The following is a 102,183-nucleotide window of genomic DNA, read 5'->3' on the forward strand; positions in this document are numbered from 1 at the left end:
ACATCGACGAACTCACCGCCTCCAGCGTCGAAGGGCACGCCAGTGCCCTGGTGCAGCAGGACCGGATGGACGAGCGACGCCGCGAACGGTTGGGTTCGGCGCTGATCGCCGGTCGCGCTGAGGAGGTGGTCCGCGAGCTGGCCTCGCGCGCGGGGTGGACACCGCCCCGCCGGCTGAGCGCCGTGGTCCTGCCGTCGATCCGACTCGGCGCGGTGCTCTCGGCGCTCGGCTCGCACACGCTGCGCGCCGGCGAGGAACCCGGCGAGGCCGGAGGCTCCGAGCGCACCGTGCTGCTCGTGTCCGACCGGCGCGGAGCGCTGCGGGTGCTCGCCGACCGTGAGGCGTACGTCGGTCCGGCACGTCCATGGCTGGCAGCGGCCGCGTCGTACGAACGGGCCGTGCGCGCCATCGAGGTGGGCCTGGGCCGCGGGAGCGGCACGGTCGTCGACACCGAGCGGCACCTGGCGGACCTGGTGCTCGCCTCGGCACCCAGCGAACTGGCCGACCTGCGTGCGCAGGTGCTGGCGCCGCTGGGCGCACCGGGCGACGCGGCGTACGAGCGGCACGTGGAGACGCTGCGCTCGTGGCTGCTGCACCAGGGCCGCCGCGACGACGTGGCGCGCGACCTGCATGTGCACGCGCAGACGGTGCGCTACCGGATGGGGCAGGTGCGCGAGCTCCTCGGCGACAGCCTGGCCGACCCGGACACCGTGATGCAGTTGCTCCTCGCCCTCTACCCCGCCGTGGCTCCTCCCGTCCCGCTCGCGTCGGGGGGGTAGCGAAATCACCGAGGGGTAGGCATATAACGCCACCCCTCGACGGTTGCTCCACCCCCCGATCCCGAAGCCGGCCACGCCGTACGGTGCAGGTATGACGACCACCACCGAGGACACCGTGAGCGCGGAGGCCGGCGGTGGAGGCGGTGACAGCCTGATGACCGTGCTCGTCGCGTTCGCGGCGAACATCCTGATCGCGATCGCCAAGACCGTGGCCGCGTTCCTCACCGGGTCCGCCTCGATGGTCGCCGAAGCCGCGCACTCCTGGGCCGACTCCGGCAACGAGGTCTTCCTGCTGATCGCCGAGAAGAGGGGCGGCAAGAAGGCGGACGAGGCCCACCCGCTCGGCTACGGCAAGGAGGTCTACGTCTGGTCGATGTTCGCGGCCGTCGGGCTCCTCACGGCCGGGGCCGTCGTCAGCATCTGGCACGGGTTCCAGCAGCTGGGCTCCCACGAGGAGGCCGGCAGCTACCTGATCAACTACATCGTGCTGGCCATCGCCTTCGCGCTGGAGGGCACCTCGTTCCTGCAGGCTCTGCGGCAGACGCGAGGAGTGGCGCGCAAGGTGGGATTGCACCCCCTGCGCTACGTCACCCGCACCTCCGACCCCACGCTGCGGGCCGTCTTCTTCGAGGACGCTGCCGCCCAACTCGGGCTGCTCATCGCGGCCGCCGGTGTCGGCCTGCATCAGCTGACCGGCGACGCGAGGTACGACGCCATCGGCTCGATCCTGGTCGGCGTCATGCTCGCCGTCGTCGCGGTCTTCCTGGTCAACCGCAACCGGGAGTTCCTGGTCGGCGAGGCGATCGGTGGAGCCATCCGCGATCGCGCGCTGCAGGCACTCATCGACAACCCCGCCATCGAGCGCGTCACCTACCTGCACCTGGAGTTCGTGGGCCCCCAGAAGCTCTTCGTGGTGGCCTCGGTCGACCTGGTCGGCGACGAGCGGGAGTCCGTGCTCGCCGTACGCCTGCAGGAGGTCGAGGATCAGGTACGCCGGCACGAGATGATCGAGCACGCGGTGCTGTCGCTCTCGCTGCCCGAGGAACCGTCGCTGCACCCGGGGAGCACGAACTGACAGGTTCAGCACAGCTGGTCACAGTGCGCACTCCAAGTGGACGACGCACCGTGTGCAGGTAAGCGGGCCTAGCCCGACACAGTCTGAAAGGCATGTCAGATGCTCCGCAAGACGAAGATCATCGGGGGTTCGACCCTCGCGGCGGCAGCGGTCGTCGGGGTGGCGGTCCCGGCGTACGCCACCTCCACCTCCGCACCCTCGGCGCCGACACCGCCGGCAGCGGCCAAGGCCCCTGCGCACCACGCACGCCACGGGATCGGACTGCTCGGCCTGACCCCGGCGGTCATCGCCAAGGACGCCGGCACCGACACCGCCGGCCTGGCTGCCGGGCGCAAGGCCGGCAAGACGCTGGCCCAGATCGCCGCGAGCCACGGTGTGTCCCGCGCGACGCTGCTGAGCCGCTTGGACGCCACCGCCGATGCGCGGATGGCGAAGCTGATCAACACCAAGCTCCCGGAAGGAGTCCGCGGGCCGGGGGCTGGCAGGCACGCGCTGCCCAAGGCCGGCACCGCCAAGCCGCTGGCACATCCGGGCAAGATGGGGCCGCGCGGCGAGCACGGCCCGCGGGGCTGGGCGCACCGTCACGGCATCGGCGCGGACTACAAGAGCCTGGCCGGCGTCCTGAAGCTGACCCCGGCGCAGCTCGGCGCCGATCTGCGCAAGGGTCAGACGCTGCAGCAGATCGCCACCGCGCAGAAGGTCAGCACCGTGACCCTGCTGACGGCGTTGGACAAGGACGTCAACGCGCAGATCGCCAAGGCGGTCGACCGGGTGCCGGGCGCCAAGCCGCCTGCCGCGAAGGCCCCCGCGACCAAGGCTCCGGCACCGACCACTCAGGGCTCCTGAGCGCGGCGCCTCACCCCGGGTGACGCACTGAGGGACGAGTGACGCAGTAAGACCTGCGTCACTCGTCCTTCGCTGCGTCCCCGTGCACCAGCCGGGCGAGCCGCTGGATCGCGAACTCGTAGCCCTGCGTGCCGCACCCGACGATCACCCCGGCAGCGATGTCGCTGAGGTACGACGTGTGCCGGAAGCTCTCGCGCGCGTGCACGTTGGAGATGTGCACCTCGACGAACGGCACGTCGAGCACCTGCAGGGCGTCGCGGATGGCGACCGAGGTGTGGGTGTACGCCGCGGCGTTGATCACCAGCCCGTCCACCGCGCCGACCAGGTCGTGCAGGTGGTCGACCAGCGCGCCCTCGCCGTTGCTCTGGAAGAACCGCGTGTCCAGACCCACCGCGGACCCCGCGTCGCGGCACCGCAGCTCCACGTCGGCCAGCGTCTCGGTGCCGTAGATGCCCGGCTCACGGGTGCCGAGGCGGTCCAGGTTCGGGCCGTTCACGACCGCGATCACAGGCATCGTCGGTGCTCCTTGTCGGGCGGGGCGGTCGGCGGCGAGGTCGCCGACGGGAGGGGTCGGGTCTCGCGAAAACGTACACCGGTGACCCAGGCCGGCGGCGCGCGATCACACCCTCACCGAATTCGCAGGGCCGATCGGCGATGCTGGTGCCCATGTGTCCGCGCTCGGGTCCTCGCGACAGGTCGACCGGATGACCGGCAACGTCCTGGTCGTCGTGGTCTCCCTGGCGGCCGCGTTCGCGTTCGCGGTCTCGGCGGTGCTCAAGCACAGTACGGCGACGCGAGTGCCGCAGCTCGCGGGATTCACCGTGCGGCAGCTGTGGCGGTTCGGGGTGTCGACGGTCCTGCACCCGCTGTGGCTGCTCAGTCTCGTCGCCGATCTGATGGGCGTCGTGCTGCAGGTGGTGGCGTTGCACATCGGTGCCATCTCGGTCGTGCAGCCGGTGCTCTCCCTCGGCCTGCTCTTCGCCCTGCTCTTGCGGCATGTCGAGGCGCGGACGATCCCCGGAGCCGAGATCCGCTGGGCGGTCCTGCTCGTCTCGACCCTCATCGGCTTCCTCTTCGTCTCCGGGATCAGCTCTGTCAATGCCAAGTTCGAGAGGGTCGACCAGATCCCGGCGTCGATCGCCGCGGCCATCGGCATCGTGATCATCACGGTGTGCGTCGTCCTCGCGCGGCGGGCGCACACGATGCAGTGGCGCACCACCTCGCTCGGCATCGCGGTCGCGATCCTCTACGCGATCAACGCCGCCCTACTGAAGACCTGCACCCAGAAGTTCACGCACGGCATTCCCACGCTGCTGACCAGTTGGGCGCCGTACGCCGTCGTCGTCGTCGGTGTGTCGGGAATCCTGCTCTGCCAGCTGGCATATCAGGCGGGTCCGCTCGTCGCGAGTCAGCCGACCATCGCCGTGGTCGACCCGCTCGCCAGCGTGGTGATCGGCATCGTCGTCTACGACGAGACGCTGCGGCACGGATGGTGGGTGTTCCCGGCGATGGTGGTGCTACTCGCGCTGATGTCGGTCGCGATCGCGCGGTTGGCAGCCGTCGAGCCGGCCCCGGCCCTCACGCCGGGCGCCCTCGGGCACGACTGAACCCGCGTCCTCCGTCACCGGCGCGCACTAGCGTGGCTCGATGGCACACCCGACCATGTACGACGATGCCGATCCGCTCCTGCACCGGCTGCGTGAGCTGGCACTCGCCTTCCCGGAGGCCCAGGAGAAGGTCGCGCACGGTCGCCCGACGTTCTTCACGACCAAGGTCTTCGCCTACTACGGCGGGTCGATCAAGGGCGACCACGGGTCGGATCTGCTCGGCCGCGCCCTGCTCTTCCTCCCGGAGGACGACGAACGCGCCGCGCTGCTGGGCGACGAGCGGGTCCACGTGCCCGCCTACCTGGGGCCGTCCGGGTGGCTGGCCCTCGACCTCACCGCCCGCGAGCCGGACTGGGACGAGGTGCGCGAACTGCTCGACGCGTCGTACCGGCGGACCGCGCCGCGCAGTCTTGTCACGCGCCTGGACGGGTGACCGGGAGCGGGCGGCGAGCTACGGTGGCAGGGTGACGACAGTGACTGACATGTCTGAGCTACGCGCGAGGCTGGGTCCGTTCGGCGCGGGTATCGGGATCTCGGTATCAGGGCCCCCCACGGGTGAGCAGGTCGAGGGCGTGCGACATCTCGAAGCGTCCGGTTACCGCGCGATCTGGACGAACGAGGTGGTCGGGGCCGACGCGCTGGTGCGGTCGGCGCTGTGGCTGACCGCAACAGAGGACATCGTCGTCGGCACCTGCATCGCGAACGTCTGGGCGCGACCGGCGCAGACCGCGCACGCTGCCGTCACGCAGCTCGCCCAGGCGTTTCCGGGTCGGTTCGTGCTCGGCGTGGGCGTCGGGTGGCCGCAACAGGCCGCGAGCGTGGGGCGTGACTACGGCAGTCCGCTGACGACGGCCCGGGAGTACCTGCAGCAGCTCACCGACCGCGAGTACCCGGTCCTGCTGGCCGCGAACGGTCCGCGAATGACCGCGGTGGCCGGCGAGATGGCAGACGGTTCCCTCCCCGCCGGCCGCCCGCCGGAGTTCACGGCCAGGGTGCGCGAGCAGATCGGCGCCGATCGCCTGCTCGTCGTCTACCTGCCGATCGGAGAGTCAGGTCCTGATGAACTCGCGGACGCGATCTCCGTGCATCGCGCGATGGGCGCCGACCACGTGGTGGTCGGGACGCCGTACGACGCCGACTTCGGCACGGCGGTGCGCCGGCTCGCCGAGGTGGCACCCGCCCTCGGCCGAGCTGACACCCACGACTCCGGAACGCGGACATGAACGTCGACAGCCTCGGGCTGGAGCGCTTCGTGACGGCCCAGGACGGCGGCGGCACGTACGAGACCGCCCTGCACGAGTTGCGCGCGGGCGAGAAACGCAGTCACTGGATGTGGTTCGTCTTCCCGCAGATCGCCGGCCTGGGCATGAGCCCCACAGCGCAGCGGTACGCCGTGTCGGGCCTGCCCGAGGCTCGCGCGTACCTGGACCACCCGGTGCTCGCTCCGCGGCTGCGGGAGTGCTGCGAGGCTCTGCTGAGCGTGCAGGACCGGTCGGCCGCCGACATCCTGGGCGGCATCGACGGGGTGAAGCTGAGGTCGTCGATGACGCTCTTCCTGCGGGCCGATCCCGAGGAGCCGCTCTTCTCCCAGGTGCTGGACCGCTACTACGGCGGATCGCCCGACCCGCGCACGGACGAACTGCTCGCCGACTGAATTTCGGACATGCACGACGGGGCGCATCTGCCCCGCTGCGCATGTCCACAACGGATGGCGGTCACAGCGTGCGCGCGATGAGCTCCTTCATGATCTCGTTGGTGCCGCCGTAGATCTTCTGCACACGCGCCGCGGCGTACGCGCGGGCGATCGGGTACTCCAGCGTGTAGCCGTACCCGCCGAACACCTGCACGCAGCGGTCGATGACCTCGCACTGCTTCTGCGTCGAGTACCACTTCGCCATCGACGCCGTTGCTGCGTCGAGCCGGCCGTCCAGGTGCTGCTGGATGCAGTGGTCGACGAGGGTCCGCACCGCGCGGGCCTCGGTGGCGCACTCGGCGAGCACGAACCGGGTGTTCTGGAACTTCATCAGGTCGCGGCCGAAGGCCTGCCGCTCCTTGGCGTAGGCGACCGTCTGCTCGACCGCCACCTCCATCCCCTTGGCGGCGGCGACCGCGATGATGAGGCGCTCCTGCGGCAGCTGCTCCATCAGCTGCGCGAACGCCTCGCCCTCCTTGCCGCCGAGCAGGTTCTCCTGCGGGACGCGCATGTCTGCGAAGAACAGCTCCCGGGTGTCCTGGCCGGGCATGCCGACCTTCGCCAGCACGCGGCCCCGCTCGAAACCCTCGAGGCCCGCGGTCTCGACCACCAGCAGCGACAGGCCCCCACCCCCATCGCCCCCCGTGCGCACCACGACGATCACGAGGTCGGCGTGACTGCCGTTGGTGATGAACGTCTTGGAGCCGTTCACGACGTAATGCTCGCCCTCGAGCCGGGCCGAGGTGCGCAGCGCCTGCAGATCCGACCCGGCACCCGGCTCGGTCATCGCGATCGCGCCGACGTACTCCCCGGACGCGAGCCGCGGCAGCCAGCGCCGTTTCTGTTCCTCCGTGCCGTAATTGGCGATGTACGGCGCCACGATGGTGCTGTGCACGCTGTAGCCGAACGCGTCGTCCCCGGCCACGGACTGCTCCTCCATCACGACGGCCTCGTACGCGAACGTGCCCCCTCCGCCGCCGTACTCCTCCGGCAGACCGATGCACAGCAGCCCTGCCGCGCCGGCGGCGTTCCAGTAGCTCCGATCCACCTGGTGCTGCTCGGCCCAGCGCTCCTGATGCGGGACGGATTCCTTCGCGAAGAAGGTCCGCGCCAGGGTGCGGACGTCATCCAGCTCCTGCGTCATCCAGGGCGAGCGGTAGGTGCTGGTCAGCTGCATGGCGTGCCTCCGTCGTCTCCGCTGCGGTCCGTGGAACGGGTCGGGTCGCCGGGCTCGCGGATCGCCGCGATGGGCAGGCCACGCTCCGCGCCCCACGCCTCCCACTCTGCCGCGGTTCGCGCGGCGAACGCCGCCTCCAGGTCGCCGCGGCTGCCCCCGATGCCGAGCGCCATCACCAGTGCGTCCCAGAAGTGCGACTCGAGCGCGGCGACGGCGACGTACCCGCGCCGCGTCGGATAGATGCCGTACCCGGGCAGGGCGCCGCCGAGCAGGCCACCGGGCGCGGTCAGGCCGTGCCCCGCGGGCTCGGCCATCGCTTCCGCCACCTCGCTCAACGCGACCTCGCGGCGACCGCCCCGTCCGGTGCGGGCGGCCTGGAGCAGGAGCGCGAGCCCGTCGGCGACCGCGCGCTCGGCACCGGCGAGGTCGGCGACCAGCACGGTCGGCAGCTGCGGTGGGCGCAGGACGCCGGCGCCTGCCTGGTAGGTCAGGTCGTGCCCGGGAAGGTCACCGCCCGCCCCCGGGTGTCCGACGATCGCGACCTGGGACAGCCGGGGCAGCCTGGCGTGCAGGGACTCCCAGTCCAGACCCAACCGCTCCAGGGCGCGGGGGCGCGAGGAGGTGAGCAGCAGATCGGTGTCCTCGAGCAGCTCCCACAGCGAGACCCGGCCCGCGTCGGCCTTGAGGTCGAGCTGCACGACCTCCTGCCCGGCGAGCAACCCGCGGTAGTACGGCTCGCACGCCAGGGCGAGCGGGTCGCCGGCCGGCGGCTCGACCTTGGTGACCCGTGCGCCGAGACCGGCCAGCCGGGACGCCGCCACAGGTCCCGGCAGGTTCACCGCCAGCGTGAGGACGCGCAGACCCTCCAGCGGGGCCGCATTCTCCGAAGCCGACACCGGCATCTAGAGACCTTCGGCGGAGGCGACGCGCGCCTCGAGCCAGGGACTCGGCGCGAACCGGTCGCCGTACGCCGCCGCGAGTTCCCTGGCCCGCGCCACGAACCCGCCGAGCCCACCGGGGTAGGACGTCATGAACTGGGCGGTGCCGCCGGTGATGGGCGGGTAGCCGATGCCGAAGATCGAGCCGATGTTGGCCGCGGCGGAGGAGTCCAGCACACCCTCCTCGAAGCAGCGAGCGGTCTCCAGCGCCATCGTGAACAGGTAGCGGTCCTGGATGTCCTGCAGCGGCACCTCGGTCCGCTGGGTCGTGAAGTGCTCGCGCACGCCCGGCCAGAATCGTTTGGGACCGTCCGCCGGGTAGTCGTAGAAGCCGGCGCCCGCAGCACGGCCCTTGCGCCCGAACTCCTCGACCATCCGGTCGATCACCGCCGAACCGGGCGGCGCCGACAGCGTCGTCCCGCGGGCGGCGGCGTCCTTCTCGGCCTCCGCCCGGATGTGCTGGGTCAGGGTGAGCGACACCTCGTCGAGCATCGCGAGCGGCGGCGCCGGGAAGCCCGCCATCGTGGCGGCGCGCTCGACGGTGGCCGGGTCGACGCCCTCCTCGACGAGCGCGACGCCCTCGGTGATCAACGTGCCGAACACTCGACTGGTGTAGAAACCGCGACGGTCGTCGACGACGATCGGCAGCTTCCCGATCTGTTGCACGAGGTCGATCGCCCGCGCCAGGGACTCTTCACTGGTCCGGGCGCCCTTGATGATCTCGACCAGCCGCATCTTGTCCACGGGCGAGAAGAAGTGCAGCCCGACGAAGTCCTCAGGGCGGTCGACGTGCTGCGCCAGCGAGCTGATCGGCAGGGTCGAGGTGTTGGAGCACAGCAGCGTCTCCGTCCCGACGACCTCCTGCACGTCGGCGAACACCTTCGCCTTGAGTTCCGCGTCCTCGAAGACGGCTTCGATGACGGCGTCCACGCCCTCGAGGTCGGTGGTTCTCTCGGTCGGCACGATGCGGTCGAGGATCTCCTGCCGGGCCTGCGCCGTCATCCGTCCCTGGGCGACCTTCCGGGCGAGCAGCTCGGCGGTGTGTTCCTTGCCCTTCTCGGCGCCCGCGAGCGAGACGTCCTTGAGGACGACCCCGATGCCTCGGGTCGCGCACGCGTACGCGATGCCGGCACCCATCATTCCGGCGCCGAGCACCCCGACCCGGCTCACCGTGCGGGGGGCGATCCCCTGCGGTCGTAGCGATCCCGACGAGATCGACTGCAGGTCGAAGAAGAACGCCTGGATCATGTTCGTCGACACCGGTCCGGTCGCCAACTTCGTGAGGTAGCGGGACTCGATGCGGCTCGCGGTGTCGAAGTCGACCTGGGCGCCCTCGACGGCCGCCGAGAGGACGGCGCGTGGCGCCGGGTAGCTCGCACCCTTTAGCTGCTTGCGCAGGTTCGCCGGGAACGCCGGGAGCAGTTGGGCGAGCTTCGGGGTGCTCGGCGTGCCGCCAGGGATGCGGTGTCCGGGCCGGTCCCACGGCTGGCTCGCCGCCTCGGCGTCGTCCCGGTAGGCCAGGATCCACGCGCGGGCGGCCGGGATCAGTTCGTCGCGAGTGGCTACCAGCTCGTCGATCAAGCCCTTGTCCTTCGCGGCCGCGGCGGTGCGTTGCTGTCCCTGCAGCAGCCAGTCCATCAACGCGAGTTGGAGCCCGAGCATCTGGACACTGCGCGTCACACCGCCTCCACCGGGCAGCAGTCCGAGGGTGACCTCGGGGAAGCCGAAGCGCGCCGTGTCCTCGTCCACGGCGATACGACGGTGGGCGGCGAGCGCGATCTCCATTCCGCCGCCCAACGCGGCACCGTTCAGGGCCGCGACGACCGGTCGGCCGATCGTCTCCAGCCGGCGCAGCTGGTCCTTGATGCCCTCGATCCCGGCGAAGAACGTGCTCGCGTCCTGGGGAGTGAGGGCCTGCAGCTGCGAGAGGTTCCCGCCTACGAAGAACGTCTTCTTCGCGCTCGCGATCACGACACCGGCGACGTCGCCGGCCGCGACGTCCGCCTCGAGCCGGTCGACGGCTGCCCCCATGGCGGCGGCGTACCGGTCGTTCATCGTGTTGGCGCTGGACTCGGGATCGTCGAGGGTCAGCGTGACGATGCCGTCGGCGTCCTTGTCGTATCGAACGGCGGAAGGCGTGCCCTGCGTGGTCATGGATGTCCCTGTGCTCGTTGGTGATTCAGCCTGCGGGTGGATCGGTCAGACGAGCTCGACGATCGTGGCGATGCCCATGCCGCCCCCGACGCAGAGCGATGCCAGTCCGCGGCGCAGCCCGCGACGCTCCAGCTCGTCGACGAGGGTGCCGAGGATCATGGCTCCGGTCGCCCCCAGCGGATGGCCCATCGCGATGGCTCCCCCATTGACGTTGACCTTGGCGTGCGGCACCTCCAGGTCGCGCATGAAGCGCAGCGGCACGGCGGCGAACGCCTCGTTGATCTCGAAGAGGTCGATGTCCGACGGGTCCAGCCCGACCCTCTTCAGCGCCTTGCGCGCCGCGGGGGCCGGCCCGGTCAGCATGATCGTGGGGTCGGCGCCGCTGACCGCCACCGAGACGATCCGGGCGCGTGGCCGCAGGCCCGTCTCCCGACCCACCTCGGCGGTGCCGATCAGCGTGAGCGCCGAGCCGTCGACGATGCCGGAGGAGTTGCCGGCGTGGTGCACGTGGTGGATCTCATCGACCCAGTGGTACTTCTCCAGGGCGACCGCGTCGAAGCCGCCGAGCTCCCCGATGTCCTGGAACGACGGCTTCAGCCCGGCCAGCGACTCCACGCTCGTGCCGAGCCGGATGAACTCGTCGTGGTCCAGGACCGTCAGCCCGTTCATGTCGACCACGGGGACGACGGAGCCCTTGAAGTAGCCGGCCTCCTGTGCGTGCGCGGCGCGCGCGTGGGACTCGGCGGCGTACGCATCGACGTCGGTGCGCGAGAAGCCCTCGATGGTCGCGATCAGGTCGGCGCCGATGCCCTGCGGCACGAAGTCGGTCCGCAGTGCCGTCGCGGGGTCCATCGCCCATGCGCCCCCGTCGGACGCCATCGGGACGCGCGACATGGACTCCACCCCGCCGGCGACGATGAGGTCCTCGAAGCCGGACCGCACGCGGCTCGCGGCCTGGTTGACCGCCTCGAGGCCGCTCGCGCAGAAGCGGTTGAGCTGCACGCCGGCGACGGTCTCGGGAAGTCCGGCGGCAAGGGCCGCGGTCTTGGCGATGTCGCTGCCCTGGTCTCCGACGGGACTGACGACCCCGAGGACGACGTCGTCGATGCGGTCGACGTCCAGTGCGGGGTTGCGTGTGCGCAACTCGTCCAGGAGGCCGACGACCAGGTCGACGGGCTTCACCTCATGCAACGACCCGGTCTTCTTGCCGCGGCCGCGTGGGGTGCGGACGGCGTCGTAGATCAGCGCTTCGGCGGGGGGCTGGGACACGGTGAACTCCTGGTCCGGCGCGGGGAACGGGAACGACGATGCACCCCGACGGCGTACGGCGACAGCGGACCCTCCGAGATTAACACTGACAGTGACACTGTCATCTTTGTTAGGGAACTGTCGGCCGGGACCCGACGCGCACCTGTGCGACGATCTGGCGCATGCCTGAGGCGCCCGTGCCGGAGTTCACCCTGGACGAGCTCGTGGCGAGATCGGGATTCTCGGCGCGGACCATCCGCTTCTACACCGGTCGCGGGATGCTCACGGCGCCGGCACGGCGCGGGCGATCCGCCTCCTACACGGCCGACCATCTGGCCCGCCTCGAACTCGTCCGAGGCCTGCAGGCCCACGGGTTCACCCTCGCCGCGATCGAGAGTTACCTGGCCCGCCTGCCCACCGATGCCGGCCCCGAGACGATCGCGCTCTACGGCACGCTCGTCGCCCCCTGGATCCCGGACCTGCCCGAGACGATGACCCGCGCCGGGCTCGAGACAAGGGCCGGGCGAGCGCTCACCGAGGACGACGTCGCGGCCCTGAGGGCGCTCGGCGTCGTCGAACCTGTCGGCGAGGGGACGTATCGCGTTGCCACGGTTCGCCTCTCGTTGAGCATCTCCATCCTCGACCTCGGGGTGTCGCCGACCGCGGCGGTCGCCGCCCAAGCCGTCTTCACCAGGCACGGTCGCGCGATCGCCGAGGAGCTCACCGAGGTGTTCCGGGAGCAGATGTGGCCGGCGTACAAGGAGGCCGGCACCCCACCGCTGGAGCTGCGGGAGACGATCGAGCGGTTCAAACCGCTGACCATCGCGGCGCTGGTCACGTCCTACGAGACCGCCATCAACGAGACCCGGCGCGAGATCGTCGCCCGACGTACTTCCCCCGAGACCCGCGGCGGGCCCGACGCCTGAGGGCTGTCGCAGGGTGCGGGTAGCTTCCGACCATGGAACAGCACCTGTCGTTCATCACCCTGGCGGTCCGGAGCACGACGGCCTCGCGGGAGTTCTATGTCGACGGACTGGGGTGGCAGCCGGTGTTCGAGGCGCCCGGCGAGGTCGTCTTCCTTCCCGTGGGCCCGACGGTGATGTTGTCGCTCTGGTCGCGCGAGGGCTTCGCCGCGGAGGTCGGGGAGCCCGGGACCGGGCTGGCACCGGTGACGCTCTCGCACAACGTGGGGTCGCCCGCCGAGGTCGACGCCGTCCTGCAGGTCGCGCGGGCGGCCGGGGCCGACGTGTCCTCCGGCGAGCACCGCGACTGGGGTGGTTACTCCGGCTACTTCACCGATCCGGACGGCTTCCGCTGGGAGGTCGCGCACAATCCGCAGCCGCTTGCCGAGGACCTGCTGCACGCCGTACGCCGTTGGCACGCCTCGAGGTCGGGCTCGAGCGAGCACGCATGACGATGCCGGGTGGGTCCACGTGGACCCACCCGGCATACGGTCACATCGGCGTCAGGCGGAGCGACGCTCGGCCGACTCCTGCAGCGTCGGGTAGTCGGTGTATCCCTCGGCGCCGCCGCCGTAGAACGTGGCCGAGTTCGGCTCGTTCAGCTCGGCGCCGGTGCGCCAGCGCTCGGTGAGGTCGGGGTTCGCCAGGAACTCCCGGCCCACGGCGACCGCGTCGGCGTGCCCGTTCGCGAGCACCTCGTTGACGTCGTCCAGAGTGGTGACACTGGAGAAGCCGGAGTTGACGATGACCGGTCCGCCGAAGCGGGTGCGCAGATCGGAGACGAGCGTCGACGCGGGGTCGGCGAGGATGCTGAGGTAGGCCATCCCGAGCGGCGCGATGCCGTCCACGAGCGACTCGTAGGTCGCGCGGGTCTCGGTCTCGTCTTCCTCGAGGACGCCCTGGATGTTGTGCGCAGGCGAGATCCGGATGCCGACACGGTCGGCGCCGATGGCCTCGCTCACGGCCTGCGCGACCTGGACGACGAGGCGGGCCCGCGCGGTCGGGGAGCCGCCGTACGCGTCGGTGCGCTGGTTGCTCGACGGCGCGAGGAACTGATGCAGGATGTAGCCGTTCGCCGCGTGGATCTCGACCCCGTCGAGGCCGGCGCGAATGGCGTTGCGGGAGGCCGAGACGAAGTCCTCAATGAGCGCGGGGATCTCCGAGGTCTCCAACGCCCGAGGCGTCGGGTAGTCCTGCTGGCCGCTCGGCGTCACGATCTGCCCCGGTGCCGCGATGGCGCTCGGCGCGACGGACTCGATGCCGTCCTTGTTGTCCGGGTGGGCGATCCGGCCCGCATGCATGAGCTGGACCACGATCTTGCCGCCACGTGCGTGCACCGCGTCGGCGACCTGCCGCCACCCGTCGACCTGAGCATCGCTGTGCATGCCCGGCGTGGCGAGGTAGCCCTGTCCGACGGCGCTGGGCTGGGTGCCCTCGGTGATGATCAGCCCGGCCGTCGCACGCTGGGCGTAGTACTCGGCGTTCAGCTGGGCCGGCGCCGTCCCCTCACTTGCGCGGTTGCGGGTCAGCGGGGCCATCACGAAGCGCTGCGGCAGATCCCAGCGGCCGATACGGATCGGGTCGAATGCGGTGGGCACAGCAATTCCTCCAGCTACAAGAGACGGTTGAACCTTCTACATCGGTCCAACCGCGATGCCGTGGGACGCATTCCGTCCGACGACGAGACACCGATCACTCGCAACGACGAGTGCCCCACGACCTCGCTGGGTCGTGGGGCACTCGTCATTCGGGCGGGCGACTACTTGGCGGAGCCGCGCACCAGCTTCTTGTTCACGAACTCGTCCATGCCGTACGCCGCGAGCTCCCGGCCGTAACCGGAGCGCTTCACACCGCCGAAGGGCAGGTCGGGCGCGGTGGTGCCGTGCTCGTTGACGAAGGCCATGCCGACGTCGAGCCGCTCGGCGACCGCACGCCCCTTGTCCGCATCGGTGGTCCACACCGATCCGCTCAGCCCGAACTCCGACGCGTTGGCCGCCTCGACGGCCTCGTCGACGGACTGCACCTTGTAGACCACGGCGACCGGACCGAAGAGCTCCTCGGTGTAGGCACGCATGTCCTTGGTGACGTCGGTCAGCACGGTGGGCGTCATGAAGGACCCGTCGCGGTCTACGCGCTTGCCACCCGTACGCAGCGTCGCACCCTTGTCGATCGCGTCCTTGACCTGCTCCTCGAGAAGATCCAGAGCGCCCGCGGAGGACATCGGACCGACCTGGGTGTCGTTCTCGAACGGGTCGCCGACCTTCGAGCCCTCGAACTGGGCCGTCAGGCCGTCGACGAACTCGTCGTACAGGTCGGCCATCACGTACATCCGCTTCGGGGAGTTGCACGCCTGGCCGCAGTTGGACAGTCGGGCACGCGCGGCGATCTTCGCCGTCTGTGCCACGTCGGCGGAGTCGAGCACGATCATCGGGTCGGAGCCGCCGAGCTCCAGGACGGCCTTCTTCAGGTTGCGGCCCGCCGCCTCGGCGACCGCCGCACCGGCGCGCTCGCTCCCGGTGAGCGAGACGCCCTGGACCCGCGGGTCGGCCAGCATGTCGGCGACCTGGTCGTTGCTCGCGAAGATGTTCTGGTACGCCCCCTTGTTGACTCCCGCCTCGTGCAGGATCTCCTCCATCAGCAGCGCGGAGGCCGCGCAGATGGGAGCGTGCTTGAGCAGGACAGCGTTGCCCAGCAAAAGGTTCGGCGCGACGAAGCGGGCCACCTGGTAGTACGGGAAGTTCCACGGCATGATCCCGAGCAGCACGCCGACGGGCTCTTTGCGCACGACCGAACGGTCGTCGAGGGTGTCCTCGACCAGACCCTTCGGACCCTGCTCGGCGTAGTAGCGGTAGATCGCCGCGGCCAGGGCCACCTCGCCGGCGGCCTGCTTGAGCGGCTTGCCCATCTCGCGGGCGATCGTCTGGGCCAGCTCGTCCGAACGCTGCTCGTAGAGATCGGCGGTGCGCCCGAGGGCGGCCGCACGGTCCTTCGCGTCGGTGCCGCGCCAGTGGGTGTAGCCGGTCTCGGCGGCATCCAACGCGGTCTGCACGCCCTGCTCGTCGAGCTCGGGGAAGGTCTTCAGAATCTCACCGGTTGCGGGGTTCTCCGTGCGGTATTCGCTCGTCATGCTGCTTTCACCTTTCGTCGTCGCCAGCGGCGTCCTTGCCGGTGGCTGACCCGATCGTGGCGTCTTGGTCCTTTGTACTCCGCGTCGCACAGGCCGTCGTCGACGCGTCCGTCCGTGACGAGGGGTGGGCCGTTCCCGTGGCTTCCCGCAGCGGCCATCGTCGAGAGCCCTGACGGCGCCGCGCGTAGCAACCGCGAGGCGCATCGAGCGCCGGAGTCAGTCGACGCGGGGGCTCTTGCCCTGCAACCGATCGATGTGCTCGGACGCCTGCGCCTTGGTCAGGTCGGCCGGCAGCTGCTCGCCGGACTCCTTGGCCAGCGTGTCCAGATAGCTGCGCTGCGCGCCCGTCATCGGTTCGTCGCCGGTGACCCAGTCGCTGGGATCCTTCTCCAAGCCCTCCTGATGCTGCGGGGTGCTCGCGCCGATGGTCTCGCCACCGCCCGCGGGAGCGTCGGACGAGCTCGCAGGGGTCTCACCGGTGTCGGGCGCCTGCTCGGGAATGGTCTCCGAGCCGGACGGGGCGGGGGTCTCTTCGGGCGTGACGCCCGGCTGATCGCTCATGTCCTCACCGTAACCACGACCACCGACAGCGCCGGTGCGGGATCGCTGGCCCCGCACGCCCGAGGACAGCAGAGGCGCCCTCGCGCGTGCCGCCCACCATCTCGTCGGTGCCAAGGTGCAGAGTAAGAGACGAACCGACGTTCGTCCGGACCCGGACGGACATCGCATATGGCGCACCACCGGCTGCAACGATCGGAGAACCCGATGCCCGCCTCACCCGAGAACCCCGACCTCTCCCCCGCACAGATCACCATCAGCACAGGTTTCGCCGACCGCATCGGCCCCGACGGCGTGCTCCTGTGGGCCCGCCTGGTTCAGGGGGTCGCCGATGAGGCGCGCGGGCGCACCGCGCGCGAGATCGGGGTGCTGCTGCAGGATTGCCTGGACCAGGAAGGACTGGCCGGACACCCGGTCGAGATGGAGCGGCTCGGCGAGATGATCGCGGATCACCCTGGCGGTTCCATCGCGTTCGTGGACGATCGCGGTCGGCACATCGCCGGTGCGCACCCGAACCCGTCGGCCTCGGCCCATCAGGAGACCGAGGCCGACGACCGGCCCCTCTACTCCTGAACCGATCCTGATCGACCTGCACCTTCGATTCGCTCGAGGAAGGCACCACACCGACGTGGCACACCACGAGCTCATCGTCATCGGCAGCGGGCCGGCAGGCGTGATGGCTGCCCGCGGGTATCTGGACGCCGGCGGCAGCGGCCCGGTCACCGTCTTCACCGCCGATGTCGACCAGCCCTACCAACGACCGCCGCTGTCGAAGGAGATGCTGCAGGACACGGCGGGCGAGCCCCACGTCCTGCCGATCCTGGAGGGCGCGGGGGAGCTGGACGGGATCGACGTGGTCCTCGGCCGCCGCGCCGCCGCGGTCGATCCTCTCCACCACACGGTGACGGTCGGCGAGGACGAGCACACCTACGACCGGTTGGTGCTGGCCCCCGGTGCGCACCCGACGCCGTTGCCGGTCGCCGACGACGACGCGCAGGTGCACTACCTGCGCAGCCTGAGCGACGCGCGCGCGCTCAGCGCGGCCGCCGCACATGCCCGCACCGCAGTGGTGATCGGGTCGGGCTTCATCGGGTGCGAGGCCGCGGCCTCCCTGGCGATCCGCGGCATCGAGACCACCCTCGTCACTCCGGAGAGCGGGCCGCAGGCCGTCCGGCTCGGCGAGCATGCGTCCCGTGCCATCTCAGGCTGGCTCACCGAGCTCGGCGTGCGCCTGGTCACCGACACGAGCGTCACCGGGGTGCTGGCCCCGCGCACGGTGCACACAGACGGCGGCCACACCTATGAGCCAGATCTCGTGCTGGCGGCGATCGGCATCACCCCGAGCACCGACTTCCTGCACGGCAGCGGCATCGCGATGTACGACGACCGGATCGTCGTCGACGAACGGTTGCGCACGACGATGCGCGACGTGTGGGCCGCAGGCGACGCCGTGCACGCCCACCACGCCCGCGCCGGGCGGACGCTGTCCGTGGAGCATTGGGGGGATGCGTCGACGATGGGTGAGATCGCCGGCCGCGGCGCCGCCGGACAGGATGCGGAGTGGATCGACCCGCCGGGCTTCTGGAGCGAGATCGGGCAGCACCAGTTGAAGTACTCGGCGTGGGGCGATGGTTGGGACGACCTCTCGGTGACCGAACGGGCGGGTGGTTTCACAGTCCGTTACGGCCGCGAGCAGCAGCTCGCGGGGGTGCTCACCTACGGCGCCGACGACGACTACGAGATCGCTGCGGACCAACTGGGACGGGCACGGTTCTCCTCCGCAGGATCCGACGACGGCAGCCAGTGACCGTCGCGCGAGGAGCGGGAACGGATCAGGCGCCGCGTACGGGCCGGTCGTCCAGATCGTCGCGCAGGTAGCCCGCAAACCCGTCCGGCGCGCGTCCGATCGTGCGCGCGGAGGTCAGCACCGGGATCGCCGCGGAGGCCTCCCACCGCAGCCCGGTGGCCTTGACCCGGTCGGCGAAGTCGACGTCCTCGTGCGCCGGAAGAGAGCGGAAACCACCGGTCGCGTCGTACGCCCCCCGGCTGAAGCCGAGGTTGGCACCGTGGATGTAGCCGTGCCCGTCGCCGTCTGTGTGCCGGGCCTGCCAGCGGGCGAACTGTGCCGGGGTGATCTCCGTGTCATCGGGTACGACGGTGCCGAGCAGCAGGTGCGTGCCCGAGGTGCCGGCGTCCACCTGGTGCACCAGCCAGTCGACCGGGACCGCCGAATCCGCGTCGGTGGTGGCGAACCAGTCCGGTGCCGCCGCGACGATGAGCCGGCGTACTCCCGATTGGCGTGCCGCCCCCACGTTGCCGACCGACGTGGCCGCGACCAGGACGCCGGGATGCCCGCTCACCGCGGCAGCGCTCCCGTCGACGCACGAGTCCAGCACGACCATGATGCTGACCTCCACGTGCGGGCGCTTCACCCGCAGCCATTCCACGGCCGTGCCCAACGCCGTCAGGCAGCGGGGCAGCAGCAGCGCCTCGTCACGCGCGGGCACCACCACCCCCACCCGTTCGATCACGGACACGGTCCGAACACCTCCAGCAGTACGTCCTCGTCGGCGTGCCGCGCGTGCACCGGCAGGTCGAGCAGTTCCTCGGCACGGGCGTGCACGTCCCGGCCGTCCAACTCCCAGCCCTCGATGGGATGCGCCCAGTGACACACGACGACATACCCACCCGGGCGCAGCGTCATGCGCGCCCGGCGCAGGACCGCGTCGAGATCCGTCGGGCTGAGGAAGTACCCGATCTCGGACAGCACGATCAGGTCGAAGTCACCCTCGGGCCAGTCCCGCGGCACCCTGCCCTCACGCACCTCGACCTGCGGGTACGCCGCGAGCCGCGTCCGCGCCTCCCGCACGGCCGTCGTGCTCAGGTCCTGACAGACGAGGCGGTCGCAGAGCGGGGCGAGTGCGGCGCTGAGTTCTCCGACCGAGCAGCCGGGCTCGTAGGCGCGCGCGAACCGGCCGCGGGGTAGCAGTCCGACGGTGAGCTCGCGTTTGCGGCGCTCGTAGTCGCTGCTGCGCACCTGCCACGGATCGACCTGCGCGGAGTGCAGTCGTTCGAAGAGCTCCACCCCCGCCAGGCCGGAGCTGTCCACGAAGGTCTCGAACGGCCGGTCGAAATGCGCCAGCATCCCGGCGCCGAGCAGCACCTCGTCACCAGGTGCCTCCGACAGCGGCGCGATCTGCGACACATGGGTCGCGAGCGCACGCCGCTTGAGCTTCCGTTCGTCCTCCCCGAGTGGCAGCACCCGCAGTCGGGACCACGGCACGTCATCACGAACACCCCAGTGCCACAACCAGATCGGGTACTCCAGGAGCAGCGCGCCGGTCTGCTCGGCGACCCGCGCCGCCACCGCACCGAGCGCATCGTGGTCGGTGTGCCCGTCGTGACGCCAGGGCGCCACGATGACCGCGCCGACGCCGAGGTCGGCGACGCAGTCGTGCAGCGCCTCCGCCACGGCCGCGACGCGCACGGCCAGACCGCCGTCCGGAAGCCCCAGGTGCCGGACGCGCACGCCGGGCGCCAGGATCGCGACCGCCGCGGCCACCTCGTCGCGGCGCAGTCGCGCGAGCTCCACCCGGTCGTACGTCGGGGAATCCGGGTGCGATGCCTCGCCGTCCGAGGCCACGATCACCTCGACGGGGACGCCGGCCCGCGCGGCGCGGTGCAGCAGGCCGCCGGCGCCGAGTGTCTCGTCGTCGGGATGGGCCGCCAGCAGCACCATGCGACGCATCCCTCGGCCGGGCTCGATCGTCAACGTCGGCAGGCCCGTCCACCGCTCGTCGGCCAGCCAGTCGCCCTCCGGATGTCCGCCGTCCAGGTGGTGGAAGGCCGGCGTCATCCCTCGTGCCGGTCCGCGGTGAGCTGTGCACCCAGCGCCGCGAGGTCGCGCTCGCCGTGGTCCTGACGCACGTAGACCGACAGGTCGGCGACCCGGCGGGCGTGCTCCTCCTCGAAGGTGAGCGGCGCCGGGCCGGTGGCCCGGGCGGTGCTGCCGAGCACGTCGTCCGCGACCGTACGGACCAGGCCGCGCACCCGTCGCGCGAGCACCTCGTCCCCGGCGCGCGCCTCGGGGTCGTCCACCCGCGCGGCCGCGTGCCAGAGCGTGGCACGTGCCGCGAAGAGCAGCGTGTCGGCCTCACCCAGGTGCAGCTGTGCGATCTGGTCGGGTGCGCGACCCGCTCCACCCGTACGCGGAGCGAGCCGGCGCGCGACCCCCGCGGCACCGCCGTACCAGCACGCAGCGACCCCGATCGCGCCCCACCAGAAACCGGGTCGCTGGAGGTACCACCCGTCGTCGCCGATCGGCACCGCCGCGACATCGGCGAATTCGGCTGGAGCCGAGGGGATCTCGACCAGCCCCCGACTGGCCCAGCGACCTGGGCGAGGACGGACGTCGTCGCCGAGTGAGACGGCGAACAGCCGTCGGGTGGTGTCGGAGGTCCATGCGGTCACGAGCGCGTGGGACACCTGCCCGGCCAGGGAGCACCAGGGCTTCACGCCGTCGACGACCCACCCTGTGGTGGTCTCGCGGGCGGACAGGCGACCGTCTGGCCCCTCGGCCGCGAAGACGCCCCATGTCGAGCGCTCGTCGGCGCCGACCTCGGTGAGCGGCACGCCGGCTTGATGCAGGATCGCGAGGGCGTCGAGGTGCGGCTCCAGCGCGCGGGCGACGGTGAGGTCGTACGCCGCGATCCGCGCCATCGCATCCCACAGCTGCAGCGTGGCGCCGTCCCCTGGCGACGGGAGCCGCTGCGACAGCTCGCCGGCGAGGTCGAGCGCGAACGGGACTCGTTGCGCCGGAACAACTTCCGGCAGGTCGAGCGGGATCTGCGCGTCGGGCGCGCACAACATCCCGGACGCCACCTCATCGGTCCACGACATGACGGTCATCGTCCTTCCGGAGACGAGGGGCGGCATGGTTCCCGCCCGCTCACTATCGCAACCCGCGGGACCGGTCGTGGCACGCCCCCTCAGAGTCCGAGTGTGCGCACCAGCTCCGCGTGCTGCTTCAGCCCGATCTCGATCGCCTCGGGGTGCTCGGCGTACCAGGCGAGCTGCTCCTCGGCGATCTCCTGCTCGGAGACCTCCTCGCCGCGGATCTGCCAGCTGGTGCTGGGCGTGCCGTCGACCCCGAGCGCCTCCAGCGTCTGCGCGTAGACCGGTGTGCGCAGCTCGCCGAGCAGCACCCTGCCCGGGTCGCCGACCTCGCCGGTCAGCTCCAGCCGGTCCAGGATCGCCTGGGACTCCTGCATCAGGACGTGATTGTGCGGGTGGTTCACGACCCAGGTGGTGTCCGCGCCCGCATGTTCGAGAATCGTTGCGGCATCGATAGTTTCGTGATGCTCCTGCCGTGCCCGGAGCTGCTCGAGCGAGTCGTCGTGCACAGCGCGCACCCCGTCCGCCGACACCGGTTCGAAGGACACCGGCGCGTTGTTCGCAGCCGCGACGAGCACCCGCAGGTCGTGGTAGGGCACCCCCGGCGGATCACCCGCACCGGGCACCCGGACGATGACCTGCGTGGGGAAGAGCGCGGCCCAGTAGACCGACGGGAACCGCGCGACGGACGCGTGCTCGGGCAGCAACCGGGCGATCTCCTGCGTACCGAGCGGCAGGTCGCGGTAGCCGTCGGCGACGGGCTGCGCCACCAGGTACGACGTGTCGGCGAGCACTCGCTTCAGGTGCGGCAGATCCTCCGCGACCAGCTCGTGCACCGGTGGCATCCGCAGGGTGCGCCACCGGCCGTCGGCCGCTCCGTCGAGCAGCACCCGGGTCGCCTCGGCCTGACAGTTGCCGTAGACGACCAGCAACGGCAGCTCCGACTGCTGCGGCGAGCGCAACCCGTAAAACTCGCCGTAGTGCTCTCGGCGCCCCTGGTCGTCCGCCTGCTCGGCAGGGGCGTCCGCCGGGTCGCCGGCCGGATCCGCGATCGGCTCGTGCGTCTGGTCACTCATCGGAGTTCCACCGTCCCAGTACCTGCTCCAGCCCCTCATCGGGCACCGCGCACACCCACGGCGGACGTGACACGGATGCGGGGTCCGGGGCACCGAGCGCCAGCTGACGGGTACGCCGGATCCGGAGCACCCCTGGCACGTGCACCTCGTCCGCCGCGCATGCTGCAGTCAGCGTGCACTGCAGCAGCAACGGTGTCCAGAGCTCGACGTGAAAGCGCGCACGGTCGCGAATGACGGGTGGCAATGGGCCGGCGTGCACCCGCGGGTCCGCCGTCAGCGCGTGGGGCACCGCCTCGTGATCGACCAGCCAGATCCCGGCGTCGCTGTCGCGCAACAACGTGACCGCGGTGAGGTAGAGCGCGGCGTCGCTGTGCCGACCGTGGATCCGCACGGCGATGTCGGGCCGGGCCCAGACCAGTCCCCGCCCGCGCACACTGGGCAGCGTGATCCGCTCGGCGAGCGCCAGGGACTCACCGTCCTTGGCGGCTCGCCCGGCGCTGCGCGCGCCGGCGCGGGCACCGGCGTCGGGACCGTCGTGCCACGCCACCGCATCCGGGACGTGCCGCATCCGCGAGCCGAGCAGCCAGCATCGCCAGGCAAGATCCCAGTCCTCGCCGCCGTACCCCGTGATCGTCGCGTCGAACCCGCCGGCCCGTTCGAAGAGGTCGCGGTCCACGGCCAGCACCGCGGAGATGACCAGCCGGAAGTCCTCCTCACCGGCATCGCGCAGGTCGCCGGTTCGTGCGTACCCGTCCCGCAGCCACCGCGGTGAGGGGAGGACCTGCTCCGCGGGCGGTCCGCTGCGCACCCAGGCCTCGACCTGCTCGTCCGAGCATCCGATGAAGTCGGCATGCTCGCGTCGTCCGACGCCGAGGAACCCGTGCGGCGACGACTGTGCGGCCTGTGACAGGGCGCTCACGTAGCCGGGTGCCGGCACGGTGTCGCCGTCGAGGAACACCAGGAGGTCACCCTCCACCGTCGCTGCTCCCAGATTGCGCGCGGCCGCGGCGCGGAAGCCCTGATCGGCCTGGCGGACCAGCTCACACCGGAACGGCAACTCGGGCAGTGCCGGGGGGTGCGGCGATCCGTCGTCCGCCACCACCACATGCATCCGCTCGGCCGGGAACGACTGTCGTGCAAGGGCGTTCAACACCCATCGCAACCGTTTCGCGTCGTCGTAGTGCGGGACGACGACCCCGACGGTCGCGCTCATGCCGGCCCCAGCGCATCGATCGCAGCCAGCTGCATGGCCGCGGCTGCCCGGGTGTCCGGCAGGGAATCGCCGTCCCACTCGGACTCACGGATCCACGTGGATGCCGGGTCGTGCAGAGCAGCTCCGATCGCGGCCGGCAGGTCGGTCGTGACGGTGACGGCCCACGGCGCGCGGCGGTGCAGCTCCTCGACGTACGCACCCGGCGTCACGATCGGCCGCCGTCCGCTGCTGATCCACCGGTTGATCGAACCCGAGGCCGAGATGTGGGTGTGCGCGCTCACCGGTACGCCGCTGCGGTCGGTCCAGTCCTCGAGGTCCTCGTCGGTGACATACCCCGTGCACTCGAACAATCTGCCCTGCGCCGCAGCGTCCTGCTCCAACTGGACCAACAGGTCCTCGTGGCCGTCCGACGGCGCACCCACCGCGACCAAGGGGACGCCCGGCGGCAGCGCGGCCATCGCCCGCAACGTCTCGGCGTGCCCCTTGCCCGGGTAGACGAATCCGAGCACGACCACCGGACCGGCGCCCGGCTTCGTCGCGACGCCGCGTGGGCCCCACCGCGGCGGCCGGTCCACCGGCAGGGGCACCACCGTGACCGGCGGCAGCGATCCCTGGCCCGCCGCCCGCCATACCCGTTCCAACAGGAATCGCTCGTGCTCGCTGCTCACCTGGACGCCGCGCGCACCGGCGACCACCTGCGCGTACCCCTGCCGACGTCGTTCGAACGACGCGCCATCGGAGTGTTGGGGCAGATCGTGCAGGGTCAGCGTCATCGGGCGGCTCCCCACCAGTGCGCCCAACCGGTCGGCGGCCAGCAGCGCGTCGCGCCCGAAGATGCGGTCGGTGAAGTGCAGGTGCACGGGCCCGGGGGGCAGGTCCCCGTCGTCGATGTTTACCAGGTGGGCCCCCGGGGTATGCCGCGCTAAGGCGTGCGCGTGCAGCCGCACCCCGTGCCGGGCCGGTCCGGCGAGCACGAACGTGAGGTCCCTCATGGTGCGTGTGTCCCTCCCGGAGTTGCACTACGCGAAAGGGCCCAAGGTCCTCGGTGGCTGGGGTCTATGGTCACATCACCGACGCACGCGCCCGAGCCGATTGAGGTGAACATGCCCCCTCGCCGCACTGACGACACCTGCTCAGCGCCGTGCCGATGAGCTGGCGCGCTTCATCGCGCAGCGCGGGCGACCGGTTGCGCGTCGCCATGCTCGCGCCGGCCCGCAACCACATCGCACCGCCATTCTCCGGTGGCCTCGAGTCGATGGTGTGGCACCTGCGTAACCAGCTCGTCGCCGACGGGCACGACGTGACGCTGATCGCCCGCGAGGGATCGGACGACGTCGACGACCAATGGTCGCTCGCGGGTGGCCGGTGGACGCCGAGCGAGCTCGCAGCCCGGGACCACTCGATGCCCTCGGCGGAGTTCATGACCGAGCACCACACCTACCTGTCGGCGATGCGTCGCCTGGCCGCGGTCGGCCGCTTCCGCTTCGACGTCATCCACAATCATTCGCTGCATTATCTGCCGCTGGCCATGGCCGACACTTGCGACGTGCCCATGCTCACCACTCTGCACACCCCGCCGACCCCCTGGTTGGAGTCCGCGATCGCCTCGGCGACCGGCAAGATCGGCGGGTTCACCGCGGTCAGCGACTTCACCGCGCGCTCCTGGGACCGGCTTCCGGAGGCTCCGGCCGTGATCCACAACGGCGTCGACCTCGCCTGGTGGCACCCCGGCCCCGGCGGCGACCGCTTGTGGTGGTCGGGCCGGATCACCCCCGAAAAGGCTCCGCACCTCGCCATCGAGGCGGCTCGGCTCGCGCGGATGCCGCTCGACTTCGCCGGGCCGATCAGCGACCCCGCGTACTTCGAACGTGAGATCCGGCATCGACTCGGCCCCGACGTCCGCTACCTCGGCCACCTGTCCGGCGCGGCGCAGGTCGACCATGTGCGCCGCGCCCGCGCCGTCCTCGTCACGCCCACCTGGGACGAGCCCTTCGGACTGGTGGTCATCGAGGCGCTCGCGTGCGGCACCCCCGTCATCGCGTTCGGCCGCGGGGGAATTCCCGACATCCTCACCTGCACCCGGGTCGGCCGCCTCGTGCCGGCGAACGACGTCGCGGCGATGGCATGTGCCGCCAGGGCCGCCGACGGGGTGTCCCGCGTCGAGGTCCGACGCTTCGCCGAGCGCCGCTTCTCCCTGCACCAGATGAGTCGGTCCTACATCGAGGCCTACCGCGCGGTCGTCAGCACCTCACTGCCCCAGGTCGTGCCCCATGCCCTCGCTCCCTGAACCCCGCCCCGTACGCGTCTGCACGATCCCGGGTCGTCACCCGTACGTCGACCGGTGCCTCACCGGAGCCCCCGACGTCGTGCATCTGCCCGATTCCGGCGCCAGCACGTCGTACGCCGATCCGTGGCGCCCGTCGCCGGCTCTCGACCCGTCGTGGGTCCGTGCGTACGCCGGCGAGGTCGACGTCATGCACCTGCACTTCGGCTTCGAGCACCGGACTCCCCAACAGCTGCGCACCTGGGCCGACACCCTCGCCGCCCAGGACATACCGCTCGTCCTGACGGTGCACGACCTCGACAATCCGCACACCACAGGCCAGGAGCGGCACCATGCGTCACTGGGAGTGCTCACCAAGGCCGCAGCCGTCACCATCACCCTCACCCGCGGCGCAGCCGACGATCTGAAGCGTCGATACGGTGTGACAGCACACGTCATACCGCACCCACATCAGTTCGACCTCGGCCTGGTGAGCCGCCGGGTCCGCGCGCGGGCGCGGCGCGGCGGCCGGATCGGACTGAATCTTCGATCGCTGCGCCCGAACGTCGACGCCGCTGCCGCCCTTGCCCTGCTGCGGCATGCCCCCGCCGATGCGGACATCGTCATCCGGGTATCGACGGCCGCCCTCTCCGGCAACGGGGTCGGTGCGCTCGTCGCCGCCGGCGCCCGCGAGGGCCGATGGCACGTGGAGGAGGTGGCCGGATACACCGACGAGCGCCAGCTGTGGGAGTTCCTGTCGGGCATCGACGCCTTGCTGTTGCCCTATCGCTGGGGGACCCACTCCGGCTGGGTCGAGTCGTGCTGGGACGTCGGCACGAGCGTCGTCACGCCGGCCGTCGGGCATTACGGCGAGCAGCACCCGACGGTCACGCTGTCCCTGGACGCCCGGCCGGAGGTCGTCCGGCAGGTGCTCGGCGAGCTGCGCCCCGCCGCAGGTGCGACGACGCAGGAACGTCGAGCGGAGCAGTCCGACGTGGCTGCCCGCCACGCCGCGATCTACCGCCGGGCGCTCGGGTGATCGGCTACTACGTGCACCACCAGGGGTCGGGTCATCTCGCACGGCTGGCCAACCTCTCGCGGCACCTGGAGTCCCCGGTGACGGGCCTGAGTTCGCTCGAGGCGCCTGCGGACTGGCGGGGCGACTGGGTGTCGTTGCCGCTCGACGACGACCCGCCAGGACCGGGTGCCGATGTCGACGCACACGGCCGCCTGCACTGGGCGCCGCTGCGGCACCGCGGTTACACGTCCCGGATGGCGACGATCGCCCGGTGGATCGCGGCACACCGACCGCGGTTGATGGTGGTCGACGTGTCGGTGGAGGTCACGCTGCTGGCACGCACCCTCGGCGTACCCGTCGTGGTCGTCGCCATGCGCGGCGACCGCACCGATCCGGCACACGAACTCGCCTACGACGTCGCCGACGCTCTGCTGGCACCGTGGCCCGCCGCGTTCGCCGAGCCGCACTGGCCGGGGCGGTGGACGGCCAAGACCGTGCACACCGGCGCGTTCTCCCGCTTCGACGGACCCAGCTTCGATGCCGCACGCGCCAGGGACGCCGTCGGCCCGTCCGTGACGTGCCTGCTCGGCGATGGCGGGGCGGACCTGCCCGCACACTTCGCGGATCAGGTTGCTGAAGAGACCCCCGACTGGCGCTGGACTTTCTGCGGGGGCCCGTTCGGACCGAGCGAGGTCCCACTCCCCGAACTGCTGGCCGAGTCCGCGGCCGTGGTGACGCATGCCGGCCAGAACGCCGTCGCCGAGGTCGCCGCCCTGCGCCGTCCCGCCGTGGTGGTGGCACAGCCGCGCCCGCACGACGAGCAGCTGGCGACGGCGCGGGCGCTCCGTGCGGGTGCCCTAGCAGTCACGCGCGAGGTGTGGCCCGCTGCAGGAGACTGGCCGGAATTGCTGGCCGACGTCGTCGGGCACGGCGGTGCGTCCTGGTCCCGCTGGAACGACCTACGCGGCGCCCAACGCGCCGCGGCGGCACTCGATGCGAGAGCTTCGGCGTGACCACTCGGGTGGCGCTCGTCACCATTGCGCACGGACGTCACGATCACCTGTCCGCGCAGGTGGCCCATCTGGCCCGCGGCACGCGTCGCCCAGACCGACATGTCGTCGTCGCGATGGGAGACGCCGCCATCGCGCCCCTGTTGTCCCAGACGCCGCACACGCGCGTCGTCCGCATCGACGCCGACCCTGCGAGGCTGCCGCTGGCCGCCGCCCGGAACGCAGGAGCCGCCGCCGCGCTGGAGGACGGCGCGGACACCCTGGTGTTCCTCGATGTGGATTGCCTGCCCGGGTCACGTCTCCTCGAGCGGTACGCGCAGGTCGCGACACCCGTGCGGGACGCGACACCGGTGATCTGGAGCGGCCCGGTGCACTATCTGCCGCCGCGCAGGGAGAGCGAGACGGCGTACACCGACACCGATCTCGCCAGGTCGCGACCGCACCCGGCCCGGCCGGTGCCTGCTGGTGACCGTCTGATGGACGAGCCGCGGCTGGAGTTGTTCTGGTCGTTGTCCTTCGCGCTCAGCGCACCGACCTGGCACCGGTTGGGCGGGTTCTGCGAGGACTACGTCGGGTACGGCGCCGAGGACACCGACCTGGCCCGCGTCCTCGGTCGCGCGGGCGGTCGGTTGACCTGGGTGGGCGGGGCGACGGCGTACCACCAGTACCACGCGACGAGCACCCCACCGGTTCAGCACATTGCACCGATCGTGCGCAACGCCAACGTGTTCCACGACCGCTGGGGTGACTATCCGATGCTGGGCTGGCTCCAGGAGTTCGAGGCACGTGGACTGGTGCGCCATGACGCCGATGCCGGTGAGTGGTCGGTGTGCGACGGCGTGCCCGCGGCGGCGCAGACGTGACAGCCCGCGTGCGAGAGTCAATCGGTGCCGTTCTCATCGCTTGACCTCAGCCTCGACCCGGCCACCGACGAAGCGGTACGCACCGGGTGGCGGACCCTGGAGCAGCTGGAGATCCCGTCGGAGGGTCGTCGCACCAGCTCGACCCACCGCCCTCATCTGACGCTGCTCTCGGCGCCGACCGTGACCCCCGAGCTGTCGCAACGGGCTGCCCACGAACTGGGCCCGCTGCTGCCCGTCCGCTTCACCGTTGGCGCCACCGTGGTCTTCGGGCGCGGACCCTTCGTGGTCGCCTATCTGGTCGTGCCGGACCGTGCGCTGCGTGACGTCGTGACCGACCTGCGCTCCGACGTGGAGGACGGCGCGTGGGTCCCGCACCTGACGCTCTCGCGCAAGGTGCCGGTCACGCGGCTGAACGATGCTCTGTGCGCGGCAGAGACGGCCCGTCCGGACGCGGGGGTCGCGGACTCTCTGCGGCACTGGGATCCCACTTGTCGCACCGTCACTTCGTTGATCTGACGATGCCGTACGACGTAACGGGATACCGCACGCCGTCGGCTGGACGGTCGGTGCCGATCAGAGATCGACCGTCTTGTGGTCCCCTCCCGGCGGCTTGGCACCGGAGGTCAGCGTGCGGACGATGCCGACCAGACGGGACGGTTTCGCCGGGGTGTCCCAGTACTCCGCGGTGTCCGCAGTGACCTTGATGAGCACCACTCGCTCGTCCTCCGGCTCGGCCTGCAGCCACCCCTCGGCGAACTTGTTCCACAACTCACGGTTCTTCTCCGGGTCGTGGACGACCTTCGCCGTACCGGCCAGGGAGACGAAGTCGTCCGCATCGGAGAAGGCCAGGTTGACCCGCGGATCCGCCTGCAGCTCAGCGACTTTCGGCGAGTCCGCGGCCGCGAAGAACCACAGCAGATCGTCGTCGGTCTGCTGTGTCGCCATCGGGCGCGACACCAGCCCCCCGCGCTCGTCGATGGTCGTCATCATGCAGAAACGGGCCTTGTCCAGCAGCTTCCAGACGGTGTCGCGCGCCTCGTCGTCCTGCGCGACGGATGACCCGTGAGCGGCCTGCGACGTCATCCCAGGTCCTCCGGATCGGCCTGCGGGGTCGTCTCGTCCGAGACGGTGCGGTCGGCGCGGTAGTCACGCGGCGCGCCGTCCGCCTCGGTCTGGGAGTCCTGCGCGGGAGGCACGCCGTCATCGGTGCCGGGCGCGTCCTGCGCGCCGCCGCCCGGAGTCATCACGGAGGTCTCGGAGACCTGCTTCTCGTCGTCGTCGCTCATCTCTGCAGTATGCGCCGCGGGAGGACGGGTGGGGCCTGCCCGCCCGGTGGCGGGCGGTGCTGCTGACCGGCCGGCGCACGCGCCGTACTGTCGAGTGATGACCCAGTCCCAGCGTGTCCTCGTCACCGGCGCCAGCGGATATGTCGGAGGCCGGCTCATCCCCGAGTTGCTGCGCCGCGGCCACTCGGTGGCGGGCGGTTTCATCGACGCGTCCGATGCGGAGCGCTTCTGGTGGTCCGACCGGGTCGACGCCGTGCAACTCGACGTGTCGGACAAGGAGCAGGTGCTCGCCGGGCTCGACGGGGTGCACACCGCGTACTACCTGATCCACGGCCTCGGCGGCGACGACTTCATGCAGAAGGACCGCGAGAGCGCGCAGATCTTCGCCGACGGCGCTCAGCAGGCCGGTGTGAGTCGCATCGTCTACCTGTCCGGCATCGTCCCGCCGGTGGACCACGAGGACCTGTCGGACCACATCAGCTCCCGCCTGGAGGTCGAGCAGATCCTCACCGGCTCCGGGATCCCGACGTACGCGCTGCGTGCGGCGATTCTGCTGGGCAGCGGTTCGACGTCGTTCGAGATCGTCCGGCAGTTGTCCGAACGTCTCCCGGTGCACACCATCCCCACCTGGATGAAGTCGCAGGTCCAGCCCATCGCGATCGTCGATGCCGTCAACGCCCTCGCGGGATGCATCGACCACGGCGGGGCGTCACGGTCCTATGACATCGGCGGGTCCGAGCGGATGCCGTACTCCGACCTGCTCGCGCTCTTCACCGAGACCGCGGGCCTCACCCGCCCCCAGGTCGAGGTGCCGCTGCTGCCGACCGCGGTGGTCGGCAAGCTCGCCGGGCAGTTCGCCGACGTGCCGGGTTCGACGGTCCAATCACTGGTCGAGAGCCTGCACGAGGACATGGTCTGCTCCGAGACCGACTTCCGGCGCGACCTTCTCCCGGAGGGCTACGAGCTGGTGGAGGTGCGCGAGGCCTTCGACCGGGCCCTGACCGAACCTGCGGACGACGCCGATCCGAGCGACCTCGATCCTGTCGGTCCGTGGCCGAGCGACCCGGACTGGGCCGGCGGCCGCGTGGAGCGGGACGAGGACGGCACGACACACAAGAAGGGGCTGCTGCGCTCGGTCGTCGACCGCATCACCGACTGATCGTCGCGGATCGAGACGGGCCACCGTGAGCCGTCCGACCGCCGGTGTAACGTCGAAAGCAGTCCCGCCACATCCCTCGAAATTCAGCCCGGGCCCGACCGGCGCCTCATTCGCTGTGTGCGATCGTGCCCCGGCAGAAGGAGCTGTCATGGCCGTGCACTACACCGTTCCCGGACTGTCCACATCGGACATCGAGTCCCTCATCACGACCCTGCAGAAGCGACTGAGCGCGTACAACGATCTGCACCTGACCCTCAAGCACGTGCACTGGAACGTCGTCGGCCCGCACTTCATCGCGGTGCACGAGATGATCGACCCGCAGGTCGACCTGGTGCGTGGGTACGCCGACGCCGTAGCCGAGCGCATCGCGACGCTGGGCGGCTCGCCGTCTGGGACGCCCGGCGCCATCGAGCGCGACCGCACCTGGGACGACTACTCCATCGGCCGCGACTCCGTCCTGGCGCACCTGGGCGCGTTGGACCTCGTCTACAACGGGGTTGTGGGCGACAACCGCAAGGCCATCGCGACCGCCGGTGACGTCGACCCGATCACCGAGGATCTGCTCATCGGGCAGACGGCCGAGCTGGAGAAGTTCCAGTGGTTCGTTCGCGCGCACCTGGAGGACATGGGCGGTCACCTCTCGACCTCCGACTCCAGCACCGAGAAGGGCGCCGCGAAGGAGACCCGCACCGACGCCTGACCGGCTCCACACGCCACGTCGAACGTGCCCACCTCACATCGAGCGGAGGGCTCCGCCGCCGAGTGGAGGGGTCATAGGCCCTCCGCTCGACGGTGCACCCCTCCGCTCGATGCTGTGCCGGCCGGTCAGGTACGCCGCTCGAGCAGGCCGCGCACATACGACGCCTGGCCGGCGTGCTGGCTGATGTCGTTCAGCACCGACACGACCCGGGCACCCAGCGTGACCGGAGGGTTCCAGTTCGCGTCGACCACGCGCTCGTAGTCGTCGCCGGAGAACTCCCGTAGCGCGGCGACCGTCGCCTGGTGGGTCGCGGCGTGGTAGCCCGTCAACAGCGCGGGGTCGTCGACCGCGAACGCGCCGACCTGCGCACTGGACTGCCCGTACCCGATGGTGTCGTCGTCGTACGGGAGGGCGAACCGGCTCGCCCAGCCGTCCGCGGTCCACACCTGGTCCTTCCCGGTGAGCCCAGCGAGGTGATCGTCCTGCACCCGGGTCAGATGCCAAACGAGCCAACCGATGGAGTTCGCGTCCGCATCCGGCCGCCAGAGGAGCTCTGCGGTGCTCAGATCCGTGACGATGCCCGGGATGAGCTCGTGGACCCGTTCAAACGCGTCGGTCAAGAGTGAACCTGTTAGAGCGGCAGAGGAATCCGTAGGCATGACGTCACCCTGTCACGCACGCCCCTCGCCCGTCACCCGGTGGTCCCAACCCGCCGACTGCGCCTGTCGCGGACCGATCGCGCCCCATCAGCGGTGCTACATGCGCAGTCGGCGGATTCACCAGGCGTCGCCGGCGGAGTCGGTGCCGAGGCGGAGCAACTGCTCGCCCTGCAGCTCATAGCGCGTCATGTCGGTCAGCGTCGGGGAGTAGGCGTGCACCGAGATCGCGAGCTCCGAGCCGAGGTTCTGCACGTCGTGGACGTGATCGGCGCCGAAGCCCTTGCCCTGACCGGCGGTCAGGTCGGTACGACGTACGCCGTCGTGCCACGCCTGCTCCACCAAGGCGCCGGAGACGACGACGAACGCGCCCGAAGCAACGCCATGGTCGTGCCAGCCGGTGCCCGTGCCGGACGGCCAGGCGATCGCCCAGATCTGGACGGCGGGGATCGAGGCGAGCTCGATCCAGTGCCGTTCGGCGTGGTCCCGGCTGATCGAGGCGAGCGCGTTCAGACGCCAGTCATGGGCGAAGAGGTGGGCGATGTCGAGCAGTTGACCCGGGTTGTGCCGGCCGGGCTGCGGCGTGGAGGTGAGCGGGGCAGCGGTGAGAGTGGTCATGGGTGCGGTCCTTCGACGGGGATGCAGACGGTCGGGGTCGACGTGGGAGTCAGTCGCCGCGACAACACTCGGCGCGCAGCTGACCCCCGGTGGGACACATGCCGCGGGCGCGGTCGACGCGCCCGGACACACCCCGGCTCCTCGGGAGGTCAGCGGTCGAGAGATCCTCGATGCCACGCTGAGTTATCGAATGCATAACGCGAAGTTAGGCGTCGTGATCGACCGTGACCATCCCCCGTCCACGATCCGGACACCCCACGTCGAGCGGAGCGGTACGGCGCCGAGTGGAGGGGACGTGACCACTCCGCTCGAGATCGGACCCCTCCGCTCGGTGGGAGGAGCCGCCGTCAGTCCGAGAGCGCGTCCAGCCAGACCGTGATCGCGACCGCGCCGGGATCCGGATGGCCCTTGACCCGATCGCCCAGATAGCTGGAGCGCCCGCGGCGGGCCACCTGCGACGTCGTGCCGTCAGCGCCTCGGCGGGCAGCCGCCTGCGCAGCCGCCAGCCCGCCGGTGGCCTCGGCCGCGGCGGGCGCCAGGGCGTCGACCATCGTGCGATCACCCGGCTTCGCGCCACCCAACTCCTGCACACCCTCACTGGCTGCCTGCAGCGCGGCCGCCCAGTCACCCTCTGCTCCCACGGCTTCGGCCGCCCGCAACAGGCCCGCCGCGTACAACGGCCCCGACGTCCCGCCGACCTCACGGCGTACGACGGCCGCGAGCGCGCGGAGCTGATGGCGCGCGTCCCCGGTCTGCGGCTCCCCCAACCAGGAGCGGGCGCCGCGGGCCAACGCGGTCCCGAGGTCACCGTCGCCGACGACCTTGTCCATCTGAGTCAGCTCCTCCTCGGCCGCGAGCAGCGCGTTGCAGGCCCGCTCGATCCCAGCCGCGCAGGTTCTGTCGTCGACGCCTTCCTCCTCCTGTGGGCTCCAGGCGGCGGCAGGCAGCTCCACCTGCACCAGGCCCGGCGCGTCGGAGGCGCCTCGACTGGGCCAACCGATCGATGCCGTCGGCGCATCCAGGAGTGCGAGCAGATCCGGGTGCACGTCGGTCGCCAGCAGCGAGATCGAACATCCCGCCATCTCCAGGCTGGTCATCACCAGGCCCTGATAGATCCGGTCGACTCGAATTCCTCTCTGCTGCAACAGATTAACTGCCGCTCTGGACACGATCGCCAACTCCATCGGCGGGGTGCCACCGGTGGAGTTGATCAGCGCCACGACGTGGGCACCGGACTCGTATCCACGGTCCTGCACCACGCCGTCCACCAGTCGGCCGGCCAGGTCGTCCGCCGGCGCCATGTCGATGGAGGTCACGCCCGGCTCGCCGTGGATGCCCAGGCCGAGCTCGACCCCGTGCTCGGCGATGTCCGCACCGGGTTCGTCGGACCCCGGCACCACGCACGGAGTCAACCCCAGTCCCATGGTGCCGACACCGGCGGCGACGGCCTGCGCGGCCGCGGTGACGTCGTCCAGCGAACCGCCCTGCTCTGCGAGGGCGCCCGCGGTCTTGTGCACGAGCACCGTCCCGGCCAGGCCGCGCCGTCCCGCGTTCTCGTCGTCGTCGGCGAGCGCGACGTCGTCCCCCACGACGACCATCCGCACGTCGTACCCCTCGGAGCGGGCCAACTCGGCCGCCAGCCCGAAGTTCAGCCGATCGCCGGTGTACGACTTCACGATCAGCAACGCACCGCCGGTGCCGGTGACCGCCCGGATCCCGTCGAGGACGGCGTCGACACTCGGGGAGGAGAAGACCCCGCCGCTCACCGCGGCGGTCAGCATCCCGCTCGCGACGTATCCGGCGTGGGCGGGTTCGTGCCCGGCGCCGCCACCGGAGATGAGGGCGACCGGGAGTGCGGTGTTCGGCCCGTGGCTGAGACGGTCACGACGTACCACGATGGTGCGATCGCGCAGGATCGCGGTGCCCGGTTGGGTGAGCACCACTCCCTCCATCGATTCCCGAACCACCTCGAGCGGGTCGTTGATCAACTTCTTGGCCACGGTTGCTCCATCCAGGTCGTCCCCGCACGTCGTCGTGGGGTCTTCGGCCACCGTGGCCCTCCCCGGCGCGACGCGCAAGGCATCCGCGGCGAACTACCTCGGGAGGCCCCCCAGCCCCGGCGTCCCGACGAGCGCTAGCGCCGCCTGGCAGGACGGCTTGAAGTTCGGCACGCGCGGGCCGAGCGCGTTCAGCACATCCTGAATCGCGTTGTTGTCGTAGATGATTCCGAGGTGGTCCGTGGCGTCGAGCGGGCACTGTTGCTGCAGGACGATGTTCGTCGCACCAGGCCCCTTGAGGAACGCGTTGGTGTACGGCGTGACGACGTCGTCGAGCCGGGTCTCGATGACGGTGTAGTGCACCCCGGGCACCGTGTCGCCGTTCGCGTTGAGTGACTTGGTGAACGGCGAGGTGTTCAGCTGCTGGTCGAACGCGGGAGCACCGGAGGCGTTCAGCAGGTCGACGCCTGTGGCGTTCTGGACGGCGCCGACCAGGGTGAGCACCCCGAAGAAGGTCGTGCCGTAGTTGGACGGCGCCAGGCCGATGAGCGAATCGACCTTCGATGCGCCGCCGAGGTTCTGCAGGTAGTAGCGCGGCAGCGGGCCGCCGCCTTGCGACCATCCGACGATGTCCACCTTCGCGGCACCGGTCTGCGCGAGCACCTTGTCCACGAACCCCGACACCTGACGAGCCGAGGTCGGGATGTCGCCGACCGCGCCGATGACACCGCCGGTGGAGGCAGTGAGATCGGTGTCGCCGTAGTTCAGGCCGTAGACGCAGTAACCCTGGTCGGCCAGCAGCGGTCCGATCCTGGCGAACGAGTGCGTGATGCGGGAGGTGGTGCCCTCCAGCAGCACGACCGGACGCGGATGCGCGGCGCTCGGCGTACACGGGACGTTGACGCCCGGCGGGTTGGCATCGGGCGTGGACACCCAGCTCGCGTACCCCGTGGCGGAACCGCCGATCGGATAGGCGGGCGTCGCCGCCTGCGCGGGCGCCGTCTGCGCCACGCCGATACCGCCCACCAGGGCGATACCCGCGCAGACCTGACCGATGCGTCGTCTCGTCATTACCGGAGAGTAACGCGCCATTCACCTCCGGATGAGACTCAGGTCACATCCGTTTCTCCCCGTCGTGCTCAGCCGTCCCGTCCGCTGATCGTGCAGATGCACACCCTGTTGCCGTCCGGGTCGGCCAGCACCGTGAAGGCCGGCGCCTCCTCCTCGTCGACGACCACGCCGCCCGCGGCGACGGCGGCGGCGATCCGACCGGAGGCGACCTCGGGAGCGAGCCAGAGGTCGAAATGCCACCGCTGCCGGGGGGTCTCGTGCTCGTCGGTGCCCTGGAACCACATGCTCGGTACTCGTCCGGTCGGGTCGAAGACGGAGTCGTAGATGCGGTTGTCCGGGCTGCCGGTGAGCAGCGCGGACCAGAACGGCCCGACGCGGTCGTCATCGGCGGTGTCGAGTGCCAGCTCCAGCTGCGCGACCTCGGTGGGGCGCGCCGCCAGGCCGTGCTCGGCGGCGATCCGACTGATCTCCCGGGCCAGGTCCAGGTCCTTCTGCGTCACCCACAGCCCGGCTTCGTGGGTGACGAGCGAGAGGTCCACCACGCCGTACGTCAGCCGGACGTCCGGATGGTGATTGGCGGACTCGGCCGCATCGGCGACCGCGGCGATGAACTTCGCGGCGGTCGCGTAGTCGGGGACGGCGTAACGGGCATGCAGCGCCTGGGCGAGTTTGCGCCAGTCATCGATCCCCGCGGCGCGGATCTGTGCGTTGTCGACTTTGTCCATCCGCCGACTGTGGCACGGGGGTCCGACAGCCGGCGGCGTTTTCCTCCTCGGCGTCAGCCCTCGGGCATCGCCCGCAGCAACGCGTCGGTCAGCTCCCGGCGCGCGGTCGTCAGCGACGGGCCGTACCAGGTGAGCGCGCGGCCGGAGACGAGGGCTGTCGGCACCGCGAACGCCTCGGGCCCGTCGTCGGGATCGAACGCGTACGGCTCGTCGGGCAGGACGACCAGCTGCGCGACCTGTTCGATCTCGGCCACGTCCACGTGCGGATAGCGCGGCGCGTCGGCGTACGCGTTGACCGGGCCGAGCCGGTGCAGCAGGTCACCGGCGAAGGTCCCGCCCCCGACCACCATCCACGGGTCGCGCCAGACCGCGATCGCGGCACTCACGGCCGGCAACGTCGCCGGGGCGGACCACACCTCGCGGGCCTCGGCGAGCCATTCCGGCCGGGGCCAACCCAGTGCCGCGAACAACCGGCCGAGAGATCCCAGCGCGCCCGGCAGGTCTGCGATCTCGGTGACCCACACCGCGATCCCCGCGGCGCGCAGCCGCCGCACGTCGAGTTCGCGGTTCTCCTCCCGGTTGGCCACCACCACGTCGGGACGCAGCGCGCGGATCGCGGCGAGGTCGGGGTTCTTGGTGCCGCGCACCCGGCGTACGTCGAGATCGGGGGGATGCGTGCACCAGTCCGTCGCGCCCACCACTGCCTCCGGACGCGCAAGAGCGAGGGTCTCGGTCAGCGACGGCACCAGCGAGACCACCCGGCGGGCGGGCCCGGTCAGCTCCAGCGGGTGTCCGAGGTCGTCGAGCGGCAGCACGCCCCTCATCCAACCTCTCGCCCGGGCGCCGCCCCGAACGTGACTGTCCTCCGTGTCGTCGTTCTCACAGACGCTCCAGAAGGCCTGCGAGGCGCCGGACCGCGTCGCCGTCGAGCTCCGAGAGGGCATGCGGCGTACGCAGGAGGATCGCGTCGGCGGTGGCGACCGCGGCATGCCCCTCGTCGGTGAGAGCGACGAGCTTGCGCCGTCCGTCCTCGGGGTGAGGTCTGCGTTCGACCAGCCCATGAGCCTGCAGTTTGTCGACCACCAGCGTCGCGTAGGGAGCATCGAAACCGTGGGCATCGGCGATCTGCGAGAGCGTCGACGGTCCATGCCGAAGTTGGAACAGGACCTTCCCGCGCCCGGCGCCGAGACCGAATCCCAGGGCCTTCGCAAGCTCTTCGTGCCGGTTCTGAGCACTCACGAACTGCTGCATGAGTGCCCAGGCGTACGCCGCCGGGTCGGCCGGACGATCGCCACCCGCCTGCTTCGCAGCTGTCACCACGGCACCGTGCGACCCAGGTAGTCCACGTAGTGCAGGCCCGGTCGGCCGCCGAGATCGTCGATCGTGGTCACCACGTGGGGGATGCTCTCCCCCACCTCGAGTCGCGCGTCCTCGCCGCCCATCTCGGTCTTCACCCACCCCGGCGCCATGAGCACCAGGGTCCGGTCCTCTCCCTCATGACGCGCTGCGTAGCTGCGCATGAACGTGTTGAGTGCGGCCTTGCTGCCGCGGTAGACCTCGTGGCCGCCGCGTTCGTTGTTCGTCACGCTGCCCTGGCCCGAGGACATCACCCCGATGGTGCCGGTCGGCGTCAGGAGGTCCTGCAGGGTCTCGATCACCCGCAACGGGCTGAGCGCGTTGGTCACCATCACTCGCACGAACTCCTCCGTGCTCGTCTGCGCGACGGTCCCCTCCGGCCGGTTGGTGACCCCGGCGCTGACGAAGAGGACGTCGAACGTGCGGTCCGCCAGCCGCCCGCGCAGGGCGTCAATCTGCTCCGGCACCGTCACGTCTACCGTCTCGATCTCGATGCTGCCGGACGGTCCATCGGCCGCCGGCAGCGTCGTCGAACTCGGATCGCGGACGGTCGCAACGACGTGCCATCCGCGACGTGCCCACTCCTGTGCCAGGGCGTGGCCCAGACCCCGAGAAGCTCCGATGAGGAGAACAGATCTCGATACCGTCGCGCTCGTTCGATCGGTTGTAGTCATAACAACAGTTGTACGTCATACAATTAAATAGGTCAATGTGCGCAGCGCCTACTGCTCGTGGACGATCCGTCGTCGAGTGACGTGGAAGCCCGCACGAATGAAGGCCGCGCGCATCGGCGTGTTGGCTGCGTCCGTCGTACCCACGATCTGGTCCTGATCGTCGTCGTGATGCACGTGCACCATCTCTGCGAGGACGTCGTGCACGTACCCGTTTCCGCGGTGCTCCGGGAGGATCCCGAGATAGCTGATGCTCGCGTCGTACGCCGTTCTCGTGGGGATCATGAAACCGACGTGCGTCCGGCCGTCGACCACGGCCACCCGCCAGGACGCACGCTCGCCCGGCAGTGAAAGGTAGAACTGCAGGTCGTCGTCGGCGAGCGCTTCGACGCCTTCGTCGGCGACCATGTGCAGGGTGTGGGCATCCAGGGTGCCGTCGGCCACCCTGGCGAACATCGTGCGGAACGTGGCGTCGGGCGCAGCCTCGAACCGCAGCCGAGTGGATCGGGCCGGCCGCGGATCAGCGCCCGAACGGCGGTAGCTGACCCGCTCGGTCGTCCGGGAGAAGCCGCCTGCCCTGGCAGCGTGCTCGCGCCACCGCACGGCCGCGACGGCAGCAGGGTCGTCGGCCCAAGCTGCGGGTACATCCACGTTGAACTCCAACGCCGAACCGGGACCGAACGCCTCAATCCCCCGTGCGATGAGAGCGGCACCCACCTGCTCCGGCTGATCAGAAGCATCGCGCAGCAGGAGACAGTCCAATGTGGTGGGCCGCTCCGCGGTCTCCCCGCCCCACCACAGGGCCCGACCGATCACCGCGCCGTCCTGCACCGCTACCCAGGCCCACTCAGGCCGGTAGTTCCGGCTGTCCAGTTCGCGCCGAAGCCGAAGGTCGTCGACCCAGGCGACGGGCTCCGTGCCACGCCATCCGAAGAGCGGACTGAGGTCGTCGCTGGTGATACGTCGAACCGAGATGGGGTTGCTGCTGACCGGCATTGCACCGAGCATGCCTCGGGATCGACCCTCACGTCACGGGCATTTCGGCCCGGACCGGCACCCCGCGCGGTGCTAATGGGGTGACCACGAACGCGTTCGTCAGTCGCCGTATTCGCGACTTGCCGGTGTCCGTCGCGACCCGCCGGCAGCCGTCGTCGCGAGGTCACGACCGCTTGCGCCGACTCACCGGCCCCTCGGTCACCAGGGTGCGCAACCGCTGCGGCAGGGACTCCCGCCGCAGTGCCGGACTGCTCGTGCCGACGTTGCCGGTCATCCCGGCGACGGCGTCCGACAGGGCGCGATGTGGATCGGCGCTCGGCCGCCATCCCAGGTCGTGATGGGCGCGTGCGCAGTCCTGCAACGGCACGCCGAACGCGAGGTCGATCCACCCGGGGCTGAGCGGCTGCAGCCTGGCTCGCCAACTGCCCGATACGAGGCTGCGCAGCATCGGGGCGGGCATCTGCACCGCGCGGGCGCCGAGGACGTCCGCGACGATCTCCCGCGTCAGCGGCTCGTCCGCCGCCAGGTTGAACGCGCCGCCGCGGCTCTGGTCCAGCACCCGCACGAGCGCGTCCGCCACGTCGTCCGAATGCACCACTGGGATGGCGAATCGGCGATCCAGTGGCAGCAGCGGCAGGTACCGCAGCAGCTTCACCGGGAAGTACGCCGGCAGGCCGTAGCGGTCGAGCGCGGCACCCGCGTCCCGCTGCATGACGATGCCCGGGCGGATGCGGGTGACCGTCATCCCCTGGGGATGCTCGCGCCCGTACGCGTCCAGCAGAGTCTCGGCGGCCGCCTTGTCCGAGCTGTACTGCGAGGTCGGCATCCCCGAGTGCGGATAGGACTCGTCGACCGGAACGTTGCTCGCCTTGGGTGCGTAGGTGCCGACGGAGGACATGTGCACGAAGTGGTCGACGCCGGCCGCATGCGCCGCGGTGAGCACGGCCTTCGTGCCCCCCACGCCGACGCGGTGCAGGTAGACCGGCCGGCGGGTGGGCTGGAACGCCCAGACGAGGTGCACCACCGCGTCCACGCCGACCATGGCCTCCTCCAACGCCGCCTGCGAGTTGTCGTCGCCGAGGTCGACGCGGTGCCAGCGCACGTCGTCGTAGGGCGGCTCGGGCGGCGGCGGGCGCCGCGCGAGTCCGACGACCTGCACGTCCTCCCGGTCGGCCAGGCGGCGCAGGAGCGCAGTGCCGATGTTGCCGCTGGCGCCGGTGACGAGGACCCGGGTCATCGGACCTCCAGGCCGTTCGCCGTACGCACCAGCCGGCGTACCCGCAGCTTCAGCCGGCGGCCGTAGGAGAGCACGAGGCCGGTATAGCCCGGCGTGCTGCCGTGGTAGCCGAGGAAGCCGCGCGGTCCGGCGACCATCGCCCCGGTGACGACGTCGTACCGGCTCTGGTGCCAGGGGCACACGAGGCAGCCCTCGGCGTCCACGTGCCCCTCGCTCAGGTCGGCAAGTTGATGGCGGCACCGGCGGGACACCGCGAAGTCCTCGCCGTTGCTGTTGCCGACAGCCCATCTACCGAGCCTGCGGACCGATCCGGGGGGAAGGTCGGCAGCGACCGGCCGTTGTTCGCTCATGTGCCTGCGATACCCGTTCGGCGCGATGGTGACGCGTCGTCCGCGTGCCCCACCGCGGCTGCCTGGCCTAGCGACGCCGGGGGCATACTTCCTATCCGTGCGTGCCCTAGCCAAGACCACTGCTGCTCCTGGCCTCGAGTTGATCGATGCCCCCGAACCGGACTGCGGCCCCGACGACGTCAAGATCCGGGTGCTGCGGGCGGGGTTGTGCGGCACAGACCTGCACCTGGAGCAGTGGGACGAGTGGGCCGCCGCGACGCTGCGCGTGCCCCAGATCATCGGCCACGAGTTCTTCGGCGAGGTCGTGCAGGTCGGCGCCAACGTCACCAGCGTCTTCGTGGGTCAGCGCGTCTCCGGCGAGGGGCACATCGTCTGCGGTGAGTGCCGCAACTGCCGTGCCGGCCGTCGCAACCTGTGCATCCGCACGATCGGCATCGGCGTCAACAGGAACGGCGCGTTCGCCGACTACGTCGTCATCCCGGCGACCAACGCGTGGGTGCAACCCGACGACCTGGACCCCGACGTGGGCGCCATCTTCGACCCGTTCGGCAACGCGACCCACACCGCGCTGTCCTTCCCCATCGCGGGAGAGGACATCCTCGTCACCGGGGCCGGCCCGATCGGCGTGATGGGCGCCGCGATCGCCAAGCACGTGGGTGCCCGCAACGTCGTCGTGACCGACATCAGCGACTACCGCCTCGGCCTCGCCAAGGCAGCCGGTGCCGACCGGGTGGTCAACGTCTCCCGCGAGCGGATCGCCGACGCGCAGCGCGACCTCGGGATGCGCGAGGGCTTCGACATCGCCCTGGAGATGTCCGGCCATCCGGCGGCCGTCGAGGAGATGCTCGCCAACATGAACCACGGCGGCCGGATCGCCATGCTGGGACTGCCCGCCGGGCCGTTCCCGATCGACTGGGGACGGGTGATCACCCACATGATCACCATCAAGGGCATCTACGGCCGCGAGATGTACGACACCTGGTACGCCATGAGCGCGATGCTGCAGTCCTCCGACCTGCTCGCGCAGGCCCTGCAGTCGGTCATCACCCATCGCTTCCCCGCGGAGCAGTGGCAGGAAGCGTTCGACACCGCCCGGTCCGGGCAGTGCGGCAAGGTCGTCATGGACTGGAGCTGACGCCACCGCGTCGCTCCCTCACCCCGCCCGAGGAGACATCGATGTACGACATCAAGGACGCCCTGACCGCGACCCTCGCCGAGATCGAGGACGCGGGGCTGACCAAGCACGAGCGGGAGCTGACCTCAGCGCAGTCCTCGCACGTGCGCACCAAGCAGGGCGACGCGCTGAACTTCTGCGCGAACAACTACCTCGGGCTGGCCGACCACCCCGAGATCGTCGCGGCCGCGACCGCCGCCCTGCAGGAGTGGGGCTTCGGGATGGCGTCCGTCCGCTTCATCTGCGGCACGCAGTCCCAGCACACCGAGCTCGAACGCCGGATCGCCGACTTCGTCGGCCAGGAGGCGGCGATCCTCTACTCCTCCTGCTTCGACGCCAACGGCGGCACCTTCGAGGTGCTCTTCGAGGCGCAGGACGCGATCATCTCCGACGCGCTCAACCATGCCTCGCTCATCGACGGCATCCGGCTGTCGAAGGCGAAGCGCTTCCGCTACCAGAACGCCGACATGGCCGACCTGCGCACGCAGCTGCAGGCGGCCCGCGAGGTGGGCGCCCGACGTACGGTCATTGTCACCGACGGCGTGTTCTCGATGGACGGGTACTACGCGCCGCTGGACGAGATCTGCGACCTGGCAGAGGAGTTCGGCGCCCTCGTGATGGTCGACGACTCGCACGCGGTGGGCTTCGTCGGCGACGGCGGACGTGGGACGCATGAGTTGAAGGGCGTGCTCGACCGGGTCGACATCGTCACCGGCACCCTCGGCAAGGCCCTCGGCGGAGCCTCCGGCGGGTACGTCGCCGCGCACCGGGAGATCGTCGACCTGCTCCGTCAGCGCTCGCGGCCCTACCTCTTCTCGAACGCCGTGGCGCCGAGCGTCGTGGCCGGCTCGCTGAAGGCGCTCGAACTCGCCGCGACCTCCACCGAGCAGCGAGAGGCGTTGCGGCGCAACACCTCCCTCTTCCGCGAGCTGATGACCGGCGCAGGGTTCGAACTGCTGCCCGGTGGGCACCCGATCGTCCCGGTGATGTTCCCGGGCGAGGAGGGCGCGCGCATGGCCGCGCAGGTCGCCGACGCCATGCTCGAACGCGGTGTCTACGTGATCGCCTTCTCCTACCCCGTCGTACCCCAGGGGAAGGCGCGCATCCGCGTCCAGCTGTCGGCCGCGCACAGTGAAGACGACGTGCGCACCTGCGTGCAGGCGTTCGTCGACGCACGCGACGAGGTCACCGCAGGCAGGTGATCCTGCCTGCGGTGACCGGGGTCGGCGGAGGGGGATCCCCCGTCAGTTCTCCTCCACCGCGTGGGAATCGGTGAGCGTGAGCGCGCCCCCGATGGCGATGACGCCGACCACCGCCGCCAGCACGGCGTAGGTGATGCGCTCACCGTGGAAGAACGACGCCACCAGACTGCTGCTCCAGGTGCCGGCCGGCAGCTGAGCCGTCACGAGCGCCGCGATGAGCGTGCCGACGATCGCGGTGCCGACGCTCGTACCGACCTCCTGCGCGCTGTCGTTGAGCGCCGCGCCGACCGACGTGCGGTTGGCGGGCATCGCATCGATGAGGGCGACCGCGCAGATGGTCATCACGGTGCGCAGTCCGATCGTCATGAGGACCATCGAGGCGGCGATGGGGGCGTACCCGTGACTGACGCCCCAGGACAGGCCCACCAGGGAGAGGGTCAGGCAGACGGCGCCGACGAGGCAGGCGATGCGGTGGCCGAAGCGCTTGCCCAGCCACTCCGACAGCGGGGTGGCCGCGATCATCGTGATGATGATCGGCAGATTCGCGAGACCAGCCCTGACCGGGCTCCAGCCGTACGCGTACTGGAAGTGCAGGATCAGACCGAAGAGGACCGCGGCCATCGCGATGGAGGTGCCGATCTGGGCGAGCACGGCGCCGCGGGCGGTGCCGTTGGACATGATCGACAGGTCCAGCATCGGTGCGACGGTGCGGCGCTCGTGCCACACCCAGGTGACGCCGGCGGCGAGCGCGCCGACGATCGAGGCGAGGGTGACCACCGAGAGCCATCCGTGCTGCACGCCGCTGGTCAGGGAGTAGCAGGCCAGTCCGATCATCGTGATGCTGAGGGCCGCTCCCGGCAGGTCGAGCCGGTCCTTGGTCAGGTCCTCGGGCCGGTCCGCGCTCACTCCGAGACGTACGCCGATGCAGGCGATCAGCGCGATCGGGGCGTTCACGACCAGCAGCCACTCCCACCGCACGTGCGCGAGGGCGGTGCCGCCGAGCAGCGGGCCGAGGATGAAGCCGGACATCCCGACGACGATCATCACGGTCACCGCGCGCATCCGCAGCGCCTTGTCGTCGAAGAGGCGGAAGACGAGGGAGTTGGTGATGGGCGCCATCGCCGCCGCCGCGACGCCGAGCGCCGCCCGCAGCACGATCAGCTCCCCGGTCGATTCGACGAAGATCACTCCCAGGCTGAGCACGCCGAAGAGCGCGAGCCCGACCAGGAGGACCCGGCGCCGACCCAGACGGTCGGCGATCGACCCGGAGGTGAGCAGCAGTCCGCCGAAGGTCAGCGAGTACGCGCCGGTGACCCATTGCAGCGCCGTGGTGCCGCTGCCGAGGCTGCGACCGATCGTGGGCAGTGCGATGGACAAGAGCGTGTTGTCGACCATCTCGACGAAGAACGCGAGGCACAGCGCGGCCAGCGGGATCCACGCCGCGCGCAGCGACGAGTACGTGTGCGACTGCGGCGCCGGCGTCTTGATGGCGATGTCGGCGGTGTTTGCAGGGGACGTGGTGTTCGTCATGGCGGCCTCCTCAGGATGACGGGCGAGCTCGGTGGACATGTCGCCGAACCTAGGGAGCCGCGCTTTCACGGTGGTTTCATCCCGGTTTCACCCATTGCCCGCGCCACACCACCCGCCTGCGCTCCGCCGGGCCGCGCGGGCAGCCGAGCTCCCCCCAGCGCCCTACCGGCCGACTATCGTCGGTGACAAGACCGAGTGTCCACCGGCGTGCTCGTCACAAGGAGATCGCTTCATGAGCTCAGATGCCATCGTTCTACTCAAAGACGACCACAAGCACATCAAGAAGCTGTTCCGGGACTTCCAAGGTGCCGGCGAGAACGCCACGAAGACAAAGGGCGACCTCGTCACCAAGATCATCGAGGCGCTGACGGTGCACACCTACCTGGAGAACGAGGTCATGTACCCCGAGGTGCGCAAGCTGCTGCCCGACCTCGAGGACGACGTGCTCGAGTCCTACGAGGAGCACCACGTAGCGGACGTGCTGTGCACGGAGCTGTTCGCGATGCAGCCCTCCGACGAACGATTCGACGCCAAGACCACCGTCCTGATCGAGAACGTCTCCCACCACATCGATGAGGAAGAGAACGACTGGTTCCCGAAGGTGCGTGCGGGACTGAGCCGAAAGACGCTGCAGGACATCGGCGCTCAGATGGCCGACATGCGGGACAAGGCGCCCCGATCCCCCGCCCAGCCTTCGGCCCTGAAGAAGACCGTCGACGCCATCATCAAATAGCCACCCGCCTCCTTGTCCGCCTGACGTCTGCGCGGTAGGCGGCGGTCAGCCGTCGGCCCGCCTCGACACAGGGCTTGCGGGATGACGGCCGCCGAGCAGGGAAAGGCTCACGCCCCAGTCGTCGGCTGGCGCGTCCCACGACACCTGCAGGGGTCGTCCGCGACCGGGGTCGCCGGCGAACCCCCGCAGGGTCGAGCTGCAGCGTGGGTCAGTTGTCGAACGCGTCCTTGACGTTGTCGCCGACCTTCTTGGCCGATGCTTTGCCCTGGTCCGCCTGGCCTTCGGCCTGCAGGCTCTTGTCGTCGGTCGCCTCACCGGCCTTCTGCTTGGTCTTGCCCTGCAGTTCCTCGGCGGCGTGCTTGGCCTTGTCCATCAGTCCCATGAGATCTCCTTGATGGGTGGTGTTCAGTGCACCCGGGCGGATGCATCGGATTTCCGTTCGCTACGGGGCGAACGGGTCTGGTCGAGCAGGACGCGTGCAGTGACGCCCTGGTCGGGGAACGCGGATCGCAGTTGCGTCTGCAAGGCCTGTGTCGCCTCGTGAATGCTGGTGCCGTCCGCATGCTTGTCCAGATGGGCGGTGACCAGCACGGTGGTCGCGGCGCCGGCCTGGCTGCTGCTGGCCTTCACGGACGTGAACGGGCCGGACTTCTGCAACGAGTCCGCCACTGCGGACGCCAAAGACGCGGTGTCCAAGGTGATCGTCCCGTGAGGGTCGCTCTGGGGCATCTTCGTCTGCTTCGTCGTCGTGTTGCGCAGATGCGCGAGCAGCCACCAGGTGCCAATCAGGCCCAGGATCAACGTGGCCACTGCGAAAGCCCACGGCCACCAGCTAGTGGCCGCCCAGTTCGGGAGCGATCCCAGCGAGATGCGACGGGAGTAGCCGTGCAGCACCAGGTGGTAGCGCCAGTCGATGAGCGCCAGCCCCAGCGCGATCAGTAACAGCGCGATGACGATGGTGGCGAGGCGGTCGAGCTTGTACGGCGCGCGGCTCATGCGGTGACCTCCCGGATGTCGACCTTCACCGGCAGGTCGCTCAATTGACCGATGCGGTCGTGGATCTGCTCCGTGGCGGTCTGGGCGATCTGGTCCTGCTCGATACCCGGTGTGGTGTGCAAGCGGACCCGGATACGGCGACGGGACACCTTCGAGTGCGCCTGCAGCACCCCGGGTACGTCCTCGCCGGCGGCCTTGGCCAGCCGACCGAGCGCTGCCGGAGCGATCCACACGTCGGCGGATTCATCCTCGTCGGGCACCAGCTGATGGGTGGATCGGCGCGGTTTGAACGAGACATAGAGCAGCAGCACCCCGACCAGGAGAGCAATCACGGCCAGCGGAACGACCCAGTCGGCCCGGGTGGAGTGGTTGACGCCGTCGATGGCGCCGCGGGCCCAGGCGTGCCCGGTGGCCCAGCCCTGGGTGACGAAAAGATCGTGGATTCCGATGACAGCAAGGGCGATCATGGCGACAGCGACCAGGAGGCCGGTGGCCGCAGCCACGGGCGTGGCGCGGGGCGTGTTCTTGGTACTCATCGAACCCTCCGTTCCGGTGCGCCGACCTGGTCGGCGGTGAGGACGTGCACGGTGACGTCCACACGACGTACGTCGCTGCCGGACAGGCGGGTGGTCTCCGTGCGCACCTGATCGCGAGCAGTGGAGGCGATGTCCTCGACCACTCCGGGCCAGGCCACGGCGATGTCCAGGGTGATCCAGCTGGAAGCACCGCGAATGCTCACCTCGGCGTGCGGATATCCGCGGCCACGCAGCTTGTCCATGTTGGAGCGGTAGTTCACCGTGCCGGCTACGTCGGCGGCGATGTGTTCGGCCAGGTGCTCGATGGCGGCAGAGCGCACATCCAAGATGCCGCGGGTCGACGGTTCGCTGGCCTGCTCGGAGGTTTTCGGTGAGGTGCGGGCGGCCGACTCCTGAACGGCGCCCCCCGCAGATGAGTCACTCACGCTTGCCACGGACCAACGCCGCCAAGTCCAGTTCGCCGTCGACCTGGGCGCCGACGAGGTAGCCGATCACACCCAGCACGAGAGCGAGCAGGAAACCGGTGAAGCCGTCGATCGCGATCGCGATCGCCATCAGCAGTCCGGCGAGCAGTCCAAGAGCGGAGCGTGTCATGAGAGTTCTCCTTAGGAGAGTTCGGTGGTGCTGAACGGGTGTGGGGGTCATAGCCGGCCGTACCGGCGCGACCCTGGCCACCCGGCGGGAAGGATCCGGCGCATCGTGCGCACTGCTCGGCGGGTGTTGCCGCGCACCGACGACAGACGCCCGTGGCGCACGATGTCGGGCACAGGCCCGTGACCCGCAGCATGCGGGGCACCGGAGACGACACCGAACTGGTGGTCGATCAGTGCCATTGCGGCCAGGTACTCCTGCGGGTCGCCCCCCAGATCCGGGTGCAACCGACGCGCGACTGCACGTCGCGCCGCAGCGTGATCTGGGGTGCGGTCCGCGTCGGAGTTCATCGACCCTGGTCGTCGGCAGCGGCAACGTCCTCGATGGTGACGTCCACCCGGCCGGGTGCGACCCGTTGGACGGCGGTCCGCACAGCCTGCGCCGTGGTCATGGCCGTGGCTCCCCAGGCGAGGACGATGTGCACGTCGTACCCGTCGTTCAACGTGCGGACCCCGGCAACGCGACGTCCGGGCAGGTAGGTCGCGACCTCACCGAACGCCCCCGCATGCAGGCCGTGCACACCAGGCGTGGCCAGCACCGCGTCCGTGATGACGTCGGCGATCTGTGCCGAGCCGCCCTGCGGCTCAGCACAGTCACTCGACACGCGACTGCTGCTGCGAATCGTCGTCGTCGGATCCGTCGTCCAGGAACACGTCGTGCACCGTGATGTTGACCTCGGTCACTTCCAGCCCGGTCATCTGCTCGACACTGGAGATCACGTTGCGGCGTACACCTGCGGCAAGGTCCACGATCGCGACGCCGTACTCGGCGACCAGGTCGACGTCGACCGCGGCCTGCCGCTCCCCGACCTCCACCGTGACGCCCTGGGAGTGGTTGGTGCGTGACCCGGGGATCCGGTCGCGCAGTGCGCCCACGGCCCGTGCCGCTCCGCCACCGAGGGCATGCACTCCCGACACCTCGCGGGTGGAGATGCCGGCGATCTTCGCCACGACCGTGTCGGCGATGGACGTACTGCCCTGCGAAGTCACCAGCGGGCTGTCGGCCTCGCGGGTGGATACCTCCGAACTGCTCTTGCTGGAGGCAGGCTTCGCCGAGGTGGGGGTTTTCGCGGTGCCGGCCGACGAGCCGGCGTGGGTGTCTGTCATGGCTGCTGCCTTCGATAGCTGTGGATGTTCACGAGAGGTCTCGATGTTTCGGCGGTGCGGCGTTCGGCCACGATCGGTCGGCTGCCTGCTGCCGCATGACCATCACCAGGTCTGGGGCGACGAGTCGTTGTGTACACCGTATACGGAAAAGCGTACGGTGTACACAAGCGTTGTCGCTGCCGTGCCGCGAACGGGCGAACGGTCGTCGGGGAGGCCTGATCCCAAATCGAGACCGGACCAGCACACCGCGGAGCAGGATGGACCTGCAAAGGTCAGGTGGTGTGGTGAGACAACTCAAGGACGGTTCGAGCACTGGCGCACGGCGGCGGCTCTCCCTGGGACAGATCGTGACGGCGACGGTGGCCATGATCGACGAGGAGGGCATCGCCGCCGCCTCGATGCGCACTGTGGCGCGCCGCCTGCGCGTGCAACCGATGGCCTTGTACCGGTACGTCGAGAACCGCGAGGACCTGTTCGACGCGGTGGTGGACCACATCGTGAACGAGCTCGATCACGACCCGGATATTCCGAGAGCCACCACCGAGACCGATTGGCGGTCCTATCTGGCGGGCCTGGCGTGGGGAGTGCGCCGGTACGCGCGCGCCCACCCCCACGCGTTCCCGCTGGTCGCGACACGTCCACCGAGTGCACCGTGGATCAACCCCCCGCTGCGGTCCTTGCGCTGGATCGAGACGCTGCTGCAGCACCTGTCGGAGGCGGGGTTCACCGATGAACAGGTGCTGTTCACCTACCGCTCCTTCAACAGCTTCCTTCTCGGCCACCTCCTGCTGGAGACGAGTGCCATGGTGATCTACGACCCCCGACCGGGCGACGGATCCTTCCAAGCCGGCGACGACAGCGGGACCCACGATCCGGTCGACCCGACCGACCCCGTCCCGGGGTCCATCAGCCCCACCCGTACCACCGGTGAACGGGAGGAGATCGCCGCGGCTGTGGGCGAGGACACCGGCGAGCTCGTCGGCGTCGACCCGGACGAATACCCCGTCATCCACCGCCTGCGGGAAGGTCTGACGGAGGACCGGTTCGAGGCCGAGTTCGGTGCCGGGCTGGACATCCTCCTCAGCCGGATCGAGGCCGAGCTCACCGGCGGGGCCGTCTGACCTGCGCCGAGTGACTCACCCGGCGCCGTTGGCTTCACGCAGTGACCGGACCATGCTGCGCAGGATCCTGAGTGCGTCGGACTGCTCGTCCGCCGTCAGACCACTCAGCATCCTGACCTCAACGGACCGGATTGCGGCGGTCGCCTTCGCGAGGCTCCGCCGACCACGTGGCGTGAGCCGCGCGGGAAGGACCTTTCCCACAGCGGCCTCCGCCGGCCTGGTGACGTAGCCGTCACGTTCCAGGGCCTGCAGCAGCACGTTCATCGACTGCCGCGTCACGAACGCGCCCCGTGCGAGCGCGGAGTTCGACAGGCCCGGACGCTGTGCAAGCAACTCGAGGCACGAGTAATGCGTCACGGTCATCCCCAGCGGCCGCAGCACCGCCTCCATCTCGGCGCGAAGGGCGCTCGAGGTCTCCTTGAGCAGGTAACCCAGAGACGTCTTCAGGTCGATGCCGGGTCCGTCTTGACTCATGTCAGCATTCTGACATAGCTTCTCCTATGTCAGTCTTCTGACACGAACAGGAAGAAGATCACATGCCCGTCACCGGCCCAGATTTCATCTCCCTCCAGGCACGAGACCTCTCTGCCTCCCAGGCGTTCTACGAGCACTACCTCGGTCTCGTCCGCTCCCCAGCCGGCCCTCCCCATGCCGTCGTCTTCGATACGACGCCGATCGCGTTCGCCCTACGAGACGTCGTTCCCGGCACCGACCTCGCGTCCGTCGCGCAACCCGGCATCGGCGCCGCAATCTGGCTCCACGCCACCGACGTGCAGGCCATCCACGACGCGCTCGCCGCCGACGGCCACACGATCGTCACGGCACCGATCGACGGGCCGTTCGGTCGCACCTTCACGTTCGCCGACCCCGACGGCTACCAGGTCACCCTCCACGACCGGGCCTAGGAGGATCAGCGCCTCGACCAGGGGGCGCCCTGTCACATTTCGCCCCACCGACCTGCCTGCGACGCCATACTTCGCGGTATGCGGTGGACGATGTGGATCTCAGGGGCGACAGGGGTCGTGGCGGTTGCGACCGCCGGGGCGGGCTTCGTGCACGCACCGCACACGACGGTCGCGCTGCCCGGCGCGCAGGCCTCGCCCGCCACGGTGATCCGCACCTACGTGCGCGCGATCAACGACCGCGACTACTCCACGGCGAACGCGATCCAGCTGCGCGGTCCTCGCATCGAGGACCACGGTTGGTTCGACGCCCCCTCGATCCGGCACCTGAACGTCACCCACGTCACTCCCGTCTACAGCGGAAAGGACGTCCCGAGCAGTTCGGTGACCAGCTTCAAGCAGGTCGTCGAGGTCGACATCCGCGGGCAGTTCCATCACTGGGACGACGGCCTGCCGGGTGGCGATCACATGGTGTCCTACTACCTGGGGCGCAACACGGACGCGCAACGGTGGCGGATCGTCGACGAAGGGCAGGGCTGAGGCCGGATCCGCAGAGCCCGCCGCCCTCCCCGGGGGCGCGTCATCCGGACTAACTGACTACGGTCGCAAACATGGACTTCCGATACCTCGGCAACAGCGGACTGAAGATCTCCGAGATCACCTACGGCAACTGGCTGACCCACGGCTCCCAGGTCGAGGACGACATGGCGGTGCGGTGCGTGCGCGCGGCCCTGGACGCCGGCATCACCACCTTCGACACCGCCGACGTCTACGCGAACGGCGCCGCGGAGAGCGTGCTCGGCCGGGCCCTGGCCGGCGAACGCCGCGAGGGGATCGAGATCTTCACCAAGGTCTACTTCCCGACGGGTCTGAAGAAGCACAACGACACCGGCTTGTCCCGCAAGCACATCCGCGACTCGATCGACGCCTCGCTGCGACGGCTGCGCACCGATTACATCGACCTGTATCAGGCGCACCGCTACGACCACGAGACGCCGCTGGAGGAGACGATGCAGGCGTTCGCCGACGTCGTGCGGTCCGGCAAGGCCCTCTACATCGGGGTCAGTGAGTGGACCGCGGAGCAGCTGCGGGCCGGGCACGAGCTCGCGCAGGAGCTCGGCATCCAGCTCATCTCCAACCAGCCGCAGTACTCCATGCTCTGGCGGGTCATCGAGGACCAGGTCGTGCCCACGTCCAAGGAGCTGGGCATCTCCCAGATCGTCTGGTCCCCCATCGCGCAGGGCATTCTCACCGGCAAGTACCAGCCCGGCCAGCAGCCGCCGGCGGACAGCCGCGCCGCCGACGAGAAGGGCGGTGCCGACATGATCAAGCGCTTCATGAACGACGAAACCCTTACGGCTGTGCAGAAACTCGTGCCCATCGCCAAGGACCAGAATCTCTCGATGGCACAGCTCGCGGTCGCCTGGGTGCTGCATAACGACAACGTCGCAGCCGCCCTCATCGGCGCGTCGAAGCCGGAGCAGGTCACCGACAACGCAGGCGCCGCCGGCGTCACCCTCGCACCCGAGGTCCTCACCTCGATCGACGAGGCGCTGGGTGGGCTCCCCGAGAAGGACGCCGGTAAGACGAGCTCACCCAAGGAACGTCTCGTTTGAGGCACGAATGCCCTCGGGCGTTTCCAGCCTGAGCAATTCCTGAACATCCTCGCTACGCTCCGGCGATGGGATTCTCCACGCTGGTGCGGACCAAGGATGTCGAGACCGTCATCCACCAGAACGACGAGGGCGGTGCGGACCACCACGCGAGGCTCGGCAAGAGCCTCGGCGCCCGGGACCTGATGGGTTTCGGGATCGGCATCGTGATCGGCACCGGCATCTTCACCCTGACGGGAGTGGAGGCCAAGAACCACGCCGGTCCGGCGGTGGTGATCTCCTTCGCGATCGCAGGGGTCATCAGCATGCTCGCGGCGCTCTGCTACGCCGAGCTCGCCGCGGCGGTGCCGACCGCCGGCAGTTCCTACACGTACGCGTACACGACGATCGGTGAGATCTTCGCCTGGATCATCGCGTGGGACCTGATCCTGGAGTTCGCCCTGGGCGCGGCGGTGGTCGCGCGCGGTTGGTCCGGATACCTGCAGTCGTCGTTCAACCTGCCGCAGGCGTTCTTCGGTGAGGAGCACTCGGTCGTCAACCTCGGCGCCGTGTTCATCGCCGCAGTCCTGGGCGTGATCGCCGCGGTCGGCATCCGCGAATCCAAGTGGGTGACCAACGCGTTGGTCGCGATCAAGGTGTCGATCTGCGTCTTCGTCATCGTCGTCGGCATCTTCTTCGTCAAGGCCGCCAACTACAAGCCCTACATCCCGCCGTCCCGCCCGGACACCTCCGGCAAGTCGGGCCTGTCCCAGCCGCTGTGGCAGTGGGCCTCCGGGTCGCACGCCACGGCGTACGGGCTCACCGGCGTGCTCGTCGCGACGGCCGTGGTCTTCTTCGCCTACAGCGGTTTCGAGGCGGTGGCCAACCTCGCCGAGGAGACCAAGGACCCCGCCAAGGACATGCCGCGCGGCCTCATCGGCACCCTGGTCATCTGCACGGTCCTCTACCTGGCCGTGTGCGCGGTGCTCACCGGGATGGTCAAGTACACCGCCCTGTCCGAGGGCGCGCCGATCTCGGACGCGTTCAAACAGGTCGGGATGGGCTGGGCCAACGTCGTGATCGGCATCGCTGCGGTCTGTGGTCTGAGCTCGGTGATCCTCGTCGACATCGTGGCCATGGGCCGGATCGGCTTCGCGCTGTGCCGCGACGGCCTGCTGCCCCCGTCGGTCGGTCAGGTCCATCCGAAGTTCAAGACGCCGTTCCGGATCACCATCTTCACCACGATCGTGGTCTGCATCCTCGCCGCGTTCGTCCCGCTGGCCACCCTGGCCGAGATGGTCAGCATCGGCACGCTCTTCGCGTTCGTGGTGGTGGCGATCGCGGTCGCCGTGCTGCGACGTACGAAGCCGAAGATGAAGCGGCCGTTCCGGACTCCCGCGATCCCGTGGCTGCCGATCGTCTCGGCCGTGTCCTGCGTCGCCCTCATGAGCAGCCTGGCCGTCGAGACCTGGATCCGGTTCCTCATCTGGCTCGTCATCGGACTGCTCGTCTACGTCTTCTACGGGCGCAAGCACTCCCGCCTCGCGACCGGGGAGAAGGCCATCCCCGGCGTGGACGACGCCGACCCCGTCGACGCCTGACCGGCCGCGGGTCGCACCTACGAGGTGTGACCCGCGTGCCGGGGCACGCCCGCCTGCGGTGACTGCGGCTCGGGCTCGGGCTCCAGGTGCGGCAGCGCCCGGTCCAGCCACCCCGGTAGCCACCAGTTGGTCCGTCCGAACAGGAACATCGTGGCGGGCACGATGACCAGCCGGATCACGGACGCGTCCAGCAGCACGCTGACCCCGAGCCCCAACGCGAGCATCTTGATGACGACGTTGCTGGAGAGAAGGAACGAGAAGAAGACGCTGGCCATGATCAGCGCGGCGCAGGTGATGACCTTGGCGGTCACCGCCATCCCGTCCGCGACGCTCAGGCCGTTGTCCTGGGTGGCCACCCAGCGTTCGCGGATGCGCGAGAGCAGGAAGACCTCGTAGTCCATCGACAGCCCGAAGACGATGGCGAACATCATCATGGGCACGTAGGACTCGATCGGCACCTTCTCGTGCACCCCGAGCAGCGAGCCGCCCCAGCCCCATTGGAAGACGGCGACCACGACGCCGTACGCCGCGCCGATCGAGAACAGGTTCGCGATCGCGGCTTTCAGGGCGAGCAACGGACTGCGGAAGCTCGCCAGGAGCAGGACGAACGACGCCGCGACCACCACGGCGATTATGACGGGCAGCCGGGCGGCGACCTGATCACGGAACTCGAGGTTCCCCGCGAGGGTGCCGGTCACATAGCCGGTCGCCTTCGAGCCGGCCAGCGCCTTCGGCAGGGTGGTGTCGCGCAACGTCCCCACCAGGGCGTCGGTCTTGGCGTCCTGCGGGCCGGTGGTGGGAATGACGTTCGCTACCAACAGCTTCCCGTCGGACGTCGGCTGGGGCGTTGTGGCGGACGCCACGCCGTGGGTGGAGGCGAGGTCCTTCTGCAGGGTGGACCCCAGCTGCTGGGCCGACGTCGAGGACATGCCGGACGGGAGTTGCACCACGATCGCGATCGGACCGTTGGCGCCGACTCCGAACCCCTTGCTGATGGCGTCGTAGGCCCGGGCATCTGTGTACGACGGCGGGTCGGCACCCTCGTCCACGTGGCCGATCGTCATGGACAGCACGGGTATCGCGATGATGACCAGGACCGCCAGACCGGAGAGCAGGTAGGTCCACGGGCGCCGTTCGACGGCGACGGCGTACCGGTGCCACGGCGTCTCGGCGCCGCTGATGTCGCTCTCCGCACTCGGCGCGCGCACCCGCAACCGGTCGATCGAGTGACCGGCCAGGCCGAACATCGCCGGCACCAGGGTCACCGATGCCGCGGCCGCGACAGCGACCGCGATCGACGCGGCGGCACCCAATTTGCCGATGAACGTGATGCCCGAGGCGAACAGGCCGAGCATGGCGATGACGACCGTGATGCCGGCGATGAGCACCGCGCGGCCGCTGGTCGCCGTCGTCCGTCCCGCGGACTCGACCGGGTCCATCCCGTCCATCACGTGCTGCCGGTGGCGGGTCGTGAGGAACAGTCCGTAGTCGATGCCGACGCCCAGCCCGATCATCACGGCCAGCGTGGGCGACACCGACGCGAACTCGGTGGCAGCGGCGACCATCCCGAGGACGCCGAGGCCGGTCCCCACGCCGAGCGCGGCGGTCAGGATCGGCAGCCCCGCGGCGTACACGCTGCCGAAACCGATCAGCAGCACCAGGATGGCCACCGCGATGCCGATCAGCTCCGAGGTGAGGTGGGCGTTCTCGGGGCGGGCCGCCTGACCCAGGACCCCGCCGTAGTCGACGTGCACCCCGGCGCTGCGTGCAGGAGCCACCGCGTGGTCGACCGACTGCACGTAGGAGGAGCCCAGCGTCGTGGGGTTGACGTCGAAATGCACCGTCGCGTACGACGTGCGGCCGTCCTTGGACGTCGTCGCGACAGCCAACGGGTCGCCCACCGACAGCACGTGCGGCAGCGCACCGACCGCCTGCGCGGACGACTTGATCGGGCTGGAGTGCTGCGACAGCGATCCCGTCGGCACCGTGAAGACCAGTTGCCCGCTCTGACCACCGGAGGAGGGCGCGTGCTGCTTCAGCAACTGCGCGCCCTCCTGGGCCGAGGAGCCGGGCAGCGAGAAGTCGTCCGAGTACGTCGACCCGATGGCGCGGCTGCCGAGGCTCGCGCCCGCGAGCAGCACCACCCACACCACCAGGACGATCCAGGCGTGCACGGCGCAGAATCTCCCCAGCCGGTACAACGAGCCCTTCGCCGTCTGCGGTGGATCCTCGGTGGTGCCCATCAGCGACTCGAGGATTCGTTGGAAGTGGGGGTCACAACACCCCGCCAAAGTGTCATAACTGACACTAAAGCTAAAATGTCACACGTGACAAGATGTGGAGTGAGCTCGAATGAGTGAAGAGCCCGGCCGCCGGGAAGCGAACAAACGTGCGACCCGTGAGGCGCTCCAAGAAGCCGCCGACCGGCTGTTCGCCGAGCGAGGGTACGAGCAGACGACGGTGCGGGACATCGCCGCCGCAGCGCGGGTGACCCCGCGGACCTTCTTCCGCTACTTCGGCGGCAAGGAGGAGCTGATCGTCGACGAAGCGCTGAGCTGGCTGCCTCGCCTGACCGCCGCCATTCGCCTGCGGCCGCCCCAGGAGACGCCGCTCACCGCCGTCCTCCTCTCCCTCGCCGACGTGTCCGCCCAGCTGCGCGACCAGGGCCTGCCCGCACCGGTACTGCTCTTCGCGGAGGGGCCGCCCAGCACCCGGTTGCGCCTGCGCGGGCCCGCGTTGCTGCTGCGTTTCGAGGAGGGCATCGCCGATGCCCTCCTCGACCGTCTCTGCACCGATCGACCGGTCGACGACGCCGTGCGCTACGAGAGCGAGGTCTACGCCCGCGCTGCGGTCGCGGCCATGCGCAGCGCGATGATCAGGGACTGGGCACAGCGGGCCGGTGGCGCGACCGAACCCATCCCGTTGGGGGAGCTGATGCGTACGGCGTTCGCCCTCACCTCCGCGTCCTGAGCCCCCGCCGGACCGATCCGGCGGGCGCAGAGGATCGCGAGCGGCCGGCGCCCCCGGGCGTCGAAAGCGGACGCCCTGCGATCCGGGCGACCGGCGTACTGTCGAAACATGAGCACTGCACCCGCCCACCTGCTCGAGGAGCTCGAGCCCGTCGTCGCGCAGAACCTCGACCGACACCTCGGGTTGGCACAGGAGTGGCATCCGCACGACTACGTCCCGTGGAGCGAGGGACGCGACTTCGCCGCCATGGGTGGGGAGGACTGGGCGCCGGAGCAGTCCCGCCTCTCCGAGGTGGGCAAGGCCGCGATGATCACCAACCTGCTCACCGAGGACAACCTGCCGTCCTACCACCGCGAGATTGCAACCCGCTTCGGGCGTGACGGTGCCTGGGGCACCTGGGTCGGTCGGTGGACCGCCGAGGAGAACCGGCACGGCATCGCGATGCGCGACTACCTCGTCGTCACCCGCGGGGTGGACCCGGTCGAGTTGGAGCGCGCGCGGATGGACTATATGACCTCCGGCTACGACTCCGGTGACAAGACACCTCTGGAAGCGGTCACCTACGTCTCGTTCCAGGAGCTGGCGACGCGCGTGTCGCACCGCAACACCGGCAAGGTCACCGGCGACCCGGTCGCCGACAAGCTGCTGGCGCGGATCTCCAAGGACGAGAACCTGCACATGGTCTTCTACCGCAACATCGTGGAGGCCGCGCTCAAGATCGCGCCCGACGCGACGATGCGGGCGATCGCCGACGAGGTGATCGGGTTCGAGATGCCCGGCGCGACGATGGCGGGTTTCCGTCGCAACTCGATGATGATCGCCAAGGCCGGCGTCTACGACCTGCGGCTGCACCACGACGAGGTCATCGCCCCGATCCTGAAGTACTGGAACGTGGACGGGCTGACGGGCCTCGGCCCGGAGGGTGAGAAGGCCCGCGAGGAGCTGGCGACGTTCATGGCTGGCCTGGACGAGCAGGCGACCCGCTTCGTGGACCGCCGCGCCGAGAGTCGCGCCCGGACCGCCGCCCGGTCCGAGTCCGGCGAGACACCCGACATCGCCAGCTGACGACGGTCCCTCTCGGCCGACCCGCGTCCAGCGCACTAGCGTGTGGACGTCGTCCGGTCCGAGGGAGTGCGCATGTATGGGTCGGGGCATCTGACCGAGTTGTTCCGGGCACTGGACCTCACCGGAGTACTCGCCAACGCCGTGCTCGGCGGGGTCATCGCCCGCACGGAGAAGCTGGACCCGTTCGGTTTCGCGACCCTGGCGGTGCTGTCGGGGTTGGGCGGCGGACTGATCCGCGACGTACTGCTGCAGCACGGCACCCCCGTGGCCCTGACGGACTACGCCTACCTGTTGACCGCCCTCGTCGGTGCGGTGATCACCTTCGTCATCCGCGTCGAGGGTCGCGCCTGGGACAAGGTCTGGCCGGTGATCGACGCGCTGGCACTCGGGACGTGGGCCGCGGCCGGCGCGGCGAAGACCCTCGCGGCCGGTCTCGGCTGGTTGCCCGCGGTGCTCCTGGGGATGATCACCGCGGTGGGCGGCGGAGCGGTGCGCGATGTCGTCCTGCGCCGCATCCCCGGGGTGCTCGGCGGCAACACCCTCTACGCCACGTGTGCGCTCGCGGGCGCGGGTCTGCTCGTGCTGCTCTCCGAGAACGGCCACCCCACCGTCGGCCTCGTCGCGGCGACGATCTTCGCCGCTGGTCTCTGCCTGATCGCGCGGTGGCGGGGCTGGATGCTTCCGAACGCCGACGCCTGGTCGCCCGCCCGGGTGGTGCCCCCGGCGTACCGGCAGCGGATCCGCCAGAAGATCGATCCCGACGCCCGGATGTGGCGACGGATCCGCTCGGATGACTCCCCGCGCAACTCGGCTCCCGACAGCACGTCATCCGACCCCGCTCGACCCGAGGAGACACCATGAACGACACCACGCCCGCGGCGCGAGTCCTGCAAGGACTGCAGAACGACCGCGCGGACCTCGAGGACTTCTACCGCCACCTGCACCAGCATCCCGAGCTGTCACACCAGGAGACCGCCACGGCGGAGAGCGTGCGCAGCCGCCTCGAGGACGCCGGGTACGACGTCAGCTTCGGCATCGGCGGCACCGGCGTGGTGGGGGTCCTGCGCAACGGCGACGGGCCGCGGGTGCTGTTGCGCGCCGACATGGATGCGCTCCCCGTGCAGGAGGCCACCGGCCTGGCCTACGCGAGCACGGTGACCACGACCGACCCGTCGGGCGACACCGTGCCGGTGATGCACGCCTGCGGCCACGACGTGCACGTGACCGCGCTGCTCGGAGCGGCGGGCCTGATGGCCTCATCCCGGGACCAGTGGAAGGGCACGCTCGTGGCGCTCTTCCAACCGGCCGAGGAGGTCGGCGACGGTGCGCGCGGCATGGTCGACGACGGTGCATTCGCCGACGCGGTCGGCGCGGTCGACGTGGCCCTCGCCCAGCACGTGATGCCGGTCCCCGCCGGGCGGATCGGCACCCGCCCGGGCGCGATCCTGTCGGCCGCCGACAGCATGCGCGTCACCGTCCACGGCCGAGGCGCCCACGGGTCGATGCCACAGGCCGCCATCGACCCCGTGGTGCTCGCGGCCATGATCGTCGTCCGTCTGCAGACCGTGGTCTCCCGCGAGGTCGCACCGACCGAGCCCGCGGTGCTCACCATCGGCAGCCTGCGGGCCGGCTCCAAGAGCAACGTGATCGGCGACCACGCCGTCCTCGAGCTGAACGTGCGCACCTACAACGAACAGACGCGCACCAGCGTGCTCGACGCCGTACGCCGGATCGTCACGGCCGAATGCCAGGCCTCGGACAGCCCCAAGCCACCGGAGTTCGAGCTCTTCGACCGGTTCCCCGCGACCACGAACGACACGGCGACGACGGAGAAGGTCGCCGCGGCGTTCGCCGACCACTTCGGCGAGCGCCACTTCGACGCACCGCTGGAGAGCGCGAGCGAGGACTTCAGCGACCTGCCCGAGGCGCTGGGCGTGCCCTACAGCTACTGGATCTTCGGAGGCGCCGACCCGTCGGCCTACCAGGCGGCGGAGGACGCGGGGCGAGTCGCGCAGGACATCCCCGTGAACCACTCACCCTTCTTCGCGCCGGTCCTGCAGCCCACCCTCGACACCGGCGTCGAGGCGCTGGTCGTCGCCGCGCTCGCCTACCTCGGCACCGGTGGCTGAGCCCACCGGATCCGACCGGTTTCGACCGAAGTACGTCGTGAAGATTCAATATCGGTCATAAACAGCCACTATGTGATCCGAAATGACGGGTCTTGACACATTCTTGATACGGGTGGAATGTGCCCGTATGACCGATAGAGAGCCTGTAGATCAGCCGTCGGGTACCTCCGCCGCGGGGCGGGTCACGGCGGACCACTCGCGAAGGAACTTCCTGACCCTGGCGGGTGCGGCGGGGCTGGGCGCCGCCGCCACCGGTTGGGCGCTGTCCCCGGAGGCCTTCGCCGCAACGGCGGCGCCTTCGGCGGCCACGGGTGGCCGCACCGCCGCTCCCACCTTCACGCCCATTCGTCCGCCGGCGACACCGCTGGCGGTGCGGTCGCCGTATCTGAGCACCTGGCTGGCGACCGACAATCTGCCCGGCACGTGGCCGACGTTCTGGACCGGGCGGATCACCGCGATGGCCGGTATCGCGCAGATCGACGGCACGGCATACGTGTTCCTCGGCAATCCCACGCTGCCGAACACGAACCCGCTGCCGACGATGCGGCAGGTCAACCTCACGGTCACCGGCACGTCGTCGGTCTACACGCTGGAGGAAGCGGGCGTCAGGGTGGTGGTCACCTTCTTCTCACCCGTCGAGCCCGGCGACCAGCGCCGCCAGAGCACACCCCTCAGCTACGTCTCCGCGACGGCGAAGTCGGTCGACGGCCGCTCGCACCAGGTCGGCCTGCACTTCGACATCTCCGGCGAGTGGGGCTACGGCGACACCTCGGCGGAGATCACCTGGGAGCAGACGGACATCGGCAGTGGAGCCAACCGGCTGATCAACCTCAACTACACCCCGGCGAACCCGACCGTGCTGGCGGAGTCGAACGACATGGCCAGCTGGGGGACGATGGTGTGGACCACCCAGCACCGCCCAGGTCTGACCCATCAGATCGGCGAGGACAACGTCGTCCGCGCCCGCGTGGTCGGCGGTGGAGCGCTCGACAACACCATCGACACCGCGAAACCTCGCGCGATCGACGACCGGTGGCCGGTCTTCGCCTTCCACCTCGATCTGGGCAGCGTCCGCAGCGCGACCGAACCGATGGTCATCTCGATCGGTCACGTGCGCGAGCCCGCGGTCAGTTACCTCACCAAGCCGCTCGCACCGCGGTGGAAGGCCTACTTCCCGGCGTGGCAGGACATGGTCGCGTTCTTCCACAGCGACTGGTCCGCGGCGTCGAAACGAGCCGCGGCTCTGAACAACCGCATCAGCGGTGCCGCAGGTCGGGCAGGGGGCACGCAGTACGCCGCGTTGGTCGCGACCGCGCTGCGCCAGGCCTACGCCGGGACCGAGCAGGTCACCGGCCCCGACGGCACCGCGTGGGCATTCCTCAAGGAGATCTCCAGCGACGGCAACATGTCCACCGTCGACGTCACCTATCCGTGCATGCCGGTGTTCCTCTACCTCGACCCGGCCTATCTCGCGGCGATCCTGGAACCGATCCTGCAGTACGCCGAGACCGGCGGGTGGCCCAAGCAGTTCGCCGAGCACGACCTCGGGGCGCACTACCCGAACGCCGACGGCCACAACGACGGCAACGAGGAGGACATGCCGGTCGAGGAATCGGCCAACATGCTGATCATGTCCGCGGCCTACCTGCAGCGAGCGGACGCGGCGGCGGCCACGACGTTCGCCACGACGCACTACGCGATCCTCAAGCAGTGGAGCGACTACCTCGTCGGCAACGCGCTCGACCCGGGCTACCAGAACCAGACCGACGACTTCACCGGCTTCATCGCCCACAGCGTCAACCTCGCGCTGAAGGGCATCGTCGGAATCGGCGCGATGAGCGTCGTGGCGACCACGGCGGGCAGGAGCGCCGACGCCGCCCACTACCTGGGCGTCGCCCGCGACTACATCGGGCAGTGGGTGACCAAGTCCACGGACACCGGGGGCAAGCACCTCAAGCTCGCCTACGACCAGGACGGCACCTGGAGCCTGAAGTACAACGGGTACGCCGACAAGCTCCTCGGTCTCGGTCTGGTGCCCACCACGGTCGCCGCGGAGGAGGCCCGTTGGTACCTGGCCCGGGCCGGCACCTACGGGGTACCGCTGGACATCCGCCACACCTACACCAAGGCCGACTGGGAGATGTGGACCGCGGCGTGGCTGTCCGATCAACCCAAGATCACCAGCCGACTGATCCAAGGTCTCTACACGTTCGGGAACACCACGCCCTCCCGGGTGCCCTTCAGCGACTGGTACGACACCGCGACCGATCGGCAGAGCGGATTCCAGGCCAGGCCGACGGTCGGAGGGTTCTTCGCGCTGCTGACCGTGTAAGGGACGGCCCCCTGTTGCAGAGACACAGAACGGCGCGTTTCGGAGGACCCACAGTCTTTACAGAGGGGACCCAGAACTTGGGCCGGCAACCTTGGCAGAGTGCTGAGTTCGGACTGTCAAGGAGCGATGTAGGACCGTGCGGGCCCCCATCGTCGATTCGTCGGCGCACACCCAACAGGCACTCGACGGCGCGCAGGGCAACCGACGTCTGACTGCCTCGACCGGCATGCTGCTGATCCTGCTGCTGGCCGTCGAAGGCGCGACGATCCTGGCGATCCGGCAGCTGATCGCCGTTCACGTGTTCGTCGGTCTGCTGCTCGTCCTGCCGGTCCTGTGGAAGATGGCGACCACCGGGTACCGGTTCTTCCGGTACTACACGGGCACCGAGGCCTACGTCCGCAGCGGGCCGCCGCCGCTCGTCCTGCGGGTGCTCGGCCCGTTGATGATCCTCACGACGATCGCGTTGCTGGCAACGGGCATCATGCTGATCGTCGAGGGCCCCGGCCGATCCCACCAGTGGCTCTTCCTGCATCAGGCGTCCTTCTTCGCATGGGTCGCGGTCACCACGATCCACGTGCTGGGTCATCTGCGCGAGGCGCTGGTCGAGACCTGGCGCGACCTTCGGCCTCGCGCCGACGACCCGGCCGCACGCCGCGTGCGGGTGCGCGCCATCGCTCTCGTCGTCGTCCTGCTGCTCGGCGTCGGCCTGGCGAGCGCCGTGTATCCCTCCGCGTCGGCATGGACCAGCGGTCAGTCCTTCCACCGGGACCACGGCTTCGAGGGCCGCCCGCACTGATGGCACCTTCGACCTTCGTACGGCGCCCGGCCCCGGTCGTGCTCCCCGCACCCCGAAACCTGCACGCACCGCGGATACTGTGACTCTCATGCGCCCTTCCGCCGGCCCTTCTCCGACGGCAGCGGACGGTCGCAGATTGCGGGTCCTGGTGGTCGAGGACGAGGCAGGTCTCGCCGAGGCCCTCGTCGCCGCGTTCGGCTTCCGCGGCTGGGACGCGGCGAGCGCGGTGACCGTCGACCAGGCGACGAAGATGGTCCAGCTGAGCCCGCCCGACCTCGTCGTCCTCGACGTGATGCTCCCCGACGGCAGCGGCTTCGACCTGCTGGGCACCCTGCGCGCCCGCATCCCCCAGCTCGCGGTGCTCTTCCTCACCGCGCGTGATACGCCGCAGGACCGGGTGCACGGCATCGAGCTCGGTGGCGATGACTACATCACCAAGCCGTTCGACCTGTCCGAGGTGCTCGCGCGCTCGCAGGGGCTCATGCGCCGCGCGGGCCTGCTGCGGCAGCGGCAGGGCAATCAGCTCCAGGTGGCCGACCTGCTCATCGACGTCGACGGCCACGAGGCGCGTCGTGCGGGTGAGCTGCTCAGCCTGACGGCGACGGAATTCGCGCTGTTGCGCTACCTCGCCAGCCATCAACGCCGGGTGCTGTCCAAGGACGAGCTGCTCCGCAAGGTCTGGGGCAGCGACTTCGACGGCACCTCGCACGTCGTCGAGCTCTACGTCAGCTACCTGCGCAAGAAGGTCGACGCGGGTCACGAACCGTTGATCCACACGGTCCGCGGTGCGGGCTACGTCATGCGGCCCCCGCTGACATGAGGCTGCGACCGAGGACGCTCACCTCGCGGTTGGCCCTGCTGCTCGCCACCCTCGCCCTGCTCGCCGGCACGGTCGCCGGAGTCGCGGCCACCTTCGGCATCCGCACCTTCCTCATGGGTCAGCTCGACGACGAACTGCACCAGGCCGCCGCCCGCAACGTCACGCTGAAGTCCCCGCACGGCGACAACGACCACGACGCCGACAACCGGGGTGGCGGCACGGCCGGCCAGGACAGTGCCGCCAGCAACGCCGGGCTCCCGCCCGGCACGATCACCGGCCACGTCACGAACGGCGCGATCACCGACCTGGTGGTCGCGGCGGACCTCGACGGCGATCACCTACCCACCGCCGCAGACCGCACGGCGGTCCAGAGGGTCGCGTCCTCCGACGATCCGAGGACCGTCCATCTCCCCTCGCTCGGGGACTACCGCGTGCTCACCAGCCGGACCCGGGACGGCGCGCAGCTGGTCACCGGCGTACCTCAGGGACGGGTCGACCACACGATCGGCGAGCTGATCATCCTGGAGTCCGTCGTGCTCGCCGCGGTTGTGCTCCTCGTCGCCGGGGTCGGGGCGTTCGCCGTACGCCGCTCCATGCGACCGCTGCAGCACCTCGCCACCGTCGCCCGCCGCGTGACGCAACTGCCGCTGGAGTCCGGGCAGAGCAGGATCGACGTGCGCGCCGAGGAGTTGCGGGAGCCGACGGAGGTGGCCCAGGTCGGCCGCGCCATGAACGCGATGCTCGGTCACGTGGACCTTGCGCTGGCCCAGCGGGACGAGAGCGAGCAGCGGTTGCGGGACTTCGCGGCCGACGCGAGCCATGAGCTGCGTACGCCGCTCGCGGTGGCCCGTAGCCACGCCGAGCTGCTGCGGGAGTACACGGCGTCGACGCAGCTGCCCGAGCAGGTGCACCGTTCGTTGCGGCGCATCAGCGACGAGACCGGACGGATGGCGAGCATCGTCAACGACCTGCTGCTCCTGGCACGGCTGGACCGAGAGGTGCCGGAGCGCCGGGAGGACGTCGACCTGACACGGATCCTCCTCGAAGCGGTCGAGGACGCCCGGGTCACGGCACCGGATCGGCACTGGGGCCTGGAGATGCCGGAGGAGCCGGTGATCGCCCGGGGCGACGAGGAGCAGTTGCGCCGGCTGGTCGGCAACCTCGTGGCCAACGTGCGGCTGCACACCGATGCGGGCACGCACGCCACCTGTCTGCTGGAGGCGCGCGGCGACCGGGTGGTCCTGGAGGTGCACGACACCGGCCCCGGATTCCCGCCCGAGCTGCTCGACCAGGCGCACCTGCGCTTCGCCCGGGCGCGGCACCGGCAGGAGAGCATCGAGAGCACGGGTCTGGGGCTCGCGATCGTGCAGGCCGTCGCGCAGTCGCACGACGGGACGCTGGAGATCACGAGCACGCCGGGTGACACCACCGTCAGGGTGGTGCTGCCCGCTTCACCCGACGCGTGACCTCAGCGGTCCCGTGCGATCAGCAGCGCCCGGGCGGGGCACTGCGCCACCAACTCGCGCGCGTCCCGACGGCCCATCGTCAGACGGGACGGGACGGGGTAGCCGAACTCGTCCAGCTCGATGGCACCGTTCGAGACCACCGAGCACACCCCGTGCGCGGTGCACGCGACCCGATCGACGACGACTTCGTCCTCGCCCCGCTTATCGCGTCGCACCGGCCCGCTCCTGCATCAGGACGCATTCCCCGGCCAGGTGCGCGTCCACTTCGGCGCTGAACGTGCGCAGACCCGAGGCGACGAATCGCGAGACGCCGTCGGGGAATCGGCACGCCCCTCGGCCCGGGAGCATGCCCAGCCGGTGGTGCAGGTCGAGCATCTCCTCGGCCGGGAGGACGCCGTCGGCGAGGCGCTCGAGTTGCGACGCCACGGCCGGTACGCCGAACATGCACGGACCGCACTGCCCGGCGGACTCGCCCGCCGCGAACGTCGCGATCTGGGCGAGGTGATCGACCGGGCAGGCCGAGCGGCCCAATACGTGCACCGCGCCGGTGCCGGTCGGGATCCCGTACGGCGCGAGCCCCGCGTCCGACCAGGTCGCCGCCCAGGCGTCGCGACCGCGCAGCCATCCCCCGCTCATCCCGGAGATGCCCACCCCGCGGACGTCGACCGCGCCGGCGGCTTCGAGCAGGTCGCGCATCGGCACCCCCGCCTCGGAGTCGTAGACCCCGGGCCGGTCGACGTTGCCGCCCATCGTGACCAGGCGCGGACCGGGCTCCTCGGCGGTGCCGTAGCCGCGGAACCACGCCGCGCCGTGCCGCTCGATCTGGCTGACCCGCCACACCGTCTCGGCGTTCAGCACGAGGGTGGGGCGCAGCCGTCGACCCTGGGCGTCCTTGCCGCCGGTCGAGATCGGCGCCTGCCGCATGATCGGTCGAGCCCGACCACCGTGCAGCAGGCTGACCAGTGCCGACTCCTCCGACGCGACGTAGCGCGACGGCACCGGGAGCACCCGAAGGCCGGCGTTGCGCAGACGTCGCTCGGTGGCGCTGCCCCGATGGGCCGCCCACTGCACCCGCCGCGCGAGGAGATCGGCACCGTGCTGCAGGGCGTCCAGATGTTCGGCCACGACCAGGGCGTCCTTGTGCACGCCGATCTCGCCGTCACAGGCGTTGACGATCAGGTCGGCACCGGTCTCGAGCGCCGACTTCAGCTTGATGCTCGTGGGGAAGCGCGCACCTCCCCGACCGGTCAGACCGGCGTCGTCGAGCAGGGCCACCAGACTCATGTCCACTCCTGTCGTAGGACCTCGCGGCGCCGGGCGCTGTCGCGGTGCGACCCGGCGATGCGCCAGATCAGCACGACCCCGCCGGCGACCGCACAGGCGATCGTGGTGCCGCGCAGCAGCGGCTCGTTGGAGGTGCCCATCGCGATCCCGTGCCAGATGGTGAGCGGCCACATCGCGAAGGTCGCGCGGTGCACGATGCGCCATACGCGTTGGCTGATCCGCTGACGAAGCACCGAGGTGGCGATGACCGCCGCGAGGATGTCGGCGCCGAGCGTCCCCAGTCCGACCAGGAAGCGACGGTAGGGCGAGGTGAACGGCACGAACGCCGAGATCAGATCGATGTGCACGTAGGTCTCGGCGACGGCGGTCGCGATGTGCAGCACGAGGAAGGTGAGCATGCCGAGGGCGAGGCTGCGGTGCACGCCCTGGATGACCGTGGTCCGGGTGCCCGCACGCTGGCGGGCACCGGACAGGACCAGCCCGAGGATCATGACGACCGTCATGAGCACGATGCTGAGGGTGCCGGTCGCCCGCGAGACGTACCAGAGAGTCTCGTTCATGACGCGCTCCGCGCCGGTTCTACGGGCTTCGGCCATCCCGGCGTGCACAGCACCACGCCATGCTCCGCCACCAGCCGCGCCGGGATCGCCCGCTCGGTCAGCCACGCGACGGCTGCATCACCGAGCACGCACGCGGCCGTCGTCGCCGTGTTCGCCTCGAGGGCTGAGGCCGCGACGCAGGTGACCTGCCGCCAGGTGTGCGGTACGGGCCGGCCCGTCGACGGGTCGAGCAGGTGGTGCCGTGGACCGTCGGCGGCATCCCAGTGACGCCGGTCGGTGCCCGACGTCGCGACGCCCTGGGTCGATACCGAGAGTCGTTGCGGCACGATGGAGCCCGTCTCCTCGACGGCGATCGCCCAGTCGCCGACCGGCGGAGGGCCCGCCACGGCGATGTCCCCGCCGAGGTCCACCAGGAACCCACCGGGGAACGCGCGTGCGAGATCAGCGGCGATCCGGTCGGCCATGGAGGCCTTGCCGGTGGCGCCGAGGTCGATCAGCGTGCCGGCCGCTGCGGTGACCGTGCCGGCCGGGTGGTCGACCCGCAGGTCGGACAGGGTGCCGCGTGGTCCGGGCGCCGATGCTCTCCTCGACCTGCTGGATCCTCTTCCCACCGGGGTGTCGGGGACCGGCCGAGCGAGGACGTCGGCGAAGTCGGCGTCGTACCCGATGTGCTCCATCGCGCCGCCGAGGGTGGGGTCGACGAGCCCGTCGGTCACATCCGCCGCCCAGAGCGCATCCTCGAGCAGCGAGAGGAAGAGCGGGGACGCGGGAAGCGTCACCGTGGCGGAGCCGGCTGCGGGCGCGACGGACAGCATCGAGACCTCGGAGTCGGGCCGGAACCGGGACGCCACCGCATCGAGTTCGGCGATACGCCGGTCCACCAGTCGACGTGCCGCGGGCAGCTCCTCGGGACGGGTCGCGACGATCCGGCAGTCGACACCGATCGCGCGCAGCTCCAGGCAGGCGGTCATGACGAGTGCGTCTGGGCCTGCGTCGGCTGTGTCGTCGCCGGGGTGGTGACGGACGGCACGCTGCGGAACGTGCTCTTGCGGCGAGCACGGGACGTCGACGAGGACGTGGAGTGCCTCGCCTTGGACGAGGACGAGGAGGGGGTCGTCGGTGCCGACGTCGAGCTCGGCGTCGAGGTCGAGCTCGGCGTCGAGGTCGAGCTCTGTCCCGTCGAGCCGGATCCGGAGTGGGCAGCGCCGGACCCGGCTTGGGCCGGGGTCGCGGTGGCGAGATGCCCGACGACGACCAGGCCGGCGGCGGCGCTCACGCCGAGCGCCGTACGGGTGATGCGCTGAGAGCGCCGGAGTGCGGGGATCATGGAAAGGTCCTTCGGTTGGGAACATCCCAAGCCTCTCGGCGCAACTTCTCAGCCGCATCAGCGTCGGCTATGCGATTGCTGCAGCGCCCCCGTGAGATGGACCGCGCGCGCCCGCCCATCGACCGCCGCCCGCGATTAGGCTCGGAAAGTGGCCGCGCTCCGGCGGGTCCCAGCATCCCGTCGTGTCGACGCTTCCGAGGAAACCATGTCGAAGTCATCTCGGCCGCTCACGTTCGTCACTGCCACGCTTGCCGCCCTCGCGATGTGCCTCACATCGCTGATCGCCTCCACCGAACCGGCGTCCGCGTCGAGCGCTACGCCGATCCGCGGGGTGCAGTCGGGCCGGTGCCTCGACGTGGCGGGCGCCAGCCTGACACCGGGCACCCGCGTCCAGCTCTACGGCTGCCACGGTTCGAGCAACCAGGAGTGGACCGCCACCGCTGCCGGTGAGCTGCGCGTCCTCGGCGCGCAGCGCTGCCTGGACGTCGCCGGGAAGAGTCGCAAGGCCGGGGCGGTGCTGGAGAGCTACACCTGCAACGGCGGCGCGAACCAACACTGGAAGATCGGCGCCGATCACCGCATCGTGAGCGCCCTCACCGGCTACTGCCTCGATGCGCTGAACAACGCCACCGCGAACGGATCCCGGGTGAGCGTCTGGCCCTGCAACACCGGCGCGAACCAGCGATGGACGACGACTTCGGGCACCGACACCCAGCCGCCGAGCGTTCCCGCGGACCCCCGCGTCAGCAACCTGACCTGCAACTCGGTCACCTTCGCGTGGAACGCCGCCACCGACAACATCGGCGTCACGGCGTACGACGTCTACCACGACGGCCAACTCATCAAGAGCGTCCCGGGCACCACGCTGAGCACCGGCCTGACGGTGGTGCCCGGCGCCGCCTGGGGGCTCTACGTCAACGCCAGGGACGCCGCGGGCAACGTCTCGCAGGCGAGCGCGACCGTGCCCATCTCGCCGCCGCAGTGCCAGGTCGACACCCAGAAGCCCACGCCTCCCACCGGCCTGTCCGCCACGGCGTCGGGGACGACGGTGGATCTGCGCTGGACCGCGGCCACCGACAACGTCGGGGTGCGCGCGTACGACGTGTCGCGAGGCGGAGTCCGGGTCGGTTCCGTCACCGGCACCGCGTCGACGCCACCTGCCACGACGTTCACCGACAGCGGGCTGACCCCGAGGACGACCTACACGTACACGGTGACGGCCCGCGACGCGGCCGGCAACGTGTCCACCCCGAGCACCGCCGCATCGGCCACGACAGGTGTCGCCTGCACCGACCCGATCTGCGCCGTCACCCAGGTCGCGACCGACACCGACATCCCGTGGGGCCTCACCACTTTGCCGAACGGCGACGTCCTCTACACCCGCCGGGACGCGCACACCATCGTCGAGCTGAACCCGACCACCCATGCCAAGGTCACCGTCGGCACGGTGCCGGGAGTGGACGAGACCGACGGGGAGGGCGGCCTGCTCGGCCTGGCGATCGCGCCGACGTTCGCCAGCGACCACTGGCTCTACCTCATGCACACCTCGACCACCGACAACCGCGTGGTCCGGATCAAGCTCATCGGCACCACGCTGGACACCTCCAGTGAGCAGGTGTTGCTGAAGGGGATCCTGCGCAACAAGTACCACAACGGCGGGCGGCTGCGGTTCGGCCCGGACGGCAAGCTGTACATCGCCACGGGCGATGCGCAGAACGGTGCCAACGCCCAGAACATCAGCAGCCTCAACGGCAAGGTGCTGCGGATCGACCCCGACGGCACCATCCCCACCGACAACCCGTTCAAGAACGCCGTCTGGAGCTACGGGCACCGCAATCCCCAGGGCCTCGCCTTCGACTCCCGAGGGCGGTTGTGGGAGCAGGAGTTCGGCAACTCGGTGATGGACGAGACCAACCTCATCGTCAAGGGCGGCAACTACGGCTGGCCGGCGTGCGAGGGCACCAGCGGCAGCTGCGGCACCCCCGGGTTGATCGCGCCGAAGCACACCTACCCGACCGCGGACGGGTCGTGCTCGGGGATCGCGATCGTCGACGACGTGCTGTACGTCGCCTGCGAACGCGGCCAACGGCTCTACCGCGAGGTCATCAGCGGCAGCAGTCTCACCGACGTACAGCAGTTCTTCGTCGGCACCTACGGTCGGCTGCGGACGGTCGAGCCGGCACCCGGGAAAGCCCTGTGGCTCACCACCACCAACCTGGGCGACAAGGACAGCATCGCGAACAACAGCAACGAGAAGATCTTCAAGGTGACCCTCGGCAGTTGATCGCCTGCCTCGCTGTGGCACGCCGGGCGGCCGGTCCGGTGCCCCGCATCGATAGCCTGCGATCGACACGCACGTGAGGGCCCGAGACCGGTCTTCGGCATCTCGACGTGCTGAGTGGAGGCAGCGGTGAGCATGCAGGTCGAGTTCGGGCTGGACACCTTCGGTGACCGGACGATCGATGCGGACGGTGCGCCGCTCGCGTACCCGCAGGTCATCCGCAACGTGGTGGAGCAGGCGGTGCTCGCCGATCGCAGCGGCGTCGATTTCATCGGCATCGGCGAACACCATCGCGCCGACTATGCGATCTCGGCACCCGACGTGGTGCTCGCGGGGATCGCGACGCGCACCGAGCGGATCCGGCTCGGGTCAGCCGTCACGGTCCTCAGTTCCGACGACCCGATCCGCGTCTTCGAGCGGTTCTCGACGATCGATGCGCTGTCCGGTGGGCGCGCGGAGGTGATCCTCGGGCGAGGCTCCTTCACCGAGTCCTTTCCGCTCTTCGGATTCGACCTGGACCAGTACGAAGAGCTCTTCGCCGAGAAGCTGGACCTCTTCGCCGAGCTGCTCACGGAGAAGCCGGTCACCTGGAGCGGTGCTTTGCGGCCACCGTTGGTCGACCAGGAGGTCTACCCGAAGACCGCAGGCGGGCTGCGGGCATGGATCGCCGTCGGCGGCACGCCACAGTCCGTCGTACGCGCGGCGAACTATCGAATCCCGTTGATGCTGGCTGTCATCGGTGGTCCCGCGGAGCGCTTCACGCCGTTCGTGCAGATCTATCGTCGCGCCAACGAGCAGCTCGGCCAGCCCCAGCTGCCCATCGGCCTGCACTCACCGGGTCACCTCGCGGACACCGACCAGGAGGCGCGTGACCAGTTGCGCCCGCACTGGATCACCAACCGCAACAAGATCGGCTCCGAGCGCGGCTGGCCCCCGGCGCAAGCGGGCGACTTCGAGCGCGAGGTCGAGCAGGGCGCGTTGTACGTCGGGTCGCCGGAGACCGTCGCTCAGAAGATTGCCGCGACCGTCCGCACGCTCGGCGTCGACCGGTTCGATCTCAAGTACTCCAACGGCCCCCTGCCTCACGAGCATTCGATGCGTGCCATCGAGCTCTACGGCACGCAGGTCATTCCCCGGGTGCGCGAGCTGCTTTCGGAGTGATCGATCGCCGCGTTACGAGCGGCCGAGGTCGAGGATCGCGTCGAGGAGTTCCTCGGGCGTCTCGACCTGGGGCAGGTGACCGGTGCGCGGCAGCAGGGTGAAGGTCGAACCGGGGATCGCGGCGGCGTAAGCCTTGCCGTAGTCGACGTCGACGATGCCGTCGCTCTCGCCCCAGAGGACGTGTACTGGCAGGTCGATGTCGGCGAGCCGGCTTTCGAGGGTCGGGTCGGTCATGGTCGCCCCGGCGTACGCCACGAGCGCCTGGACGTCGGGGCTCGGTCCGGCACTTCCGGCAGCCCGCGCCGCCGGGGACTTGGCCGGGTCGTGGAACGACAGAGCGGCGAGCGCGTCGGGAGTCAGGCCGCGTACGTCGGTCGGTGGGTGGCCGGTGACCTGCAGGCCGACCCCGTCCACGATGACGACCCCGCTGACTCGGGGGCTGTGCAGCAGGGCGATCTCGGCGGCCAGCCAGCCGCCGAAGGAGTTGCCGATCAACGTCAGGTCGGCCAGGTCGCGCTCCTCGATCAGTTCGACGTACGCGAGCGCGAGGTCGCGGGTGGAGGCGAGGGACTCGGAGCGGGCCGTTCCGGCAAAACCGGGGTGGGTCGGCAGCAACACCCGTGCGTGGGTGCGTTCGGCGAGCAGGTGGGCGAACCCGGTCATGGTCATCGGGCCACCCCCGCCGTGCAGCAGGAGGAACGGGCGGGTGCGGTCGATGTCGTCGACAGCGACCTGGACATCGCCCCGGTCGCGCAGAGTCGTGGTGGTGCTGCGGGCGGGCCGGAGGGCTTCGGCGGACTCGATCGACGTCATGCAAGTAACCTTAAATCAGTTTCCTTATATAAACAACGGTTGATAGATTCTCGCCATGCAGCACTCCCCTGCGGATCTCGCGCTCGCCGTGAAGCGCTTGCAGTACCGACACCACCGCCGCATGTCCACAGCGCTCGCTCCGCTGGGACTCTCGCTGGTCCAGTGGGACACCCTGCGCCACCTGCACCAGCGCCCGGATGCCTCGTTGCACGACCTCGCGGTGCTCACCTTCCAGACGGACCAGTCGTTCGGTTCGCTGGCCGTGCGCATGGCCGATCGGGGGTTGATCGAACGAGTGCCGGGCCCCGGCCGCGCGGTCAGGCACCGGATCACCGCGGACGGCGAGCGCCTGCGGGTCGCAGGCGAGCAGGCCGTCGCCGGAGTCTTCGCGACCTCGTTCGACGGGCTCACGCCCGACGAACTCGAGCGGCTCGCCGTACTCCTCGACCGAGTGCTCGGCACCGACCCCTCCGACGTCTAGCCGAGAAGGCATGGATCGGCAATACATCGCATCGATGCCGCTGAGCGACTTCCCCGTCGAGTTCGTCCGGTACGAGGGACTGCCGCAGGACGCCAGAGGCATCACGGATAGAGCCGGCGGCGGTCGCATCGCCTGGTTCCAGGACCCGGACGGCAATGCGTTCGCTGTCGAGGCCGACGACTGACCTCTGCCGCGAATTCGACGGCAGACTTGAGTCATGTCACATGACGCAGTCGACCTCGACGAGAAGTTCGGTCAGTTCACCGAGCATTGGTCACCGAAGCTGGTCGCCCGGATCAACGACTACGACGTGAAGATCGTCAAGGTCGAAGGCGACTTCGTGTGGCACACCCATGAAGACACCGACGAGTTGTTCCTCGTCATCGACGGCGTGCTCACCATCCAGTTGCGTGACCGCGACATCACCCTGCGGCCGGGGCAGCTGTACGTCGTGCCGCGCGGTGTCGAGCACTGCCCTCGCGCCGACAGCGAAGTCCGGGCGCTGCTGCTCGAGCCTGCGGGCGTCGTCAACACCGGCGACGCCGGCGGAGAGCTCACTGCCGTCGTCGAGAGCATCTGAGGCCGAAGCGACATGACGGCACCTACGAGACCGAGTTCCCTGTCACACCCGCCGACGACGAGCACACCGCGCCAGAGAGTTCCGGCATCGGTAATGGCTGACGATCCGGTCTCTTTCTTCTGGGGGTCGGGCGCCGACCAGGGCCTCGCCGAAGCTCTCGGTGAGGCCGTGGTGTTGGCCCGTAGCCAACCGCCAGCGAAACCTGCGCGCCGCGCCTGAAGGGGAAGCGATGGACTCAGCGACCGAGGTTGCCCTCGGAACCTTGAACTACTTCCAACAGCTGGGCATCGACGCCTTCGAAGAGGCACGGTCGTTCGTAAGTTCCAGCAGCGACCTGGCCGCCGATGTTGCAGCCATGAGCGGGGTGACCGAGATCGACCTCGCAAAACAGGCCTGGTACCCGTTGCTGACCGCGTGTGAGGTAGCCGGCAACGTTCCGGTCCTGTTTGGCCCGAACGGGCTGGATGTGCGGCCGATGCCCTTGGCGGTGCTGATGCGGACCGTCCTGTGAGGAGCCGCCAAGTCGATCTACGTGCTGGCCCCCGACGACGCCAGTGAACGGCAGCTGAGGTTGTTACGCGCCGCCAACGTGGATCTCACTGACGAGGTGAGAAGCCGCACGGCCGCGACAGCCCTGAACGCGGCTGACCCGGGCGCGGACTACTCGAAGCCGCTGGCCAGCAACACGACCGCTCAGCAACAAGTGGCTGCCGAACTGGTCGCGCGCGGCCAGAAGGAAAAGATGAGCGCGGGGGAAACCGCAGTGCTTGAAGCTGCCGCGGAAGTCGTGGTCGCTCAGTACCCACAGCAGTCGTACCTGCCGGATCTAACAAAGCTCCTCTGGAACGACATGTCGGGCGGCAGCCACGCGCGAGCTTGGCACCGCGAGGCCTTCCACGACACCTATACGGCCGGCTACCGGGCCCTGCAGCTCCTGATTCCCGCACACGCCTTTCTCGACACGGCGTGGCGGTTGTGGCACCGGCGCCGTGGCGGCACGGGAGATCCATACTCCGAAGGCGACGCGCGGAACCGGGATCGCCCATAGGACCGGGGGACGTCACTGCATGAGCTGAGGAACAGCCCGTCAAGCGTCCTCATCGGAGGCGCCATCTACACCCGCCGTCTTGTTCGCGAAAGCCCACGCCAGGGGCAGAGAACCAACCGTCTGCAGAGTGATCCTCACTTGAGGTCACGTCGCCGCTTCTGTCGTGTCGTTGGTCGAGGTGGCACGCAACCGGGGGGCCAGTACCGAGGACAGTCGGCGAGAGACCTGCATCTGGCTGATCCCGAGGTGGACACTGATCTGCTGCTGGGGGAGCTCTTCGACGAATCGCAGGTGCAGGGGCAGTTCATCCCGGTGCGGGAGCAGTCGAATGCTTCGGTGCAAGTCGAACCCCGTGATTTTTGACTCGTTCTGGGCGTACCTGCGAAGCGACCCCGCTACCTACGGGTGGGTGGTGGCCAAGTGGGACCGGACTCGCACGGTGGGAGCGTTGGGATCGTGCAGCTGAGGGACCGCGGTGAGGTTGAAGTCTTTGATGACCCCGGGTCCGAAGATCAGACAGTGGGTGGATCCGCCGAACTGGAAATACCCCAGCTCCTCGCCCTTGGCGACGTGCTGACCGGGTGTGATGCCCGGGTCGATCACACAGGAAGACACTTCGTTCATACCCACAGGCATGAACGCCACCTGACCGATGGCCGGATTGTCGGCCTCGATCACGAAGATGGCCCGGGCCGCGACGTGCGCCTGATAGCCCTGGGAGTTGCGCGGGTCCACGGCGTCGGCGCCTTCTGCGTCGGCCTCGGAGTAGTACGTGCCCTGTTCGACAAAGGCGCGCACGATGGTCCCGGCGACGGGACTGTGCCAGCGGTGGTAGTCGGTGGCACTGAGGAACGCCTGGTAGACCGTCCCGCCAACGAACCGCTCGACGGCCTCATCGCCAGCAAGCATGTCGTGCAGGGAGTAGGGCTGGTCTTTGATCCAGAACCGGTCTTGGCGTTGCACATTGGTTTTGACGCTGTACGGCATTGACTCGCACTCGCTGACGATGACCGTGTCGTCGTCGGGGTCAGCGACGGGGCGTTGCCCGTCTTTGAAGGTGCGGGTGAAGTAGTCGTTCCAGGACGCGAATCCCCAGTACTGGTCCTGCGGGTCGTGCTGGAACTGCTCGATCCCGACGGCCTTACAGGCCTGTTCGCTCTTCCACCCGGTGGGGGTGTCGTTCAAGACGTAGCGGGACTCGTTGCTGCTGAGGAACTGGCACCACACGTTCAGCACCTTCTGCAGCATGGTGTTGAGCTGCGGGTGACGGTAGGCGGCGAACCCGGCGGCGGTGCCCATCGTCCAGTCCAGGATTCCGGCCAGGGGCAGCGTCACGGCTTGGTCCCCGAACTCCGGGGCCACCGTCAGCACCTCGTTGATCAGCAGGAGCATTTGATCGACGCTGGTCAGGTGCTGGCGGCTGTAGTACCTGCCGTGGGGCACTTCGGTGATCATCCGATCTAGGTACATCCGCAACACCGGGTCACCGGCGATGAGTTCTTTGAACTCCAGGATGACCGGGTGCATCACTACCTGATTGCCCTTAGCTTCGGCGCGCTGCTGGTGGCCCTTCAACCACCCCTCGAGCGCGTCCTGGTCAGGTAACCATCCAGCGCGGCGTCGTAGATCTGTACCAGGAGAGATATCGGGCATGAGGGCAACGTAGTCGCCCGTGCTGACCGGGCCGATCGGCGGTGCTGAACCGCGCCGAGGCGCTCTGCCTCTTCTCCAGTTCTGGCTAGATGTGAGGCCTGCAGGTTCGGTTTCGTCTCCAAGCGCGGCATTGCACTATGACCGCGCGCGGCGTCCCGCACCAAAGCCGTATGTGAGTGCGACGACTAATGCGCCACAAGGCCCTACAAATGCGGCCCCGCCGGATGTTTCGAGCCATACCAGCGCGCGGGCACCTGGCCGTCGGTCGGCGGGAACCTGAACCTGCGGGGTGCGCAGGTTCAGGTTCCCGCTCGACCTCGGTTGTTCTGCATCCAGTACTGCAGGTAGGCCTCGACGGGGCCTTACCGGACCTATGCTGGTGTGGCCGTGTCGTCATCAGACACGCGCCTCTTCATTGCCCCGGACCCGGCAACGCTTCACATGACAGCAAGCGATGGGCCGGGCCTCTCAGGTAACAGATCGCGCGGATAGAACCCGCAGGTCGCCGGTCCGTCTCACTCGCAGATGACGTTGACATTCCTGAAGAAATGACGAGTCCTCATGGTTGTTTGCTCATGCGCTCAGAACGCTACGGCAAGTCGAGTAGACCTCCCGGACACGACGGATGTCGTGAGTGGGTCCACGGTGAGGCGCCCATCATCGGATAGGGCCCTGGATGATGGTGAGTCCTGGGTGTACGAGGGCACGAGCACCGAGGAACTCCTGGCCCAAGCACGCCGCACACCCGCGGAGTCGGTCGCCAAGGCCCTACGGGCCACAGCCATCGAAAGGAACGCAGGGCTGACTCGTTCGATCGCTCGGCGTTACGCCGGCCGGGGAGTCGAGACTGAGGATCTGGTGCAGGTGGCCGCGTTGGCTCTGGTGCTTGCGGCCGGCAGGTTCGATCCACAGCGTGGGAGCGCTTTTTCGGCGTACGCCCGGATCACGATTGCGGGAGAGCTCAAGCGTCACCTTCGTGATCATGCGTGGGCTGTGCGCCCACCGCGGGCGCTGCACGACGCCCACTTCGAGATGGCACAGGTAGCCCAGGACCTGACGCAGTCGTTGGGCGCCATGCCCACCCGCTGCGACATTGCCGTCGCGTTGAACACCACCGTCGACCAGGTGCGCAAAACACAAGAGGTTGCGTCGTCTTTCAATGCGGCGTCGTTGGATGCGTTGCTGGTTGAGCGCCCCGACAGGTCGCCGGGGGGTGAGTTGAATGTTGGCTCGGTGGGCAGCGTGGACGCGCTGGTGACCCGCATAGCCTTACAGGACGGTGTGCGGTCGCTGCGCCCACGGGATCAGCTCATCCTGCGGCTGCGGTTCGAAGAGGATCTGACTCAGAGACAGATCGGGCGACGGGTGGGCCTTAGCCAGATGCAGGTATCGCGCCGGCTCGCAGCGATCGTCCAACTCTTGCGGGCCAGCCTGACAGGTGACGACGGTCATCAGCTGTCGGCAGCTGGATAGCGAGCGGTTGACGCCCCTCGGGGGCTGGTAGAAGATTCTTCACACCGAGTTGTCGCACGTGCGCGAATTATCTTGCGCCGGTCGACGCACCGAACGGCCCCGGACCCTGGCTGCCTTGAACAGCTACGCCGAGGACGGCCGTCATGAGTCACGATCAGCTGAGCGCACCGCCCCCCACTACCGGCCGCGCGACGTCGCAGGCCATCGCCGATGACTGCATCGCGCGGCTGTCCCCCACCCACCAGGGCCGGGTTCGGGCTGCCTTGAGTGGAGCCGATCTACAGCACCTGGACGTCGCCGACGTGTCCGACTTATGCGATCGGGTGGCTGGTCTGATCACCTTCACCGAATACCAGGGCAGAGCCCGCGCACGCCGGCGCCGCACCTCAGCCCGCTGAGCCCCGCCGTTCACCGGGCGCGCAAGTCTGGCGACCTGACCCGGGCACGACTGATCAGGCGGCCGTTGTGCCTGGCGGTACAGCTGGCGTCGGGGCACACGAAATCCGCAACACCCTGAACGGTTCGGCCTCGTTGGTTCGCTACGGGGATCGCCCGTTCCTTTTTCTTCATTCGCTCACTACAGAAAGCTGGACCGCATGCCTGCATCCACCAACCTCATCTCCAGGGCCGCGCACGATCTGTCCCTCGCCACGTGGTTCGGCGGTTCCCTGATGGGCGCCGTCGGTCTGAACGGCGCGACCGCCAAAGCCAAGGACCCCTCCGAACGGCTGCGGCTGTCCACCCTGGGATGGGCGCGCTGGACCCCGGTGCAGATCGCCGCAGCCGCGATACACACCGTCGGCGGCATCGGCCTCATCGTGGGGAACCGCTCACGGGTGGCCAAGGACCCCGGGTCACAGGCCAACACGATCGCCAAGACCGTGATCACCCTGGCCGCGATGGGCGCGACCGGGTACTCCGGCTACCTCGGTACCAAGATCGGCAAGCACGCCGACCAAGGCGGCACGGGGGCGACCGAACCGTCCGCGTCCGCGTCCATAGAGCTGGCCTCGGCGCAGAAGCAGCTCGCGGTCGTTCAATGGGTCATCCCGGCGTTGACCGGTGTCCTCGTCGTCCTCGGTGCCCAGCAAGGTGAGCAGCAACGCGGCCTGCGCGGCCTGCTCGACACCTGAGCATCCGCCACCTGTACAACGGGCCGCGCTCGGCCGGGGCGCGGTCTGTTGACGTTCGTTGACCTAGACGGAGGTGGGGTTTGGGCGGGTGGTCATGGTGTGGGTTCTGATCCCGTCCTGGTCGCAGACGATGATGATGCGGCTCGTAATTGGGCCGGCTCCAAGGTGCCATCGATGACCTGGCGGGCTATCTGCGCCAGGGGCTGGCCGCCGCGGCGCGCGTAGCTGCGCATCGCGGTGAACGCATCGGAGACAGACACGCCGTGTTGTGCGGCGATCATGCCCTTGGCCTGCTCGATCACGATGCGAGTGTTGAGAGCTCCCTGCAGTTGTTCGCCCAACAGCTGGCGCTCTTGAACGGCGCGTTCTTGCAGAAGTCCGATGGTGGCGATGTCGGCCAACCCCTGAGCCAGGTCCAGGTCGCGGTCGGACAGGTGACCGGGTCGGGTCAAGAACAGGTTGAGCCCGCCAATGGTCTGATCGCGCAAGCGCATGGGGATGGCGTGCACGGAGCTGAAGGTGCCGGCCTGCACCTGGGCGGCGAACGCGGGCCAGCGTTGGCCGACCTCGGCTCGATCGATGTTGGTCACGGGCGGTCCGGTGCGGTACACGTCCACGCAGGGTCCCTCGTTGTGTTGTAGCTCGAAGAGCTCCAGGGTGCGCGTCTCCAGCGATGAGGAGGCCAGCAGCTGCAGGTTTCCGCGCTGATCGGCCAGCATCAACCCGGCCGCGTCGGCCTCGAGCAGGTCCACAGCAGTGCCGGTCAGGGTGTGCGCAAAGTCGATCAGGTCGAACTCAGACACCAGGGTGTCGGCCAACTCGACGAAGGCATCCAAGAGGTGCTGCTGGGTGATCATGCTGATCCAACTTTCGTGCGGGACGGGGCGAAGGGCAAAGACACATCAATCATCGTCTTCGTCGAGAGGGTGAAACCGGATGGTGGAAGCAAGGACATCGCAGGCCACGGCCGTGATGCTGCGATCGGTGCGGTAGGCCCGGGCGCGCAGCAACATCAAAGCTGCGGCCATGCTGACCTCGGCCTGCACGGCAATCATCCCGGTCGCCTGGTGCACCTGGGCTCGACCCAGCCCCGCTACCACCAGATCGGGGTGTAGCACGTCGCCGGCAGGCATCTGTGCCTGCAAGTCCAGCAAGATCTGAGTGGCGACGTCCGAGAACACCAGCGCCTGCGACACGCACTCGGGGGTCAATACCCCAGGGGCGTCACGGTAGAGCGACAGCACTCCCAACCGAATCGCGCCGATATGGAGCGGTAACGCGAACACCGCCTCGATACCCGCGGCCAGTGCTGCCGGGACGAACCCGGTCCACCGGTCGGATCCGGCCCGGCGCAGCTGTGGCTGTAAGACAGGCCGGCCCAGGGCTGAGGCGTCCACGCACGGACCTTCACCCAGGGTGAACTGCAGTTCCATCAGCGTGGTCGCCACCTCGTCGGTCGCGGCCACCACTTCCTCTGGCCCATGGGCACTCATGAGGGACATCCCCACCCCGGACACCGGCACCGACGCGGCGCACGCCACGCATAGTGCCTGCGGCAACGTGGCAGGTCCCCGGTCGGTGCTGGCAAGGTGACGCAAGATCTGCTGAACCGTGTCCATCGCCACCTCCCCACCCAGCTTGTTGTCTGACAACCGACTCCGGGTCTAGGGCCGTCGCGATGTAGAACGCAACGATAGACCCGACTTGATGCAGGAGTCTGTGGCCGCCATCAGCACGTTCTGACCTCGTACGTTGGGCCGTCTCCGGTGTCGTTCTGGGGTGCACCCAGGGACGATCACTGCACAAACGATGCAGCATGCTTGACTGAATGCGCAGCCTTGACAGTATATCTAGCGATGTCTAGCAAATAACCGATAAACATTGCGTTATGACAAGTCGATTCGGCTGGTTCGACTGCAGGCGCGTCCTGGTCCTAGGCAATGTCAATGACACCCTCTGGAAGATCTTCACCAGGCTTGAGATACGCAGCCGCTCCAAATGCATCTCGCAGAGGTTGCGTTGGCAAGGTTCGCGAACACAGCAGTAGGCCTGGCGGGTCCTGGCCGCGTTCGGCGCTCGTAACCCGAGCTTCCTGACCCTTACGGACGCGCGGGCCCACAGCTACTGGGTGACATATCACCGCCACAGCTACAGCAGAGTCGGCGACTACCCCGCCGCAGCGGCTGTCGCGCTGCTGCGCGACGGCGGATGCTGACCAAGCTTGGAGGGCGGTGACGCGGGCTCGGACTCGCTCACCGAGTCGCCGTGATGCCGCCGTCGACGGCCAGTTCGGCTCCATGCAGGTAGGCCGCGTCATCGGAGAGCACCCATGCCACGGCGGCAGCGATTTCCTCGGGCGTACCCGGACGACCGGCCGGGGTCCCGGAGGTCATCGCCGCGATAACGTCGTCGTCGGAGGCGTTGATCGGGGTCCGGGTGGCACCGGGTGACACGGTGTTGACGCGTACGCCGCGAGGCCCGAACTCCGCGGCCCAGCTGCGAGCCAACTGGATCTCGGCCGCCTTGGTCGCCGAGTAGAGGCCGACGAAGGCGTGCCCCACGTGCGCCATCCACGACCCGATGACGACGATGCCACCGGCACCGCGTTCGGCCATCTGCGGGGCGAGCGCGGCGGTCAGCACGTGGGGCGCACGGATGTTGACGGCGAGCGTGGCCTCCAGGTCGGCGTCGGTGAGCGACGACGTGTCGACGGGCGGGCAGAGCGCGGCGTTGTGCACCACGGCGTCGAGCTGCCCACCGGCGGCATCGATCACGGTCGAGGCGAAGGCGCGCAGGTCGTCCGGGGCAGCGGTGAGGTCCGAGGGGACGAACACTGCGACGCCGCCGGCCGTGGCGATGTCATCGACGACCGAGGCGCCGCGGGCCTCATCGCGACCGGTGACGACCAGGTGCCAGCCGGCAGCGGCCAGAGCGCGGGCGGTCGCCGCACCGATACCGCTGGTCGAGCCGGTGACGAGGACGGTACGTGCTGCAGTGGAAGAGGTCCTGGGTGCCACTCCATCGCGCTCGACCAATGGGCGCCAGGGCGAGCAGTGCCTGGGCACGACATGCCCACGCTGACGACGTGCCTGGGATCTACCGTGGTGTCCATGCCGATCGACCGGGCCCCGCTGGGCACGTTCTTGCGCTCCCGTCGTGACCGCATCACCCCGGCGCAGGCGGGCATCACGGCCTTTCCCGGACCGCGTCGGGTCCCGGGTCTTCGTAAAGAGGAACTCGCCGTACTCGCCGGGCTGAGCCCCGACCACTACAGCCGCCTCGAGCAGGGCCGACAGCAGACCGTCACCGACGACGTGGTCGAGGCGTTGTCGAGGGCCCTGCAACTGGACGACATCGAGGCGTTGCATCTGCGTCATCTAGCCGCGCCCACCGCGCCGCGGCGACGGATGCCCCCGGATCTCCCGGCGCGTGCCGATCCCGGGATGCTCCGGCTGATGGCCCAACTCGACCAGGTGCCGACGTTGTTGCTCGGACATCGCTCGGAGGTGCTCGCAGGGAACACGCTGCTGCGCGAAGTCCTCGGGTGGTCGGCGGACCCCGGAGCGTCGTTCGCTCGGTGGCTGCTCCTCGACCCGGCTGCTCGCGAGCGGATCACCAACTGGGCCGACTTCGCCGCGTCCACCGTCGGCGCGCTGCGCTTCGAGGTCGGACGCCACCCCACCGACCGGCGCCTTGCCGCTTTGGTTCGCGAACTGCGCGACGGCGACCCAGACGTTTCGCGGTGGTGGGACGACCAGCGGGTCACCTTCCGCACGTCGCTGACCAAGAAGGTCGCCCACCCCGTCGCCGGGCCACTTGTCTTCGGGATCGAATCGGTCGTCGGGCCCCACGACCCGGACCAGCGTCTCGTCGTCTACACCGTCGAGCCGGACTCACCCACCGCGAGGGTCCTTCCGCTGCTCGCCAACTGGGCGACCACGACATCCGACCGAGGCCTCTGACCCCGGCCTGAGGGGCGCTTCCTTCGATCCGGCAGACGAAGAACGGCGGCTGCGACCTGTCGTCGCAACCGCCGTTCTCACTGGTCGAACCTGAAGTTCGTCACCAGGTGGCTCGTGGTGCCGAGCCGTTCCTCTGGTGCGCGAGGGGGGAGTTGAACCCCCACGCCCTTTCGGGCACACGGACCTGAACCGTGCGCGTCTGCCTATTCCGCCACTCGCGCGAGTGCCGCCCTAGTCTGCCTGACGGCTCCGCGATCGCCAAACCGGGGTGCCCCGCGGACGTGTGGGGTCGTCGCGCGCCCTATGGAGCGCGCGACGACTCCACCCGATCGCGCGCGGCGGAGGCAACGCGAGCGGGCGCACAGCTGATCCGTAGGTGACCGAGCCTGCGGCTCGCGCGAGCACTGCGCAGTTACGATCGAGCACGCCCGCGGCGTACGCCGTGTGCTCCGGTCTGCCCCCGCGCGGCCGGTGCACGAGCGGCACCGGTGCACGACCCGCGGAAGAACAGGAGGCAGTGATGGGTTTGTTCTCCAACCTCGAGCGCCGCCTGTCCGAGGGCGTGAACGGCGCGTTCGCCAAGGCGTTCCGCTCGGAGGTGCAGCCGGTGGAGATCGCGAGCGCGATGCGCGGCGCGATGGACGACCGCGCGGCGGCCACCAAGAAGGGCCAGCGCGTCGTGGTGCCCAACCTGTTCACCGTCGACCTCAGCCCCGGCGACTTCGAGCGCCTCGACGCCGCACGCCACGACATCACCGACGAGCTCATCGCGAGCGCGACCGAGCACGCCGACAGCCAGCGCTACTCACCGGGCGGCCCGGTGACGGTGCAGTTCGCCGCCGACCCCGAGCTGGAGACGGGCGTCTTCCGCCTGCGGCCCTCCATCGCCCGGCAGGTGGAGGAATCCCCCCACTCCGGGCGGCCGCAGCCCCGGGAGTACGACGAGTTCGACCCGTCCTCCGCACGTCAGGACCGACCGGCGTACGACGACCGCCAGGCGCCGCAGCAGTATCAGACGCCGGCGCGCGAGTACCCGACGCCCGCCCATCAGTACCCCGCCGCACCCGCCCATCCGGCGCCCCGGCAGCAGGGCTGGCAGGACCCCGGGTACGACGAGTCCGCGCCGCAGCAGCCGCCCGCACCTCGCACGCCCAGCCCGGCCGCTCCGCGCCGCTTCAAGCAGCGCCCGTCGCTGATCATCGACGGCGACAGCTACCCGCTGCTCGGGGCCATCACCGTGATCGGCCGCGACGACGACGCCGACATCATGCTGGACGATCCGGGGATCTCCAGGCGGCACAGCGAGATCCGCATCACGAACGACGGGCCGCACCTCGTCATGACGGTCCGCGACCTGGGATCCACCAACGGCACCTTCGTCAACGGCGACCCGATCGACCGGGCCCACCTGCACGACGGCGACCGGATCACCGTGGGTCGCACGCACCTGATGTTCCGCGAGGGCGGTCGCCGGTGAGCGAACTGACGATCACGGTCATCCGGATCGGACTGCTGGTCGCCCTCTGGGCGTTCATCTTCAGCATCGTCGGGGTGATGCGCGGCGACCTCTACGGCATCCGCGGCGCCCGCGTCGACAACCGCCGTCAGCCGCTGCGCGACGAACGCCGCCCCGCCCGTACCCCCCGTGGCGGCCCCACCCACCTGGCAGTCATCGAAGGGCTGATGCGCGGGATCAGCGTGCCGCTGTCCGACGGCGGGGTCCTGATCGGCCGCAACCCCGAGTGCGTCCTGGTGCTGTCCGACGACTTCGCCTCCGGCCGGCACGCCCAGGTCTACCGCGACGGCGACGGCTGGTTCATCGACGACCTCGGCTCCACCAACGGCACCTTCATCGGCGACCAACCGATCGGTCAGCACGTGCCGCTGCGCGAGGGCACCCGGGTCCGGATCGGCCAGACCGTCCTCGAGGTCAGGAAGTAGCGGTATGCCGATCGCGCTGCGCTACGCCGCCCGCACCGACCTCGGCCTGGGGTCCAAGACCCGCAACGAGGACTCCGGGTACGCCGGTCCCGACCTGCTCGTGCTCGCCGACGGCATGGGCGGGCACGCCGCGGGCGACATGGCGAGCTCGACGGTCGTCGCCGAGCTGGTGCACCTGGACGGGGAGTCCTTCGGCGCCGACGAGGCGCTCGCGCAGCTGCGCGACGCCGTCGTACGCGCCAACGAGCGCCTGCGCGACGAGATGGACGATGAGCCGGATCTGGAAGGGATGGGCACCACGCTCATCGCGTTCCTGCGCAGCGGCAACAAGCTGGCCATGGCCAACATCGGCGACTCGCGCGCCTACCTCGTCCGCGGCGGGGTCTTCACCCAGATCACCAAGGACCACTCCCTGGTGCAGGCCCTGCTGGACGACGGCCGGATCACCGAGGCCGAGGCGGAGCACCACCCGCAGCGTTCCTTCGTCACACGAGTGCTGACCGGGCGGCCCGACGACGAACCCGACCTGTCGCTGCGCGAGGCGCAGATCGGGGACCGCTACCTGATGTGCTCGGACGGGCTGTCGGACTACGTGGCGAAGTCGACCATCGAGGAGATCGTCACCTCCGAGGGCATGCCCGGCGAGATCGCTGACCGGTTGATCGCCATCGCGCTGAAGGCGTCCGCGCGCGACAACGTCACCGTCGTGGTCGCCGACGTCGTCGAGCCCACCGCCGCGACGTCCGCGACCCCGCAGGTCGTCGGCGCGGCGGGGGCGCCGCCGGTCCGGCCCGACGACACCCCGCCCCCGATGCCGCGCACCCCGGCGGAGAAGGCCGCGGCGCTCAGCAGAGAGGCCAACGGCCCCGCACCCGGATCGGAGGTCGAGCACGACGAGGAGGAGGACGACACCCCCGTCCTCGCCGAGGAGGGACCCTCCCCGTTCCGCCGGCTGCGGTGGCTCGGTCTCGGACTGCTGGTGATCGCCGTGATCGGGGTCGCCGGCTGGATCGGCTACGCCTGGACCCAGTCCCAGTACTACGTCGGCGACGACCACGGCTCGGTCGCCATCTACCGGGGCCTGCACGACACCGTCGGCCCCTTCCATCTGCACTCGGTCCGCCAGCAGACCGATGTGAAGACCACCGACCTGCCGTCGTACTACCAGAGCCGGGTCCGCGCGACTATCAGCGCGGACGACCTCGCCGATGCGCGCAGGGTCGTGCAGACCCTCACCACCCAGGCCGCCGCCTGCCGCAGCCAAGCGAGCAGTTGCAGCACATGAGCAGTTCCTTCGGTCTGCGCACCATCACCCCGCACACGCCTCGCACCAGGCGGGGGGTGGAGTTGCTGCTGCTCGCCTTCGCCCTCGCCATCGTGCTGCTGGCGTACGCCGACGTCGGGCTGGCCGTCGACAACACGCTGCCGCCCGACCTGTTGACGCTGGGCATCGGCTTCGGGGTCGTCGCGCTGGCGCTGCACCTGCTGGTGCGGTGGCAGGCGGCGTACGCCGACCCGATCCTGCTGCCGGTCGCGACCCTTCTCAACGGGCTGGGACTGGTGATGATCCACCGCCTCGACCTCGAGCAGGGCCACCACCTCGGCCAGGGATCGGCCGTGCGGCAGCTGCTGTGGACGGGGGTCTCGGTGTTCGTCGCCGGCGTGCTGCTCGTCGTGGTGCGCGACCACCGACGGCTCGGCCAGTACACCTTCACCTTCGCGCTCGCCGGTCTGGTGCTCCTGCTGCTGCCGCTCACGCCGATCCTCGGCCGCAACATCAACGGCAGCCGCATCTGGATCGGCCTGGGGCCGTTGTCGTTCCAGCCGAGCGAGCTGTCGAAGATCTGCGTGATCATCTTCTTCTCCGGCTACCTGGTGCAGAAGCGCGACGCGCTGTCCCTGGTCGGTCGCCGGTTCCTGGGACTCCCGCTGCCCCGCGCCCGCGACCTCGGACCGATCATCATCGCGTGGCTCGCGAGCCTCGCCGTGCTGGTCTTCGAATCCGACCTCGGCACCTCGTTGCTGTTCTTCGGGCTCTTCGTGGCGCTGCTCTACGTCGCAACCGAACGCCGTTCCTGGATCGTCATCGGCCTGGGCCTCTTCCTCGCCGGCTGCTACGCGGCGTACCTGCTCTTCGCGCACTTCCAGGTGCGGGTGGACCTGTGGATCAACCCGTTCGACCCGCACCTGTCCGACCAGCTCGGGCTGGGACTGATGGGGATGGGCAGCGGCGGGATGCTCGGCACCGGCCTCGGGGAGGGCCACCCCGGTCTCACCTACTTCGCGAACTCCGACTTCATCATCCCCTCGTTCGGTGAGGAGCTGGGGTTGGTCGGACTGATCGCGATCATCGTGCTCTTCGCCATCGTGGTGGAACGCGGACTGCGGGCCGGCATCGCCGCCCGCGACGGCTTCGGCAAGCTGCTCGCGACCGGTCTCGGCTTCTCGATGGCGCTCCAGGTCTTCGTGGTGGTCGGCGGCGTCACCCGGGTCATCCCCCTCACCGGCCTGACCACCCCGTTCATGTCCGCCGGCGGCAGCTCTCTGATCGCCAACTGGATCATCATCGTGCTGCTCCTGCGAATCAGCGACCAGGCCCGTCGCCCCACCGTCGACGAGCTCGGCGCGACCGCCGTCGGATCGGCGGACACCCAGGCGGTGAGAACGCGATGAACGCACCCATCCGCCGTCTCGGGCTCGTGGTCGCCGCCATGTTCTGCGCACTGCTGATCGCCACCACGACGATCCAGTTCTTCCAGGCGAAGGCTCTCAACGACCGGCCCGGCAACCGGCGCACGCTGCTGTCGTCGTACGCGCGGCAGCGCGGGTCCATCCTCGTCGGCGGCAACGCGGTCGCGCTTTCCAAGCCCAGCGACGACGAGTACAAGTGGCTGCGCACCTACCCGCAGGGCACGACGTACGCCGCCGCGACCGGCTACTACTCCTTCCTCTACGGCTCCTCGGCCGTGGAGTCGAGGTACGGCAGCCTGCTGTCCGGCACCTCCGACCAGCTGTTCTACCGCCGGTTCACCGACATCGTGACCGGTCAGCAGCCGCAGGGCGCCAACGTCGACCTCACCATCGACGCCAAGGTGCAGAAGGCCGCGAAGTCCGCCCTCGGATCCAAGGTCGGCGCGGTGGTCGCGCTCGACCCGAAGACCGGCGCGATCCTCGCGATGGTGACCAGTCCGACGTACGACCCGAACCAGCTGTCCGGGCACGACCTGACGGCGGTCCAGAAGAACTGGGCAGCGCTCATCGGCAACACCTCGCAGCCGCTGCTCAACCGCGCGACCTCCGGGCTCTACCCGCCCGGCTCGACGTTCAAGCTGATCGTGAGTGCGGCGGCGCTGTCCTCGGGCAAGTACACCCCGCAGACCTCGGTGCCGGGACCGGCGTCGCTGCGCCTGCCGCAGACCACCACCAGTCTGCCCAACGACTTCTCGGGCACCTGCGGGCCGGGCGGTCGTACGACGCTCATCCACGCTCTGGCGATCAGCTGCAACACCGCGTTCGCCAGCGTCGGCCTCTCCCTCGGCCAGGACGCCGTCGCGGCACAGGCCCGGCGGTTCGGCTTCGGCCAGCAGTTGAACATCCCGATGACGGTCGCGGCGAGCCGCTTCCCGACCGGACTCGACCCGGCACAGCTGGCACAGTCCTCGATCGGGCAGTTCGACGTGCAGTCCACCCCGCTGCAGATGGCGATGGTCTCGGCCGGGATCGCCAACGGCGGCCGGGTGATGACGCCCTACCTGGTCAAGGACGTGCGGGACGACAACCTCGACGTCATCTCCTCCACCGACCCCAAGCTGCTCTCCACCGCCGTCAGCTCGCAGGTGGCGAGCGAGCTGAAGACCATGATGCTGTCGGTCGTCGACAGCGGCACCGGCACCAAGGCGCAGATCCCCGGCGTGCAGGTCGCCGGCAAGACCGGCACCGCGCAGCACGGCGAGGGGCAGCCGGCGCACGCGTGGTTCACCGCGTTCGCGCCCGCGAACGACCCGAAGATCGCCGTCGCCGTGCTCGTGGAGAACGGTGGCAAGTACGGTACGGAGGCCGGCGGGGGCTCGGTTGCGGCGCCGATCGCGCAGAAGGTCATCGAGGCGGGGATCGGGCGATGAGCGCAGGTGTGGGAGACACCCTGGGTGGGCGCTACACCCTCACCGATCGGATCGCGGCCGGCGGCATGGGCGAGGTCTGGGCGGCGACCGACGCGATCCTCGGGCGCACCGTCGCGGTCAAGGTGCTGAAGGGCGGGCTGACCGACGAGGTCGGATTCGACCAGCGCTTCCGCACCGAGGCACGCCTGGCCGCGGCGCTCAGCCACGCCAACATCGCGGCCGTCTACGACTACGGCGAGGACGAGGGATCGGCCTATCTCGTCATGGAGTACGTCCCCGGCCTCCCGCTGTCCCGGATCATCGCGGACCGATCGCCGATGCCCGCGGTCGACACCGTGGGACTGGTCGCCCAGACCGCGACCGCGCTGCAGTCGGCGCACCTCAACGGCCTGGTGCACCGCGACGTGAAACCCGCCAACGTGCTCGTCACCGCCGACGGGATCGTGAAGCTGACCGACTTCGGCATCGCCCGCGCGGTCGGCTCCGCGGCCATGACCAAGGCCGGCGAGGTGATGGGGACCGCGCAGTACCTTGCCCCCGAGGCCGCGCTGGGGCAGGAGACCACCCCCCTCAGCGACGTCTACGCGCTCGCCGTTGTCGCATACGAGATGCTCTGTGGCGCAAGGCCGTTCAACTCCGACAGCCCTGTCGCACTGGCGATGGCCCACGTCAACGAGCAGCCGCCGCCGATGCCGGACTTCGTGCCGCCGCCGGTGCGCGCCGTCGTCCTGGCCGCGCTGGAGAAGGACCCGCAGTTCCGCCCGGACTCCGCGGCGGAGTTCGCCCGGGCACTGCAGCAGTCGATCGTCGACAGCGCGCGGATGGGGTTCGACCCGTACAGCGAGCCGCCGCGGCGTGGCGAGTGGAGCCCCTCCCGTCCTTCCCAGCAAGCCGAAGGGCGTCGTCGACGTCGCGACCGCAAGGACCCCGGCCCGCACTCCGGGCCGCAGGGCGCTGCGGCGTTCGGACCCGATGAGTACCCCGGTCAGGAGTTCGGCGACGCCGGCCGCGATCCCGACCGCCGCCGCGGTGAGCGCGGAGCACGCTCGGCGTCCTCCGGCCCCCAGCTCATCGACGACTCCTTCGCCGGCACGTCCGGACCCCAGGTCACACACGGGGATCGCCCGCGCGGTCACCAGCTGCCGGGCCGACGTATGACCGAGCACCTCTCCTCCGGCCCGGGGGCGACGCATGTGCTTGCCCCGGGGGCCGACCAGCAGCGGCTCGGCGAGCCTGATCACGGACGGTCGTCCGGCAGCCGTCCCTCGACGCAGCCGGCGGACCGTTCGCAGACCCGCCGGTACGTCGTGCTGGCCGCGCTCGCGCTGGTCGTCGTGATCGTCGCCGTCGTGCTCGTGGTCCTCCTGCGGAGCCGCTCGTCGGGCACCCCCCAGGAGCGCTTCACCAAGCCCGTGCAGATCGCGACGCTGCGCCATCCCGGTGGCCCGACGACGGAGCTGCCATGACGCCCCACCTACCCGTCCCCTTCACCCTCAACCCCTCGGTCCCGGGGAGTCTGGACGCCGTCGTGGTCCGCTCGCTCACCCCATCCGCAGCATCGCTCGCACAGGAGGCACGGTGACCGACACCCCACGCATCCTCGGCGGTCGTTACGAGGTCGGCGAGCTCATCGGCCGCGGCGGGATGGCCGAGGTCCACCTCGGACACGACACCCGCCTCGGGCGCACCGTGGCGATCAAGATGCTGCGCTCCGACCTGGCCCGGGACCCCTCGTTCCTCACCCGCTTCCGCCGGGAGGCCCAGTCGGCCGCCGGACTCAACCACCACGCCGTGGTGGCCGTCTACGACTCCGGCGAGGACATCGCCGTCGAGACCGGAGGCGCCCGCGTCGACGTCCCCTACATCGTGATGGAGTACGTCGAGGGCGAGACCCTGCGCGACATCCTGGACGACGAGGGCAAGCTCGCGCCCGACGAGGCCGCGCGCATCACGATGGGCATCCTGTCGGCGCTGGACTACTCGCACGAGAAGGGCATCGTGCACCGGGACATCAAACCGGCGAACGTGATGCTCACCCGCGGCGGCAGCGTGAAGGTGATGGACTTCGGCATCGCCCGCGCGCTCGCCGACACCGCTGCCACGATGACGTCGGCGCAGGCCGTGGTCGGCACGGCCCGCTACCTGTCGCCCGAGCAGGCGCAGGGCGAGACCGTCGACGCCCGCTCGGATCTCTACTCCGCCGGATGCGTGCTCTTCGAGTTGCTCACCGGCAGAACCCCGTTCGTCGGTGAGCCGGTCAGCCTCGTCTACCAGCACATCACCGACCAGCCGCAGCCTCCGTCGGTGTACGAGCCCCCGGTGCCGCCCGCGTTGGACGCGGTCACCCTGCACTCGCTGGAGAAGCCGCGCGGATCGCGCTACCAGCACGCCAGCGACTTCCGCGCCGACCTGCAGCGAGCGCGTACCGGCGAGCCGCTGAGCGCGGCTGCCGCGGCCATGGAAGGCGTCGGGCAGCCGATGGACCGGGAGCCGCACGCCGTTCCCGCGCCCGCCACCCGGCACGACCCGACGGCGGAGTACGACGAGGCACAGGCCCCGCCGCGCCGCACCCTCATCTGGGTCGCCGCGGCCGTGGCCCTGCTCGCGGCGATCCTCGGCATCGGCTACCTGGTGATGAACTCCGGCGACGGCACCAAGCTGAGCAGCGTGCCCAGCGTCGTCGGCATGACCCAGAACCAGGCCATCGCCACCCTCCGGGCGAGCAGTTTCGATGCCCAGGTGCGCAAGGTCACCAACGACCAGCCCGTGGGTCAGGTGGTGCGCCAGAACCCGAGCTCCGGCGACGCCCGTTCCGGCAGCATCGTGGTCATCGACGTCTCGAACGGCCCGAACGCACTACCGATCCCCGACCTCACCGGTCAGACCGTCGACCAGGCGAAACAGGCGCTCAAGGACGCCGGGTTCACGAAGGTGTCCGTGTCCAACCAGCAGGTCAACGACACCCAGTACGACCAGGGTGTGGTGGTCAGTACGTCGCCTGGGAGCGGTAATTCGGTCAACCCGAGCGCGACGGTCTTCCTCAACGTGAGCAGCGGGCTGGTGACGGTGCCGACGGACCTCAAGGGCAAGAGCAGCTCCGTGGCACAGACCGAGCTGCGCGGGCACTACCTCGGCGCCACCATCCAGACCCTCGAGACCAGCGATCCCAGCCAGGTCGACCAGGTCATCCGGGTGAGCAATGCCGGCCAGAAGGTGACCGTGAACTCGATCATCACGCTCTACGTGGGGATCCTGCGGCCGCAGGCGTCCACGTTCACCTCCACCGTGACGCCGCCGCCGACCACGACGGCCTCGACGTCCACCTCGACCCCGCCCTCGACGTCCACCTCGACATCGACGACGAGCTCAACGTCGTCGACGTCGACGAGCCCGACGAAGTCCGGAGGGCCCCCGACGCCGGGGGTCTCGACGCCGACGCCGTAACCGGCGGGTGTCAGGGGCGCACGGAGTCAGGCGCCATCTTCGCCAGGCGGGCCCGCAGCCGGTCGATCCGGTGGGCGTTGCCGTGCAGCCCGATGTAGCGGTCGCCGTGCGTCACGAGCAGGGCGTCGTCGAGCCGGCGTACGGCGCCTGCCCGGTTGCGGTAGCCCATCCGGGCGCCGATCGCGCCGGCGTCGACGGCACGGATGGTCTCGGCCAGTTCGGCCAGCGAGGTGATGCCGAGCTCCAGGACCAGCCCGGCGATCCATGCGTAGTGGTCGGGGCGCGACCAACTGGCGTCGGCGTACTCGCCCGCGAGGAACGCCGCCAATTCCCGGGGACTGATGCGGGGGTCGTCGTCGGCCACGGTTACCGCGGGCTCACGGACGCCGTCGTGCAGCCGTTCGCGGATCGTGGAGAACTGCTGGTCGGCGAGTTCCAACAGACCGGCGGCCAGTGTGAAACGGCGGTCGAAGTCGGCGCGGTGCTCGTCGGGGATCGTTCCCTTGTAACGGATGTCGTGTTCGAACTCGGCCCAGGCGTGCTGCAGCACCGTGCGGATCTGCACCTGGATCTGGCGGTCGCCGATCAGCGGGTGCACCCCCTGCTCGGACGGGGCGAGCCGGATCTGCAGGTGTCGGCTCGCATAACCGAAGCCGCCCTCCCGCGCGGTCGCCTGCCCCATGTCACGGTCCTCGATGACCACCGCCTCGGCGGCCAGCAGCTCCGCGACCGACGCGACGTCGCTGTGCACGTAGGTGATGACGCGCAACCCGATCACGTCGCCGATCTGGGTCAGCGGATCGGTGAAGAGGGCGACACCGTCCGCGGTGCGTCCGGCCTTCTCCGCGAACGACGCGACGCTCTTCGCGCGGCCGGTGACGCTCAAATAGTTCAGCCCGGCGTCGTCGAGGATGCCGACGACGATCTCGATCGCCTCGTCCGCGGCGGCCTGCACGGCCGGGAACCCCACCGCGTACTCCTGGGTCGCGCGGCGCACGACGTCCACCCGCTGCTCGACGCGTGGCGCCCGCGGTGACGGCACCAGGCCGTCCGGCAGCGTGGGGGTGACGATGTACCCGTCGGCGAAGGTGCCGTACGTCGTCATCGCCTCGGGCCGACGTTCGCGGAAGAGCACGACGTACGCGCAGACCACGGCGTCCACCTGGTCCTCGGCGACCCGCAGCTGCGCCTTGCTCGTGGCCGCCTCCACAGCGGTGACCAGCGCGCGCCAGCCCTCGTGGGGCACCAGGTGCAGGGCCGGGGTGGCCGCGGAGAGGGACTCCAGCAGTCGCATCAGGGTCAGCAGTTCGTCCCGCAACCGGCCGACCGAGCGGCCCTGCTTGTTCTTGTACTTCAGCGTGCGGCCGAGCTCGAAGAGCGCGATCGTCGCAGGGTGCGGGTAGACCTCGACGGCCCGCCGCGGGGCCCGCGACGCCGGATCCATGTCGAGGCCGAGCTGCGCGCAGACACGGGCACCGCGCAGGCCGTCGCGGAACGCCCGGATGGAAAGATTCGACGGGTGCGCTCCCGCGTCGAACCGCGCGAAGTCCTTGTTCAACGCGCGTTCGGCCGCCCGGTTGCCCGTCTCATTGGTGACCACGAGCGGCGCGTCCACCCCGACGATCAAGCCCCCATCGAGGTACGGGGCGAGGGCCGTCTCGATATCGGCGTCCGTGCGGGCCACCGACAGGTGGCACAGGGACCCGCCGTCGTCGAGGACGGCGACGCCCGTCGGACTCTTGTTGCCCCAGGCGAGGTCGAGACCGGCGAAGTGCATCCGGTCAGCATGCCCGATGCTCGGGCGACGTCACGCCAACGGCGGCTATATGCGGCGCGATTCGCGCGGCGCTGCATGGGACCGCGCGGTGCCCTCGCACACGGCACCCCGATCGCTCGACACCACAGGGGACCACGCGGTGCCGTTGTCGGGCGACGCTCGACGTGGCCCCGGTCAGCCGGCGTCGAGGACGGCTGCGTCGAGGCCGTGCACGAGCGGGGCCAGACCCTCGCTGCGGGCGACCGCCTCCGGCATACCGGCGATCTGCAGCCAGTTGGCGAGCATCCGGTGGCCGCCCTGGGTGAGGACCGACTCGGGATGGAACTGGATGCCGTGCAGCGGGAGCGAACGGTGTCGCACGGCCATCACGATGCCGGAGTCCGTGCGGCCGTTGACGACGAGTTCGTCCGGGATCGTGGACGGTTCGATGGTCAGGGAGTGGTAGCGCGTCGCTCGCAACGGGGACGGCAGCCCTTCCATCACGCCGGTCGCGTCGTGGCGCACCTGCGAGGTCTTGCCGTGCAGCAGTTCGGGCGCGCGATCGACCGTCGCGCCGTACACCGCGCCCAGTGCCTGATGCCCCAGGCACACCCCGAGCATCGGCTGCGCCCGGTCGGCGCACGCCTCGATCATCGCCATCGAGACGCCGGCGCCGTCCGGGGTGCCGGGCCCGGGCGAGATCAGCACCCCGTCGTAGTCGCCGCCCTCGGTCGCCGCGACCTGGTCGTTGCGTACGACGGTGCATTCCGCGCCGAGCTGCTCCAGGTAGCCCACGATCGTGAAGACGAAGCTGTCATAGTTGTCGATCACCAGGATCCGGGTCACTTGGTGCCCTCCGTGCTCGATGGGCTCGATGGGCTGGCTGAGCTGGACGGGCTCGTCGCGTACCGCAGCTGCGCGCTGCCGCCGTACGCCGCGAAGTGCGCGTCGCCGTTGTCGCGCACCGAGTACCCGAGGCCGACCAGGGGCACGTAGTCGCGGTAGCCCGAGACGGCGGGGTCGTTGGCCAGTGCGCTGTGCAGCTTCTTCTGGTCGCCCATCGCGCTGATCACGAACGGCGGCGAATAGACCCGGCCCTGCAGGAGCAGCGTGTTGCCGACGCAGCGCACAGCCGAGGTCGAGATGATCCGCTGGTCCATGATCGTCATGGCGGTGGCGCCGCCCTTCCACAGGGCGTTGACGACGCCCTGCACGTCCTGCTGGTGCACGAGCAGCCAGTTGGGGTCGGTGTCGGCGGGCAGGGTCGACAGGTCGCGGTGGGAATCGTCGAGGGTGACGGTCACCGTGGAGCCGGTGACCGGCGTCATCCCGGCGGCCACCGCGCTGACGGACTCCTGCTTCTGCAGCGCCGCGAGTCGGGAGGACCCCGGTGCGCGCTGTGCGGACAGCTTGTCGACCTCGGTCTGCAGGCGGCGTACGGCAGCCGCCTTCGTCTTCACCCGCTGGTCGCCGCTGCGCACCACCTGCACCAAGTCACGGGTCGCGGGCCGCAGGTCCGTCCCGTTGGAGGTGACCGCGCTGATACCGAAGAGGCCGCCCGCGACGAGCGCCACCGCGGGGACGACGTACCTCCACCGCGAGCGCCCGGCAGCCGGGCGCCGGTCGCCGTTCGACCGGCGCAGACCCCGCAGGGCATGCAGCGCCTGCGACCGGGGCATGTGCGGGACTCCGTAGCGTGGTGAGGATGAACGGGTGATGCGGTGATCTACCCTCTAGCGTAGCCGCGCCCAATCCGAGGAGATCCCCCCGTGAGCAAGCCCCGCAAGGACCGTTCGACCCCGTCCGGCAGCACGTCGGCCGATGCAGGGGCGGCCAGTGACGGTGCCGCCGGCACCTGCGACGCCGACGAGACCACCGCGTCCTCGAAGACGACGGCGGCGTCCGCGGTGAAGGCCCCCCGTGACGAGGCGCCCGCGACGTCGGCCAAGAAGACCGCAGCGCCCTCGGGGAAGGGCGCGAAGAAGAAGTCGAGCTCGCCGGCTGACGAGCTGGCCCGGCGTACGACGGCCCAGAAGGTGCGGGTCACCGGCGGCGACAACCCCACGTGGTGGGTCCCGCTGATGGTCGGTTTCATGGTCTTGGGGCTGCTCTGGCTGGTCGTCACCTACCTGTCGCAGGGTGACTACCCCGCGCCCAAGCTCGGCGTGGTCTGGAACCTCGGCATCGGGTTCGTCCTGGTGATGGTCGGCTTCCTGATGACGACACGCTGGAAGTAGCCACCGCCCATGGTGGCGCAGTAGAGCCCGAGAGGCACAGGTCCGCCTGTGCCTCTCGGGCTTTCCTGTGCCACCGTGCGTTCATCCACAGGGTTATCCACAGGTGGGGATAACTACACCGGTGTAAGTCGCCCTTCACGCGGCGGTGTTCAGCAGCGATTGACCGCGTTCAGACGTCGTCAACACCACCCGTGCGCACGAGGTGCGGTGTCGCTCTACAGACCGACGATCGCCGGCACCGCCACGCTCTCGAAGCGTACGGTCGCCAGCACCACCAGCAGTACGACGATCGCGGCGTACACCGGCCACTGCCAGCGCCGTCGTTCGGCGCCGAGGTAGGTGGCGACCGCCCCGCATCCCAGCCCCACGATCGCGCCGCCGAGGTGCGCCTGCCACGCGATGCCGGAGACGACGAAACCGACCAGCACGTTGATCACCAGCAGACCGACCAGACCCCCGATGGGCACGCCGAGGCGCCGGTTGCACACGACCGCCGCGCCGAACAGGCCCATGATCGCCCCGGACGCGCCGAGCGTCGGGGTGTACCAGCCTCCCGCGCTCGTCGCGCTGGGGGCGGCGGCGAGCAGCTCGACACCCACCGAGCCCGCGAGCCCGCAGATCAGGTAGATGGCGAGGAACCGGGCCCGGCCCAACGCGGGCTCCAGGAACTGGCCCGCGATCCACAGCGCGAACATGTTGAAGAGCAGGTGGGTGACCCCGTTGGGCTGGTGCAGGAACGTCGCGGTGAGCAATCGGTACGGCTGGTCGCCGGTCTGCACCGGTGCATAGAAGAACTCGGCGGTCAGCGGCGAATACACCTGCTGCACCAGCCAGATCGCCGTACAGACGACGATCAGGGAGATCGTGACCACCGGCCGACCGAGCGCGACCCGGCCACCGAAGACGGTCGTCGCGGAGCGGAAGGTCTTGGCCGATGCGCGGACGCAGTCCACACAGTGGATGCCGACGGGCGCGGGACGTTGACAGTCCGGGCACGTCGGGCGATCGCACACCTGGCACCGCACGTACGCCACCCGGTCGGGGTGCCGCGGGCACACCGGCTGGTCGGGTGCGGTCATCGCCGGCCCCGCTGGGCGCGCCGACAAAGGGCCCGCGTGGACCGCGAACCCGGCAGTGGTGGTGTCACAGGTGGCCTCATTGCCCCGTCAACGTACGACGGGGTCCGGCAAGTGCCGGACCCCGCAGTCGTTTGAGGATTCAGTCCGTGATCTCGACGCTCTCGATGACGACGTCGTCGACCGGCTTGTCCTGACCACCGGTGCGGACGGCGCCGATCTTGTCGACCACGTCGCGGCTGGCCTGGTCGGCGACCTCACCGAAGATCGTGTGCTTGCCCTGCAGCCAGGTGGTGGGCGCCACGGTGATGAAGAACTGCGAGCCGTTGGTGCCCTTGCCGCCGCGCTTGCCGGCGTTCGCCATGGCGAGCATGTACGGCGCGCGGAAGTCCTTGTCGGGCGAGATCTCGTCGTCGAAGTTGTAGCCGGGGCCGCCGATCCCGACGCCCTGCGGGCAACCGCCCTGCAGCATGAAGCCGGGGATCACGCGGTGGAAGATCAGTCCGTCGTAGAACGGCGTGGGGTTCGTGCGCCCGGCGTCGTCCTTGTATTCCTTGGTGCCGCGGGCGAGACCGGTGAAGTTCTCGACCGTCTTCGGGGCGGCGTCCGGGAAGAGCACCAGGTTGATGTCGCCGTGGTTGGTGTGCAGCGTCGCGTTCATGTCAAGAAGTTTCGCATGAGACGCCAGGTTGGCCGAGCCCGGTGCGACAGGGCAGGATAGGCCGGAACTGACAACCTTGGAGGACGCTCTTGCTCACCACGAAATCACGTTCCGATGTCGCGAAGGACAAGGCCGGCCAGCTGGTGTCCGCGGCGTCCGACACGCTTGCAACCGTGAAGGAGAAGGCGGGCCCCGCGGTCGAAGGCGCCCTCGAGAAGGCGGCTCCCGTCGTCGAAGCGGGTCTTGAGAAGGCCTCCCACGCCGCCGACGTGGCCCGCGAGAAGCTGGCCGAGGTGAACGACGCGGCCAAGGACGGCGCTGCTTCCGCCGCCGCGGCAGCGAGCGCGGCAGGCGCCAAGGCGCAGGACGCGGCCGGTGACGCGAAGGGCAAGGCCGACGAGACCGCCACCAAGGCGAAGAAGGCGCGCAAGTCCGCCGGTCGTAAGGGGAAAAAGTCGCAGAAGAGGGCTGCTAAGCGGTCCTCGCAGCTGCAGAAGAAGGCCGCCAAGAAGACCGCTCGCGCTCAGAAGAAGGCCGCCAACCTGACCGACTCGGTCAAGAGCAAGGCGTCCGACGTGAGCGACAGCATCGCCTCCGCCCCGCAGACCAAGAAGCTGCGCAAGGCCGTCGCGCCGCAGCTGGACAAGGTCAACAAGGCCACCGCCCCGCAGCAGGAGAAGCTGGTCGAGGCCGCGACGGCGGTCAAGGACCAGACCTCCGACGCCGCGTCGGAGTGGGCCGGCAAGCTGCACGAGGCGCTGCTCGCAGCGACCGGGGCCGCCACCGCGGCCGGCGCGAGCGCGTACACCTCCCTGCCGGGAGGCGCGCAGCACCAGATCGAGCGGGTTGCCCCGCAGGCCGCCAAGCTGCGCAAGAAGAAGGGCACGGTGCTGATCACGGTCGGCGTCGTGGCCGTCGTCGCCGCCGGCGCCCTGATCTTCGCCGGCCGCCGGGCGAAGGCCCGGGCCGCTCAGCAGGAGCCGACCACCGCCGCGCCGCTCACCACGCAGCGCGCCGACGAGATCGCCTCGCCCACCGACGACCTCGTCGGTTCGGTGGAGAGCAACGCCGACGGCGCGCTCGCCGGCGAGACCCGCGGTCGGCACAGCGCCAGCTGACCGAGCACGTCGTACGTCGTCGAAGCGGCGGTCCCGGATCATCCGGGGCCGCCGCTTCGTCGTCCGCCGATCCGTCAGGAAGGACCACCATGGACACCGTCACCATCGACGGCCGCACGTACCGCTTCGACCGCGCCGCTCGCGAGGACGTGCCGACACTGGTCGCCCTCCTGCGTGACGACGTCCTGGGTGCAGGCTGCGAGAAGTCGCAGGTCGCGCCGTACGACGCGGCGTTCGCGCTGGTTGACGCCGACCCGGCCCACCATCTGCTCGCCATGCGTCGCGAGGACGGACAGGTCGTCGGCACGCTCCAGGCGACGGTGCTCCCTGGGCTGTCCCGTGGGGGCGCCACCCGGCTGCTGATCGAGGCGGTGCGGGTCGACCGCTCGGAGCGCGGGAGTGGGCTCGGCAGTGCGATGTTCGAGTGGGCCCACGCGTGGGGACGGGCGCGCGGCGCGACCCTGGCCCAGCTGACGACCGACACGTCCCGCACCGATGCGCAGCGGTTCTACGAGCGGCTCGGGTACGAGGCAACGCACACCGGGATGAAGCGCCCGATCTGACGGACAGGGTGGGTTGTCCAGCGTGAGGACGGTCGCGGCGTACGTGACCGGCAGATGGATACCGTGAGCGGGTGACGACGCAGACTCCGACGGTCGCCGACGTACGCGCCGCGGCCGACCGCCTCTCCAGCGTCGCCTCGCCCACCCCGTTGCACGCGAGCGCGCGGCTGTCCGCACTGACCGGCGCGCAGGTGCACCTCAAGCGCGAGGACCTGCAGCCGGTGCGGTCCTACAAGATCCGTGGCGCGTACAACCTCATCTCGCAGCTCGACGAGGACCAACGGACGCGCGGTGTGGTGTGCGCGAGCGCGGGCAACCACGCGCAGGGGGTCGCGCTGGCCTGCGCGCAGCTCGGTGTCGACGCGCGCATCCACCTGCCGCGCACGACTCCCCGGCAGAAGCGCGACCGGGTGATGGCGCTGGGCCTCGGCCGCGTCGAGGTGGTCGTCAACGGTGAGACGTACGACGACGCGGCGGCCGCGGTGTACGCCGAGGCGGAGCGCACGGGAGCCACGATCGTCCCGGCGTTCGACGACCCGCGCACCATCGCCGGGCAGGGCACCGTGGCGCTGGAGATCGTCGAGCAGTTGGGTGCGGCACCGGACATGCTCGTCGTCCCGGTCGGCGGTGGCGGCCTGCTGGCCGGCGCGATCGCCGCGCTGCAGGCGGAGCACCCGCGCACCCGCATCATCGGGGTCGAACCCGCCGGCGCCGCCAGCATGACGGCGGCCCTGGACGCCGGGGCACCGGTCACGCTGGACACGATCGACGGCTTCGCCGACGGCACCGCCGTACGCCGGGTGGGCGGCCACACCTTCCCCATCGTGCGGGACTCCGGGTGCGAGATGCGCACCCTCGCCGAGGGCGCGATCTGCATCGAGATGCTCGCGCTCTATCAGAGCGAGGGGATCATCGCCGAGCCGTCGGGCGCCCTCGCCTCGGCCGCGCTGCTCGAACTCGACCTGGACCCCGACTCCACGGTCGTCGCGGTGCTGTCCGGCGGCAACAACGACGTCAGCCGGTACGGCGAGGTCGTCGAGCGCGCGCTCGTGCACGAAGGACGCAAGCACTACTTCCTCGTCGAATTCCCCCAGGAGCCCGGAGCCTTGCGGCGCTTCCTGGATGATGTCCTCGGCCCGGAGGACGACATCGCGCTCTTCGAGTACATCAAGCGCAACAGCCGCGAGTACGGTCCGGCCCTCGTCGGGGTCGAACTCGGGTACGCCGCCGACCTGCAGCCGCTGCTGGACCGGATGAGGGCCTCACCGCTGGTCATCGAGCGGGTCCCGCCGGACAGCCCGATGTTCCGCTTCCTGCTCTAGGGCCGCTGGGCTCGACGTTGTGGGAAGGCGCGCGCTCTATAGAGCGCGCGCCTTCCTACATCTCCTCGTGCGTCTCCGGGTCGCCGCCGAAGAGACGCCCGTCCGGCCGGCCGAGGGCGGTGATCGCGGCCATCTCGGCGTCGC

109 protein-coding genes, 1 tRNA gene and 1 pseudogene (1 of these 111 running past the window's edge) are annotated in these 102,183 nt (G+C 69.8%); 56 read left to right on the forward strand and 55 right to left on the reverse strand.

Going from position 1 to position 102,183, the window contains the following annotated elements:
- The 3 genes from J4030_RS07550 to J4030_RS07560 form a co-directional block, all read left to right on the forward strand.
- A protein-coding gene (locus tag J4030_RS07550) for a CdaR family transcriptional regulator (protein ID WP_208048596.1) crosses the window boundary here: on the forward strand, positions 1-779 show its 3' portion. 448 nt of this gene lie to the left of the window's left edge; the window shows 779 of its 1,227 coding nt (coding positions 449-1,227); the start codon falls outside the window, past its left edge; its stop codon occupies positions 777-779.
- Between the two features lie 91 nt (positions 780-870).
- Positions 871-1,854, forward strand: coding sequence for a cation diffusion facilitator family transporter (locus tag J4030_RS07555; protein WP_208048597.1), 984 nt, complete (start codon positions 871-873; stop codon positions 1,852-1,854).
- A gap of 99 nt (positions 1,855-1,953) precedes the next feature.
- Complete coding sequence (locus J4030_RS07560) at positions 1,954-2,700, forward strand: hypothetical protein (protein ID WP_208048598.1); 747 nt, start codon at positions 1,954-1,956, stop codon at positions 2,698-2,700.
- Positions 2,701-2,758: 58 nt separating this feature from the next.
- Here J4030_RS07560 and aroQ read toward each other — a convergent pair whose 3' ends face one another.
- Positions 2,759-3,214, reverse strand: a complete 456-nt coding sequence (gene aroQ / locus J4030_RS07565; protein ID WP_208048599.1) for a type II 3-dehydroquinate dehydratase — start codon at positions 3,212-3,214, stop codon at positions 2,759-2,761.
- A gap of 190 nt (positions 3,215-3,404) precedes the next feature.
- Here aroQ and J4030_RS07570 point away from each other — a divergent pair, with 190 nt between their 5' ends.
- Genes J4030_RS07570 through J4030_RS07585 form a run of 4 tightly spaced genes read left to right on the forward strand, consistent with a single transcriptional unit; the run spans position 3,405 to position 5,961 of the window.
- Positions 3,405-4,307 (forward strand): DMT family transporter, encoded by a 903-nt coding sequence (locus tag J4030_RS07570; protein WP_208048600.1) that lies wholly within the window; start codon positions 3,405-3,407, stop codon positions 4,305-4,307.
- A gap of 40 nt (positions 4,308-4,347) precedes the next feature.
- Positions 4,348-4,740 carry an MmcQ/YjbR family DNA-binding protein gene (locus J4030_RS07575; protein ID WP_243762996.1) on the forward strand — a complete coding sequence of 131 codons (393 nt, stop codon included), beginning with the start codon at positions 4,348-4,350 and terminating at the stop codon, positions 4,738-4,740.
- A gap of 49 nt (positions 4,741-4,789) precedes the next feature.
- Positions 4,790-5,530 (forward strand): LLM class flavin-dependent oxidoreductase, encoded by a 741-nt coding sequence (locus J4030_RS07580; RefSeq protein WP_208048601.1) that lies wholly within the window; start codon positions 4,790-4,792, stop codon positions 5,528-5,530.
- Positions 5,527-5,961, forward strand: coding sequence for a DUF1810 domain-containing protein (locus J4030_RS07585; protein ID WP_208048602.1), 435 nt, complete (start codon positions 5,527-5,529; stop codon positions 5,959-5,961). The genes J4030_RS07580 and J4030_RS07585 overlap by 4 nt, the downstream gene beginning before the upstream one ends.
- Positions 5,962-6,022: 61 nt before the next feature.
- Here the strand turns inward: J4030_RS07585 and J4030_RS07590 are convergent, their stop codons facing one another.
- The 4 genes from J4030_RS07590 to J4030_RS07605 are packed head-to-tail and all read right to left on the reverse strand — an operon-like array spanning position 6,023 to position 11,538.
- Entirely contained in the window at positions 6,023-7,177 is a 1,155-nt protein-coding gene (locus J4030_RS07590) for an acyl-CoA dehydrogenase family protein (RefSeq protein ID WP_243762997.1), read from the reverse strand.
- Positions 7,168-8,079 carry a CoA transferase gene (locus J4030_RS07595; protein ID WP_208048603.1) on the reverse strand — a complete coding sequence of 304 codons (912 nt, stop codon included), beginning with the start codon at positions 8,077-8,079 and terminating at the stop codon, positions 7,168-7,170. Before J4030_RS07595 ends, J4030_RS07590 begins: the two co-directional genes overlap by 10 nt.
- Positions 8,080-10,269, reverse strand: a complete 2,190-nt coding sequence (locus J4030_RS07600) for a 3-hydroxyacyl-CoA dehydrogenase NAD-binding domain-containing protein (RefSeq protein WP_208048604.1) — start codon at positions 10,267-10,269, stop codon at positions 8,080-8,082.
- Between the two features lie 45 nt (positions 10,270-10,314).
- Positions 10,315-11,538: an acetyl-CoA C-acetyltransferase gene (locus tag J4030_RS07605; protein WP_208048605.1), complete on the reverse strand. Its 1,224-nt coding sequence runs from the start codon at positions 11,536-11,538 to the stop codon at positions 10,315-10,317.
- A gap of 161 nt (positions 11,539-11,699) precedes the next feature.
- Between J4030_RS07605 and J4030_RS07610 the strand changes: the two genes are divergently transcribed.
- Together J4030_RS07610 and J4030_RS07615 are read left to right on the forward strand one after the other, a co-directional pair.
- Positions 11,700-12,443, forward strand: coding sequence for a MerR family transcriptional regulator (locus J4030_RS07610; RefSeq protein WP_208048606.1), 744 nt, complete (start codon positions 11,700-11,702; stop codon positions 12,441-12,443).
- Between the two features lie 32 nt (positions 12,444-12,475).
- A complete protein-coding gene (locus J4030_RS07615) occupies positions 12,476-12,931 on the forward strand; it encodes a VOC family protein (RefSeq protein WP_208048607.1) in 456 nt (151 codons plus the stop codon).
- 51 nt (positions 12,932-12,982) lie between these two features.
- Here J4030_RS07615 and J4030_RS07620 read toward each other — a convergent pair whose 3' ends face one another.
- From J4030_RS07620 to J4030_RS17890, 3 genes are all read right to left on the reverse strand, one after another.
- The gene (locus tag J4030_RS07620) at positions 12,983-14,077 is read right to left on the reverse strand and encodes an alkene reductase (protein WP_208048608.1); all 1,095 of its coding nucleotides are present in this window, start codon (positions 14,075-14,077) and stop codon (positions 12,983-12,985) included.
- 161 nt (positions 14,078-14,238) lie between these two features.
- Positions 14,239-15,606 (reverse strand): NAD-dependent succinate-semialdehyde dehydrogenase, encoded by a 1,368-nt coding sequence (locus J4030_RS07625; RefSeq protein WP_208048609.1) that lies wholly within the window; start codon positions 15,604-15,606, stop codon positions 14,239-14,241.
- Positions 15,607-15,822: 216 nt separating this feature from the next.
- Positions 15,823-16,032, reverse strand: coding sequence for a DUF3072 domain-containing protein (locus J4030_RS17890; RefSeq protein WP_307864613.1), 210 nt, complete (start codon positions 16,030-16,032; stop codon positions 15,823-15,825).
- 339 nt (positions 16,033-16,371) lie between these two features.
- Between J4030_RS17890 and J4030_RS07635 the strand changes: the two genes are divergently transcribed.
- The gene (locus tag J4030_RS07635; RefSeq protein ID WP_208048611.1) at positions 16,372-16,737 is read left to right on the forward strand and encodes a hypothetical protein; all 366 of its coding nucleotides are present in this window, start codon (positions 16,372-16,374) and stop codon (positions 16,735-16,737) included.
- A 55-nt stretch (positions 16,738-16,792) separates the two neighbouring features.
- Positions 16,793-17,971: an NAD(P)/FAD-dependent oxidoreductase gene (locus J4030_RS07640; protein ID WP_208048612.1), complete on the forward strand. Its 1,179-nt coding sequence runs from the start codon at positions 16,793-16,795 to the stop codon at positions 17,969-17,971.
- 25 nt (positions 17,972-17,996) lie between these two features.
- Here J4030_RS07640 and J4030_RS07645 read toward each other — a convergent pair whose 3' ends face one another.
- The 6 genes from J4030_RS07645 to J4030_RS07670 all read right to left on the reverse strand — a co-directional run bounded on the left by J4030_RS07645 (position 17,997) and on the right by J4030_RS07670 (position 24,338).
- A complete protein-coding gene (locus J4030_RS07645; RefSeq protein ID WP_208048613.1) occupies positions 17,997-18,701 on the reverse strand; it encodes a glycosyltransferase family 2 protein in 705 nt (234 codons plus the stop codon).
- A complete protein-coding gene (locus J4030_RS07650) occupies positions 18,692-20,020 on the reverse strand; it encodes a bifunctional PIG-L family deacetylase/class I SAM-dependent methyltransferase (RefSeq protein WP_208048614.1) in 1,329 nt (442 codons plus the stop codon). Before J4030_RS07650 ends, J4030_RS07645 begins: the two co-directional genes overlap by 10 nt.
- Complete coding sequence (locus tag J4030_RS07655) at positions 20,017-21,063, reverse strand: acyl-CoA dehydrogenase family protein (protein ID WP_208048615.1); 1,047 nt, start codon at positions 21,061-21,063, stop codon at positions 20,017-20,019. The genes J4030_RS07650 and J4030_RS07655 overlap by 4 nt, the downstream gene beginning before the upstream one ends.
- An 89-nt stretch (positions 21,064-21,152) precedes the next feature.
- Positions 21,153-22,133: a WcbI family polysaccharide biosynthesis putative acetyltransferase gene (locus J4030_RS07660; RefSeq protein ID WP_208048616.1), complete on the reverse strand. Its 981-nt coding sequence runs from the start codon at positions 22,131-22,133 to the stop codon at positions 21,153-21,155.
- Positions 22,126-23,346, reverse strand: a complete 1,221-nt coding sequence (locus tag J4030_RS07665) for a glycosyltransferase (protein WP_208048617.1) — start codon at positions 23,344-23,346, stop codon at positions 22,126-22,128. The genes J4030_RS07660 and J4030_RS07665 overlap by 8 nt, the downstream gene beginning before the upstream one ends.
- A complete protein-coding gene (locus tag J4030_RS07670) occupies positions 23,343-24,338 on the reverse strand; it encodes a hypothetical protein (protein WP_208048618.1) in 996 nt (331 codons plus the stop codon). Before J4030_RS07670 ends, J4030_RS07665 begins: the two co-directional genes overlap by 4 nt.
- Before the next feature lie 155 nt (positions 24,339-24,493).
- Between J4030_RS07670 and J4030_RS07675 the strand changes: the two genes are divergently transcribed.
- The 5 genes from J4030_RS07675 to J4030_RS07695 are packed head-to-tail and all read left to right on the forward strand — an operon-like array spanning position 24,494 to position 29,016.
- The gene (locus J4030_RS07675) at positions 24,494-25,633 is read left to right on the forward strand and encodes a glycosyltransferase family 4 protein (protein ID WP_208048619.1); all 1,140 of its coding nucleotides are present in this window, start codon (positions 24,494-24,496) and stop codon (positions 25,631-25,633) included.
- Positions 25,617-26,648 carry a glycosyltransferase gene (locus J4030_RS07680; RefSeq protein ID WP_208048620.1) on the forward strand — a complete coding sequence of 344 codons (1,032 nt, stop codon included), beginning with the start codon at positions 25,617-25,619 and terminating at the stop codon, positions 26,646-26,648. The genes J4030_RS07675 and J4030_RS07680 overlap by 17 nt, the downstream gene beginning before the upstream one ends.
- On the forward strand, positions 26,645-27,640 hold the full coding sequence (locus J4030_RS07685) for a glycosyltransferase (RefSeq protein WP_208048621.1): 996 nt from the start codon (positions 26,645-26,647) through the stop codon (positions 27,638-27,640). The genes J4030_RS07680 and J4030_RS07685 overlap by 4 nt, the downstream gene beginning before the upstream one ends.
- Positions 27,637-28,500 carry a glycosyltransferase family 2 protein gene (locus tag J4030_RS07690; protein ID WP_208048622.1) on the forward strand — a complete coding sequence of 288 codons (864 nt, stop codon included), beginning with the start codon at positions 27,637-27,639 and terminating at the stop codon, positions 28,498-28,500. Before J4030_RS07685 ends, J4030_RS07690 begins: the two co-directional genes overlap by 4 nt.
- A 24-nt stretch (positions 28,501-28,524) precedes the next feature.
- Positions 28,525-29,016, forward strand: a complete 492-nt coding sequence (locus J4030_RS07695; protein ID WP_208048623.1) for a 2'-5' RNA ligase family protein — start codon at positions 28,525-28,527, stop codon at positions 29,014-29,016.
- Positions 29,017-29,073: 57 nt separating this feature from the next.
- Here J4030_RS07695 and J4030_RS07700 read toward each other — a convergent pair whose 3' ends face one another.
- Together J4030_RS07700 and J4030_RS07705 are read right to left on the reverse strand one after the other, a co-directional pair.
- A complete protein-coding gene (locus J4030_RS07700; protein WP_208048624.1) occupies positions 29,074-29,583 on the reverse strand; it encodes a pyridoxamine 5'-phosphate oxidase family protein in 510 nt (169 codons plus the stop codon).
- Positions 29,580-29,786 (reverse strand): hypothetical protein, encoded by a 207-nt coding sequence (locus J4030_RS07705; protein ID WP_208048625.1) that lies wholly within the window; start codon positions 29,784-29,786, stop codon positions 29,580-29,582. Before J4030_RS07705 ends, J4030_RS07700 begins: the two co-directional genes overlap by 4 nt.
- A gap of 97 nt (positions 29,787-29,883) precedes the next feature.
- On the opposite strand from J4030_RS07705, the gene J4030_RS07710 reads away from it, so the two are divergent.
- Together J4030_RS07710 and J4030_RS07715 are read left to right on the forward strand one after the other, a co-directional pair.
- On the forward strand, positions 29,884-30,945 hold the full coding sequence (locus J4030_RS07710) for an NAD(P)H-binding protein (protein WP_208048626.1): 1,062 nt from the start codon (positions 29,884-29,886) through the stop codon (positions 30,943-30,945).
- 148 nt (positions 30,946-31,093) lie between these two features.
- Positions 31,094-31,645: a Dps family protein gene (locus J4030_RS07715; RefSeq protein ID WP_208048627.1), complete on the forward strand. Its 552-nt coding sequence runs from the start codon at positions 31,094-31,096 to the stop codon at positions 31,643-31,645.
- Between the two features lie 125 nt (positions 31,646-31,770).
- Here the strand turns inward: J4030_RS07715 and J4030_RS07720 are convergent, their stop codons facing one another.
- The 11 genes from J4030_RS07720 to J4030_RS07770 form a co-directional block, all read right to left on the reverse strand.
- Entirely contained in the window at positions 31,771-32,265 is a 495-nt protein-coding gene (locus tag J4030_RS07720) for a DinB family protein (RefSeq protein ID WP_243762998.1), read from the reverse strand.
- Positions 32,266-32,421: 156 nt separating this feature from the next.
- Positions 32,422-32,919, reverse strand: coding sequence for a cysteine dioxygenase family protein (locus J4030_RS07725; protein WP_208048629.1), 498 nt, complete (start codon positions 32,917-32,919; stop codon positions 32,422-32,424).
- A gap of 347 nt (positions 32,920-33,266) precedes the next feature.
- Complete coding sequence (locus J4030_RS07730; RefSeq protein WP_208048630.1) at positions 33,267-34,919, reverse strand: dihydroxyacetone kinase family protein; 1,653 nt, start codon at positions 34,917-34,919, stop codon at positions 33,267-33,269.
- A 93-nt stretch (positions 34,920-35,012) separates the two neighbouring features.
- Complete coding sequence (locus J4030_RS07735) at positions 35,013-35,987, reverse strand: triacylglycerol lipase (protein ID WP_208048631.1); 975 nt, start codon at positions 35,985-35,987, stop codon at positions 35,013-35,015.
- A gap of 68 nt (positions 35,988-36,055) precedes the next feature.
- Positions 36,056-36,712, reverse strand: a complete 657-nt coding sequence (locus J4030_RS07740) for a 4a-hydroxytetrahydrobiopterin dehydratase (protein WP_208048632.1) — start codon at positions 36,710-36,712, stop codon at positions 36,056-36,058.
- A gap of 53 nt (positions 36,713-36,765) precedes the next feature.
- The gene (locus J4030_RS07745) at positions 36,766-37,536 is read right to left on the reverse strand and encodes a helical backbone metal receptor (RefSeq protein WP_208048633.1); all 771 of its coding nucleotides are present in this window, start codon (positions 37,534-37,536) and stop codon (positions 36,766-36,768) included.
- A gap of 55 nt (positions 37,537-37,591) precedes the next feature.
- The gene (locus tag J4030_RS07750) at positions 37,592-38,029 is read right to left on the reverse strand and encodes a MarR family transcriptional regulator (protein ID WP_307864608.1); all 438 of its coding nucleotides are present in this window, start codon (positions 38,027-38,029) and stop codon (positions 37,592-37,594) included.
- Positions 38,026-38,742: an SDR family oxidoreductase gene (locus J4030_RS07755; RefSeq protein ID WP_208048634.1), complete on the reverse strand. Its 717-nt coding sequence runs from the start codon at positions 38,740-38,742 to the stop codon at positions 38,026-38,028. The genes J4030_RS07750 and J4030_RS07755 overlap by 4 nt, the downstream gene beginning before the upstream one ends.
- A gap of 48 nt (positions 38,743-38,790) precedes the next feature.
- Positions 38,791-39,735 (reverse strand): GNAT family N-acetyltransferase, encoded by a 945-nt coding sequence (locus J4030_RS07760; protein ID WP_208048635.1) that lies wholly within the window; start codon positions 39,733-39,735, stop codon positions 38,791-38,793.
- A 163-nt stretch (positions 39,736-39,898) separates the two neighbouring features.
- Positions 39,899-40,972: an NAD-dependent epimerase/dehydratase family protein gene (locus J4030_RS07765; protein ID WP_208048636.1), complete on the reverse strand. Its 1,074-nt coding sequence runs from the start codon at positions 40,970-40,972 to the stop codon at positions 39,899-39,901.
- Positions 40,969-41,322 carry a Rieske (2Fe-2S) protein gene (locus tag J4030_RS07770; protein ID WP_208048637.1) on the reverse strand — a complete coding sequence of 118 codons (354 nt, stop codon included), beginning with the start codon at positions 41,320-41,322 and terminating at the stop codon, positions 40,969-40,971. Before J4030_RS07770 ends, J4030_RS07765 begins: the two co-directional genes overlap by 4 nt.
- A 97-nt stretch (positions 41,323-41,419) precedes the next feature.
- On the opposite strand from J4030_RS07770, the gene tdh reads away from it, so the two are divergent.
- Both tdh and J4030_RS07780 read left to right on the forward strand, forming a co-directional pair.
- Positions 41,420-42,457: an L-threonine 3-dehydrogenase gene (gene tdh, locus J4030_RS07775; protein WP_208048638.1), complete on the forward strand. Its 1,038-nt coding sequence runs from the start codon at positions 41,420-41,422 to the stop codon at positions 42,455-42,457.
- A 41-nt stretch (positions 42,458-42,498) separates the two neighbouring features.
- A complete protein-coding gene (locus J4030_RS07780; RefSeq protein WP_208048639.1) occupies positions 42,499-43,698 on the forward strand; it encodes a glycine C-acetyltransferase in 1,200 nt (399 codons plus the stop codon).
- 42 nt (positions 43,699-43,740) lie between these two features.
- Here the strand turns inward: J4030_RS07780 and J4030_RS07785 are convergent, their stop codons facing one another.
- The gene (locus J4030_RS07785; RefSeq protein WP_208048640.1) at positions 43,741-45,228 is read right to left on the reverse strand and encodes an MFS transporter; all 1,488 of its coding nucleotides are present in this window, start codon (positions 45,226-45,228) and stop codon (positions 43,741-43,743) included.
- A 232-nt stretch (positions 45,229-45,460) separates the two neighbouring features.
- On the opposite strand from J4030_RS07785, the gene J4030_RS07790 reads away from it, so the two are divergent.
- Positions 45,461-45,961 carry a hemerythrin domain-containing protein gene (locus J4030_RS07790; RefSeq protein ID WP_208048641.1) on the forward strand — a complete coding sequence of 167 codons (501 nt, stop codon included), beginning with the start codon at positions 45,461-45,463 and terminating at the stop codon, positions 45,959-45,961.
- 208 nt (positions 45,962-46,169) lie between these two features.
- Here the strand turns inward: J4030_RS07790 and J4030_RS07795 are convergent, their stop codons facing one another.
- Genes J4030_RS07795 through J4030_RS07830 form a run of 8 tightly spaced genes read right to left on the reverse strand, consistent with a single transcriptional unit; the run spans position 46,170 to position 49,250 of the window.
- A complete protein-coding gene (locus tag J4030_RS07795) occupies positions 46,170-46,343 on the reverse strand; it encodes a CsbD family protein (RefSeq protein WP_208048642.1) in 174 nt (57 codons plus the stop codon).
- Positions 46,344-46,366: 23 nt separating this feature from the next.
- Complete coding sequence (amaP, locus tag J4030_RS07800) at positions 46,367-46,957, reverse strand: alkaline shock response membrane anchor protein AmaP (RefSeq protein ID WP_208048643.1); 591 nt, start codon at positions 46,955-46,957, stop codon at positions 46,367-46,369.
- Positions 46,954-47,493: a DUF6286 domain-containing protein gene (locus J4030_RS07805; protein WP_208048644.1), complete on the reverse strand. Its 540-nt coding sequence runs from the start codon at positions 47,491-47,493 to the stop codon at positions 46,954-46,956. The genes amaP and J4030_RS07805 overlap by 4 nt, the downstream gene beginning before the upstream one ends.
- Complete coding sequence (locus J4030_RS07810; protein WP_208048645.1) at positions 47,490-47,918, reverse strand: hypothetical protein; 429 nt, start codon at positions 47,916-47,918, stop codon at positions 47,490-47,492. Before J4030_RS07810 ends, J4030_RS07805 begins: the two co-directional genes overlap by 4 nt.
- Positions 47,911-48,087 carry a DUF2273 domain-containing protein gene (locus tag J4030_RS07815; RefSeq protein WP_208048646.1) on the reverse strand — a complete coding sequence of 59 codons (177 nt, stop codon included), beginning with the start codon at positions 48,085-48,087 and terminating at the stop codon, positions 47,911-47,913. Before J4030_RS07815 ends, J4030_RS07810 begins: the two co-directional genes overlap by 8 nt.
- Positions 48,088-48,134: 47 nt before the next feature.
- On the reverse strand, positions 48,135-48,434 hold the full coding sequence (locus J4030_RS07820; protein WP_208048647.1) for a hypothetical protein: 300 nt from the start codon (positions 48,432-48,434) through the stop codon (positions 48,135-48,137).
- A complete protein-coding gene (locus J4030_RS07825; RefSeq protein WP_307864609.1) occupies positions 48,431-48,748 on the reverse strand; it encodes a hypothetical protein in 318 nt (105 codons plus the stop codon). Before J4030_RS07825 ends, J4030_RS07820 begins: the two co-directional genes overlap by 4 nt.
- Positions 48,738-49,250, reverse strand: a complete 513-nt coding sequence (locus J4030_RS07830) for an Asp23/Gls24 family envelope stress response protein (RefSeq protein ID WP_208048648.1) — start codon at positions 49,248-49,250, stop codon at positions 48,738-48,740. Before J4030_RS07830 ends, J4030_RS07825 begins: the two co-directional genes overlap by 11 nt.
- A 284-nt stretch (positions 49,251-49,534) precedes the next feature.
- Here J4030_RS07830 and J4030_RS07835 point away from each other — a divergent pair, with 284 nt between their 5' ends.
- Positions 49,535-50,371: a TetR/AcrR family transcriptional regulator gene (locus J4030_RS07835; protein WP_208048649.1), complete on the forward strand. Its 837-nt coding sequence runs from the start codon at positions 49,535-49,537 to the stop codon at positions 50,369-50,371.
- Positions 50,372-50,386: 15 nt separating this feature from the next.
- Here the strand turns inward: J4030_RS07835 and J4030_RS07840 are convergent, their stop codons facing one another.
- Positions 50,387-50,845 carry a MarR family winged helix-turn-helix transcriptional regulator gene (locus J4030_RS07840; protein WP_208048650.1) on the reverse strand — a complete coding sequence of 153 codons (459 nt, stop codon included), beginning with the start codon at positions 50,843-50,845 and terminating at the stop codon, positions 50,387-50,389.
- Positions 50,846-50,907: 62 nt separating this feature from the next.
- Between J4030_RS07840 and J4030_RS07845 the strand changes: the two genes are divergently transcribed.
- The 4 genes from J4030_RS07845 to J4030_RS07860 all read left to right on the forward strand — a co-directional run bounded on the left by J4030_RS07845 (position 50,908) and on the right by J4030_RS07860 (position 54,466).
- Positions 50,908-51,276 (forward strand): VOC family protein, encoded by a 369-nt coding sequence (locus J4030_RS07845; protein WP_208048651.1) that lies wholly within the window; start codon positions 50,908-50,910, stop codon positions 51,274-51,276.
- Between the two features lie 78 nt (positions 51,277-51,354).
- Positions 51,355-51,813, forward strand: coding sequence for a hypothetical protein (locus J4030_RS07850; protein WP_208048652.1), 459 nt, complete (start codon positions 51,355-51,357; stop codon positions 51,811-51,813).
- A 71-nt stretch (positions 51,814-51,884) separates the two neighbouring features.
- Positions 51,885-52,889, forward strand: a complete 1,005-nt coding sequence (locus J4030_RS07855) for an aldo/keto reductase family protein (protein ID WP_208048653.1) — start codon at positions 51,885-51,887, stop codon at positions 52,887-52,889.
- A 65-nt stretch (positions 52,890-52,954) separates the two neighbouring features.
- Entirely contained in the window at positions 52,955-54,466 is a 1,512-nt protein-coding gene (locus J4030_RS07860; protein WP_208048654.1) for an APC family permease, read from the forward strand.
- A 17-nt stretch (positions 54,467-54,483) separates the two neighbouring features.
- Here the strand turns inward: J4030_RS07860 and J4030_RS07865 are convergent, their stop codons facing one another.
- On the reverse strand, positions 54,484-56,709 hold the full coding sequence (locus J4030_RS07865; protein ID WP_208048655.1) for an MMPL family transporter: 2,226 nt from the start codon (positions 56,707-56,709) through the stop codon (positions 54,484-54,486).
- A gap of 109 nt (positions 56,710-56,818) precedes the next feature.
- Here J4030_RS07865 and J4030_RS07870 point away from each other — a divergent pair, with 109 nt between their 5' ends.
- From J4030_RS07870 to J4030_RS07905, 8 genes are all read left to right on the forward strand, one after another.
- The gene (locus J4030_RS07870) at positions 56,819-57,436 is read left to right on the forward strand and encodes a TetR/AcrR family transcriptional regulator (protein ID WP_208048656.1); all 618 of its coding nucleotides are present in this window, start codon (positions 56,819-56,821) and stop codon (positions 57,434-57,436) included.
- Positions 57,437-57,544: 108 nt separating this feature from the next.
- Complete coding sequence (locus tag J4030_RS07875) at positions 57,545-58,501, forward strand: acyl-ACP desaturase (RefSeq protein ID WP_208048657.1); 957 nt, start codon at positions 57,545-57,547, stop codon at positions 58,499-58,501.
- Positions 58,502-58,573: 72 nt separating this feature from the next.
- Positions 58,574-59,362, forward strand: a complete 789-nt coding sequence (locus J4030_RS07880; RefSeq protein ID WP_208048658.1) for a trimeric intracellular cation channel family protein — start codon at positions 58,574-58,576, stop codon at positions 59,360-59,362.
- Positions 59,359-60,630, forward strand: a complete 1,272-nt coding sequence (locus J4030_RS07885; protein WP_208048659.1) for an amidohydrolase — start codon at positions 59,359-59,361, stop codon at positions 60,628-60,630. The genes J4030_RS07880 and J4030_RS07885 overlap by 4 nt, the downstream gene beginning before the upstream one ends.
- A 127-nt stretch (positions 60,631-60,757) precedes the next feature.
- Positions 60,758-62,962, forward strand: a complete 2,205-nt coding sequence (locus tag J4030_RS07890; protein WP_208048660.1) for a glutaminase family protein — start codon at positions 60,758-60,760, stop codon at positions 62,960-62,962.
- Between the two features lie 136 nt (positions 62,963-63,098).
- Positions 63,099-63,758, forward strand: coding sequence for a hypothetical protein (locus tag J4030_RS07895; RefSeq protein WP_208048661.1), 660 nt, complete (start codon positions 63,099-63,101; stop codon positions 63,756-63,758).
- 88 nt (positions 63,759-63,846) lie between these two features.
- A complete protein-coding gene (locus J4030_RS07900; protein WP_208048662.1) occupies positions 63,847-64,578 on the forward strand; it encodes a response regulator transcription factor in 732 nt (243 codons plus the stop codon).
- Positions 64,575-66,044, forward strand: a complete 1,470-nt coding sequence (locus J4030_RS07905; RefSeq protein WP_208048663.1) for a cell wall metabolism sensor histidine kinase WalK — start codon at positions 64,575-64,577, stop codon at positions 66,042-66,044. Before J4030_RS07900 ends, J4030_RS07905 begins: the two co-directional genes overlap by 4 nt.
- 2 nt (positions 66,045-66,046) lie before the next feature.
- On the opposite strand, the gene J4030_RS07910 is transcribed toward J4030_RS07905, so the two are convergent.
- The 4 genes from J4030_RS07910 to J4030_RS07925 are packed head-to-tail and all read right to left on the reverse strand — an operon-like array spanning position 66,047 to position 68,859.
- Positions 66,047-66,259: a ferredoxin gene (locus J4030_RS07910; RefSeq protein ID WP_208048664.1), complete on the reverse strand. Its 213-nt coding sequence runs from the start codon at positions 66,257-66,259 to the stop codon at positions 66,047-66,049.
- Positions 66,246-67,328: an NADH-ubiquinone oxidoreductase-F iron-sulfur binding region domain-containing protein gene (locus J4030_RS07915; protein WP_208048665.1), complete on the reverse strand. Its 1,083-nt coding sequence runs from the start codon at positions 67,326-67,328 to the stop codon at positions 66,246-66,248. The genes J4030_RS07910 and J4030_RS07915 overlap by 14 nt, the downstream gene beginning before the upstream one ends.
- Positions 67,325-67,888 (reverse strand): ferric reductase-like transmembrane domain-containing protein, encoded by a 564-nt coding sequence (locus J4030_RS07920; protein WP_208048666.1) that lies wholly within the window; start codon positions 67,886-67,888, stop codon positions 67,325-67,327. Before J4030_RS07920 ends, J4030_RS07915 begins: the two co-directional genes overlap by 4 nt.
- A complete protein-coding gene (locus J4030_RS07925; RefSeq protein ID WP_208048667.1) occupies positions 67,885-68,859 on the reverse strand; it encodes an FAD:protein FMN transferase in 975 nt (324 codons plus the stop codon). Before J4030_RS07925 ends, J4030_RS07920 begins: the two co-directional genes overlap by 4 nt.
- 69 nt (positions 68,860-68,928) lie before the next feature.
- Here J4030_RS07925 and J4030_RS07930 point away from each other — a divergent pair, with 69 nt between their 5' ends.
- The 3 genes from J4030_RS07930 (at position 68,929) to J4030_RS07940 (ending at position 72,657) form a co-directional block, all read left to right on the forward strand.
- Positions 68,929-69,192 carry a hypothetical protein gene (locus tag J4030_RS07930; RefSeq protein WP_208048668.1) on the forward strand — a complete coding sequence of 88 codons (264 nt, stop codon included), beginning with the start codon at positions 68,929-68,931 and terminating at the stop codon, positions 69,190-69,192.
- Positions 69,193-69,420: 228 nt separating this feature from the next.
- On the forward strand, positions 69,421-71,499 hold the full coding sequence (locus J4030_RS07935; protein WP_208048669.1) for a PQQ-dependent sugar dehydrogenase: 2,079 nt from the start codon (positions 69,421-69,423) through the stop codon (positions 71,497-71,499).
- Between the two features lie 132 nt (positions 71,500-71,631).
- Positions 71,632-72,657: an LLM class flavin-dependent oxidoreductase gene (locus J4030_RS07940; protein WP_208048720.1), complete on the forward strand. Its 1,026-nt coding sequence runs from the start codon at positions 71,632-71,634 to the stop codon at positions 72,655-72,657.
- A gap of 12 nt (positions 72,658-72,669) precedes the next feature.
- On the opposite strand, the gene J4030_RS07945 is transcribed toward J4030_RS07940, so the two are convergent.
- Entirely contained in the window at positions 72,670-73,470 is an 801-nt protein-coding gene (locus J4030_RS07945; protein WP_208048670.1) for an alpha/beta fold hydrolase, read from the reverse strand.
- 55 nt (positions 73,471-73,525) lie between these two features.
- Between J4030_RS07945 and J4030_RS07950 the strand changes: the two genes are divergently transcribed.
- The 5 genes from J4030_RS07950 to J4030_RS07970 all read left to right on the forward strand — a co-directional run bounded on the left by J4030_RS07950 (position 73,526) and on the right by J4030_RS07970 (position 75,579).
- Complete coding sequence (locus J4030_RS07950) at positions 73,526-73,951, forward strand: MarR family winged helix-turn-helix transcriptional regulator (protein WP_208048671.1); 426 nt, start codon at positions 73,526-73,528, stop codon at positions 73,949-73,951.
- A gap of 10 nt (positions 73,952-73,961) precedes the next feature.
- A complete protein-coding gene (locus J4030_RS07955) occupies positions 73,962-74,135 on the forward strand; it encodes a VOC family protein (RefSeq protein WP_208048672.1) in 174 nt (57 codons plus the stop codon).
- Positions 74,136-74,168: 33 nt separating this feature from the next.
- Complete coding sequence (locus J4030_RS07960; protein WP_208048673.1) at positions 74,169-74,531, forward strand: cupin domain-containing protein; 363 nt, start codon at positions 74,169-74,171, stop codon at positions 74,529-74,531.
- Between the two features lie 229 nt (positions 74,532-74,760).
- A complete protein-coding gene (locus tag J4030_RS07965; protein WP_208048674.1) occupies positions 74,761-75,042 on the forward strand; it encodes a hypothetical protein in 282 nt (93 codons plus the stop codon).
- A gap of 21 nt (positions 75,043-75,063) precedes the next feature.
- Complete coding sequence (locus J4030_RS07970) at positions 75,064-75,579, forward strand: hypothetical protein (RefSeq protein WP_208048675.1); 516 nt, start codon at positions 75,064-75,066, stop codon at positions 75,577-75,579.
- A gap of 144 nt (positions 75,580-75,723) precedes the next feature.
- On the opposite strand, the gene J4030_RS18660 is transcribed toward J4030_RS07970, so the two are convergent.
- Complete coding sequence (locus J4030_RS18660) at positions 75,724-75,876, reverse strand: sigma factor-like helix-turn-helix DNA-binding protein (RefSeq protein WP_374221984.1); 153 nt, start codon at positions 75,874-75,876, stop codon at positions 75,724-75,726.
- Positions 75,877-75,978: 102 nt separating this feature from the next.
- A complete protein-coding gene (locus J4030_RS07980) occupies positions 75,979-77,232 on the reverse strand; it encodes a phosphatidylserine decarboxylase family protein (protein ID WP_208048677.1) in 1,254 nt (417 codons plus the stop codon).
- Between the two features lie 693 nt (positions 77,233-77,925).
- On the opposite strand from J4030_RS07980, the gene J4030_RS07985 reads away from it, so the two are divergent.
- Together J4030_RS07985 and J4030_RS07990 are read left to right on the forward strand one after the other, a co-directional pair.
- A complete protein-coding gene (locus J4030_RS07985; RefSeq protein ID WP_208048678.1) occupies positions 77,926-78,705 on the forward strand; it encodes a sigma-70 family RNA polymerase sigma factor in 780 nt (259 codons plus the stop codon).
- Positions 78,706-79,301: 596 nt separating this feature from the next.
- On the forward strand, positions 79,302-79,838 hold the full coding sequence (locus tag J4030_RS07990; protein ID WP_208048679.1) for a hypothetical protein: 537 nt from the start codon (positions 79,302-79,304) through the stop codon (positions 79,836-79,838).
- Between the two features lie 92 nt (positions 79,839-79,930).
- Here J4030_RS07990 and J4030_RS07995 read toward each other — a convergent pair whose 3' ends face one another.
- The 3 genes from J4030_RS07995 to J4030_RS08005 all read right to left on the reverse strand — a co-directional run bounded on the left by J4030_RS07995 (position 79,931) and on the right by J4030_RS08005 (position 82,855).
- Complete coding sequence (locus J4030_RS07995) at positions 79,931-80,656, reverse strand: GAF and ANTAR domain-containing protein (RefSeq protein ID WP_243763000.1); 726 nt, start codon at positions 80,654-80,656, stop codon at positions 79,931-79,933.
- 84 nt (positions 80,657-80,740) lie between these two features.
- Complete coding sequence (locus J4030_RS08000; RefSeq protein WP_208048681.1) at positions 80,741-81,457, reverse strand: GAF and ANTAR domain-containing protein; 717 nt, start codon at positions 81,455-81,457, stop codon at positions 80,741-80,743.
- A 633-nt stretch (positions 81,458-82,090) separates the two neighbouring features.
- The gene (locus J4030_RS08005; protein ID WP_307864610.1) at positions 82,091-82,855 is read right to left on the reverse strand and encodes an SDR family oxidoreductase; all 765 of its coding nucleotides are present in this window, start codon (positions 82,853-82,855) and stop codon (positions 82,091-82,093) included.
- Between the two features lie 93 nt (positions 82,856-82,948).
- Between J4030_RS08005 and J4030_RS08010 the strand changes: the two genes are divergently transcribed.
- A complete protein-coding gene (locus tag J4030_RS08010) occupies positions 82,949-83,800 on the forward strand; it encodes a helix-turn-helix transcriptional regulator (protein ID WP_208048682.1) in 852 nt (283 codons plus the stop codon).
- A gap of 134 nt (positions 83,801-83,934) precedes the next feature.
- Here J4030_RS08010 and J4030_RS08015 read toward each other — a convergent pair.
- Positions 83,935-84,021: transfer RNA gene (locus tag J4030_RS08015), tRNA-Leu, on the reverse strand.
- Positions 84,022-84,320: 299 nt separating this feature from the next.
- Here J4030_RS08015 and J4030_RS08020 point away from each other — a divergent pair.
- The 7 genes from J4030_RS08020 (at position 84,321) to pknB (ending at position 93,306) form a co-directional block, all read left to right on the forward strand.
- Positions 84,321-85,277: a DUF3662 and FHA domain-containing protein gene (locus J4030_RS08020; RefSeq protein WP_208048683.1), complete on the forward strand. Its 957-nt coding sequence runs from the start codon at positions 84,321-84,323 to the stop codon at positions 85,275-85,277.
- Positions 85,274-85,741 carry an FHA domain-containing protein gene (locus J4030_RS08025; protein ID WP_208048684.1) on the forward strand — a complete coding sequence of 156 codons (468 nt, stop codon included), beginning with the start codon at positions 85,274-85,276 and terminating at the stop codon, positions 85,739-85,741. Before J4030_RS08020 ends, J4030_RS08025 begins: the two co-directional genes overlap by 4 nt.
- Before the next feature lie 4 nt (positions 85,742-85,745).
- A complete protein-coding gene (locus J4030_RS08030) occupies positions 85,746-87,026 on the forward strand; it encodes a PP2C family serine/threonine-protein phosphatase (RefSeq protein WP_208048685.1) in 1,281 nt (426 codons plus the stop codon).
- A complete protein-coding gene (locus J4030_RS08035; protein ID WP_208048686.1) occupies positions 87,023-88,414 on the forward strand; it encodes an FtsW/RodA/SpoVE family cell cycle protein in 1,392 nt (463 codons plus the stop codon). Before J4030_RS08030 ends, J4030_RS08035 begins: the two co-directional genes overlap by 4 nt.
- Entirely contained in the window at positions 88,411-89,862 is a 1,452-nt protein-coding gene (locus J4030_RS08040) for a penicillin-binding protein 2 (protein ID WP_208048687.1), read from the forward strand. The genes J4030_RS08035 and J4030_RS08040 overlap by 4 nt, the downstream gene beginning before the upstream one ends.
- Positions 89,859-91,328, forward strand: coding sequence for a serine/threonine-protein kinase (locus J4030_RS08045; RefSeq protein WP_208048688.1), 1,470 nt, complete (start codon positions 89,859-89,861; stop codon positions 91,326-91,328). Before J4030_RS08040 ends, J4030_RS08045 begins: the two co-directional genes overlap by 4 nt.
- Before the next feature lie 112 nt (positions 91,329-91,440).
- Positions 91,441-93,306, forward strand: coding sequence for a Stk1 family PASTA domain-containing Ser/Thr kinase (pknB, locus tag J4030_RS08050; protein WP_208048689.1), 1,866 nt, complete (start codon positions 91,441-91,443; stop codon positions 93,304-93,306).
- Between the two features lie 10 nt (positions 93,307-93,316).
- On the opposite strand, the gene J4030_RS08055 is transcribed toward pknB, so the two are convergent.
- The 3 genes from J4030_RS08055 to J4030_RS08065 form a co-directional block, all read right to left on the reverse strand.
- The gene (locus J4030_RS08055; RefSeq protein WP_208048690.1) at positions 93,317-95,083 is read right to left on the reverse strand and encodes a DUF429 domain-containing protein; all 1,767 of its coding nucleotides are present in this window, start codon (positions 95,081-95,083) and stop codon (positions 93,317-93,319) included.
- Between the two features lie 174 nt (positions 95,084-95,257).
- A complete protein-coding gene (locus J4030_RS08060) occupies positions 95,258-95,908 on the reverse strand; it encodes an aminodeoxychorismate/anthranilate synthase component II (protein WP_208048691.1) in 651 nt (216 codons plus the stop codon).
- Entirely contained in the window at positions 95,905-96,741 is an 837-nt protein-coding gene (locus J4030_RS08065; RefSeq protein WP_208048692.1) for a DUF881 domain-containing protein, read from the reverse strand. Before J4030_RS08065 ends, J4030_RS08060 begins: the two co-directional genes overlap by 4 nt.
- Before the next feature lie 90 nt (positions 96,742-96,831).
- Here J4030_RS08065 and J4030_RS18475 point away from each other — a divergent pair, with 90 nt between their 5' ends.
- On the forward strand, positions 96,832-97,299 hold the full coding sequence (locus J4030_RS18475) for a cell division protein CrgA (RefSeq protein WP_307864611.1): 468 nt from the start codon (positions 96,832-96,834) through the stop codon (positions 97,297-97,299).
- Between the two features lie 215 nt (positions 97,300-97,514).
- Here J4030_RS18475 and J4030_RS08075 read toward each other — a convergent pair whose 3' ends face one another.
- Together J4030_RS08075 and J4030_RS08080 are read right to left on the reverse strand one after the other, a co-directional pair.
- A complete protein-coding gene (locus tag J4030_RS08075; RefSeq protein ID WP_208048693.1) occupies positions 97,515-98,378 on the reverse strand; it encodes a rhomboid family intramembrane serine protease in 864 nt (287 codons plus the stop codon).
- A 139-nt stretch (positions 98,379-98,517) separates the two neighbouring features.
- Complete coding sequence (locus J4030_RS08080) at positions 98,518-99,036, reverse strand: peptidylprolyl isomerase (protein WP_208048694.1); 519 nt, start codon at positions 99,034-99,036, stop codon at positions 98,518-98,520.
- 89 nt (positions 99,037-99,125) lie between these two features.
- Between J4030_RS08080 and J4030_RS08085 the strand changes: the two genes are divergently transcribed.
- The 3 genes from J4030_RS08085 (at position 99,126) to ilvA (ending at position 102,039) form a co-directional block, all read left to right on the forward strand.
- Positions 99,126-100,154, forward strand: a complete 1,029-nt coding sequence (locus J4030_RS08085; protein WP_208048695.1) for a hypothetical protein — start codon at positions 99,126-99,128, stop codon at positions 100,152-100,154.
- An 89-nt stretch (positions 100,155-100,243) separates the two neighbouring features.
- The gene (locus J4030_RS08090) at positions 100,244-100,717 is read left to right on the forward strand and encodes a GNAT family N-acetyltransferase (RefSeq protein WP_208048696.1); all 474 of its coding nucleotides are present in this window, start codon (positions 100,244-100,246) and stop codon (positions 100,715-100,717) included.
- 71 nt (positions 100,718-100,788) lie between these two features.
- Positions 100,789-102,039: a threonine ammonia-lyase IlvA gene (gene ilvA / locus J4030_RS08095; RefSeq protein ID WP_208048697.1), complete on the forward strand. Its 1,251-nt coding sequence runs from the start codon at positions 100,789-100,791 to the stop codon at positions 102,037-102,039.
- Positions 102,040-102,094: 55 nt separating this feature from the next.
- Here the strand turns inward: ilvA and J4030_RS17895 are convergent.
- A pseudogene (locus J4030_RS17895) lies at positions 102,095-102,183 on the reverse strand (aldo/keto reductase); the annotation flags it as partial.

It is taken from the genome of Allobranchiibius sp. CTAmp26 (genome assembly GCF_017565405.1).
Taxonomy (GTDB): Bacteria; Actinomycetota; Actinomycetes; order Actinomycetales; family Dermatophilaceae; genus Allobranchiibius.

Bases quoted from the DNA above. Each gene is read 5' to 3' on its own strand.
- J4030_RS07555 (WP_208048597.1), top strand. From the start codon at position 871: ATGACGACCACCACCGAGGACACCGTGAGCGCGGAGGCCGGCGGTGGA.
- J4030_RS07560 (WP_208048598.1), top strand. From the start codon at position 1,954: ATGCTCCGCAAGACGAAGATCATCGGGGGTTCGACCCTCGCGGCGGCA.
- aroQ (WP_208048599.1), bottom strand. From the start codon at position 3,214: ATGCCTGTGATCGCGGTCGTGAACGGCCCGAACCTGGACCGCCTCGGC.
- J4030_RS07570 (WP_208048600.1), top strand. From the start codon at position 3,405: ATGACCGGCAACGTCCTGGTCGTCGTGGTCTCCCTGGCGGCCGCGTTC.
- J4030_RS07575 (WP_243762996.1), top strand. From the start codon at position 4,348: ATGGCACACCCGACCATGTACGACGATGCCGATCCGCTCCTGCACCGG.
- J4030_RS07580 (WP_208048601.1), top strand. From the start codon at position 4,790: ATGTCTGAGCTACGCGCGAGGCTGGGTCCGTTCGGCGCGGGTATCGGG.
- J4030_RS07585 (WP_208048602.1), top strand. From the start codon at position 5,527: ATGAACGTCGACAGCCTCGGGCTGGAGCGCTTCGTGACGGCCCAGGAC.
- J4030_RS07590 (WP_243762997.1), bottom strand. From the start codon at position 7,177: ATGCAGCTGACCAGCACCTACCGCTCGCCCTGGATGACGCAGGAGCTG.
- J4030_RS07595 (WP_208048603.1), bottom strand. From the start codon at position 8,079: ATGCCGGTGTCGGCTTCGGAGAATGCGGCCCCGCTGGAGGGTCTGCGC.
- J4030_RS07600 (WP_208048604.1), bottom strand. From the start codon at position 10,269: ATGACCACGCAGGGCACGCCTTCCGCCGTTCGATACGACAAGGACGCC.
- J4030_RS07610 (WP_208048606.1), top strand. From the start codon at position 11,700: ATGCCTGAGGCGCCCGTGCCGGAGTTCACCCTGGACGAGCTCGTGGCG.
- J4030_RS07615 (WP_208048607.1), top strand. From the start codon at position 12,476: ATGGAACAGCACCTGTCGTTCATCACCCTGGCGGTCCGGAGCACGACG.
- J4030_RS07625 (WP_208048609.1), bottom strand. From the start codon at position 15,606: ATGACGAGCGAATACCGCACGGAGAACCCCGCAACCGGTGAGATTCTG.
- J4030_RS07635 (WP_208048611.1), top strand. From the start codon at position 16,372: ATGCCCGCCTCACCCGAGAACCCCGACCTCTCCCCCGCACAGATCACC.
- J4030_RS07650 (WP_208048614.1), bottom strand. From the start codon at position 20,020: ATGACGCCGGCCTTCCACCACCTGGACGGCGGACATCCGGAGGGCGAC.
- J4030_RS07655 (WP_208048615.1), bottom strand. From the start codon at position 21,063: ATGTCGTGGACCGATGAGGTGGCGTCCGGGATGTTGTGCGCGCCCGAC.
- J4030_RS07660 (WP_208048616.1), bottom strand. From the start codon at position 22,133: ATGAGTGACCAGACGCACGAGCCGATCGCGGATCCGGCCGGCGACCCG.
- J4030_RS07665 (WP_208048617.1), bottom strand. From the start codon at position 23,346: ATGAGCGCGACCGTCGGGGTCGTCGTCCCGCACTACGACGACGCGAAA.
- J4030_RS07670 (WP_208048618.1), bottom strand. From the start codon at position 24,338: ATGAGGGACCTCACGTTCGTGCTCGCCGGACCGGCCCGGCACGGGGTG.
- J4030_RS07675 (WP_208048619.1), top strand. From the start codon at position 24,494: ATGAGCTGGCGCGCTTCATCGCGCAGCGCGGGCGACCGGTTGCGCGTC.
- J4030_RS07680 (WP_208048620.1), top strand. From the start codon at position 25,617: ATGCCCTCGCTCCCTGAACCCCGCCCCGTACGCGTCTGCACGATCCCG.
- J4030_RS07700 (WP_208048624.1), bottom strand. From the start codon at position 29,583: ATGACGTCGCAGGCCGCTCACGGGTCATCCGTCGCGCAGGACGACGAG.
- J4030_RS07705 (WP_208048625.1), bottom strand. From the start codon at position 29,786: ATGAGCGACGACGACGAGAAGCAGGTCTCCGAGACCTCCGTGATGACT.
- J4030_RS07710 (WP_208048626.1), top strand. From the start codon at position 29,884: ATGACCCAGTCCCAGCGTGTCCTCGTCACCGGCGCCAGCGGATATGTC.
- J4030_RS07715 (WP_208048627.1), top strand. From the start codon at position 31,094: ATGGCCGTGCACTACACCGTTCCCGGACTGTCCACATCGGACATCGAG.
- J4030_RS07725 (WP_208048629.1), bottom strand. From the start codon at position 32,919: ATGACCACTCTCACCGCTGCCCCGCTCACCTCCACGCCGCAGCCCGGC.
- J4030_RS07735 (WP_208048631.1), bottom strand. From the start codon at position 35,987: ATGACGAGACGACGCATCGGTCAGGTCTGCGCGGGTATCGCCCTGGTG.
- J4030_RS07740 (WP_208048632.1), bottom strand. From the start codon at position 36,712: ATGGACAAAGTCGACAACGCACAGATCCGCGCCGCGGGGATCGATGAC.
- J4030_RS07745 (WP_208048633.1), bottom strand. From the start codon at position 37,536: ATGAGGGGCGTGCTGCCGCTCGACGACCTCGGACACCCGCTGGAGCTG.
- J4030_RS07755 (WP_208048634.1), bottom strand. From the start codon at position 38,742: ATGACTACAACCGATCGAACGAGCGCGACGGTATCGAGATCTGTTCTC.
- J4030_RS07760 (WP_208048635.1), bottom strand. From the start codon at position 39,735: ATGCCGGTCAGCAGCAACCCCATCTCGGTTCGACGTATCACCAGCGAC.
- J4030_RS07765 (WP_208048636.1), bottom strand. From the start codon at position 40,972: ATGACCCGGGTCCTCGTCACCGGCGCCAGCGGCAACATCGGCACTGCG.
- J4030_RS07770 (WP_208048637.1), bottom strand. From the start codon at position 41,322: ATGAGCGAACAACGGCCGGTCGCTGCCGACCTTCCCCCCGGATCGGTC.
- J4030_RS07780 (WP_208048639.1), top strand. From the start codon at position 42,499: ATGTACGACATCAAGGACGCCCTGACCGCGACCCTCGCCGAGATCGAG.
- J4030_RS07785 (WP_208048640.1), bottom strand. From the start codon at position 45,228: ATGACGAACACCACGTCCCCTGCAAACACCGCCGACATCGCCATCAAG.
- J4030_RS07790 (WP_208048641.1), top strand. From the start codon at position 45,461: ATGAGCTCAGATGCCATCGTTCTACTCAAAGACGACCACAAGCACATC.
- J4030_RS07795 (WP_208048642.1), bottom strand. From the start codon at position 46,343: ATGGGACTGATGGACAAGGCCAAGCACGCCGCCGAGGAACTGCAGGGC.
- amaP (WP_208048643.1), bottom strand. From the start codon at position 46,957: ATGAGCCGCGCGCCGTACAAGCTCGACCGCCTCGCCACCATCGTCATC.
- J4030_RS07805 (WP_208048644.1), bottom strand. From the start codon at position 47,493: ATGAGTACCAAGAACACGCCCCGCGCCACGCCCGTGGCTGCGGCCACC.
- J4030_RS07815 (WP_208048646.1), bottom strand. From the start codon at position 48,087: ATGACACGCTCCGCTCTTGGACTGCTCGCCGGACTGCTGATGGCGATC.
- J4030_RS07820 (WP_208048647.1), bottom strand. From the start codon at position 48,434: ATGAACTCCGACGCGGACCGCACCCCAGATCACGCTGCGGCGCGACGT.
- J4030_RS07830 (WP_208048648.1), bottom strand. From the start codon at position 49,250: ATGACAGACACCCACGCCGGCTCGTCGGCCGGCACCGCGAAAACCCCC.
- J4030_RS07840 (WP_208048650.1), bottom strand. From the start codon at position 50,845: ATGAGTCAAGACGGACCCGGCATCGACCTGAAGACGTCTCTGGGTTAC.
- J4030_RS07845 (WP_208048651.1), top strand. From the start codon at position 50,908: ATGCCCGTCACCGGCCCAGATTTCATCTCCCTCCAGGCACGAGACCTC.
- J4030_RS07850 (WP_208048652.1), top strand. From the start codon at position 51,355: ATGCGGTGGACGATGTGGATCTCAGGGGCGACAGGGGTCGTGGCGGTT.
- J4030_RS07855 (WP_208048653.1), top strand. From the start codon at position 51,885: ATGGACTTCCGATACCTCGGCAACAGCGGACTGAAGATCTCCGAGATC.
- J4030_RS07860 (WP_208048654.1), top strand. From the start codon at position 52,955: ATGGGATTCTCCACGCTGGTGCGGACCAAGGATGTCGAGACCGTCATC.
- J4030_RS07865 (WP_208048655.1), bottom strand. From the start codon at position 56,709: ATGGGCACCACCGAGGATCCACCGCAGACGGCGAAGGGCTCGTTGTAC.
- J4030_RS07870 (WP_208048656.1), top strand. From the start codon at position 56,819: ATGAGTGAAGAGCCCGGCCGCCGGGAAGCGAACAAACGTGCGACCCGT.
- J4030_RS07875 (WP_208048657.1), top strand. From the start codon at position 57,545: ATGAGCACTGCACCCGCCCACCTGCTCGAGGAGCTCGAGCCCGTCGTC.
- J4030_RS07880 (WP_208048658.1), top strand. From the start codon at position 58,574: ATGTATGGGTCGGGGCATCTGACCGAGTTGTTCCGGGCACTGGACCTC.
- J4030_RS07885 (WP_208048659.1), top strand. From the start codon at position 59,359: ATGAACGACACCACGCCCGCGGCGCGAGTCCTGCAAGGACTGCAGAAC.
- J4030_RS07890 (WP_208048660.1), top strand. From the start codon at position 60,758: ATGACCGATAGAGAGCCTGTAGATCAGCCGTCGGGTACCTCCGCCGCG.
- J4030_RS07900 (WP_208048662.1), top strand. From the start codon at position 63,847: ATGCGCCCTTCCGCCGGCCCTTCTCCGACGGCAGCGGACGGTCGCAGA.
- J4030_RS07905 (WP_208048663.1), top strand. From the start codon at position 64,575: ATGAGGCTGCGACCGAGGACGCTCACCTCGCGGTTGGCCCTGCTGCTC.
- J4030_RS07915 (WP_208048665.1), bottom strand. From the start codon at position 67,328: ATGAGTCTGGTGGCCCTGCTCGACGACGCCGGTCTGACCGGTCGGGGA.
- J4030_RS07920 (WP_208048666.1), bottom strand. From the start codon at position 67,888: ATGAACGAGACTCTCTGGTACGTCTCGCGGGCGACCGGCACCCTCAGC.
- J4030_RS07925 (WP_208048667.1), bottom strand. From the start codon at position 68,859: ATGACCGCCTGCCTGGAGCTGCGCGCGATCGGTGTCGACTGCCGGATC.
- J4030_RS07935 (WP_208048669.1), top strand. From the start codon at position 69,421: ATGTCGAAGTCATCTCGGCCGCTCACGTTCGTCACTGCCACGCTTGCC.
- J4030_RS07940 (WP_208048720.1), top strand. From the start codon at position 71,632: ATGCAGGTCGAGTTCGGGCTGGACACCTTCGGTGACCGGACGATCGAT.
- J4030_RS07945 (WP_208048670.1), bottom strand. From the start codon at position 73,470: ATGACGTCGATCGAGTCCGCCGAAGCCCTCCGGCCCGCCCGCAGCACC.
- J4030_RS07950 (WP_208048671.1), top strand. From the start codon at position 73,526: ATGCAGCACTCCCCTGCGGATCTCGCGCTCGCCGTGAAGCGCTTGCAG.
- J4030_RS07955 (WP_208048672.1), top strand. From the start codon at position 73,962: ATGGATCGGCAATACATCGCATCGATGCCGCTGAGCGACTTCCCCGTC.
- J4030_RS07960 (WP_208048673.1), top strand. From the start codon at position 74,169: ATGTCACATGACGCAGTCGACCTCGACGAGAAGTTCGGTCAGTTCACC.
- J4030_RS07965 (WP_208048674.1), top strand. From the start codon at position 74,761: ATGGACTCAGCGACCGAGGTTGCCCTCGGAACCTTGAACTACTTCCAA.
- J4030_RS07980 (WP_208048677.1), bottom strand. From the start codon at position 77,232: ATGCCCGATATCTCTCCTGGTACAGATCTACGACGCCGCGCTGGATGG.
- J4030_RS07990 (WP_208048679.1), top strand. From the start codon at position 79,302: ATGCCTGCATCCACCAACCTCATCTCCAGGGCCGCGCACGATCTGTCC.
- J4030_RS08000 (WP_208048681.1), bottom strand. From the start codon at position 81,457: ATGGACACGGTTCAGCAGATCTTGCGTCACCTTGCCAGCACCGACCGG.
- J4030_RS08010 (WP_208048682.1), top strand. From the start codon at position 82,949: ATGCCGATCGACCGGGCCCCGCTGGGCACGTTCTTGCGCTCCCGTCGT.
- J4030_RS08020 (WP_208048683.1), top strand. From the start codon at position 84,321: ATGGGTTTGTTCTCCAACCTCGAGCGCCGCCTGTCCGAGGGCGTGAAC.
- J4030_RS08030 (WP_208048685.1), top strand. From the start codon at position 85,746: ATGCCGATCGCGCTGCGCTACGCCGCCCGCACCGACCTCGGCCTGGGG.
- J4030_RS08035 (WP_208048686.1), top strand. From the start codon at position 87,023: ATGAGCAGTTCCTTCGGTCTGCGCACCATCACCCCGCACACGCCTCGC.
- J4030_RS08040 (WP_208048687.1), top strand. From the start codon at position 88,411: ATGAACGCACCCATCCGCCGTCTCGGGCTCGTGGTCGCCGCCATGTTC.
- J4030_RS08045 (WP_208048688.1), top strand. From the start codon at position 89,859: ATGAGCGCAGGTGTGGGAGACACCCTGGGTGGGCGCTACACCCTCACC.
- J4030_RS08055 (WP_208048690.1), bottom strand. From the start codon at position 95,083: ATGCACTTCGCCGGTCTCGACCTCGCCTGGGGCAACAAGAGTCCGACG.
- J4030_RS08065 (WP_208048692.1), bottom strand. From the start codon at position 96,741: ATGCCCCGGTCGCAGGCGCTGCATGCCCTGCGGGGTCTGCGCCGGTCG.
- J4030_RS08075 (WP_208048693.1), bottom strand. From the start codon at position 98,378: ATGACCGCACCCGACCAGCCGGTGTGCCCGCGGCACCCCGACCGGGTG.
- J4030_RS08080 (WP_208048694.1), bottom strand. From the start codon at position 99,036: ATGAACGCGACGCTGCACACCAACCACGGCGACATCAACCTGGTGCTC.
- J4030_RS08090 (WP_208048696.1), top strand. From the start codon at position 100,244: ATGGACACCGTCACCATCGACGGCCGCACGTACCGCTTCGACCGCGCC.